The following is a 115,343-nucleotide window of genomic DNA, read 5'->3' as shown; positions in this document are numbered from 1 at the left end:
CAAATCGGCCAGCACGCAGGCCGGGGAATTCGTAAAGGAAGAGGTCGATCACGTGCGCGAAGGCAAGCACGGTGTCAGATCGGCAAAGCAGGCCGTTGCGATTGGCCTGTCGAAAGCACGCCGCGCTGGCGTCGCGCTGAGGTCGCCGAAGAAGGGCACCACCAGCGAGGCCACGCGCAAAAAGGCGGCACAGGACAGTGCAGCAGGCAAACGCAAGCCGACCACAGCGAAATCCGCGAGTACGGAATCGAAGACAACCCGCTCGCGCGCGACGACTACTGCGCTGAAGCGGGAAAGTAGCGCCGGTGCATCGCCAAAGGCGCTGTCAAAGCAGGCGAAGACGGCGGCAAGCCATCGTCCGGCGGCGAGCCGTTCAGCTGCCGCGAAGAAGGCCGCGAAGACGAAGGGCGCAAGTGCCCGTTCAGCAGCCGCAAAAAAAGCGGCCCATACCAGGGCCGCCCGTGCACATCACTAGACGCGTATCGCGCCGCTGAGCGCGTTATTGCACAGTTGCCAGCACCTCGCGAACGGTGCTGAAAATGCGGTCGATCTGCGCTTCCTCGACGATGAGCGGCGGCGAGAACGCAAGGATATCGCCCGTAAAGCGGACCAGCACGCCCGCTTCGAAGCATTTGACGAAGGCTTCATAGGCGCGCGCGCCCGGTGCCCCGTCGCGCGATTCGAGTTCGACGCCCGCGACGAGCCCTAGATTGCGGATGTCTTTCACGTGCTTCGCATCGCGCAGCGCATGCACGGCGCTTTCGAACTTCGGCGCCATCGAATTTGCGCGTGCGAACAGGTCTTCGCGACGATACAGGTCGAGCGTCGCGATCGCGGCTGCAGCGGCGGCAGGGTGCGCCGAATACGTATAGCCGTGGGCGAGTTCGATCGCGCCGGGTGCGCCGCTGTTCACGATCGTGTCGTGGATCGTGCGGCTTGCCGCGACCGCGCCCATCGGAATGGCCGCGTTGTTGATCGCCTTGGCCATCGTCAGCAGGTCGGGCGTCACGCCGAAATACTCGCTCGCAGTTGCCTTGCCGAGGCGGCCGAAACCGGTAATCACTTCGTCGAAAATCAGCAGGATGCCGTGCTTCGTACAAATGTCGCGCAGCTTCTGCAGATAGCCTTGCGGCGGAATCAGCACGCCAGTCGAGCCCGCAACCGGCTCGACGATGACTGCGGCGATCGTCGATGCGTCATGCAGCGTGACGAGCCGTTCGAGTTCTTCGGCGAGATGCGCGCCCCATGCCGGCTGTCCCTTCGAAAACGCGTTGTGTTCGAGGTTATGCGTGTGCGGCAGATGATCGACGGCGGGCAGCAATGCACCCGAAAACGTCTTACGGTTCGGCGAAATGCCACCGACCGAAATGCCGCCGAAGCCCACGCCGTGATAGCCGCGCTCGCGGCCGATCAACCGCGTGCGCTGGCCTTCGCCGCGCGCGCGGTGATACGCAAGCGCGATTTTCAGCGCGGTATCGACGGATTCAGAACCCGAGTTCGTGAAGAAAATGCGATCGAGGCCTTCCGGCATGAGTCCGGCGACTTTCGACGCTGCTTCGAATGCGAGCGGATGGCCCATCTGGAACGTCGGTGCGAAGTCGAGCGTCGACAGCTGCTTCGTGATCGCCGCGACGATTTCATCGCGGCTGTGACCGGCATTCACGCACCAGAGACCGGCGCAGCCGTCCAGCACCTCGCGACCGTCCGTCGTGCGGTAATACATGCCCTTGGCCGATTCCAGCAGGCGCGGCGCAGCCTTGAACTGGCGGTTGGCGGTAAAAGGCATCCAGAAAGACGACAGGTCGTCGATGACGGGGCGCGAAGTCATGGGTTTTTCTCCTCGAAGTGGTAGCGAAACTGTACCGCTCGCGGTCTAATGTCGGCATAGACAGTTGGCTCATCTGCACTGGTAACTGTGCTGGTGAATTTGCGCTGACTGTAGTGGTCCAATCGGGCTCATCGTCGTCATCTGTCGCCCTTCTTCGCCATGATCGAACTTCAACTGGAACGCGACCGTCGCAGTACATCGACACTGGTCGAGCAGGTCGTGCAAGGCTTTGCATCGGCTATCGAATCGCAGTCGCTGCGCGCGGGCGCGTTGCTGCCCTCGGTACGACAACTGGCAGAGACGCATCGACTGAGCACCTTCACCGTGACGGAAGCCTATAACCGCCTTGTTTCGATGGGGTTGGTGGTCGCGCGGCGCGGCTCGGGATACCGGGTTGCGACGCTCGATGCGCCGGCGGCGCGCGCGAGCGCGTCCGACTGGCAGCCGCCCAGCCTCACCGCCACGTGGCTGCTCTCGGATGTGTACGCTGACCACTCCGTGCCGATCAAGGCCGGATGTGGCTGGTTGCCGAACGAGTGGATCAATGGTTCGGGATTGCAGCACGCACTGCGCGCAATGAGCCGTGTGCCGCCCGGACGTCTCGCCGATTACGGTCATCCGTACGGATTCGCGCCGCTGCGCGAACGGGTTGCTGAACAGCTCGACCGGCGCGGTCTGCCAGTCGATCTGTCGAATGTGCTGCTCACGCAGGGCGCGACCCAGGCGCTCGATCTGATCGTGCGCACGCTGCTGCGTCCTGGCGACACCGTGCTGGTCGAAGACCCCGGTTACTGCAATCTGCTGCAGATTCTCAAGCTGGCAGGGCTCAACGTGCACGGCGTGCCGCGTACACCCGTGGGTCTCGATGCCGACGCACTCGAAATTCTCGTCACCGCGCATCGGCCTAAAGCCATGTTCGTCAACACGACGCTCCAGAACCCGACCGGCACGACGCTCGGCATGGCGTCGGCGTTCCGGTTGTTGCAGATTGCCGAGCGGCAGCGCATGTGGGTGATCGAAGACGATGTCAGCCGCGAACTCGCGCCTGCTGGCGCGCCGCTTCTGGCGGCGATGGAAGGACTGCATCGCGTGCTGTACGTCAGCGGCTTTTCGAAGACGGTGACGCCGGGGCTGCGCTGCGGATATGTCGTCGCGGAGCGCGACGTGCTGCGCGAACTGGCGCGCACGAAAATGGCGGTGGGTTTGACGTCGTCGGAATCGATCGAGCGGATCGTCGACAAGGTACTGCTCGAAGGCCGTCATGCGCGTCATGTCGAGACCGTCAATGAGCGCCTGAAGGCCGCGCACATGCAGGTCGAGGAGCGCATCGACGCGGCCGGGCTTGAAGTCTTTCACCGGCCACGCGCGGGCCTTTTTCTGTGGGCGAAACTGCCGGTCGAACCGGAGCGCGCGGCCGAAATCGCGACGGCCGCTTTGCGTGACGGTATCTGGCTCGCCCCGGGTTCATATTTCCGGCCTGACGATGCGCCGAGCGCGTGGTTTCGCTTCAACGCTCCCTACTCGACCGACGACGCGTTGTGGCGCTTTATCGACGGCATCCGCTAGTGGAACGCGTGGACGCCGCCGGAGCCGCTATCGCAATGCTCAACCGAGCAGATGCAGCACGACTGGATACATCGACAGCACGAGCAGTGTCGCCATCACGATGTTGAATGCGCGCAGCCGCCGCGGATTCGACAGAAAGCGCCGCAGGCTGGTGCCGAACGCGGCCCACAGACAGATGCAGGGCAACCCGATCACATAGAACAGCACGGCCATCATCAGCGCATTGAAGCCGAAGTCGGCGCTCAGATGAATCGTCGTCGCGGCGGTCAGCACCATCATCCACGCCTTCGGATTGATCCACTGGAACGCGATGGCTTCGTGAAAACGCATCGGCCGGCGCTCGCCCTTGCGCACCTGAACCTCACCCGACGTGCCGATTTTCCACGCGAGATACAGCAGATACACGACGCTGGCAGTTTCCAGCACGGTGTAGAGCATCGGAAAACGGCGGAACGCCTCACCGAGCCCGAATCCCACTGAGAGCATCAACAGCGCGACGCCTGCGCTGATCCCGAGCAGATGCGGCACCGTGCGGCGAAAGCCGAAGTTGACGCCCGACGCCAGCAGCATCGTGTTGTTCGGGCCGGGTGTGATGGTCGTGACAAGCGCGAACAGGATGCCGGCGGGCAGGGCACTGAGTGTGAGCAGGGAGTCGAGAGGCATGGCGGGGCTCCGGGTTCGGTGACTGTTGATGCAGTCTATCGGACGGAGCCGGTACAGTACCGGTACAGATTTAGAGATGATGTCCGGTACGGCTTCCTCAAGCTTCAAGGATCGTGCATCTGCCCATAGGACGACCGTCGGACGACAGTAATAGTGAGATTTGCGCCACTATGAGTGAGACTGGCGACACGATTAATGAGTCCGCGCCGCCACGCAATTCCATCGCGGATTGCGACGTCGTCCAAGCTCGGGATCGCTTTGAATATTTTTCGTCTCTATCGGTGCGGCGTCCTGGAACGGCCGAGGCACGCGGGCTGCTCCATGCGCAGGTTAGGCGTGGCTGATGTCCTGCACAGTGCCGATCCTGCGTCACGAGCCGATTCCATCCGTCTTCGCAACAAGCGTCATTTCCTTCGGCAGTCTTATCAACCAGGACACGATCATCGGCAGACGATTAAAAAGACGCGTGCATGCAGAAGACTCTTGCGTTTTGAATTCGCTGAACATGCGACCGTCTTTGATAAGACGAAGACGCGCAGTCTGGCGCCCGCGCATAAGCAGACGGAAGAGAATTTCGGCTAGCGTCTGCCCCCAAAGCCGGCGGACGTCGTGGCGTAATGGCGTGCGCCGCGACTACGGTCCTCTTGTTTCATCCGGCCTGCGTTTCGAATTCGAAGGAGGCGATGATGAGCCATCCGCAAACAGACGAAGGCCTGTCCAATAGCCAGGCCACCGGGACACGAGAGTGCTGGATGTTTCGGCGGAAACTGGCAAAAAGGATCTTCGATGCCGAAAAGATGATCTCATACGCTATGGATACCGGTATCGACGTCAACGCTGACGATCTGGCAACAGTGCGACGTGCCCGCCATGCGTTGTGGCATTTCAGCGGCTCAGAGGCGCTCGAGACTGCCCTTTACAATGTCGCCACCCGCTTGGCGAAGCTCGTCCATTACCCAAACGCTCAAGTTGCCGCGGATCTGCGCCGCGCTGACGAATTGGTGTCGCACGCAGCATTTTCGGGAAACGACGTGGCATCAAGCGACATCCAGGCCTTGTCCGAGGCGCGGACGGCGCAGACGAATCGAGCGTGGGATCCTGCCATCGAATCTGGCTTCTACTCTGCACTGGATCGGCTCGCGCATCGGGTTGTACCAGTTGTCGCGGAGACCGCCGGCGCGGAGGCCCGACGCGGTGCGCGGCGAGCAATCAGGATCTATACCTCATCCGCAGTCGTTCTTACAGTCGCGGTCGTTTCTCTCTCGTGTCTTCTCTTTACGGTTAACCAGATTTCCGACGACGTAGAGCGAACTATTCGACAAAATGATGCGGGTGCGATGTCCTTGCACAACCAGCTCGTAAGTCACGGGGATGACATCTTACGCGCCAAACAAAAAAACGATCGGGAACTTCGTCCACTGCTGGGATCTTCTTACAGTCAACGCTATCAGTCGCAAAGCGAAACCCCAGAAGTGATTGACGCCAGAGAGAAGGCAGCTAACGAGCTCCAGGCGCTAAGCAACTCCCAGCCAGCACTACAGATCAAAGAGAGCCTGCAAAAGTTCGCAACCAACAACAGACAACTGTTCAATGACGTACATCGCATACGGCTTATTGGAAGACTCCTCAATGTGTCCGTAACCAATCGCTATACAGACCGTGACCCCGACTGCTCCGAGGCTTCGCCCAAACCCGCAATGGCGGCCGGAATCGCAGCATCTGCTCCTGCTGTCACGGATTGGATCTGCGATCAAGCCAGGATCCGTGACAGCCTGGAGATCAAAGTCCCTATGCTACAAGCCACATCCGAAAAGACAGACGCAAGCGGTAACGCCGTTCGTCCAGAAGGTGTGATCGCGGATGGATTCGTCAAGATAGCTGCTTATCAGGACATCCGCGCAATGGCGCTGTATGGACGAGAGATCATCCTTTCATTTGTCGGTGCGTTAACGGGTTTTGTGCTGCCGGTGGTGTACGCGTGGTTGGGTGCATGCGCCGCGATTCTCCGGAAGATAAAGATTGAATGCGAGACAAGTCGGTTCCATCCAGAATATTCAAAGGTGGCCAATCGCTCTCACGTGACCTGTGCCATTATCGTCGGTATAGCGATAGGCCTGTTCAGTGATCTTGTCCACGGCGGCCAGAATATCTCCCCGCTAGGCGTCGCCTTCGTAGCGGGTTATGCTTCCGACAAGTTTTTCTACTTTGTAGACCGACTCGTCGACGTCATCTTCCCCGCGCGATCAGTCAGTACCAGCAGTATTCAGGCAAACGATCGAAATTCCGCAAAAACGGGAATTTCGTCTGGAGCCCGAATTACCGACCCTTCTACCGCTGAACTGGTGAACGGGGCAAGACCCACTTAGTCTGCGGCCGTTTTCCCGCAAGCTTTCACGCCTACTAGATGGCCGACTCCCTATAGACAACGCACCTATGTGTATAGGTCTCGTCTGTCGTGTCCTCGGCCATTTCCGACGTTGAGCCGGTCTGGATTCTACGTCGGCAATCTGGCGGATTGCTGACGGTGGCGGCATTGCCGCCGTTCGGTCGGCTTCCTGATATTCCCGCCTCTATCGCCATGAATGTCATGGCTTCACTACATGCGGATGCGTACTTTCGACCGAAATAGCAGGACTCCCCCGCGGTATGACATTGGACAAGCGAAGGTACTGAAACTAGCTAGACACGCGACGCCAGAAGTCTGATGCCGGCAATCCCGAATACTACGGCCAGGCATCCTTCCAGGGCACGACGGGTCCGCACGTACAACCTGCGAGCCGAGTCCGTGGAAAACAATACTGCATAACCGCCGAACACCAGACATCCGATGGCCGCACAACCTGCAATTACAGCGCTATGGGCTGATCCCGTGCTGTTCGACGATAGAGCAACAATTGAAACCCACACGAGGATGGCTTTTGGATTGGTGAGATGGAGCATCACTCCGCGGGAGTAGATGCTCGTCAATGTCGGGGTTCGTTCCACCTCCACTACCGACGCAGCTGAAGTCGCAAGCGCATTGCGTCCGGATTTGAAGGCTAGCCACAAGAGATACAGACCACCAAAAATCTTGACTGCAATGATGAATTGCGAATAGGCGATCAGGGCAGCCGACACGCCTAGCGCTGCCACCGTCGCCCAAAATATTGACCCCGAGACGACACCGAGTGCGAACATCAACGCCGCTTTCCGGCCGTGACTGGCCGCTATGGACATAATTGCAAGGTTGCTCGGCCCTGGACTCGCGGTGCCAACGAAATACGCTGCATAGGCAAGCAGCAGGTTTGTCGAGAAATAGGCGTTTCCAGTCATGTTTTGGTTCCTGAAATGGAAAGTCGCCTGATTATCGGGCTTTGCCGAAACGAGCGGGAGTGGCAATATTGCCATCTTTCGAGGAATATCAGACATGCGCCAGTGTTCGTCGAACGAGGCGGGCGGATGGCGCCGCATGGCCGAACCAAACGGCAGATCAATGCGAACAGCATCGCGTGGACCCGACTAGCACGATTACATCGAGGAGCGCTCCGACGCATGCGCGTCGGAGCGCTTCGCACTTTAGGCGCGCAAGGGCCTTAATCCCGTGCGCACTTCGTTCGCGAAGATCATCGGTTCTTCCCATGCCGCGAAGTGCCCGCCCGTTTCGGGCTTGTTGAAGTAAATCAGGTTGTGATAGGCCTTTTCGGTCCAGCTCTTCGGCGCCTGGTAATTTTCTCCCGGAAACGCGCTCACAGCGGCAGGCACGTTGACGTCGGCCGCGAGGAAGAAATTCGCGTGCGACTCCCAATAGAAGCGCGCCGCCGAGATGCCGGTGTTGGTCAGCCAGTAAAGCGTGATGTCGTCGAGTATGTCGTCTCGCGTCAGCGCGCCTGCTGAATGACCGTTGACGGGATGACCGAGCACGGCTGCGCTCAACGCCGCCGCGGGCTGACCGTAGCCGTCGCCGTGGTCGAGTAGCCAGGAAGCCAGCGCGACGGGCGAGTCGGCGAGTCCGTACAGCGTCTGCGGGCGCGTGCCCATTTCGAAAGCGTAGCCGCGCTTCTTTTTGAAGTTGGCACTCAACTGCTCATACGCGTGCTTTTCCTCGTCCGATAAGCCGGCAGGCATCGCGTCGCCCGCGGCCAGCGACTTCAGAATCTCCGCCGGAACGGAGGCAGGAAAGTTCACATGAATGCCGATCAGTTCGGGCGGTGCCTGTTTGGCCATGATGTTCGTGACAATCCCGCCGAGATCGCCGCCCTGCGAAGCAAAGCGCTCATAGCCGAGGCGTTTCATCAATGTGACCCACGCGCGCGCAGTGCGCTCCGGTCCCCAGCCCGTTGTGGTAGGTCGCGCCGAAAAGCCGTAACCGGGCAATGATGGAATCACGAGATGAAAGGCATCCGAAGCCGGCGCGCCGTACGCAGTCGGATTGACGAGCGGGTCGATGATCTTGAACTGTTCGATGACCGAGCCGGGCCAGCCGTGGGTCACGATCAACGGCATCGCGTTTTCGTGCTTCGACCGCACGTGGATGAAATGGATATCGAGTCCGTCAATCTCAGTGATGAACTGCGGATACGAATTCAGCCGCGCTTCGCATTTGCGCCAGTCATAGCCGGTTGCCCAATATTGCGCGAGTCCCTGAATGGTGGCGAGCTGAATGCCCTGTGATTCGTCGGGCACCGTCTCGCGATCCGGCCAGCGCGTGGCCTTGATGCGGCGCCGCATGTCGACGAGCTGCGAGTCGGGGACGTGAACGCGGAACGGCCGGATCGCCGTCTTGTCGCCGTTCGCGGGTTCGGTGATCTTGCCGATTGCCGGGCTCGTTTCCGCGAAGGCGAGCCGGCTCAGCGAGCCTGCCGCGAGAGCCGCGGCGGCCGCACCGACAAAGTGCCGGCGCGATGGGGATTGGGGCGTGTCGTTTGACATAGGATCGGTCTCCTGCCTTGGATCAGCGTGTTGCGTTGCGCGTGAAGTCTGCGATGTGCAGTCTCACGAAGTCGTACATGCTCATGGGTTTGCGGCCCGTGAGTTCGAACAGGTCGTTCGTCATGCGGTCGTATCGTCCCTGAACGTGCAGATCGGCCATCACGGCCAGATGTTCGACGACATGAGCGGAAATGCCGAGTTCGCGCAACTTGTCGGACCACGGCGCGACAGGCACATTCCGGTAACGGATGGGCCGGCCGAGGGCCTCCGAAAAGACGCGCGCGGCCTGCTCGAGATCGGTTGATTCGAGGCCCGTCAGGTTATAGATCTTGCCGATATGCGGCGCCGGGTCTTCGAGAATCACCGATACGGCATTTGCAACGTCAACGGCTGAAATGGGCGACGTCTTGCTATTGCCGAGCGGCAGTGCGAGTTCGTCGTTATCGCGCACGCCGGCTGCGCCAAGCGTCAGGAAGAAGCTCTCGAGAAACGCCGTGGGCCGTACCGTGACGACGGGCAGCCCCGACCACTGCAAAACCTGCTCGGCAAGCCAGTGCAGCTTATGCTGGGGGCTGTCGGTCGTCTCCGTGATGCTCATTTCCGTGACTGTCATCTGCGACATGTTCACGATGGCTTCGACGCCATGATGACGCGCCACGGCAGCAAAATTGACGGTTGCTTCGAGATAGGCTGCAGAGACGGACATGCCGAAATAGACGCGCGAACAGCCTTCGATTGCGCGATGCATCGAGGCGAGCCCGGTCAGATCGCCGACCACGACGTCGGCGCCAAGGCGGCGCAACTCGTTTGCGCGATCGTCTTCCTTGCGGACCAGCGCCCGCACTTTATAGCCCTTCGCGAGCAATGACGTTGTCACGTTGCGGCCAATTCCACCAATCGCGCCTCCGGCACCCGTCACGAGAATGGGCACATCATGGGCAGGTTTCGTTGTCATATCACATACCTTTCAAGGAGAGACTTCATTTTATTTATGTATGCATATACACAGTTATGTACGAAAATGTGCGCGTGCATACGTCGATCAACGCGACGATCGGGTCATCATTCGCGTGCGCCTTGCAGAAAGCCGAGCATTGTCTTCGTAACCCGCTCGGGCTGCTCCTCCTGGATAAAGTGCCCACTGTTTTCTACGTCGACGGCGCTCATATTGACCGCCTTTTCTCCGACGACCATTTTCATCCACTTGTATGCGGGACCGCCCATCACGAGAACGGGCATTTGCAGCTGGCCATAATCCTTGTTGTCGCTGATGTCCTGAGGGAAGGCCTGATACCACGCGTTGCCTGCGCGGATCGCGGCGGCGCTGTCATAGGCGTGCTCGTACACGGCGCGGTCGCGCGCGTCGACTGCTTTCTCATTCACAAGAAAGTAGTGGAAGAGCCAGTCCTGTTCAAGCCGGACGCGGCCTGCCAGCAGCTTCTCCGGCAAACCTCTGACCTGATTGAACGCGAACCACCACAGGTTCGGGCGCGCCGAACCCAGCCTGTCACCATATGCGCCTTGGGCGGGTAGAAGCGGAAAAGTCTGCAGGCTATCGTCGGGATGCGGAAATTCCATCATCACCAGCTTGTCGGTGGCTTCCGGATAGTTCTCCGCGTAGGCGAACGCCACAGCCGAGCCGATGTCGTGTCCCGCGATCGCAACCTTGTCGTATCCAAGCGATTGCGTCAGTTCATGGATATCGGCGGCCATCGTTTTCTTGTCATAGCCGTCAACGGGCTTCGACGACGCGCCCATGCCGCGCAGATCCACCACGATCACGGTGTAGTGCTCGGCGAGCGCCGGCATGATCTTGTGGAAGGTCCACCACGTTTCGGGCCAACCGGGCAGCAACACGAGCGGCTCGCCCTTGCCGCCGACCACATAATGCAGCCGTACGCCGTTCACGGTTGCATAGCCATTTCTGAATCCGGGCAGCGACTTCACCAGCGTACCGTCCGAGATGTCGGTCTTTGCGGTCGCAGGCTTGCGCGCATGCGTTGCGACGGGTGCATCCGTTGCGGACGTCTGCGTATAGCCGGGCGAGGCGGCCGCCATCAGCGCCGCAACGACGATGCTCGCGCAGCCGGTCCTGATCATTGCTTTCAAAGCAAATCCTCCTTCGATAGAGGGGCAATTCGAAGTTCGCAGGTCATGCAGCCTGGGTGCGCAGATCGTCGGAACCCTGGTCGTTGACGATCATCGGGTGCGAAGTGCGTTCGTGAACATGCGCGGTCGGCGTACGGTCGATCATCAGACTCAGCAATTCGGGGCGGTTGTAGTGGCCGGCCGAGTCCATCAGCATCTTGCGGCGGTCGATTTGCGTGAAGTCGAGATCGACGATCACTTCGCCTTCACCCGAGCGAAGCGGCTCGGCCATCAGCATGCCGTCAGGAGCGACGATCGTGGTGAAGCAGCCGCCCGAGATCGGACCGATTCCGCAACCGGTATCTTTCATGATTTGCGCCTGCTGGTCCGCGTCCAGCCACGCCGTTGCATTGACGACGAACGCGCCGGATTCGAGCGCATGCTGGCGGATGTTGATTTCCATGCGCTGGGTAAAGCCCTCGCCAAAGGCGGAACCCGGGTACATCGCCGAATGGATCTGCTCGCCGTCGGCGATCATCGCGTAGCGGGCGAGCGGGTTGTTGTGCTCGAAGCATGCGAGCTGGCCGATGCGGCCGACTGCGCTGTCGACTGCACGCAAGCCCGAGCCATCTCCCTGGCCCCAGATCATGCGTTCGAAATGCGTCGGCGTGATCTTGCGGCGGCGCTGGATCAGCGTACCGTCAGCATCGAAGAGCAATTGTGTGTTGTACAGCGTGCCGCCATCGCGCTCATTGACGCCAATGGACACGACCATGCCGGCCTTTCGCGCGGCTTCGCCGATCGCGTCGGTAGCAGCGGACGGCACAGTCACAGCCTGTTCGAGCAGGCGCAGATGTTCGGTGCCCGACAGAAGCTCGATGCCCGTCTGGACGGCCGCAAAGTAAGGGTAATAAGGCACGACCGTTTCGGGGAAGGTGGCGAACTGCACGCCTTTCTGGCCGAGTTCGTGGATCTTCTGCACGACCTTGGCGACGGTTGCTTCACGGCTATAGAGCACCGGGCTGAACTGGACGGCGGCGGCTTTGACGACTTTCATGACAAATTCCTTGATGAGGGGGGAGGGGTAACAGGCGTTGGTCAATCTTGCATATGCAACATCGACCGAAAAACTTCAGACCATGCGCAGCGGCAATTTGCGCGCGATATTCATGAGCTCGTGGGCGCAGCCTTCGCCGAGGAGGCGCGTCGCGCGGCTCTGTGCAGCCGACCACGCGCTCGCGGCGTTTTTGAGCAGCGCCTTGCCTTCGTGCGTGAGCGAGAGAGGGCGGCTTCGACCATCGCTTTCCGGGACGCCCTCGGCAACCCAGCCCTGCGCGATCAGCGGCTGCAGATTCCTTGTCAGCGTCGAGCGCTCGTGATGATTCCGTCGGCCCAGATCTGAGCGGCTAATAGGCCCGAACTCCGCGATCAGCACGAGCAATGAGAACTGCGGCGCCACGATGCCGAACGGACGCAACGCGTCGTCATAGACGGAAGTCAAGACGCGGGAGATCTGCCGGGCGCGCGTCAGCAGACAATCGCGCGCGATCTGGCTGCTCAGCGGTTCATCCGCGGTGCGGTCCAGTTCAACGGTTCCGTTCGACTCGTGTTGCATATGCACTACCTCGGTAAGCCCAGTTTTTGCGGTGCGGTGTTTTGCTCGCGATGGGCGTATTTGAGCGGATGAACGTATCCCGCTCGTGTCCGAAAGTCGGTTGTGTGTAAGCGTGCGTATCCCTATCTGTTGTAGATACGTTGAGATACAAAAAGGGCAGTGCGGGGAAAGAGGGAGGGATATGACGAGGGCTGCAGCGTGATGATCTCGCGAGACCTCAGCCGCCGTCGCGGCCTGACCCGGCTTCTATATTCTCCGCCGTGGCACGCGAGAACCGCATTTGATATTCACTCGGCGACAACCCGGTCTTGCGCTTGAACAATTGCCGAAATGTGCTGATATCGCCATAACCGACCCGCTGACTCACCGCCTCAAGCCCAATTGGCCGCGTTTCCAGCAACCTTTTCGCGACCTCGATGCGCAGATTCTGCAGATACGTCAAGGGTGCGAGCCCGACGGCTTCCTTGAAACGGCGATTGAGCGTGCGTTCGCTGACCGCAAGCGACGCCGCCAGATCGCTCAACCGGAATCCCTGCTGCAACGTAGCCTCCATCTGCTGCTGGGCGCGCGCAACGAGCGTGTCGGTATGCCCATGTTCGTCGAGAAGCGTTGTAAAGGAAGCCTGCGAAGTCCGGTTCATGTCGATCAACAGCGCCTTCGCGGTCATCGTGGCGAGTTCTTCGCCGGCGAATGTTTCGACGAGCCGCACCGCGAGATTCAGATACGACGTCACGGAACCGCCCGAGATGATGCCGTCTTGCGCGATCAGCAGTTCCTGTGCGCGAACTTCGACACGCGGATAGCGGCGCGCGAAGTCCGCGGCTCTCGCCCAGTGCGTCGTTGCGGCGCGGCCATCCAGCAGGCCCGCCTCGGCGAGCAGGTAGTTGGCCGTGCAATAAGCCGCCAGCACGGCACCTGCCTTGCGTTGACGCCGCAGTGCGGAAGACAGCGCGTTCAACTGCTCGCGGCGCCCGATGAACTCGTCGATGTTCGAGAAAAACGGTGCCGTCAGCAGAACGGCGTCCGCCCGTTTGCGCGGGTCGATCTTGCCGTCGACGTGAATGGTCTGGCCCGACGCAGCCGTGACGGGTTGCCCGTCGAGAGATTCCACGCGCCATGCAAACACGGGCGCGGATGTCGTGCCCGGTGCAGCCTTGCGCGCACGGAACTGATTGGCCGCGCTGAAGACGTCAACAGGACCCGCGACGCCGGACGCGAGGATTCCGTCATAGACCCAGATGCGGACGATGGCCATTGCGTGTCTGAAATTCCCTGAATAATGGCGATGCTGCCACTTCCGGCCGCACGAGTAAACCCCCGATCATGGCCACATCCAATAACCTGAAAGCAGGAGCAGCACCATGCCAATGATCGATGCACTGTGGCCCGAAGACGCCTTGACGCCCGAGGCCGAAGCGCGCCTCGTCAAGGAACTGACCGACATCCTCATCAAGGCGGAAGGGTACGATCCCGCCAATCCGATCGCACAGCGTGTCACCGTGTTCCATCTTCATCGGCCTGCTGCGATCTACATCGGCGGCGAACGCACGAACACGATACGCTACCGGATCATTCCGTCTGCACCCGAAGGGCAATACACCGACGAATCGCGTCGCTCGCTCGTCAGAAACGTCACGGAAGCGGTGGCGCGCGCGGAGAACCGGCCGTTCGATGACGTCGCGCCGCGCGTCTGGGTCTTTCCGACCGAGATTCCGGATGGCGCCTGGGGGACGCGCGGCGCGATCTGGATGCTGCCCGATATTCATGCGCTGCTGGCGGGCGAGTCTGAGCGCGGCGCGGGTGTTGGACGCCTCGCGCGACGCCGCCTCGAAAAGGCGCGCATCACGCTCGAAGCAGCGCTCGATGCCGCTAGCGCAGTCATGACGAGCAAACCGTAACTGGAGCGCCCAGCATGAAATTCAACGACACAGCCCCCGTGCTGGCGCCCGCAGGCGTTCCGCCGCTCTGGCTGGCGAGGCTCGCCGAAAGCGCGACGCTCGAAGCCACCGTCCTGAAGCGTCCGATCGAGGGACGAGCCGATATTCTTTCCGTGATCAAACACGCGGTCTCGCTCTACGAATTCCAGCATCACAGCTACAAGGGCGAGATCGGCAACGGTTTGTACATGGAATCCTATCGGTCGCAGATCCAGGGCGTGCCGATCGAAACGGTGGTCGTCGCGCATCTGAACGAACAGGGCGAGACGGATTCCGTGGTCATCAATCATCGCCCGCTCAACGCAGCGCTGCTGTTTTCGAAACGGATGTGGGAACGCGTCGATGAGCGCTTCCGCGATTGCTATCTGACGGGACCAGAAGCCGAAGCGCTGAATACGGCATCTGGTGTGGCCTCGCGCCAGCCTCCTTGTATTGAAGAGTTGCCGTAACGAACGATCTATCGATCGAAGCAGTGGGGATTTTGCAATGACTGATGCACTTGATGGCGTACGCGAACACTATCGCGCGACCGGCCTGACCGAGCGGCTGAAGCTCGCACTCACGGTCCTTGGGCCAGAGGATAAGCCGCTCACACCACAGCAACTGGGCGCCCTCGACCACTTTCACACGCGTGGGCTTGCTGCCACCGCCGATCTTGCCCAACTGGCCGGAATCTCCGCTGACATGTCGGTGCTGGACGTTGGATGAAACGCCTTCTTCTTAATTTGACAGCAGCCTCTGTGCTGGTCGCTTCTGCTGGAGTCTCCATGGCGCAAACCGCTCCGATGCCAACCACGCCAACCACGAAGATATTTGCAATTGGCACCTTTCCACCGGGCACGGACATGCAACTTGTCCAACACATTCTTCCGACCGAAGTTCGCGAGACGGCGCAGCTCTACCTCGAGGGCAAGATTGACCAGTGGTATTCACTGCAAGACCGGGCTGGGGTGGCGTTCATCCTGAACGTTACGGACGTCAGTCAAGCGCATGACATGCTTGAGGCACTTCCCTTGGGGAAAGCGCACTTAATGACATTTTCGCTCCTCCCAATAGGCTCACTGAAGCCGTTGAGCAAGCTTTTGAATCCGCCTTCCCCGCAGTAGAAAGCGCTAGCCTAAGGAGGCGGATATGGTTGAGCCGATCGACAGCCTGGAGATTGCGGTCGACGACAGCAATAGTCTTTCCAGCTTGAATAGATCACACTGTGATATAAAATGAAGGCAGATCTCCTCGTCACTGGTAATTGAGCAGGAGCAATCGGCAAGAAACTGCAAGGATGATTCTCCCGGGTTGCGCGCGCCCATGGGAATGCTGTGCTCCGTTGAGCAAAGCCGGTCATCCCGGAGTTCTGGATGTCGTCACTGTAGACGATCACCGGTTGCCCCGGATCGCGTCGCGTCACAGCGTGAAAGACGTGTTGCGTGAAATGAGGGCATCACCCGGCTGGCTGGTTGGGGATGTCCGACGATTTTCCGTCTGCCGCATTGAGACGCGCGTCAATCGCGTTGCCCCCAACGGCTTTCCGGTGCGATGGTGCGATACACATCGAAGCAGGGAGCCATCATGCTGATCACATTTCAATCGCCCGCGACGCCTGATGTCGTGATGCTGAGGGATCTCGCCCAGTATCTGCTGGGGCTCGTCGGCAAGCACCTCGATACGCGTGGCGTCATCCTGCACGACGAACTGCCCCGTGCCATCAGCCGCCTGGAGGCGGCTATCTCGAACGACGAGAAGGCGGAGGTTGCACTCGAATCACTGCAATATTCCCGCGAGCGCCGTCAGGAATCAGGCGGTGGACTTTCGCAGCGAGCATGGCCGTTTCTCGACATGATGCGTGAAGCCCGCAAACAGAATGCCGACATCATCTGGGGGCTGTAGACGTCGTGGTGCACCGCAGGCCGACGCCCGTTGGACATCGGTTTGATACCAGGAGGCCATGATTGTCGAAGTGGCCAGATGGCTGCTGTCCGGGCAGCAGACGGACGCAGGCGCCGATCGCCAGACGGGCGCCGCGGTAGCGCCAATGTCCGTCAGTGTCCGTTGTGCACGCGGTTCCGCCAGTGCCGGCGGGATACCGGCCGTGGCTCCCGTTCACGGAGATGGGGCCGGCGATCGAGTGCCACGATGAAAAGAACCAGCATCGCAAGTATTGCGGCCACAACAACGAACTGCACAAGAAGATCCATCATAGCCGCCTCCGTTTCGATTACAGCCGCTACTTCCTGATGGCGTGCTTTCGATCAGGATGACGTAGCTGATTGACATGCAGATTCCAGCTTTTTCCTGTTTCCCTCAGGAATGTCTTCCGCGGTGCTTGATAGACGATTGGTGGTTGACACGTCCACCAGGGACAAGCGCGGACAGTCCGAATCCGATCGCGGCAAAGACGAATAATGCGAGAAAGAACAGCACCCAGTAAAAGTCGATATTCATAGCAATCTCCTTTCGCCTTCGACCCCGTCCGCTTACGCGACGCAGACGCCCATAAGGGTGGTGTCGATATAGCGCTTCGCCATTGCGGCGGCGATTCTCAGGGCATCTCCGGAGCTCTGGTAACCCCGTAGCTTCGGATCGCACAGTAGCTTCTTCCTGGATGCGCCGGTGCGGTCGTCCCACTGGATCACGGCCACCGGTTGGTAGATGGCGCCCAGTTCCAGGCCTTCGCCGGCCACCGGATCAATTTGTGCGCATGCCCAGATCTGGAAGCCCCTGTAGTTTTCGTACGACTGCTCGTTCATTGCGCTATCCCCTTTCGAACTCGCGCATGGCCGTCACCTGGCCACCTCGAACAGGACGCCGCAAGACACGCGGTCGAGCAGCAGTGCGTGGTTTTCTCCCTCCCACCATCGCGCAAAAAATCCGTGCGGATGATGTCCAATGACGATGAGGTCGACCTTCAAAGAATCCGCGAGGCGGGAAATGTGGTCGACCGCGTTTCCTGTCGAATAGTGTCCCGTCGCAGTCACCCCCCATGCCCGCAGTCGTTCGATACCCTCGCGTAGCGTCTCCCTTGCCGCCTGCTCATCGATCTCGAATTTCATCGACGACAGAACGTCGAACCCGCTTGACCAGTATGTGCAGTCGAAGATCGAGAGCAGATGGGTCTCCGCGTGCAACTGCTGCGCAAGCGCTGCACCGCAGCGAAGAGCAAGCTGCCCCTCCGGTGTGGCGTCGTAGCAGAGCAGGATCCGGTTGAACGGGGCCATCATCGATTCCTTTACAGGCTTTCGCGATGTCGTCTATCGAGTGAGCGAATCGGTTCCGCCGCGAAATTGTTCAGGTGAACATGGGCACAGCCTCGATCAGCGCGAAGCCCAATAACGCACCGACTGCTGCACCCAGCAGCTTGGGGTGCCAGCGCTGCAACTGCAGCGCGCTGAGCAGGTCGCCAACCAGGATGATGCCCAGCAGCGCGAATGTGATCAGCAGATAGCCGATCTCAAAGTCGCTATTGATGACCATCACGCCTCCTTTGCGTCACCCGACATGACGTCCCGGAAATCCCTGAAGTCCTTTGCAGCGGCAACGCAACTGCCCTCGCCGGTTCAGGTGTCCGGGCTGCAGTCGTGTCTTCGATCCAAACCAGATCCCGGTGTCTGGACTTTGATTCAATTATATATCACAACATGATATATGTGATCGGCCGGCTAAAGCCTCGGACCGGGCCGGCCGGGAGGCGAACGACTGTTTCCATGAGTGACGCCTCACCGCGCCGGGGTCAGCGTGTCAGCGCCTTGCGCAACCGATCGCATTTCAGGCCGCACGTGCATTTGCGGCGGAGAGACAAATCGCCGTTCGACCCATGTCAAATCCGGCTGGTTGAAACATCACGCGGCTTGCCCCGGGCGGTTACGCGCCCACTGGCCCAGCACCGCACAGGCGATCAGCAACGAGCCTGTAACGAAGAACACCGAATGCAGCCCGATGTGCACGCCGATGAATCCACCAATCAGCGGCCCGACAACCTGACCGGCGAACTGCGCCGACTGCAGATAGCCGAGCATCTTTCCCGACTCGTGGTCAGCGGCGGAATGCCGTACCAGTTTCGCGATCGACGGCAGCAAGCCGGCGAGCGTCATGCCCATCAATCCACGCAAGGCCGCCAGTTGCCACCAGTGTGTGACGAACGCCTGCGGCACCATCACCAGGCCGGTCAGCACCAGGCAGCCGATAATCACGTTCCAGCTGCCAATGCGATCGGCGAGCGCGCCGAGGCGTGCTGCGGTCAGCATGCTGCCAAACGCGGAACATGCCATCACGATGCCGGCGGTGCGCGCAAGGTGGTCTGCCGGCACGTTGAGGTGCCCGATATACACGGTGATGATCGGCTCGATCGACATGTTGGCAAGGAGCACCATCATCGCGGTCAGAAGCAGGGTGATCGTAACCGCGCGGTTCGCGGCCTTTGATGCGACCGCGTTGGCCGCGGGGCGATTTTTTACATCGGACGCGGGGCGAAAATCTTCGCGCACCAGCAGGACCGTGAGGATGGCGGCCACAGCAATCATGGCGCCGCCCGCGAAAAACGTGCTTCGAATGCTGATCAGCGAGGGCAGGAACCCGCCCACCAGCGGACCGGCCAGGTTGCCGGCGAGCGCCCCGGTTGAAAGGATGCCGAGGGCCCAGCCGGCACGTTCGCGAGGCGCCTGGGTGCCGATCATCACGATCGACGCCGATGCATATCCTCCGATCAATCCGGCGGCCAGCCGCAGCGCCACGAGTTCGTAGACGTTGTGCGCCATGCCGATCAACGACATCACGATGGCCATGCCGACCGCTGCCCGTACGAGCATCGGTTTGCGGCCGTACCGGTCGGCGAGACGACCCCAGAGCGGTGCCGTGAGGGCAGTGCCAAGGAAGGTCGCACCGAAGGCGACACCTGACCACTGCACTACCGCCGCCGGCGAGGTGACGCCGAGTTGCTGTACATAGAGTGGAAGAAACGGCAGCAACATGCTCAGGCTGACGAGCGTGGTGAACGAGCCGATCACGCAAATGACGAGGTTGCGGCGCCAGTAGAGCGTGTTGCGGCCGGCATAGCTGGCCGGGTCCGCGAAGTTCGCCGTCTGGGCAAGCACATTGGCTGGCTGGCTCATACGGCCTCCTCGACGTTGAAGTCCGCCTTGATGGCATCGAGCCGCTTCTGAAGGGACATGATTGACTCCTCTGGCACCGCTTCTGATGGGAGGAGTCTAGATGCGAACGCGGCGCGAGAGAATCGCCGCAGTGCGGTAGACATTCTTCCGTGCAGCGGTTCAATCGGGATCGGTGATGCCCTTTAGTTCGCTGAAGAGCGCGCGCAGACGCGGAACCGCGAAGTCAACGAACGAGCGGACTTTCGGCACGGTCAGGCGGCCATGCGGCGTGAGCAGATGAACCGGAAGCGGCGCGTGTTCGTGGCCGGTGAGCACGATCCGCAACGAGCCGTCCCGCACCTGATCGGCGACGTGATAGGAAAAGAGCCGCGTCACGCCGTGTCCCTCGACGGCGGAAGCCAGCGCGCCCTCTACGCTGTTGACGATCAAACGTGGCGTGAATTGCACTGTTTGAGGCACGGCGGAATTGTTCGATGAAGGAAAGCTCCACGAATCGACCCCGAAATGCGTCATCGAGATGATCTGGTGGTTCGCGAGATCGGCGGGTTCGTCGATGCGTGAATGTCCGGCGAGATAGCGCGGAGACGCAACGACGACACGGCGAACTTCGCCGAGCGGAAGTGCGACGAGCGTCGAATCGGCGAGATGCGCAATGCGCAGCGCGACGTCGATTCCTTCGTCGATCAGGTTCGCCGGGCGGTCGAGCAGATGTAATCGGGCCGTGACGTCCGGATACTTATCCACGAACTCATCGAGAAGCGGGCGCAGAAAATCCTGCCCCGCTGCAACGGGTGCGGTTAGCGTCAGCGTGCCGCGTGGCGCCGAGCGCTCCCCGGCAATCAGCAGATCAGCCTCTTCCAGGTCGGTCAGGATTCGACGGCACGACGCGGCGTAGCGCTCGCCCGCCTCGCTCAGCCTGATCGTGCGTGTCGTGCGATGTAGTAGCGCCATGCCGACGTGCGCTTCGAGAAACGCGATGGCCCGACTGACCGCGGCGGGCGAGCGGCCGAGCCGCCGGCCGGCCGCGGCAAGGCTGCCTTCGTCAAGCGTGGCTACGAATACCTTCATCGCGTCGATTCGATCCATCGTTGACGTAACGTCAGGACAAAGTGGATTGACCATCGTATCAGTCTTGCGGGTCGGGTACGCCACGGCCGACTGCCATCGACATTGCGCGCACGTGGCACGCAAGCCGTTAGACAACTGAAAGTCTCGCTTCATCACAGGTTCGCAGACGGGATCCATATTGATCGGCCGGCGCAGGTCGGTCCCCCAATGCCCAACAACGAGGTGAGACATGGATAAAGCCAGGAAGTGGTCCGGGTTCAGCGCAGCATTCGGTGCCGGTGTGATGGCACTGGCTGGTGTGCACCCGGCGGCACAGGCTCATGAAATGGAAGACGCGAAACGCGTGCTTCTCATCAGTATCGATGGTTTGCATGAGCAGGATGTCGCCCGCTGCATTGGCGCGAACGCGTGCCCGAATCTGGCCGTGCTGGCGAAATCAGGCGTGACATACACGGATGCGCATACGCCAGGGCTGTCGGATTCCTTTCCCGGTCTTGCCGCACTCGTGACAGGCGGCTCGCCGAAGAGCGCAGGTCTCTTCTATGACGTGTCGTATGACCGTACGCTCTATGCCCCGTCGGATACGCACTGCACGGGCAAGCAGGGATGGAACGTCGTGTTCGATGAGACAACCGGAATCGACGGACAGAACGGAGGTCCGCTGATCCATCTCGACGGCGGTGGCGCGTTCAATCCGCAGGCCATTCCGCGTGCATTGAAAGATGGCGTCTGCACGCCCGTCTACCCGCATAACTACATCAAGACGAATACCGTTTTTGAAGTCGTCAAGGAACACATTCACGGTGCGCGTACCGCCTGGGCGGACAAGCATGCGTGGGGTTATGACTGGGTCAATGGACCATCCGGGCGCGGTGTCGACGACCTGGCGCGTACCGAGATCAACTCGATCGACCCTGCGACCAATAAGAACTACACCGACGTTTATACGCACACGGAGCAGTTCGATAACTTCCACGTGCAGGCGATCATCAACCAGATCGATGGTAAAGATTCGACGGGAAAGGCTGCTTCGGTGCCGACGGTGTTCGGTACGAACTTCCAGACCTTGAGCGTGGCTCAAAAGGCAACCGTGGAAACAGGCGGGGGGTACCTCGACGCGAGTTTCACGCCGGGTCCTCAAGTCTCAAAGGCGATTGCCTATGCGGATGACGCACTGGGCCGCATCGTGTCCGAACTGAAAGAGAAAAACCTTTATACCTCGACGGTCATTATCGTCACGGCCAAGCATGGTCAGTCGCCCACCGATCATACGAAGCTGGTGAAGAACGGCGATACGCTGACGAAACTGCTGGAAGCCAGCAACTATCTCGACCCCAAGGGCAACTTTGGCCAGAACGCCACGACGTCGGGCAATCTGAACGACGGTACGGGTCTCGTGGATACGGGCATGGTGCAATCTGACGACGTCGGTCTCATCTGGCTGCGCAACCGCGGTCAGCTCGATGCGGTTGTGAAGACGCTCAACGCGAACCGCGGCTGCAACGCGCCAGGCATCTGTGCGGACGGTCTCGAAGCGTACATCCTGTACGGTCCGCGCCTTACTGCCCTGTTTGGCGATCCTGCACGCGGCCGGACCCCGGACATCATCGTGCAGCCGAACCCCGGTGTGATCTACACGTCCAGCATGTCGAAGGACGAGGAGCATGGCGGAAATGCGCCTGACGACAATCACCTGGGTCTCGTGGTGTCGTTCCCGGGACTCCGGCACGGTCGAACCGTGTCCAGGCCCGTGCTCACCACACAGGTCGCGCCGACGATTCTCCGCGTTCTCGATCTTGACCCGGAACTGCTTCACTCAGTCCAGGTAGAAGGGACGCGGGTCCTGCCGGGTCTTGGAATCGAGCGCGAATAGCGTCTGCTTGATGCGATCCGCCGGCCGGGAGCGCCCGGCGTGGCGATGGCGGGCGGCTCCGGCGCGTTAGCTGAACGCGCTGGCCGTCTGATGTCCGGAAGTTTTGCAATGAAAGCGGCGCGGTTTGCTCAGGAAAGGGCGAACCGCGCCGCTGTCATTGCGTGAGCCGATTGAGCATAACTTTGAAGTGTTGAGGCATTAAACAACTCACGTTGTCTGCCTAAACTGACTTCCATGCCATATGACATGGCTAGCAGACGAAACCCAACACTCATGGAGCCAATCATGTCACGTCTTTCCGCTATCAACCCTAACGAAGCCACCGGCGCTACCGCCGACCTGTTCGCCGCGATCAGGAAGGCCGCCGGCAAGGTGCCGAACGCTTACGCCACCATCGGCACGCACAGCCCCGAAGGACTCGGTGCGATGCTCGCCGTCGACGGCGTTATCTCGCACGGCAGCCTCGAAAAGGCCGACGTTGAAACCATCAAGCTTGCCGTCAGCGAAATCGCAGGCTGTGACTACTGTATTGCCGCCCATACGCTAATGGGCAAGTTTGCGGGTCTTTCACAGGACGCAATGAAGCAGGTCCGCGCAGGCGATGCAACCGGTGACGCAAAGCGCGACGCGCTGGTGCGCTTTGTTCGCACGCTGGTCGATACGCGTGGCACCGTGCCCGCCGCTGAGCTCGACGCGGTGCGTGATGCCGGCTACAGCGAACGCCAGGTGATCGAAATCTGTCTGGCAGTGGCGTCGATTACGTTCACGAACCTCGTGAACCGTGTGAACGACACGACGCTCGACTTCCCGGCCGTTGCGTAACACGCCGCGTTAAAGCGGCCGCAGCACTTAAGGCCGCACTGCCAGCTTCACCGGCATCGAACTGGGCACCATCGTAAAGGCAGAGATTTCTTCGATGGTGTCCGGGTCGACCGCCAGTTCGACGGTGAAATTCGACATCAGCATCGACAGCACAAGCCGCATTTCGACGCTCGCCAGATGTCGCCCTGGGCACACTCGCGGCCCCGCACCAAACTGCAGATAGGCACGCATGTCATGCGCACCTTGGGACGGATCGCGCTGGTGCAACCAGCGGTCCGGATCATATTTCAGCGGCTCTGCAAAATTGCGTGCATCGAGCATCGCGGGACGGTTCAGGAAAAAAAGCTTCGAACCGGTCGGCAGCACCACGTCCTGCAGACACACATCTTCCAGCGGTTCGAACGAGTTCACCGCGGCAACCGGCTTCAAACGGCTCGCTTCGGTACATACCGCTTCGAACAGATCCAGCGACTTCAATGCGCCATAGTCCGGACATACGGGCGATGTGCCCAGCACGCCGCGCGCTTCATCGGCCATACGCTGTTGCAATGGCTTGTCGTTGGCGAGATAGAGCAGGGTCCATGCGATCGAATTGGCCGTGGTGTCTTCGCCCGCTAGCAGGAGGGTCAGCACGTTGGCGGCAACCTGGTCGTCGGTGATGCCCGAATCTGGTTTGTCGCGCATCATCAGCATCGCTTCAAGCAGATGACGCGGCGTTTCCGCGGGATCGTCGCGCATATGCTCGCGTGCGCGCTCCATCATCTGACGCACATAGCGATGCACTTCGACCAGCGCACGGTCGACACGCCGGTCGCGCGGCAGCTTCACGTAATGCCAGTAGGGGAAGGGAGCGTTGATGCGGGTCATCAGCATCGGGAAGATCAGCGCGAGGTGCTCCTGAATCACGCCACGGTCTTTCTCGATCGTATGCGGGTCCTCGCCGAACGCGAGTGCGCTCGTCACGTCCACCGTATAACGCTTCAGGTCCTCCGTCATCTCGACGACGCTGCCCTGCTCAGCAGCCCGTGCCCAACGCACGCGCAGGCGTTCGGTGATCGCGCTGAGCGTCGGATAGAACGCCTTGATATGCGGAATCGAAAGCGCCTGCATCACGAGCCGCCGCTGCGGCTCCCACGCCGCCCCTTCGGCGGAAAAGAGGCCGTTGCAGCCGATTTCCTCCAGCGTCGATTCGAGCGTCGCATACCGGCGATAGCGGTGCGGACGCTCGCGCATGATGGTCTGGCAAAGCTCGGTATCGGTCCAGACGGTGACGGGCATCCCGGCGATCTGGAATCTGAACGGCGTACCCAGTTCTTCCGCCCAGCGCTCCAGGATCAGATGAAGTTTCGCCGGTGCAAGCTGATGCAGGTTGCCGATCAGCGGCAAGCCCTTTGGGCAAGGCAGATCGGCGACACGCCGCATGCGGGTCGCATTACTCGTCGCTGCATCCATATTCAGGCCCTCTCATGGCGCCGCCCGGGTGTCTGGCGCGTCGCTCCAGTTACAGAGGATAGTGCATTGGGCCTTGAATGCCGACCGTCTCCGCCATGCAGTGTGCGCTGCCGTCCAGGAATCGTTCGCTGGCGCAACGCGGGCAGAAAGCGCATGATCCGGGGACGTGTCCCCGTTACCCGGCAGGCATCGGGATTCAGGGCGGCGCGCCATGTCATGTCAAAGGTCGGCCGGTATGTGCGGGCAGGTCAGGTTGAATGTCCGCGTCTGGCTGTGTGTTCACGAATCCCGGGAGGATCCAGCATGGAAAAATTTGACGCCGCCAATCCGTTTGGCGAATTCACCAAAATGCTCGAGCAGTTCAAACTGCCTGGCTTCGACGTGCCCGCCATCATGGAAGCGCGGCGCAAGGACGTCGAGGCGCTCGTCACGGCCAACCAGACGGCCTTTCAGGGCATGCAGTCGCTCGCGCAGAAGCAGGGCGAAATGCTGCGCACGACGCTGAGCGAACTCCAGGCGCTGGCCACAGCAGGCGGCGGCGCGTCGCCTCAGGCGGCCGAACTTGTTCAGCAGACGCTGCATAAGGCACTCGCGAACATGCAGCAACTGGCGCAGGCTGCGTATCAGTCGCAGGCGGAGTCGTATGCTGTGATCCAGAAGCGCGTGGAGGAAAACGTCGAAGAGCTGAGGACGTTGATGCAGCAGAAGAAGTAGCCTCGCGCGTCCGCCTCGAAACAGGCGACAGGGAAGGGCCGCGACAGTCTGACTGTCGCGGCCCTTTTCTTATGGGTTGATGGGCTTATGACTTCCCCGGCGCCGCAGCGGTACGGGGCGTCCCCGAGAGGACTGCCTTCTTCGGGGGCGCCGTGTCCTTTACCGCCGACGCCACGATCACCCGATGCACGAAGCGCAGCTTGTCGATGACGGCCGTCGCCAGTGTGAACGGATAGCCATCGGCCACGCCGACGCTCCGGTTCAGGCTGTTCAGCACGTTGGTCAACGGAAACCAGCGCCTGATCAGGTTATCGAAGCTCGCATCCTCAACGGGCGTCGCGTCGGTGAGCGTCGGCTCGTCAGGGTCGTCGGGCAGCAGCGCAAGACCGTACGACGCGGCCGTATCCAGCGCATCGACAATCAGCAGGTAGTGCGCCCACGTCTCGGACCAGTCCTCCCACGGGTGCATGGTTGCATACGCACTGATATATGCGTTGCTCCAGTCGGCAGGCGGCCCGCTTTGATAGTAGGCATCGAGCGCCTCGCCGTAATCGGCCCGCTCGTCGCCGAACAGCTTGCGAAACGGCTTGACCCACTTGCCTCCGTCGATCAGCCGGTCGAAGAAATAATGACCGCTCTCATGCCGGAAATGCCCGAGCAGCGTGCGATACGGCTCGCCCATGGCACTGCGCACGCGCTCGCGGTGCGCGTCGTCGGCCTCGGCGATGTTCAGCGTGATCAGGCCGTTGTCGTGGCCAGTCATGACCCGCTCGCCATCGCCCCCATCTTCGAGGAATTCGAACGCCAGCCCATGGTCAGAGTCGCTTTGCCGTGATTCGACCTCGAGCCCGAGCGATGCCAGCGTGTAAAGCAGCCGCCGCTTCGCGTTCTCAAGGCGAAACCAGTACAGGCGATTGTCCGGCTCGCTGAGGTTGGGAATGGTCTGCGTCAACTGGCAGGCGGCGCACAACGTGTCCTCGGAACCGGCCGGAATCATCCAGTTGCAGACTTTCTCAACCTCGTAGTTGTGACATTGCCGGTACAACGCGCCCCCGGCACGCGGATGCAGGCTGCGCCACTGGCCATCGCCCGCTTCCTCGAAGGCGCTGATTTCGCTCAGCTCCGGCACGTAGCCGAGCAACGCGTTGCAGCGCTCGCACAGCACGTTCTCGAAGAAGACGAACTGTGAGCATCGGTTGCAATGGAAGGTTTTCATGGATGTCGCTGAAGAGGTGGGACGCGGGAAGGCGCGACGGAAAGCGTCATCGACGCAATCTCCGTGCCGCGCCTGTCGCCGAACATTTCTTTCTCACGCATTATGTGCATGATGGGGCATGAGCGCTGCGCCGCTTTGGTGCGCGGACCGGAAATGCGCCGGTCGCGTCGTATGAATCCGTTCGGTCAGGTCGTCCCGCCTTGTCGGGCGGGGCCAAGAGGTCTCACAACAAACGGCATGAAGCTTGCTTTTTGCGGCTGCCATCCCTTGCGCAGGAGTCCGGTGTGTCTATACGTGTCGCGTTGACCCATGTCACACATTATCGTTACGACCGTCCGGTCGCACTTTCGCCGCAGGTGGTGCGGCTGCGGCCGGCGCCCCACTGTCGAACGCCCATTCTGTCGTATTCGATGCGGGTCGACCCGGAAGAGCATTTCACCAACTGGCAGCAGGACGCGTTCGCCAACTATCAGGCGCGGCTCGTCTTTCCCGAGAAGACACGCGAGTTCAGGATAACCGTCGATCTTGTCGCGGAGATGGCGGTCTACAACCCGTTCGATTTCTTCCTCGAACCGTCCGCGGAAAAATTTCCCTTCGAATACGATCCGGGCCTCGCGCTCGAACTCGCTCCGTACCGCGCGAAACGCGAGCCGACGCCGCGTTTCGCGGAATTCGTCGCGAGCATCGACCGGACGCCGCGCAAGACCGCCGATTTCCTCGTCGACCTCAATCAGCGTCTGCAAAGCGATATCCGCTACCTGATCCGGATGGAGCCAGGCGTGCAGACGCCGGAAGAGACGCTTGTGAACGCGTCGGGCTCGTGCCGCGACTCAGGCTGGCTGATGGTGGAAACGCTTCGCCAGCTGGGCCTGGCGGCGCGGTTTGTGTCCGGCTATCTGCTTCAGCTCGCGCCCGATACGAAATCGCTCGACGGCCCCAGCGGCACCGAAGTCGACTTCACCGACCTGCACGCGTGGTGCGAGGTCTATCTGCCGGGCGCGGGCTGGATCGGGCTCGATCCGACGTCCGGGCTGCTCGCGGGCGAAGGGCATATTCCCGTTGCGTGCACGCCGGAGCCGGGTAGCGCCGCGCCGATTTCGGGCGCGGTCGACGAATCCGAAGTCGAGTTCGAGCACACGATGACGATTCAGCGCGTGCTGGAAACGCCGCGTGTGACGAAGCCTTACACGGAAGAAGTGTGGACCGACGTGCTGCAGATGGGCGCGCAGGTCGACCAGCAACTCGCCGATATGGACGTGCGTCTGACGATGGGCGGCGAGCCGACTTTCGTTGCCGTGCGCGATCGCGATGCGGCCGAATGGAACACCGACGCGCTCGGGCCGACCAAACGCGGCTACGCGGTCGCGCTGATGGACAAGCTGCGCACGCGTTACGGCGCGAATGGCTTCCTGCATATCGGGCAGGGCAAGTGGTATCCGGGCGAGCAGTTGCCGCGCTGGGCGATGTCGCTTTACTGGCGCGCCGACGGCGAGCCGTGCTGGCAGGATCCGTCGCTGTTCGCGGACGAACGCGACCCGGGCCGCTATACGGCGGAAGACGCGCAGCGCTTTATCCATCATCTGGCCGGCAAGCTGTCGCTCGAAGCGAAGACGATCCAGCCCGGCTACGAGGACACCTGGTATTACCTGTGGCGCGAGCGTCGCCTGCCGGTAAACGTCGACCCGTTCGAATCGGAACTGGACGACGAACTCGAACGTGTGCGTCTACGTCGCGTGTTCGATGCGGGGCTTTCCAGCGTGACCGGCTACGTGCTGCCGCTGGCGCGCGCGAGCCACACGCCGCTGAACGGGCCGAAGTGGGCGAGCGGGCCGTGGTTCTTCCGCGACCAGCGGATGTATCTGATCCCCGGCGATTCGCCGATGGGCTACCGGCTGCCACTGGAATCGCTGCCGTGGGTGTCGTCGAATGATTACCCGTGGCAGCACACGCACGATCCGTTTGCGCCGCCTGCGCCGTTGCGGTCGGCTACGCAGTTGCGGATGCAATACGAAGCGGGTTTCACAGGCAAACCGGTCGCGCCGGCGACAGCCGCTGCGTTCGGCGCGGACAACGGCGCGTCGCACGAAGGCGGTCCCGCAGGCGAGGGCGAGGGCGACGCCGCCGCGTGGGCGCGCGCCGCGGAGCGCATGCCCGAGCGTGGCGAATCCGCGAGCTGGATGACGCGCACGGCGCTGTGTGTCGAAGCACGCGATCCGGCGCGCGCGGCGGGCCCGAAAGTGGAGGCGGAGAAATTCGGCAGCGGACGCAAGCTGCTGCACGTCTTCATGCCGCCGCTTACCGTGCTCGACGACTACCTCGACCTGCTCGCCGCGATCGAAGCCACTGCGGCCGAATTGCAGATGAAGGTCATTATCGAAGGCTATCCGCCGCCGCGTGACCCGCGTCTGAAGATGCTGCAGGTGACGCCCGATCCGGGCGTGATCGAAGTGAATATCCATCCGGCGTCGAACTGGGACCAGCTCGTCGATCACACCGAATACCTGTATCAGTCGGCGCACGAAACGTATCTGTCGACCGAGAAATTCATGCTGGATGGCCGCCATACCGGCACCGGCGGCGGCAATCACTTCGTGCTGGGTGGCGCGACGCCCGCCGACAGTCCGTTCCTGCGCCGCCCGGACCTGCTGTCGAGCCTGATCGCGTACTGGCACAACCATCCTTCGCTTTCGTACCTGTTTTCCGGGCTGTTTATCGGACCGACGAGTCAGGCGCCGCGCGTCGACGAAGCGCGCAATGATCAGGTATATGAACTTGAACTGGCGTTTCTCGAACTGCAACGTCAGATCGACCGGCTCGGTGGACGCGATGGCTGGCAGTTGCCCTCGTGGCTCGTCGACCGTGCATTGCGCAATATCCTGATTGATGTGACCGGCAACACGCACCGCGCCGAGTTCTGCATCGACAAGCTGTATTCGCCCGATGGCCCGACCGGCCGCCTTGGCCTGCTGGAACTGCGCGGCTTCGAAATGCCGCCGCACGCGCGCATGAGCCTCGTGCAGCAACTGCTGCTGCGGGCGCTCGTCGCGCGCTTCTGGGACAAACCGTACACGACGCGTCTCACGCGCTGGGGCACGGAACTGCACGACCGTTTCCTGCTCGGCAGTTTCGTGCAGATGGATTTCGACGATGTGCTTTCCGACCTCAACGCGGCCGGTTACGCGTTCGACCCGTCGTGGTTCGCGCCGCACTTCGAGTTCCGCTTCCCGCTGGTCGGGGAAATCACGACGAGCGGCATTTCTCTGACGATTCGCAGCGCGCTCGAGCCGTGGCATGTGATGGGCGAAGAAGGTTCGCCCGGCGGCACCGTGCGCTATGTCGATTCGTCAGTGGAACGGATCGAGGTGCGTGCGCTCGGGCTGAACGAAAACCGTCATGTGATCACGGTGAATGGCGTGCCTCTGCCGATGCAACCGACAGGACGCGTCAGTGAACATGTGGCGGGTGTGCGCTTTCGTGCGTGGTCGCAACCTTCGGCATTGCATCCGACGATTGGCGTCGATGCACCGCTCACTTTCGACATCGTCGATACGTGGACAGGGCGCTCCATCGGCGGTTGCCAGTATCATGTCGCTCATCCGGGTGGACGCAACTACCAGACGTTCCCGGTGAACGCGTACGAAGCCGAGAGCCGGCGACGCGCGCGCTTCTTCACGATCGGCCATACACCGGGGCCGCTTTCCGTCGAAGCGCCGCAGCGCAGCCTTGAATTTCCCTTCACGCTGGATCTACGCTACTGGTGAACTGAAAAACAACACGCGACACGATCTTGGCTTTTCAATCGACTTTTCCCTTCGAGCCGAACGCGGGCCTCGCCGACGCGCTCGCGGTCCTGCGCGCGCTGCCCGTTCGCGAGGGACATTGGGACGAGATGCGCGACGCGTCGGGGACGCTGCGTGAGCCGTGGCGCCGGTTTTTCGAGCTGCTCGGCGAGGAGGGCGTTGCGGACCTCGATCAGGACGCAGCTTCCATCGCCCAGCAGATCCGTGACAACGACATCAGCTACAACGTCTACGCGGACAATGGCGAGTCGCGTCCGTGGTCGCTGGACCTGCTGCCATTCCTGATCGATGAAGCGGAATGGGCGGAGATCGAGCGCGGCGTCACGCAGCGTGCGCACCTGCTGAACGCGATCGTCGCGGATGTCTACGGTCCGCAGACGCTGCTGCAGCGCGGCCTGTTGCCGCCCGCGCTCGTATTCGGTCATCCGGGCTATCTGCGTGCGGTGAAGGATTACGTGCCACCGGGCGGCCAGTATCTGCAGTTCGTCGCGATCGACCTGGCACGTGCGCCGAACGGCGGGTGGACCGTGATGGCGCATCGCACGGAAGCACCGTCCGGCCTCGGCTACGCGCTCGAAAACCGGATGATCGTGTCGGGCCTCTTCACGGATCCGTTCCGTACGATGCGTGTGAGCCGCCTCGCTTCGTCGTTCTCGCAACTGGTCGGCACGCTCGCACAGCTGGCCCGTGCCACGATGCGCGCCGGTCACGACGAGGCGCCGCATATCGCGCTGCTCACGCCGGGGCCGTATAGCGAAACGTACTTCGAACATACGTTTCTTGCGCGCTATCTCGGCGTGACGCTGGTCGAGGGCAAGGACCTCACGGTGCGCGACGACATGCTGTTCCTGAAGACGCTCGCAGGACTGGAACGCGTGCACGTCGTGCTGCGCCGGCTCGATGACGCGTTCTGCGATCCGGTTGAGCTGCGTGCCGATTCGACGATTGGCGTGCCCGGTCTGCTTCAGGTGATGCGGGCCGGCAACGTGGTGGTATCGAATGTGCCCGGCGCGGGTTTCGCCGAATCGCCGGCGCTGCATGGATTCATGGCGGGCATCGCGGATGCGCTGCTCGACGAAGAACTCGTATTGCCCGATGTGCCCACGTGGTGGTGCGGCGAAGACGCCGCGCGAGCGGATGTCTTCGCGCAGCAGGATGCAGCGTTTCTCGTGCCGACGTGGCCCGAATCGCAGCGCGACGGGCCGCCTGGCATGGCGCTGGGCGCGCAGCGGCTCGACGTGTGGCGCGAACGCATTGAAACGATGCCGGACGCGTTTACGGTCCAGCAACCGCTGCCCTATTCCTGCACGCCGCGCTATGAAGACGGCACGATTGGCAACCGGCCTTCGGTGCTGCGTGTGTTCGCGATCGCCGATTACAACGGCGTGTGGCATGTGATGCCGGGCGGCTTCACGCGTCTTGCCGCTGAACGTCAAAGCACGGTGTCGATGCAGTTCGGCGGCAGCAGCGTCGATACATGGGTGCTGTCGAGCCAGCCGTTCTCGACGTTTTCGCTGTTGCCTTCCCCGATCAAACCGGGCGATCTTTCGCGCAAGCATCGCACGGTGTCGAGCCGCGCCGCGGAGAACCTGTTCTGGTCCGGACGTTACGGCGAACGCGCGGAAAACAACGTGCGCCTGTTGCGCCTGATCCTCGGCTCGCTGGAAAGCAACGACACCGACACGATGTTTTCGACGCTCGTCGAACTCGCGCTGCAGAGCGGCCTCGTGCCGGCGGTCGACCTGCTCGCACAGCGTTCGCCGCAGGCGTTCGAGCGCACGCTGGTGGCGAACCTGAATGAGCACACGGGCGCGGCCAGCGTCGGCCAGAATCTCGCGTCGCAGGCGCGCGCGAGCGGCGAGATTCGCGGCCGTCTCTCGAGCGACCACTGGCGCACGATCGTCGCCGCGCGCAATGATTTCCGCGACGCGTTGACGACGCTGACGCCTTCTTCGTTTTCGCCGGCGTCCTTGTCCCTTTTTGCGGCCGGGCAGGCTGGACGTCATGACCGCTACGATCGCGTCACGCTGATCAACGCGCTTGAACATCTTTCGACGCAACTGTCTGCGATCAGCGGTGCGCAGGGCGACCGTATGACGCGCGATGAAGCATGGCGTCTGCTATTCGTCGGACGACATATCGAGCGCGTGTCGGCGATGACGGCGTATCTGCGCGTCGTCGCCGAGGGGCAGCAACTCGCGACGCCCGCGGGCTTCGATCTGCTGCTGCAACTTTTCGACAGCACGCTGACGTATCGCTCGCTTTATCCGGGCCGGCTGGAGGTGCCTGCGCTGCTCGACCTGCTGGTGGTCGAGCCGACCAATCCGCGTGGGCTGTATGGCGTCTATGAGCGTCTGTCCCGCAAGCTCGATGAGATATCGGTCGCCGCTGGCAGTTCGCGGCACACGACGTTCTCCGGCCTCATGCGGCCCACCGAAAGTCTGCCGACGCTCGAACAGCTCTGCGCCACCGATGAGGACGGCGTCCATACGGAACTCGTCGATTTGTGCAATGAACTGAACGCGCTGGTCGCGCTCGCGGCGAATGAAATCAGCGCGCGCTATTTCAGTCACGCAAATACGCTGGCCTTGCGGGTGTCGTCATGACGGCCGCGCATGCCGTGCTGTCGGTCTCGCATCGCACGACCTATCGCTATTCGACGTTCGTCGAAACGGCCCAGCATCTGGCCACGATCCGGCCGCTCGCGTGCGAGTGGCAGCGCGTCGTGAACCACACCGAACGCATCGAGCCGACGCCGTCCTATGTGCATAGCCGCATCGACGCGTTTGGTAACGACGTGCTGTATTTCGCGCTCGATACGCCGCACGAGCGCCTGCAACTCGTCAGTGAAACGACGGTGCAGTTGACGCCGCGCTGGACGTCGCTCGATCCTGAGTCGACCCCGGAGTGGGATGCGGTGGCGGATGGGCTGCGCTTTAGCGTCGGCGGACAGTTCAGGCCGGAAACGGAGTTCTGTTTCGCGTCACCGAATATCGTGCTGCGTCCCGCGTTACGCGAGTACGCGCTATCGAGCTTTCCGCCGGGCATGCCGATCGCCGCGGGCGCGGTCGATCTGATGCATCGCATTCACGCGGACTTCGAATACAAACCCTCGGCGACGATGTTCGATACGCCCGCCGAACGGGCGTTCGAATTGAAGCGAGGCGTCTGTCAGGACTTCGCGCAGGTGATGATCGGCTGCCTGCGTTCGCTCGGCCTGCCGGCGCGTTACGTCAGTGGCTATCTGCGCAACGATCCGCCGCCCGGACAGGCACGGCTGATCGGCGCGGATGCGTCCCATGCGTGGGTGTCGGTCTATTGTCCGGGCAGCGGCTGGATCGATCTCGACCCGACCAACGATGTGCTCGCCGACATGGATCACGTCACGCTTGCCACCGGCCGCGATTACAGCGATGTGTCGCTGCTGCGCGGGATGATCCTCGGCGGCGGCGCGCATCGCGTCGAGGTCGGTGTGAGCGTGCTGGCGCTTTGATCCTGCAGGCGCAGGAAATCAACCAGCCTCGTGGCCGTTCAGCAAAAATACTTGACAGTGTGCGTATGCACATATACATTGACTCTCATGAACCGACCTCTTTCCTACGATGAATGCAACTGCTTCGCGCTGCGTCAGGCGGCGAGGCATGTCACGCAGATATACGAGCGGCATTTGTCGCCCGTGGGTTTGACGGCGGCGCATTTCACGATTCTCGCCAAGCTCGCGCGCACGCCGAACCTGACCATGATGGATCTGGCGGACGCGATGGTCATGGATCGCACCACGCTCGTGCGCGCCATGAAGCCGCTGCAACGCGATGGGCTTGTTGTCACCGAGTCGGCCGAGCATGACGGTCGTACCTTTGTGTTCAGCCTCACCGAAAAGGGCGAAAAGACCTTCGATCAGGCCGCCATTGCCTGGCGTGCCGCGCAGGACGAGTTCGAAAGCAAATTCGGCCGGGGCCGTGCGAAAGCGCTGCGCTCGGAACTGTTCGACATCACGGAATAACGCGCCGCGAGCGATGGTTTCGCCCGCGGTTGTTTCGCCTAAATGTGTGCATACGCACTTGTAGATGGAATCTGTATCCATGTCATTTCCGACAGAAGACGACTGCTTCGCTATCCGCCAGGCGGCCCGGTATGTCTCCCAGCTTTACGACCGTCATCTCGCGCAGGTGGGTCTGACGACGACGCAGTTTTCGATCATGGGCCGAATCCGGCGCGCACGCCGCGCGACGATGAAGCAGCTTGCTGATGAGATGGTGATGCAACGTACGACGCTGGTACGCGCGATCCAGCCGCTGCGTCGCGACGGACTCGTGTTTAGCGAAGCGCTCGAACCAGACCGGCGCGAACTGTCGATTGGTCTGACTGAAGCCGGCGAAGCGCGGATCCTTGCGGCGCGTGTTCACTGGTATGCCGCGCAGGAAGAGTTCGAAAAGCGCTTCGGCGCTGAGCGTGCTGAAGCGCTGCGACGCGAACTGTTCGCCATGACCCGAGACTAGCGATTTGAAGATTTAAAGCCCGCGCAAGGCGGGAAAGCAGCATCCGGCCGGCGCTTCCATCGCGCCGATTTTTTCAGGTAACGAAGTGCATACGCACATATCAACATGTCCACTACTCCTTCGACTATCGCACCCGCCAGCGCGGCGGATCGTGCCAATCCCGCCCGGCGTATCCCATGGATGCTGCTTGCGGTCATTGCGGTTCTCGTCGTGCTGGTTGCGGCCGGATCGTACTGGTTCTTCGCCGGCCGTTTCGTCGAAACCACCGATGACGCGTACATCGGGGGCGACGTCACCGTGATGGCGCCGAAGGTGAATGGCTTCGTGACCGACGTGCTCGTGAAAGACAACGAGCATGTCCATGTGAATCAGGTGTTGATCCGGCTCGATGCGCGCGACTACGACGCACGGCTCGCACAGGCCGACGCGGAAGTGGACAGCGCGAAAGCAGCGGTCACCGAACTGCAGGCAAAGAAATCGCTGCAGCTCGCGACGATCAACGAACAGTCGGCGGAAGTGCGGGCGTCCGGCGCCGAACTGACGCGCAGCGCAGCCGACCAGACGCGCTATCGCGAACTCGTGAAAGACGACGCAGTATCAAACCAGGTCGTCGAACGTGCCGACGCGGATCTGCTGAAGGCGCATGCCGCCGTTGACCGCAGCAATGCCGCTTTCATCGCCGCACAGCGCCAGCTGGCCGTGCTCGACGCGCAGATCGGCGATGCAGAGGCGCGTATCGCCACCGCACAGGCGGCGCAGCGCGTGGCGGCGCTCAACGTCGAGTACACGACGATCCGCTCGCCGATCGACGGCTACGTCGGCAACCGCACCGCGCGCGTCGGTCTGCTCGCAAATACGGGTGTTTCGCTGCTGACGGTCGTGCCGTCGAACGGTCTGTGGATCGACGCCAACTTCAAGGAGGACCAGCTAAAGAAGATGCGCGCCGGCGACAGGGTCGATGTCGATCTGGATGCATCCAGTGAGGCGATCCACGGCGTCGTCGAAAGCCTCGCGCCGGCGACGGGTGCCACCTTCAGCGTGCTGCCCGCGGAAAACGCCACCGGCAACTTCACGAAGATCGTGCAGCGTGTGCCGGTACGTATCCGTCTCGATGTGCCGAAGGAAATGCAGGGCGTGCTGCGTCCCGGTCTCTCGGCGACGGTGAAGGTTCATCTCGCTGGTCACGCGTAAGCGCAAGGCGCCCCATCATGAACCGCACACACGCGCACCCCGCCAACCCCGCCGATCAGCCCATGCGCACGAAAGTCTTCGCGTTCGCGCTGATGTGCCTCGGGTTCTTCATGGCGACGCTCGATATCCAGATCGTCGCTTCATCGCTGAGGGACATTGGCGGCGGCCTGTCCGCCAGTCAGGACGAACTGTCCTGGGTGCAGACGTCGTATCTGATCGCCGAAATCCTGGTGATTCCGATGTCCGGCTGGCTCACGCGTGTGTTCTCGACGCGCTGGCTGTTCGCTGCATCCGCGCTTGGCTTCACGATCACGAGCATGTTGTGCGGCCTGGCGTGGGACATCAACTCGATGATCCTGTTTCGTGGCTTGCAGGGCGCGCTCGGCGCCGCGATGATTCCCACGGTGTTTACCACGGCTTTCGTGCTGTTTCCCGGCAAGCAGCGGCTGGTTGCGTCCACGACGATCGGCGCGCTCGCATCGCTTGCACCGACGATTGGCCCGGTGATCGGCGGATGGATCACGTCTCAATGGTCGTGGCACTGGCTGTTCTATCTGAACCTCGTGCCGGGTATCTTTGTGACCGTGCTGGTGCCGAAGTTCGTCCACATCGATGACGTCGATCTTTCGCTTCTGAAGAAGGGCGACTATCCCGGCATCGTGCTGATGTCGGGCTTTCTGGGCTGCCTTGAATATGTGCTTGAGGAAGGTCCGCGGAAGAACTGGTTCGGCGATCACGTGATCCTGACGTGTGCATGGATCTGCGGTATCTGCGGATTTCTCTTCCTCGTGCATGCGTTCACGGCTAAAGAACCGATTGTCGATCTGCGCGCACTGGCGATCCGCAACTTCGGTATCGGCAGCCTGCTGTCGTTCATTACCGGCATCGGCATCTTTTGCGCGGTGTTCCTCACGCCAGTGTTCCTTGCCCGCGTGCGTGGTTTCGATTCGCTGCAGATCGGGCTTGCGTTGCTGTCGGTCGGATGTTTTCAGCTTGTCGCACTGGTGGCCTATTCGCTGCTCGCTCGCGTGATCGATATGCGCTGGCTGATGGTGTTCGGTCTCGTATGCTTTGGCGTCGGCCTGTATCTCTACGTGCCGCTGACGAACCAGTGGGGCTGGCAGGAACTGCTGATTCCACAGGCGCTGCGCGGTATCGGCCAGCAGTTCTGCATTCCGCCAATTGTCACGATGGCGCTCGGGTCGCTGCCGCCGTCCAGGCTTAAATCCGCCAGCGGGCTTTTCAATTTGATGCGCAATCTGGGCGGCGCCATCGGCATCGCTGTTGCCAGCACGATGCTCAACGACCGGCTGAACCTGCATTACGAACGTCTCGACGAGCATGTGACGGCTGGCCGGCCCGTTATCGAAGCTGCGCTTCGTCAACAGGCTGCGCATCTGGCCGCAGTGGGCGGCGATGCGCTCAACGCAGCGACAGCCGGTCTCGACGTTCTGCACACTTTGCTGATCCGCGAAGCGCTCGTGCTGACTTTCTCTGACGCATTCCTCGCGGTTGCGCTCTGCTTTGTGGTGGGCCTCGCTAGCGTGCTGTTTTCGCGCCCGTTCGGCAACACCGCGCCGCCTCCCGACGCTCACTAAGGTACCCGACATGAAATCGATCATTGCAAAGGCTCTGGCAGGCGTCGCCGTGCTGAGTCTCGCCGCCTGCGCCGTGCAGCCCGAAACGCACGCCGATCTGCCGCAAACGGTGCAGACGGTTGCGCCCGACGCGTGGAGCGTCGACGCGCCGCAGGCCTCCGTGAACGCTGACGCGTGGTGGAACGACTTCGGCGATCCGGTCATGCATCAACTGGTGGCGTCGGTGCTGGACGGCAACCTCGACGTGCAGGCCGCCGCTGAGCGCGTCAAGCAGGCGCAGTCGATCGCGACGCAACGTCACGCGGATCTGCTGCCTGAACTCGACGCGGTCGCGCGGGCATCGGATACACGCCAGAACACACCGCCGCCGCTGGGTTATGTGCGGCAGGCGGGCATCGGCCTCAACGCCAGCTGGACGCCCGACGTGTTCGGCGGTGAGCGTCTCGCGCTGCTCGCGGCGCAGGCGCAGGTGTCGGGCCGCAAGGAAGCGTTGAACGCGTTGCGCCTCGCGCTTGCCGCGAACACGGCGGCTGCCTATATCGACCTCCGCTGGGCGCAATCGCAGCTGCAGATCGTCAAGGATAACGAGCAGATCCGTAGCCGCGCGCTGCGTCTGACGCAGGAGCGCCTGCATTACGGTCTGTCGACGCAGCTCGACGTTGCGCGTGCGCAGAACCAGTTGTCCGATCTTCAGGCGCAGATTCCGCGCGTGCAGTCGACGATCCAGCATCAACTCAGCCTGATTGCGGTGTATTCGGGCCGCACGCCGGAGAGCGTCGACGGGTTGTTGCTCGCCAACGCGCAGGCGATCCCCGTGCCGTCGCAAAGCGTGCCGCAGACGCTGCCGTCCGAGGCGTTGCTGCGTCGCCCGGATGTGCGCACCGCGTATGCGGGCGTCGAACAGCGCGCTGCGGAAGTGGGCGTATCGAAGGCGCAGCGCTATCCGCAGTTCAAGCTCAATCTCTCGGACGGTTTGCTTGCCGCGTCGTATCTCGGCCTGCCGACGCTGACTGACAACCTCTTCAGCGCGGCCCTGAGTGCGACGAGCCCGATTTTCAACGCCGGTCGCATCAATGCAGGCATTGATGAAAGCGAGAGCCGCATGCGTGAATCGCAGCTCGGCCTGCGTCAGACGATGCTGGAGGCCCTGAAGGAAGTCGAGGACACGCGCAGCGATCTCGTCAGCAGTTCGGAGCAGGTGCAACGGCTTGGCGGTGCGCTCAACGCGTCGAACCAGGCGCTGCGTCTGTCGAGCGAACTCTACAAGGGCGGCGCATCGAGTTTTCTCGATGTGCTCGCAGCGCAGGAAGCGTATCTGCAGGACTCGGAATCGCTGAACCAGGCAAAGCGCGAACATGCGCTTGCCGCGGTTGCCTTGTATCGCTCGCTGGGCGGGGGTTGGGATGCGCAGGATTCCACCGATGTCGCGAGCACTCCCGTCACGCCCGCCGTGACGAACTGAAGCTGAACCTGAAACTCAACCAGAGAGAGACGACCATGAGTACACGTGAAATTGTGATCAGCAACCCAGTTAGAACGCCGATTGGCGCCTTCAACGGCACGCTGAAGGATGTGCCCGCAACGGATCTCGGCGCGGCCGCCGTGCGCGAAACGCTGCGCCGCAGCGGTATCGATGCGGCTGGCCTCGCTTCGGTGGTGATGGGCAATGTGATTCAGGCGGGCAACCGGATGAACCCGGCGCGGCAGGCCTCGATTGGCGGCGGTGTGCCCGTCGCGGTTCCTGCGCTGACCGTGAACCGGGTGTGCGGTTCGGGCGCGCAGGCGGTCATTTCGGCGGCACAGGAGATCGCGCTTGGGCTCGGCAATGTGGCTGTCGCCGGCGGCATGGAGAATATGGATCGCGCGCCCTATCTGCTCGACGGTGGCCGCCACGGTTATCGCATGGGTAACGCGCAGATTTACGACAGCATGCTGCGCGACGGTCTTGTCGACGCGTTTTCCAGCGAGCATTCCGGCTGGCACACTGAAGATCTGGTGACGCAGCTTTCGATCACGCGCGAAGCGCAGGATCGCTGGGCCGCACGATCACAGCAACGCTTTGTCGCCGCACAGGAACGCGGCGCGTTCGACGCGGAACTCGTCACCGTCGAAGTCAAGGGACGCAAGGAGCCCGTACGCTTCGCCCGTGACGAACAGCCACGCGGTGACACGACCGTCGAGATTCTCGCGAAACTGCGTCCTGCGTTTCGCCCGGACGGCACGATCACCGCGGGCAACGCACCGGGCCTGAATAGCGGCGCGGCGGCGATGCTCGTCGCTGAACGAGGCTTTGCGGAAGCGCACGGCATCGAACCGTTCGCGCGGATCGTGGCTTATGGCGTGGCGGCGGTCGAGCCGGGCATGTTCGGGCTGGGTCCGGTTCCGGCGGTGCAGATGGCGCTCGAACGGGCGGGCTGGACGCTCGCGGATATCGAACGCGTCGAAATCAACGAAGCATTCGCTGCCGTTCCGATCGCCGTCGCGCAAAAACTCGGTCTGCCGGACGACATCATCAACGTCGAAGGCGGTGCAATCGCGCATGGTCACCCGATCGGCGCAACCGGCGCGGTGCTGACCACGCGCCTGATTCACTCGATGCGACGCGACGCGCTGAAGCGCGGTATCGTCACGCTGTGTATCGGTGGCGGGCAGGGCATTGCGCTCGCGCTCGAAGTGCTTTGACGTTATCCGGAGCGCGTTCGATGGCGTAATGCAGCGTGCGTTGCCGTCCATGCATCAGAAGAAACTTTGCTACATTCTGCATAAGCACAGACGGACGGCGCGCACGCGCTGAACGGTTTATCCCAGGGAGACAAGATGCGAATTCTGGTGGTGGGCGCGGGCGCAGTGGGTGGCTATTTCGGCGGGCGTCTGGCCGCGGCAGGACGCGACGTGACGTTTCTGGTTCGCGCGCAACGGGCGGAAGAACTGAAGCGCACGGGGCTTGTGATCAGAAGCCCGCGCGGCGATCTCACGCTGCGTGACGTCAAAACCATTCAGGCCAGCGATACGGCCGAACCGTTCGATCTCATCGTGCTCAGCTGCAAGGCGTACAGCCTCGACGATGCGGTGAAGGCATTTGCACCGTTCGTCGGGCCGTCCACGGCGATTCTGCCGCTTCTGAACGGCATGGCGCATATCGATGCGCTTAAAGAGAAATTCGGCGCTTCGCAGGTATTGGGTGGCCAGTGCGTGATCGCCGCGACGTTGAACCGCGAGCGCGAAATCGTGCATCTGAACGACTTGCATTCGATCACGTTTGGCGAACTGGCGGGCGGTTCGACCGACCGCTCCCGCGCTGTCGACGAAGCCTTGCAGGGCGCAGGCTTCGACGTCGCGGCGAGCGAATCCATTCTTCAGCAGATGTGGGCAAAGTGGGTATTTCTCGCGACGCTCGCGGCCAGCACGTGTCTTTTTCGTGCATCTGTCGGCGATATTCTCGCGGCGCCGGATGGCAGGCGTGTGATTGAAGGCTTGCTGTCGGAGTGTCGGGCAGTATCCGCGCACAATGGCTACCCGATGGGCGACGACTTCGTGGCGCGCGTGAGCGGCACGCTCTTCGCCGAGGGCTCGCCGATGACGGCGTCGATGCTGCGCGATGTCGAAAACCACTCGCGCATCGAGGCGGATCACATTCTGGGTGACCTGATCCGCCGTGGCGGCGTCGAGCAGCACAACGACGCGCAGCTCTCGCTTCTGCGTCTTGCGTACAACCATCTGAAGGCTTACGAAGCGCGGCAGGCGCGCGAAGCATAATCGCCCGCACGCATATTTCAGGTAGCCAGCCGGATGGACATCCACATCACGATTCAGGGTCGCCAGGATCTGGCCGGGCAGATCTATCGACAGCTCAGGGCGGGCATTGTCGAAGGCCGGCTGGCGGGTGGCGTTCAGTTGCCGTCGACCCGCGATCTGGCGACGCAACTCGGTGTATCGCGCAAGACGACGCTCGATGTGTTCGAGCGTCTGCTGTCTGAAGGGTTTCTGTCGGCGCGGGCGGGCGCCGGTACGTTCGTCGCCGATGGCTTGCAGCGCCTGCCCGGCGAAAAGTCGTCGCACGCTAAAGCCGCCGAAGCGGCGAAGGTGCAACCCCGGGCAAAAGCACGCGAGATCTGGGACGAGCTTGCCGTTCCGCTCGCGCTCCCACAGCAGGGCGCACAGGCAACGCTCGATTTTGTCGGCGGGGTGACGGACAAAGCGCTGTTTCCGTTCGACGTGTGGCGTACCTGCATCAATCACGCGCTGCGCGTGCAGGCGCGCGGCCGCGGGACCTATCACGACTCCGCGGGTGAGCAGGAATTGCGGCTTGCCGTATCACGCTACCTGGCGTTCAACCGCGCCGTGGTAAGTAACTGGGACGACGTCATCATCACGCAGGGCGCGCAGCAGGCGCTCGATCTGGTCGCGCGCGTGATGCTGCGCCGCGGTGAAGTCGTCGCGGTCGAAGACCCCGGTTATCCGCCCGCGCGTGCATGTTTTGCCGCGCTGGACGCGAAGGTGGTAACGGTTCCCGTCGACGAACAGGGGCTCGTCGTGAGCAGGCTGCCGAAGAATGCGCGCGTCGTGTACGTCACGCCTTCGCACCAGTTTCCGCTTGGCATGCCGATGAGTCTGGAGCGGCGCGTCGAGCTGCTCGAATGGGCGCAGCAACGCGGCGCCGTCATCATCGAAGACGACTACGACTGCGAATACCGCTTTGAAGGGCGGCCGATGGAGCCGCTTAAGAGCCTCGATCGCGCGGGGCTCGTTGCATACGTCGGCACGTTTTCGAAGACCATTTTTCCCGAGTTGCGCATGGGTTATGTCGTGCCGCCAGTTTCGCTGCTGGGACCGCTGCGCCGCGCGCGGCAGGTCGGCGACTGGCACGGCTGCACGTTGACGCAGACCGCGCTCGCCACGTTCATGCTCAACGGCGACTTCGCAAAACACCTGCGGCGCATGCACAAACACTACGCGGCGCGGCGCGCGATGCTGCTTTCGCATCTGCAAAACGGGCTCGCGCCGTGGTTCGATCCGATCGTGCCGACCGCAGGCATTCACCTTGCCGCAAGGCTCAGAGAGCCGCTTACCGAAGCCGCAGTGGTCGAGGCAGGACGCGCCGCATCGATCGGGCTGTATGGGATCGCGCCATTTTACGTGCGCGAAAAGGCGCGGCCCGGGCTGATCTTTGGCTACGGTGGAATCGGCGTCGAGCAGATCGACACGGCGCTCACCACGCTCGCCAGATTGATGCCGAAGCTCGCGCGCTGATCTTCGAAAAGCACCTGATACAGGCGCTCATTCGTACGTTTCAACCTGTCATCGCGCTGTTGATTTCGCGATGCCCTGGTGTTTACCTCACTCTCCAGGACATGCGTCCAGCAATCCCCGATATACGTTTTACCCGCTAAAACAGGCGTCAAAATGTGTCACGGAGTCTGCGCCACGCAACAAACCTGCGGTGTTATGCATAAAAGATTCGCGCGAAACGCTAGAGCGCTTGTAGAATCCGGCGTTGAAGTGCGCGCATACCGCGTGCTCTTCAAGTGCATTCACTGACCACAACAGGTAGGAGAAACATGCCGACTTCCGCAAAAAAGGTGGCCAAGAAGGCTGCCACTGTACCGGCCAAAAAGGTTGCAGCGAAGAAAGTGCCTGCGAAGAAAGTAGCAGCTAAGAAGGTCGCCGTGAAGGCGTCCGGCGCACCGTCGCCGATCAAGGACACCTTCACGAAGGCCTCGCTGGCTGCACACGTCGCAGAACGTTCCGCTGTTGATCTGAAGGCTGCCAAGTCTGTCCTGGCCGCGCTCGAAGATACGATCCTCGGCGCCGTGCACAAGAAGGGCGCTGGCGAATTCACGCTGTCCGGTCTTCTGAAGATCGTTGTTCAAGCCGTGCCGGCGAAGAAAAAGCGCTTCGGCAAGGACCCGTTCTCGGGTGAAGAGCGCTGGTTCCCGGCCAAGCCGGCTAGCGTGCGCATCAAGGCACGCGCGCTGAAGAAGCTGAAGGACGCAGCAGGCGGCTAGGTGTTTCAGGTTCCGACCGGTCGCTTTCGGACGGCGGTCGCGATCTGTCACGCAAGATGCAGCAAAAGAGTCCCCTCGGGCGAAAGTCCGGGGGGATTTTTTTTCGTCGGCCCTTTTTGGGTCGTTTTCCCCTTCCGCCGCCCGAACGACGGTTTTGTCACAGAACTTCGGGCAGACGTTGATGCACCGCAGTAGCGCATTGATCTGCGCAGCGGTACGATGGAGATGTCGTCCATGCCGGCCGGATGCGCTCTTCGGGTGCATTGAGCGCCCGAATTTAGCGTGAAAGTGAATGGCATAGCGCTTGCTTGAAGCTTTACTGTTGTCGAACACCGAATGCGCAGCGCATTCGCCTTCTATCCGACAAAAAGAGCGGGGCGTGACATGCGATGCTATGACGAGATGCGTCATCACGACGAGGTCGTGCGGCCGCACTATGCGCGGTTTGAACGCTGGCTTGTCCAGCAGGGCGGGGATGCGATTGCCCGCAAGCGTGCCGAAGCAGACCTGCTGTTCCGGCGCGTCGGGATCACCTTTGCGGTCAACGGCGATCTTTCCGGCACTGAACGGCTGATCCCTTTCGACCTGATTCCTCGCATCATTCCGCGTAGCGAGTGGCAAACGCTCGAAGCGGGCCTGCGCCAGCGCGTGCAGGCGCTCAACCTTTTCATCCACGACGTCTATCACGATCGCAACATCGTGCGCGCCGGGATTGTGCCCGCGGCGCAGGTGTATACGAACGCACAGTACCGGCCGGAAATGCAGGGCGTGAAGGTGCCGCTCGGCATCTATGCGCATATTGCGGGCGTCGACGTCGTGCGCGCGGGCGACGACGGCCAGTTCTTCGTGCTCGAAGACAACCTGCGTGTGCCGTCCGGCGTCTCCTACATGCTGGAAAACCGCAAGATGATGATGCGGTTGTTCCCGGAGCTGTTCGTACAGAACCGTATCGCGCCGGTCGCGCACTATCCTGACCTGCTGCTCGATACGCTGCGCTCGGTCGCGCCTGAAGGCGTCGATGAACCCGTGGTCGTCGTGCTGACGCCGGGCATGTACAACTCGGCGTATTTCGAGCACACGTTCCTCGCGCAGCAGATGGGCGTCGAACTGGTGGAGGGCAAGGATCTCTTCGTCGACGACAACTACGTGTTTATGCGCACGACGCAGGGGCCGAAGCGCGTCGACGTGATCTACCGCCGTGTCGACGATGACTTTCTCGATCCGCTTGCGTTCCGCAGCGATTCCGCGCTGGGCGTGCCGGGTCTGCTGACGGCGTATCGCGCCGGCCGTGTCGCACTCGCGAATGCGATGGGCACGGGTATCGCCGACGATAAATCGATCTACCCGTACGTACCGGAGATGATCGAGTTTTACCTCGGCGAAAAGCCAATCCTCAATAACGTCCCTACGTTCCAGTGCCGCAAGCCTGACGATCTCGCCTATACGCTCGCGCATCTGCCCGAGCTCGTGGTGAAGGAAGTGCACGGCGCGGGCGGCTACGGGATGCTGGTCGGGCCGGCTTCGACCGCTGCTGAAATCGAGTCGTTCCGCGCGCGACTGATCGCGCGGCCGGCCGGTTATATCGCGCAGCCGACGCTGGCGCTGTCGGCGTGTCCGACGTTCGTCGAATCGGGCATCGCGCCACGTCACATCGATCTGCGGCCGTTCGTGCTGTCCGGCAAGACAACGACGATGGTGGCAGGCGGTCTCACGCGTGTCGCGTTGCAGGAAGGCTCGCTCGTCGTCAACTCGTCGCAGGGCGGCGGGACCAAAGACACGTGGATGGTCGACTGAAAGGGTGGTTGCATCTGCAACCAGTGAGGAACGCGCCGGCTAGATATTTCGCCGGTGACGAACGGAAAATGCCCGGTAACCAGCGCAGGCCTTGAGGCTTCAAGTCTTGCGCTCATCGATAACGGAAAGCCGTCATGCTAAGCCGCACTGCCGATCATCTCTTCTGGATGGCCCGTTACATGGAGCGCGCGGAGAACACTGCCCGCATGCTCGACATCAACCTGAAAGCGCTGCTGCTGCCGCAGACGCCTGAACAGGAAGCGCGTGCGCAGCGTTCGGTGCTGCGCATCTCCGAACTCGAAGGCGCGTTTGCAGAGCGCTACGACGAGCCCACGCGCGAACATGTGCTGCATTTCATGGTCGCCGATGCCGACAATCCGTCGAGTATCTATTCATGCCTGCAGGCGGCGCGCGAGAACGCGCGCGCCGTGCGCGGCACGTTGACCACCGAATGGTGGGAAACGATCAACGATACGTGGCTCGAATTCAACGAGCGTGCGTCTTCCGGGCAGTTGATGGCGCATCCGGTGGCGCTCTTCGAATGGGTCAAGTTCCGCTCGCATCTGTCGCGCGGCGTGACGCTCGGCACCGCGCTGCAGGACGACGCGTTTTTCTTCACGCAACTCGGCACGTTCCTCGAACGCGCCGATAACACCGCGCGGATTCTCGATGTGCGTTTCGCCGACGTCGAGCCGAATTCGCGCGACGCTGCGCGTCAGCTCGAAGATTTCTATTACTGGACGTCGATCCTGAGCTCGGTGTCCGCGCTCGAGATCTACCGCAAGGTGTATCGCGATGTCGTCACGCCGGCGCGCGTGGTCGAACTGATGATCCTGAATCCGCAGATGCCGCGTTCGCTGCTCGCGTCGCTCGAAGGCGTGTGCGCGAATCTCGCGATGCTGCGCACGTCGGGATCGAACCAGTGCGAGCGTTTCGCCGGAAAACTGCGAGCGGAACTGGTGTATTCCGACATCCGGCAGATTTTCGAGGCGGGATTGCACGCGTATCTGACGCAGTTTCTTGCCCGCGTGTTCGAACTCGGCGGACTGGTCGCGCGCACCTATCTGATGTTGCCGGTCGCCTGACGGAGCCTTATTCATGTATCTGACGATTCGCCACGACACCTCGTACCGTTACGAAGCGACGGTCCACTATTCGATCCAGCAATTGCGCCTGACGCCCGCAAGCGGCGGGGCGCAGGTCGTGCGTCGCTGGACGCTCGATGCGCCAGGCAAGCTCGATTCCACGCTCGACGCCTATGGCAACGTGCTGCACACGCTCGTGCTGAACAAGCCGCACAATGAGATTCGCGTGCGTGTGTCCGGGGAAATCGACACCTTTCCGCTGATCAATGGCCTGCTGCCCGATGGCGTCGGCCCGATTCCACTGGAGCACTTCACGTGCTCGACGCCCCTGACCGAATGCGATGCGGCGGTGCGCGAACTTGCGGCTTCGGTGGCTTCGCTCGATACGCCGGCTTCGCTGATCGCGTTGTCGGAGCAGATCATGCAGCGCGTGCAGTTCCAGCCGGGCGTGACCGAGGTCACGAGTACCGCGGCTGAAGCGCTGGCGCTCGGCAAGGGCGTCTGTCAGGACCACGCGCATCTGATGCTTGCGTGCTGCCGCGCGCGCGGCGTGCCGGCGCGCTATGTGAGCGGCTATATCGAACCCGGCGACGTCGAGCATGGCGCGAGCCACGCGTGGGTCGATGTGTGGATCGATGGGGTGGGCTGGACGTCGATCGACGTGACGCATGCGGCTTTCGCCAGCGAAATCTATTGCCGGCTTGCCGTGGCCCGCGATTATGAAGCCGCGTCGCCCGTGCGCGGTCGACGGATCGGCGGCCGGGAAGAGAAGCTCCATGTGTCGGTGTCGGTCAGCGCGCAGACGCCGCAGTAGAGCTTCATCCAGGGGTTGATGCGGCCTTCAAAAGGCCGCTGAAGCGCCGCAATACCGAAGGAAGCGTCAGAGGCAGTGTGCCGGCGCATTACAATAGCGGCGTTCTGTCGTTTTCCAGGTTGGCAATCATGACTTACTGCGTGGCGATGTGCGTGGATGAAGGGCTCGTGTTTCTCTCGGACACGCGCACCAACGCGGGCGTCGATCACATCAGCACGGCGCGCAAGATGTCCGTGTTCGAACAGCCCGGCGAGCGCGTGCTCGTGCTGCTGGGCGCCGGCAATCTCTCGCTGACCCAGGCGGTGCTCCAGGCGCTCAGCGAGCCCACTGAGCCCGGCAAACCGACGTTGTGGACGGTCGCAACGGTGCCGGAAGCGGCCCGCGTGGTCGGCGATGCCGTGCGCCAGGTGTATCAGCGTGAGGCGCAGGCGCTGCAGGAATTCGGCGTCGACTTCAACTGCAGCTTCATTCTGGGCGGACAGATCGAGTCGGCGGAAGGCGGCGCGGCTTCAGCGCCGCGTCTCTTCATGATCTACTCGGCGGGCAATTTCATCGAGGCGTCGAGCGTCAGTCCGTATTTCCAGATCGGTGAGTCGAAATATGGCAAGCCGATCATCGACCGTGTGCTCACGCCGTCGATGCCGCTCGATGAAGCAGCCAAATGTGCTCTGATTTCGATGGATTCGACGCTGCGCTCGAATCTGTCGGTCGGGCTGCCGCTCGATCTGCTCGTCTACGAAAAAGACACGCTGCGTGTGACGCGTTTCGTCTCCGTCGATCAGGACAACGCGTACTATCAGATGATTCACCGCACGTGGGGCGAGCAGCTGCGTCAGGTGTTCAGCGGGATCCCCGATCCGGCGTGGGAGAACTCGGGTGACGTGCCGCTGCGCAAACGCGGCCGGGCGCCGGTCGTGTCGCCGCGTGAGGCGTCCGACAGTGTGGCCGGGGACGCGGACATGCAGCCTGCACAGACGCTTGCGCAGGCGGATGCGCAGAAGAAGCAGCGCTAGTTACCCGCACCGCTACAAGCAGAAAAGCCGGACATTGTCCGGCTTTTCTGCTTTCTGACGCCAGCTTCGACGGAAGTAAAAAAGCCAGCCATCGGCTTGCGCCTCCGGCTGGCTTTCTACAGCGTCTGCTTCAGCTGCGTAACAGGTTCTGTGCTTAGAACTTGTGACGGATACCCAGGCTGACGATCGTCTGGTTGACGCTGTCCGAGTTGAAGCCATAGTCAGCCACCGACGCCACCGACGACGTCAGCGGAGCGCCAGCTGCATCGCGCTGGTGTCCGTTAGCATGTTGCCATGCGCCGACCAGGTACACGTCCGTGCGCTTCGACAGGTTGTAGTCGCCGCCCAGCGAGATCTGGTTGTACGACGCGCTCGAGTCGCCTGCGCCGTGCGTGTACGTGTAGCCAAAGCCCACCAGCGCCGCCGACGTGACCTGATAGTTCACGAAGCCTGCACCGACGTTGTAACGCTCGGTCGAACCGAAGCCCGATTGCGCGTCTGACTTGTATTGTGCGTTGCTGTAACGCAGACCGAACGTGAACGGACCTGCCACGTATTGCGCAGCGACCGAGCCAATGCCGATCGACTTGGCGCCAGCGTAGGCCGAGTTTTCGATGCCGCCGTCAAACGTACCGTCCGACGTGCTGCTCCAGCCCGGACGAACGACTGCGGTCGTCGACGTGTTGGACATGCGGATGTAGCCAGCAGCGATCGCGAACGGACCCGTTGCGTACGTTGCAGCAGCGGCCCACGTCTGACCCGAGCCCGTCTTGCCTGCGACGCCGCCCAGCGCGTACATGCCTTCGAACTGGAAGCCACCCCAAACCGGCGAAGCGTACTTGATTGCGTTGTTCGTACGCGAGCTGTTGTCGTTGTTGTCGACGTCGCCCGGCGTGGTGAACGTGCTGCCCCAGTAGTTATCAGCCGTCAGCGGCTGGACCAGGTCAACCACCGGATCGTACTGACGACCGATGGTAGCCGTACCCCACGAGTCGCCCGTCAGGCCGACGTACGATTGACGACCAAACAAGCGGCCGCCTTGATTCGATTTACCGGTGTTCGGGTCAAAACCGCTTTCCAACTGGAAAATCGCCTTCAGGCCGCCGCCCAGGTCTTCCGTACCCTTCAGGCCCCAGCGATTGCCCTGCAGGTTACCTGCAGCCATGTTCCACAGGCTGTGGCCACCGACGTTCGAAACGTACTGGATCGAGTCGTCCAGCACGCCGTAGAGGGTAACGCTGTTTTGAGCGTGCGCCGCACCCGCGGTGCCCAGCAGTGCCAGCGAGAGGGTAGATAGTGCGAATCGTTTCATCATTTCTCCACGCAAATGATTGGTTTAGTTGTTGCGGATTGGAGAATAGCTCAGTGTGTCTTAAGGTAAGAACTGAAAAAAAATGAGTGTCTCTAAAAAGTGACACAGGGCCAGACGCCTTATAAATAAAGCTTGCCAGCCAGTATTGCTAAAACAGCAATATTGAATCGTTGACAGCGCAATATTGTTGTTTCGTTGACAGTGATCGTCGACAATTGCTGAAAATGTTGCTGTGTTGAAGGTAAATTGTAAATAAGTCGGCTAATCGGGTCGCGTGTTGCGTGGGCCTGTCGACGCTTTTGGGGCCAGGAGAGACTGGCTGGCTGGACGCCTGCGGACGGCTGCGGGTTTCCGCGTCTGTCGGGTTGCCGGTAGACGTGTTTTAAGGCGCGATTCGCGGCGCTTAAGGATGATCGATGGCGCCCGGATCCACGTTCCCCGCATCGCGACGTCCTGCGAAGGTCGTGACGACGAACGCCGCCGCAACTGCGAGCAGCACGGAACCCCACGGATGCTTTCGAACGTAGCGGTCGGTCTGGATAATCGTTCCGGCGGCTGCGCGAGTCGCGTTCGTTTCGGCGCGCGCCACCGAGCGGCCGATGTTCATCGCGGTCTTCGCCGTCGACGGTCGCGAGGCGCGCATTGCGTCAGTTGCCATGGCCACGTTACCGGCTGGCACCATCCCGGTATCAGCGGCAGCAGCCGTTACTCCACTTTTCTGCGCGCTGCCCGCCAACACCGCCGGCATCGTTGATGCCGCCATCACTGAAGCGAGCATCGCCCGGCTGCCCGGTGGCGGTGTGTCGTCATGCATGGCCCATGGTCCGCGTGGATCGTGCAGCCTTCCACGGGCCGCCGAGAACTCGGCGCCGAGCAGCAGCACGGCCGCCGAGAAATACAGCCACATGAGCAGCACCGCCAGCGAGCCAGCCGCGCCGAATGAATTCGCCATGCCGGCATGCGCCAGATAGAGCGCGAACATCTTCTTGCCTGCCGAGAACAGCGCGGCTGCGACGAGTCCGCCGACCATCGCATCGCGCCACTGCACGGGCGCATCGGGCAGAAACTTGAGCAGCCCCCCGAAGGCGACGGCCAGCACCAGCAGGCCGACTACCAGCTGTAGCAGATTGGCGATCACGATGTAGGGTGAATCGCCGAGTAGCCAGTTGCCGACGAACGTGATGCCGGCGTCGAGCACGAGCGAAACGATCAGCAGAAATGCGACGCCGAGTACCAGCCCGAACGAGATCAGCCGGACACGAACGAGCGCGATCACGCTCGACGTGCGCGGCCCCGTGGCGGGCCACACTATATTGAGTGCGTTGTTGAGCGAAGAGAACGTCGCGGACGCGCCCACAGCCAGCAGTACGAACGAGATGATCGCCGCGATGCCGCCGGCGCTTCCGCTGTGGTGGGCGTTCTGCACGATGGTCTGCACGCCGGCTGCGGCGTCGTCGCCAAGCACGCCATGCACTTCGCGAAACAGCTCGCCGCGCGCCGCGTCCGCGCCGAAGAACCAGCCGGCGACCGCGATCACCATCACCAGGGTTGGCGCCAGCGAGAAGGCGGCGTAGAACGCAATGCTCGCGGCCATCGCCGCGCAACGGTCTTCCGCGAACTGTTTGAACGCGCCGACGGCCCACGATGCGTGCTTGCGGGCGGCAGTCTGCAGCTTGTCGGTGGAAAGGGTATCCATGGCCGTCCTTCGTCGCGGAATCGTTGCGTCGATGCGGCGCCTGCCGGCCCGTCGCCCTGGCGTAGAGGCGTTCAGGCGTTTAGATGCAGTGCCGCAAACCGTATTCCTGCCACTATATCAACGCACGCCCCGCCGCCCATGACCGTCTGGCCAGGTCAGATCAAATAAAAATAAAACGCTTTCCTTAACACTTTTGCTCGTGATGCTGTCACGACACGGCAAACCACATATACTTTTGAGTACCCACACACAAGCCGGGGGCAATCATGCTCCAGATGTCCCGGCGTCAGTTCCTGAAGGTGACAGCGACCACGCTGGCCGGATCGAGCCTAGCCCTGATGGGCTTCTCACCGGACGCCGCGCTCGCTGAAGTCCGGCAGTACAAACTGGCGCGAACCATTGAAACACGCAACACGTGTCCGTACTGCTCCGTCGGCTGCGGCATCCTGATGTATAGCCTCGGCGATGGCGCGAAGAACGCGGTCTCCAGCATCATCCACATCGAAGGCGACCCCGATCACCCGGTCAATCGCGGCACGCTGTGTCCGAAGGGTGCCAGCCTGATCGACTTCATCCACAGTCCGAGCCGTCTCACGCATCCGGAATACCGGGCGCCGGGTTCGGACCAGTGGCAGCGCATCTCGTGGAATGACGCGCTCGACCGCATCGCGAAGCTGATGAAGGAAGATCGCGACGCGAACTTCGTCGAGAACACGGCAGACGGCAAGAAGGTCAATCGCTGGCTGACCACGGGCATGCTGGCGGCATCGGCAAGCAGCAACGAATCAGGGTACCTGACGCACAAGGTGGCCCGCAGTCTGGGGATGCTTGCATTCGACAACCAGGCGCGTGTCTGACACGGTCCGACGGTGGCAGGTCTTGCCCCGACGTTTGGCCGTGGAGCGATGACGAACCATTGGGTCGACATCAAGAATGCGGACGTCATTCTGGCGATGGGCGGCAATTCTGCCGAGGCGCACCCGTGCGGCTTCAAATGGGTCACGGAAGCGAAGGCACACCGCAAGGCGCGCCTGATCGTGGTCGACCCGCGCTTTACGCGCACCGCGTCAGTCGCTGACTTTTACGCGCCGATTCGCACCGGCACGGACATCGTGTTCCTAGGCGGGGTCATCAACTACCTGCTGACGAACGACAAGATCCAGCACGAGTACGTGAAGAACTACACGGACCTGCCGTTCGTCGTGCGCGAGGACTTCGCGTTCAACGACGGCATCTTTTCCGGCTACGACGCCGAGAAACACGGCTACCCGGACAAGTCGACGTGGGACTACGAGCGGGGCGACGACGGCTTCGTGAAGGTCGACACGACGCTGCAACATCCTCGTTGCGTGTACAACCTGCTGAAGCAGCACTACACGCGCTACACGCCGGAGATGGTCGAGAAGACCTGCGGCACGCCTAAGGACAAGTTCCTGAAGGTGTGCGAAATGCTCGCCTCGACCGCGTCGCCGACGCGCGCCGCCACCATCATGTATGCGCTTGGCTGGACCCAGCATTCGGTCGGTTCGCAGATGATCCGCACGGGCGCGATGGTGCAGCTGCTGCTGGGCAATATCGGCATTGCGGGCGGCGGCATGAACGCGTTGCGCGGCCACTCGAACATCCAGGGGCTGACCGATCTCGGCCTGCTGTCGAACCTGCTGCCGGGCTACATGACGCTGCCGTCGCAAGCCGAGCAGGATTACGACGCCTACATCGCAAAGCGCGCAGCGCAGCCGTTGCGACCGAACCAGTTGAGCTACTGGAAGAACTATCGGGGCTTCTTCGTTAGTCTGATGAAAGCGTGGTGGGGCGACGCGGCGACCGCCGGGAACAACTGGGGTTTCGACTATCTGCCCAAGCTCGACAAGCCGTATGACATGTTGCAGGTGTTCGAACTGATGTCTCAGGGCAAGATCAATGGCTATCTGGCGCAGGGCTTCAACCCGCTTGCCGCTGCACCGAACAAGGCGAAGATGACCGTCGCGTTTTCGAAGCTGAAGTGGCTCGTCATCATGGACCCGCTCGCGACCGAGACGTCGGAGTTCTGGAAGAACCATGGCGAGTTCAACGACGTCGATGCGTCGAAGATCCAGACCGAAGTGTTCCGGCTGCCGACAAGCTGCTTTGCCGAAGAGAACGGCTCGCTCGTCAATTCCGGGCGCGTGCTGCAATGGCACTGGCGGGGTGCCGAGCCGCCGGGCGAGGCGAAGACTGATCTGGAGATCATGGGGAGCTTGTTCGTGCTGATCCGCAAGCTGTACAAGAATCAGGGCGGCAAATTCCCGGATCCGATGGTCAATCTCAGCTGGCCCTATGCGACTCCGTCGGCGCCGACGCCGGAAGAAATAGCGATGGAATTCAGCGGCAAGGCATTGGCAGACCTGACGGACCCGAAGGACCCGACCAGGGTGCTCGTGAAGAGGGGCGAGCAGCTCGCAGGCTTCGCGCAACTGAAAGACGACGGCAGCACGTCGAGCGGCTGCTGGATCTTCTGCGGCGCATGGACGCAAGCGGGCAACCAGATGGCGCGACGGGACAATGCAGACCCGACGGGCATCGGCCAGACGCTTGGCTGGGCGTGGGCGTGGCCGGCGAACCGGCGGATTTTGTACAACCGCGCGTCGTGCGACGTCAACGGCAAGCCGTTCGATCCGACGCGCAAGCTGATCGCCTGGAACGGCAAGACGTGGAGCGGCGCCGACGTGCCGGACTACAAGGCGGACGAACCGCCCGAAACCGGCATGGGGCCGTTTATCATGAACCCGGAAGGTGTGGCGCGTTTTTTTGCGCGTGACGCCATGGCCGAAGGTCCGTTCCCTGAGCACTACGAGCCGTTCGAGACGCCGCTCGGCTACAACCCGCTGCATCCGCAAAATGCGCAGGCGACGAGCAACCCGGCCGCCCGTGTGTTCCCGAACGATCGCGCGGCGTTCGGCAAGGCGGCGGATTTCCCGCATACAGCGACGAGCTATCGGCTCACCGAGCATTTTCACTACTGGACCAAGCACGTGCGGCTGAACGCGATCATCCAGCCGGAGCAGTTCGTCGAGATCGGCGAGGATCTCGCGAAGGAGGTCGGCGTGGTGGCGGGCGACCGCGTGAAGGTGTCGTCCAATCGTGGACACATCGTCGCGGTTGCAGTGGTCACCAAACGCATCAAACCTCTGATGATTGACGGGAAGAAGGTGCAGACCGTCGGCATTCCGTTGCATTGGGGCTTCAAGGGCCTCGCGAAGCCGGGCTATCTGATCAATACGCTCACGCCAGTGGTTGGCGACGGCAATACGCAGACGCCGGAATTCAAGTCTTTCCTCGTGAAAGTCGAGAAAGCTTGAACACGCGATAGGAGAACACGATGGCACTGCAATCGCTCGATATCAGGCGCGTGTCGGCCACCACGGTGCAGCCGCCGTCAGTGCGCGAGCCGGCTACGGGCAGCGTCGCGAAGCTGATCGACGTCACCAAGTGCATCGGCTGCAAGGCATGTCAGACGGCATGCATGGAGTGGAACGACCTGCGCGACGAAATCGGCACGAACGTCGGCGTCTACGATAACCCGCCCGACCTGAGCGAGCACTCGTGGACGGTGATGCGATTCGCCGAATACGAGAATCCGGATGGCAACCTCGAATGGCTGATCCGCAAGGACGGCTGCATGCATTGCGAAGATCCCGGCTGCCTGAAGGCGTGCCCTTCGCCGGGCGCGATCGTCCAGTACACGAACGGCATCGTCGATTTCCATGAGGAAAACTGCATCGGCTGTGGCTATTGCATCGCCGGCTGTCCATTCAACATTCCGCGCATTTCGAAGCGGGATCATCGTGTGTACAAATGCACGCTGTGTTCGGATCGTGTCGCGGCCGGCCAGGAGCCAGCGTGCGTGAAGACCTGTCCGACTGGCGCGATCGTGTTCGGTACCAAGGACGACATGAAGCAGCACGCGGCCGAGCGGATTGTCGACCTGAAGGAGCGCGGTTTCGAGCATGCCGGGCTGTACGATCCGGCGGGCGTCGGCGGCACGCATGTGATGTATGTGCTGCATCACGCGGACAAGCCGTCGCTGTATCACGGGTTGCCGGACAATCCGAAGATCAGCCCGATGGTGCAGTTGTGGAAGGGGATTGCGAAGCCGCTGGCGGTGGCGGGTATTGCGTTGACCGCGCTGGCGGGATTCTTCCACTACACGAGGGTTGGTCCGAACGAAGTGACGGAAGAGGAAGAACTGGCCGCTCATGACGAGGCGCGCCGGATCAGGGAGCGCGCAGATGAGACATGACGAACCTGGGTTGATTGTGCGTTACACGCCGAATGAGCGCACGAACCACTGGATTACGGCGATCACGTTTGTATTGCTCGCGCTTTCCGGGCTGTCGATGTTTCATCCTTCGATGTTCTGGATGTCGGCGCTCTTTGGCGGAGGGCAGTGGACGCGGATTCTGCATCCGTTTGTGGGTATTGTGATGTTTTTGTCGTTCCTTGTTCTGGTCTTGAGGTTCTGGCATCACAACTACCTGGATCGCAGCGATGTTCAGTGGCTTAAGCAGATCGATGATGTGCTTGCCAATCGGGAGGATCGGTTGCCCGAGATTGGGCGATATAACGCCGGGCAGAAGCTTTTGTTCTTCGTCATGGTCGCGTGTCTTGTTTTGCTGCTTTGCAGCGGGATTGTGATCTGGAGACGGTATTTTTCTTTCTACTTTCCTGTCGATGTGATTCGCCTTGCGGCGGTTGTTCATGCTGTTGCTGCGTTTGTTCTTATCTGTGGGATTGTTGTGCATATCTACGCTGCGCTTTGGATCAAAGGGTCTATCGGTGCAATGGTGAGGGGGACCGTTACCTATGGGTGGGCGCGGAAGCATCATCCGCGGTGGTTTCGGGAGAGTGTTAAGTAAGGGTTTGGTTTTGGGTTGGTTTTTGGTTTGTTGGCCTTTCCTTGAGTTCATGTCGGTCTATTAGCGTCGCCCCTGTGCGGGGCGGCACCTACTTTTCTTTGTCCTTGCCAAAGAAAAGTAGGCAAAAGAAAGGCGCCGAAAACTCGATAGCTCCAGATTGTGTCGCTGCCGGGGAATGGCAACCCATGAAGTGTCGCCCCCGCACAGAAACGATATAGGTCCGCGCACGAGAGCGTCTCCCGCACAGTACCGCCCGTGACAAAGGGCTCATCCACCCCACTCCGCACTGCGTGCGCCGCGGAGGGGGTAGGCGATAGCGGGACGCGGGCGGTTGGGTTAGCGCTAGATGACCGCGGCCGGGACGAAGATTATTGCTGGGCGGCGACGCACGTAGTGCGGAGTGGGGTGGATGAGCCCTTTGTCACGAGGTGTGCTGCGCGAGGAATCCGATCGTGCGCGGGCCGATGCCGGGTGAAATGCGATGGCGACATCTCATGGGGTGCCGTTCCCGGCGTGTCACACAGCCCGGAAGAGCGGAGTTTTCGGCGCCTTTCTTTTGCCTACTTTTCTTTGGCAAGGACGCCCCGAAGGAAGTCCCCTTGGGGGACAAAGAAAAGTAGGTGCCGCCCCGCACAGGGGCGACGCCAATAGACCGACATGAATACAAGGAAAGGCCAACAAGGCAAGGCAAAGCCCCAACCACCGGAAAGCAAAAACCAACCCCATCCAGAGCAGCGCAGCAAAAAAAAACGAACTCCAGAAACAGCTGAAATGAAATGGAAGCAAACCATGGTGCAACGCATACTAGACCCAGGCCAGATCGAATCACTGGACCACACATCGATCCCACGAAACCGCCTGCCCGAACGGGCCACGACGTTCGCGGCAAGAGCCGCGCGCATGCGCAAACTCGCCGACACAAACCCGATCGGCGGTTACGTCAGACTGATGGCAACGCTGGCAGACGCCCAGCAAAAGCTCGTAGAAAAAGCCGAAACCCCGATGCCATCGGAAGCGACGATCAAACAGGCACAGGAACACTCCATGCCGCTGATCCCCGCGCAAGCATCAAGCCAGGCATGGCATGGCATCCTCTACCGCCTGCTCGACAGCGTAGAAGCTGCGGGCGCCATCACACCGCCTCTCGCGAAAGTCCTCGACGCGCTGCGGGCAAAAACAAGACCGGATCTCGACGCGCAAGCCGACGCCATCCTCGCGTACCGCTACAACGAAATCGAACCCGCCGCCGCGCCGTTCATCATGGCTGCGCTGCAGGTCGTGTGGACAGACCTCGCAAGCCGTCTTGATCAACGCGATATTCCGTATGTCGACGCCCCAGGCGTCTGCCCCGTCTGCGGTTCGCTGCCGGTCGCAAGCATTGTGCGCGTTGGCGGACAGTATCAGGGCTATCGCTATCTGCAATGCGGCCTGTGTGCGAACGAATGGCACATGGTCCGCGCAAAATGCTCGAATTGCGATTCGACCAAAGGCATCGCGTATCACGGCATTGAAGGTGGCAACGAGGCGCTCAAGGCGGAATCGTGCGACGAATGCCACACGTATCGCAAGATCGGCTATCAGGAGAAGGACTACGACATCGAACCGCTCGCCGACGATCTCGCCAGCCTCATGCTCGATCTGCTGATGAACGACGCCGGTTATCAGCGCAGCGCGCCAAATCCGCTACTATGGCCTGAACTGCCGTCCGAGGCGTAAGCGGAGAACTTCGAGTGAGCGAAGTGTCGGGTAACGAATTGAATGCGCTGCTGGCGCGCGTGCCTCCGGTCGAGCGCGTGATGTCGTCGGCGGCCATGCAGCCGTCGATCGATGAATACGGCCGCACGCAGGTGCTCGCCGCCGTGCGCGCGACCCTCGACGACTTCAGAACCCACTTACAGGCGGGCACGGCGAACACCTCCGCTGCAGCGCTCGACGAAGCCCGCATCGCCACCGACGTCGCCCGCCTGCTCGCACAACGCGCGCAAAGCCGGGTTCACGCCGTGTTCAATCTCACAGGCACAGTGCTTCACACGAATCTCGGTCGCGCACTGTTGCCCGACGAAGCCGTGCGCGCCGTGGTCGACGCGCTGACGCATCCCGTCAATCTCGAGTTCGACCTCGCGACAGGGCAGCGTGGCGATCGCGATGACCTGATCGATGCGCTCATCTGCGAGCTCACCGGCGCCGAAGCCGCGACCGTCGTCAACAACAATGCCGCAGCCGTGCTGTTGACGCTATCCGCGCTGGCGTCGAAGAAAGAGGTCATCGTGTCACGCGGCGAACTCGTCGAGATTGGCGGCGCGTTTCGCATTCCCGACATCATGAGCCGTGCCGGCGCGCGGCTGCGCGAAGTCGGCACGACCAATCGCACGCATCTGAAGGATTACGAGGAAGCGATCAGCGCGCGGACGGCGATGCTGATGAAAGTCCATTGCAGCAACTACGCGATCAGCGGCTTCACCAGATCGGTCGAGCTCGATGAACTTGCGCCGCTCGCCCGCGCGCACAGCTTGCCGGTTGCGGTCGATCTCGGCAGCGGGACGCTCGTGGACCTCACGCAATGGGGATTACCCAGCGAGCCGACCGTGCGCGAAACGATCGCCGCCGGCGCTGATCTCGTTACCTTCAGCGGCGACAAGTTGCTTGGTGGGCCGCAGGCGGGGCTCATCGTCGGACGCAAGGACCTGATTGCGAAGATCAAGAAGCATCCGCTCAAGCGTGCGCTACGCGTCGGCAAGCTGACGTTGGCCGCACTTGAACCGGTACTGCGTCTCTATCAATCGCCGGAATTTTTGCGTGAACGTCTGACGACGCTGCGTCTGCTCACGCGTCCTGCAGCGGAGATTCACGCCACCGCTAAACGTGTGATGCCTGCCTTGCAGCAGGCGCTAGGCGAGCGGTATAGCGTCGCTGCCGAGCCCATGTCCAGCCAGATCGGCAGCGGTGCATTGCCGGTCGACCAGTTGCCGAGTTACGGGCTTGTCGTGCGCAATGCATCCGGCAAACGTAGCGGCAGCGCGCTGCTGAAGCTGGAGAAGGCACTGCGTGAATTACCGCGTCCGGTCATCGGCCGTATCGCGGACGACGCGCTTCGACTCGATCTGCGTTGTCTCGAAGCCGATGATGAAGCGCGCTTCATTGCGCAATGCGTGGAGCTGCGCGCATGATCGTTGGCACCGCCGGCCATATCGATCATGGCAAGACGACGCTGGTGCGCGCGCTGACCGGCGTCGAAACCGACCGCCTGAAGGAGGAGAAAGCGCGCGGCATTTCGATCGAACTCGGCTACGCGTACACGCCGCTCGACAATGGCGACGTCCTCGGTCTGATCGACGTACCCGGTCATGAGAAGCTCGTTCACACGATGACCGCGGGTGCATGCGGCATCGACTTCGCGTTGCTCGTGATCGCCGCCGATGACGGCGTCATGCCGCAGACGCGTGAACATCTCGCGATTCTCCAGCTGCTTGGCGTCACACGTGGCGCGATCGCTCTCACGAAGACCGATCGCGTCGACGCAGCGCGGCTTGTCGAAGTGCGCAATGAAATCGCTGTTTTTCTCGCGGCAACTTCATTCGTCGACGCGCCCATCTTTGAAACGAATGCGATGTATGCGGACGACGCTGGTGTCGCCGCATTGAATGCATATCTTCGATCGGCCGCGATGGCGTGGAACGCGCGTCGCGACGATGGTCTGTTCCGTCTCGCTGTCGATCGTGTATTCACGCTCGCGGGGCAGGGCACGATCGTAACGGGCACCGTTTTCGCGGGTCAGGTCGCAACCGGTGAAACGATGACGCTCGCGCCTGCGGGCGTTTCCGTGCGCGTGCGTAGCATTCACGCGCAGAACCGCGCGGCGGACGTTGGGCGTGCGGGCCAACGTTGCGCTTTAAATCTTGCCGGTATCGACAAGGAAGCCATTTCCCGTGGTGACTGGATCGTGGATGCGCGTCTTGCTACGCCATCGGAACGGCTCGATGTCGAGCTGACGTTGCTGCCGGACGCAGGTATGACTTTGCAACACTGGGCACCGTTGCACGTGCACCTGGGAACGACGCATCACGTCGCACATGTCGCGCTACTCGAAGGCGATGCGCTGGCGACGGGCAATCAGGCACGCGTGCAACTCGTGTTCGATACGCCAATAAGCGCGTTGCCCGGCGATCGCTTCATCGTGCGCAATGCGCAGGCGACGCGCACTGTCGGCGGCGGTCGGGTTCTCGATCCGTTCGGTCCCGAGCGCAAACGACGCACGCCGGAGCGGCGCGCGTGGCTCGACGCGCTGACGACATGGCTCGACGAAACACGTCTCGAACCGCTGCTGACGCAGTCGCCGCGCGGCATGTTGCGCTCGATGCTGATGCACCTCACGGGCATGCCATCACAGGCGCTTCGCTTGCCTGTCGATGCAATCGAAATTCCGCTGCACGGCAAGACCGCCGACGATGCGTTCATCGTCATGCGTCATCATTTTGGCAGCATGCAGCAGCGAACGATCGAGGCATTGTCGAATTTCCATGCGCGCTCGCCCGACGAGCAAGGGCCTGACGCGGCACGTCTGCGGCGAATAGCGGCGCCGCTGTGGCCCGATGCAATATGGAGCGCACTGATCGACGCCATGATCGCGGACGGTGCGATCGCGAAGAGCGGGCCGTGGCTGCATCTGCCGGATCATGCGGTGACGCTCGACGCGGCCGAAGAAGCGCTCGCCCGTTCACTCTTGCCGCTTGTCGCGCAGGGACGCTTCGATCCGCCATGGGTGCGCGATCTTGCAGGTCAGCTAGGCGAGCCCGAAGAGCGCGTGCGGCTCCTGATGCGAAAACTCGCACGACAGGGCGATGTGCATCAGGTCGTGCGCGATCTGTTTTATCACCGTGACGTGGTCCGTGAGATGGCGCGCGCGGTGAGCGACCTGGCGCAGCAGCACGATGGTGCAGTGAGCGCATCGGTATTCCGTGACTTGACGGGCCTTGGGCGCAAGCGATCGATCCAGATTCTGGAGTTCTTCGATCGCGTTGGATATACTCGCTTCCACCGCGACGTCCACCTGTTGCGTATCGATAGCCGTCTGCTGGATGTGGTTTGACCGTTCTGTTGCGCGGCTTGTGATTTCTCACCGAAGGAAGGCATCCGTATCCGGTGGTGCGGCTGGGCTTCAAACCCAGTTGGGGGTGTCAGACACTCTCTGGTAGGTTCGACTCCTGCTGCCTTCCGCCCGAATGGCCCCAAACTTTCTCACACCCTCTTTCTCGTCGATGCTCACGGACTCTGGATATTGTGCGGGTTCGAGGGAGGCGACGTGTTGCGGATGCTGGTTCCGCCTCGCAGAATTTCTGCTGGAAATATGGGTCAAACGCCGCAGACCGAAGATGCGTCGGCGGGACACACCGCTGGCAAGCAGCTAGTGATGGGGTGAGTATTCCATGAAGAACTTCGACATCGCGCCAGCGACCTATGCCGGGATTCAAGCCGATATTATTGGCGTTGTCGAGTCCGCGCGCCAAGCCGCCGTGCGCCACGTCAATGCGGTCATGACTGCCGCATACTGGCTGGTGGGCCGACGTATCATCGAGTTTGAGCAGGCCGGTGAGGGGCGGGCCGAGTACGGGGAAGCCCTGATCAAGCGCCTGGCCGTTGATCTGGGACGCCGCTTTGGTCGGGGTTTTGGGGCCGTCAATCTCAGCCAGATGCGGCGTTTTTACCTCACGTGGCCTCCGGAGGCGATTTTTCAGACACCGTCTGAAAAATCGCGAGACGTGGACAAACTTCAGACGGTGTCTGAAAAATCACCGACGCAGACGAGTCACCTCCAAATCCTGGATCTCGCGAAGCTCGCCGCATGCTTCCCACTTCCGTGGTCAGCTTATGTACGACTCTGTCAGGGATCCAGGCGCTCGCGCCTTCTACCAGACCGAGGCTTTGCGGTGTGGCTGGTCCGTGCGACAACTCGACCGGCAGATCGAAAGCCAGTTCTACGAGCGGATCGCGGTGTCAAAGAACAAGGCGGCAATGCTAAAGACGGCCGAATTCGCGGAGCCTCCTGACCTGGTGACTCCGGAGGCGGCGATCAAGGATCCCTTCGTCCTCGAGTTCCTAGCCCTTAAGGACGAGTACTCTGAAAGCGACCTGGAAGACGCGCTGATTCAGCGTCTGGCGGACTTCCTCCTGGAACTGGGCGATGAGTTCGCCTTCATTGGTCGTCAGCGGCGATTGCGCATCGATGACACATGGTTTCGCGTGGATCTCGTCTTCTTCCACCGCCGTCTTCGCTGCCTGATCATTATCGATTTGAAGGCTGGGCGCTTCGGCTACGCCGATGCCGGGCAAATGCATCTCTACCTCAATTACGCCAGGGAGCATTGGATGATGCCTGGCGAGAATCCGCCCGTGGGTCTCATCCTGTGCGCAGAGAAGGGGGCGGCCGAGGCACACTACGCCCTCGACAATCTGCCCAATAAGGTTCTGGCAGCAGAGTACCAGACGGTGCTGCCTGACGAGCAACTGATTGCCGATGCGTTGCAGCGTTCGCGGCAAGAACTCGAGGACCGGCGACGTCTACAAGGCGGCAAAGAGGACGAGTCGTGACTTCGCGAAAGGGGCGGTATATCTCGATTGGCCAGGCCCCTCCGGGGTGACGCGAGAATGCGCCGGTCGGCTCGGTCGCTCGAACGTTTCGCCTACTTTGGCAACGGGCGTTTCGGTGCCACACTTGACCGTCGCGTCATTGGTGACAACCTGGCGGACATGATTCGAGCACGAAGATCCGTTGTCTGGGTGAAGCCGAAGTTCGAACCTCCATGCCGCAGCGTTGGACGCCGTCGGTAGATGACCGTTCTGCGCCTGTTGGCGATAAGTGGCATTCGATCCGTGCTCGTCGTTCGACCGACTGGGGAGGCTACTACGCAGGAGCGATGGGAGGGGCCGGGTGCCATGACGGTAAGCCGCCGCGGCATGCACTTTCGCAATATGGGTAGGAGTATGGATAGCCACCCTCCAGGAATGCAGGAGCCAAATCTAGCGGGGCTTTCCGGGCAGTTGTTGCGGTCTTCTGCCTTCCGCCCTTGATTTTATTAGGGTTTGCGGGCAAACGAGAACTCACTCCGATGCAAATCGTTCCCCCGGTTCCCCCGAATTTCCTCATTGGAATGACGCTCTCATGCCACTTTTGTCGGTGAGAACATGGCGACGGCGCGCGAGCCGGCTCCGCGGTCTGCTTCGGGCATCCATCGTCCATATACTCTCGCGATCATCGTCTGGTCGGTGTGCCCCATTTGCTTGGACACCCACATGGGATGCTCGCCAGCATTCGTTAGCACCGTGAAGTGGGACAGCCTGCGCGAACTCGGCGTGCAGCTGTTTTGACTCCAGGTGCCTTCGCACGGCGGCCTGAAACCGAAGCTAAGCTTTAGCGCGACGGGTAAATGCCTTGTCGGGTTCCCTTACCAGAGTGAGCGGCAACGATCATCAGAACGGTCCCTGGTGATCGCGACACCTGACCTCGCCAACCTCATCGTCTCGAGCGGAACCGTTGGCCTGGCTACGACTTGCACATCACGGAGCAGTGGATGCAGAAATTGGCCGCGTCTATACTGGTGCGGATATCAGTGAAGGAAACAGTATGCGGCGCGTGATCGTCCGGCGTTCGTCAATTCATGGCAAGGGTGTGTTTGCGATGCGATCGCTCGGGGCGGGTGAGCGCGTGTTCGAATACAAGGGTGAGTTAACAAGCTGGCGGGAAGCCGTGCGCCGCCACCGGCGCGATGGGATCGAGGGGCACACGTTCCTTTTCGGGCTGTCGGATGGACGCGTGATCGACGGCAGCCGCGGCGGCAATAGCGCACGATGGCTCAACCACGCGTGCGCGCCTAATTGCGAGACAATCGAAGACGCCGGCCGCATCTACATTTATACGCTCCGGCCAATCCGGGCAGGAGAAGAACTGTTCATCGAATACCTGCTCTCGGTAGACGATCCTCTGGACGAGGGCGTTCGAAGCCAATACGCGTGCCAGTGTGCGGCGGCCGGCTGCCGTCGCTCAATGTTGGCGAATGCCGCTTGAACACGCCGGTTGCGAAGGCGCAAGAAAAACAGGCCAGCGCCGGGAACGGCGGTGACCTGCCGCCCTCGACTGCGGACATTGTCAGGATTGGCGTGGGAGTCGTTTTCCATCTCGATGTGCTGAAAATGGCGCCGCAGACGCAAATCGTATCCGTGGAAACCCATCGCGCGAACACGACGGATCAAATGTTGCTCGATCTTGAAGACTTGCAGTGACGCCATGCTGATGGGAACGGCAGAACAGGGAGGGCGGCCTTATGCAAACAAGGAACTTTGCACATTCCAGGACAACGGAAACGAATCTGCCGGCACTGCTCGACCAGCTCGAAGTGGCCTTAAAGGTGACACCTCCTCGCACGTCTGTCTGCCGGGCACTGTCGGAGTTGAACCGATCACTCGGCGCGGCCAGCGATAAAGCTGCTGCGCGGACCAGTCGGCGGGCACCTTCGCGACGTCGACGCGAAATGGTTGTCGAATCCTTGCCGCTATTTTCTTGAATCCGCGAGGCGCAGAGAAACCAATGAAGAAAGGAAAGACGAAACTTACCCGTCATGATGCCGAGCGCCTTTTCGAGGGACTGCCTCACGGGAACGTGAGAGTATCGAGCCGGCCGGAGAACCCATTCGAAGCAGGGGTGTTCGACGTGGTCGAGCGCGTTGACGACGAAACCAGACTCTGGAAAGACAACCTCATTACTCTTCCGATGGCGATCGAGTTGCCTGCTGGCTACGAGTCGGTATCTCGCATGCGCGAGTCGATGGCGAGGGCATGGCGCGTGAAGTGGGTGAGGGAAGGCAAAACCGAGGTTGTTACTGAGTTTCCTGAAGGATGGACAGCCGTTCGCCCGGAAAGCGGACCCATAGAGCTGCGAGATCCCTCCGGCGTGGTCCGCGCCTTATACGGGTGGGCCGAGGATGCTGAGCTCAGGATTCTGCCGCGGTATCTGGTTGAATCACAGGCGAACAGTTCAAGCGGACTAGGCAGCTTGCTTGTCCGTGATCGCGTGAATGGTCAAATTCTTGAGAGGTCGTCGATCTGGTCTGCCCAGACTGGTACGAACCATCCAGATTGGAGCAGGCTGTCGGCGTGGCTCAACTTGCACTATCCACAACATCGCGACCCGCTGCGGTACTGGGAAGATTGCGAGGAAAACATCCAGAGCTAAGCTACTTTTTGGGGCTCTGTTCTCGCGTCTACTGCACCCGGTTCGACGGAGGCGAAAGCAAGGGTCATCGCTTGAGGGGGCTTCCGAGTTCGGCCAACTGCAGCCGTTCGCCCTCGTCCTTACACCGCCATTCAGAGGACCGTTCCGGTCAGATAACAGACGTCCCGCGCCTCAGCCTCCGCGGGAAGATCTGACACGCAGGTTTGGACCCGGATCCACGGGCAAGCAACAATCTCACAGTCAGGTTCGGGTGCCGTCAGGAAGCGGAATAAATCGTACGTTAGCCGCACCGCACAACGAATAGAATCAACCACTTCTGGTTGCAGCCGGCCGCCGCGCTGATTGTCGAGAAGCGCGGAACAAATATTTTTCCTACCATTGCATGAGACAGCCGCCTTCAGGAGATAAGCGGTGGAGAGCATTGCAGAGTGGTTAGCATCACTCGGCTTGTCCGAGTATGCCCAGCTCTTTGCCGAGAATGGTATCGATCGCTCGGTCCTTCGCGATCTCACGGACCAGGATCTCAAGGATCTTGGCGTCTTGCTTGGGCATCGCCGCAAAATGCTGCGCGCTATCGCCCAACCTGGCGACAGCGCCGTTGCAATATTTCCAATCTCAGCCGCGCCCGTACCACGTGATGACGCGGACCGACGCCAGCTCACCGTCATGTTTTGCGATCTCGTCGGCTCGACTGCCCTCTCGAAGCGGCTCGATCCGGAAGACATGCGGAAGATCCTCGGCGCCTATTACCGGGGTTGCGCGGATATCATTACCAAGGCCGGTGGCTTCATTGCCCAGTACATGGGTGATGGTGTGCTGGCCTATTCTGGTTATCTACGACGGGCCGCCCGCGTCCGCCTTGACCCTGCGGGATGTGTTGCGCTCCAGTCTCATGTACAGGTTCGCCGCCACGATACCGAAGACGAGGTGAACGAACAGGCTGGCCCCGTTGCGCGCTTCTGCGAACCACGGAAAAAACTGTGTCATGCCGTAGAAATTAATCAGGTAAACGGCTGCAGCGAAAGCGCCACCCGCCAGTGAAGCCATCCCCATGCTCGAGTCAAGGTTGAATGACGTCATGATCAGACCGAGGATAAGCGCAAATACGATGGCAAGGGCAAAATGCACCATAAAGGCCGCGAGCACGATGCCAATTGAGAATGCTTGCGGCGATTGCAATGCGCCTCGTCCCAGAATGATCGCGGCGACCATGCGTGGGGGCTCCAGCAGACTTTCGCCCGTCGTCAGTGCCATCAGGATAACCCCTAACGCCAGGAACACAGCGCCCGCGATGACGCCTGCCAGCACGGCTGCCCGCCAGTCGGGCTGGCCGTGTGTGAAATGATGGGAATCCATGTGAAGTTGCACAATTTCTCTCCCGATTGATTAGGATAATTCATTCTAGTCCTCCAGCCCGCGAGACTGATAGCGCCGCATGGCTATCGCCACCCCGACGGATGATCTTCGTTCTGGCGACGACGGAACGTCACCCGGAGTGCCCGGCGTGGCTTTCGGCGCCGGCGACCTGGTGCCTGGCGTAACGCCGTGGACGGGGTGGTCCGGAAGCCCGGGCCGGTGAATCGGTCGTGTGGTCGGGTCTGAGGGCATGATTTCCTCCTATGCTGACGTGACCGGCAACCGCCATCTTACTTCTATCGGAGACGCAGAACGTAGCGCCCCAAGCCCCGTATCCGGCTGCCTTCAGCGAAACCGCAGACTGCTGACGTGGCCCGCCGAGCGCGACCGCAATCGTATCCGTTCGGTTTGCGCGGAAGCGATCGACCAGAACGGCGGCAAAGGCGTAGTGTTACATAGCGGACTGCTCAGAGTGGACGGCATGGAACCCGGTCGCGGCACCACGGCATAGTCCCGGCGCGTGCCACCGCATGCACCTGTGCCTCGGCGCGGGTGAGGTGGGGCCGCATAGTCTGCAACCGCTAGTCAACGATAGAAGGAGGCCACATGTCACTCATCGTCGCAGCACGCTTTACGACATTCCCCGCCGCTGAAGACGCGGCGCAACGGCTCTTCAATGCCGGTTTCGTCGAGGAGGACGTCACACTGTTTTTCGTCAATCCGCCCGGCCAGCACGCACGTTTTCGGCCCGGCGGCGATACCAGCAGCGACGCAAACGCGAGGGAGGCGCCGAAGGGTGCCGAGATAGGCGTCGCGATTGGCGCAGCGGTTGGCGCCGTGGTCGGCGTCGGGATCTTCGCGGCGTTTTCGGCGCCGCTTATCATGTCGCTGGTCGCGGCCGGGGTGAGTGCATATGTCGGTTCATTGGTCGGCGCGATGATGCGCACGCTTGAAGCCAGCAACGAGGAAACCCGTGATTCCGGCGTGCTGGTGGCCGTACACGTGTCGCCGGACAGCCAGTCGGACGCCGCACGGGTGCTGCGCGATGCGGGAGGCGCGGCGATCGAACGCGCAACCGGCCGCTGGCAACAAGGGCGGTGGGCCGACTTCGATCCGCTCAAGCAGCCTGTGCCGCTCAACGAATCCAGTGAGAAGCACGCCTGATTTGAAGGTGTTTTTCGCTGAGATTTTCAGCGAGCACGGAAACAAAAACGGCTCGGCATTTGTGAACTGACACCTCAAAGTTGGACAGTTAAAAGCTACGCGGCCACGGGCTGGGTCCTGAATTGCACAGGACTCAGCCCGTTTAGTTTGAGCCTGCTGCGCTCGTAATTGTAGTAGTGGATGTAGCGGCGCAGTCCGGCCTGCAACTGCTCGATATTGGCGAAGCGGTTGAGCCGGAAGAACTCGGACTTCAGTGTGCCGAAGAAGCTCTCCATGAGCGCGGCCAGGCGTTAATCGGCATGAGTCGAAATCTATCGGTAGTAAGCGGCTGGCGCTCTGACGGGCGCCACAACAACTGGGAAATAGGCCCCGAGCGTCGCGCGTCGATGGGCATTGCCGATTCGCTGATGCGCGTCTCGGTCGGCATTGAAGACGAAGCCGACCTGCCGACTGATTTCACCCAGGCGCTGGACGCAACGGCCGTCGCCTGAGGAACGGTCGGCGCAGGGGTCAGTGGAAGAAGAGTTCCCGCATGCCGAAGGTGTGATGCGCTTCGGCAGCCATCAGCACCAGCAGCACCAGCAGGCACAGGGGCGGTATCAGGATGGCGTACACCAGCGCCAGCCGCTCCCACATCATGTGCATGAAAATCGACACGATCAGCCCGGCCTTGGCGATCATGAGCACGACGATCAGCGCCCAGCGCAGCAGGCCCTGCACGTGGAAGTAATCCACCATGTACGACATCGTGCTCAGTACGAACAGCAGGCCCCAGATCTTCAGGTAGATGCCGATCGGATGCTGCTGGCCGTGCGCGGCGTCGGGCCGATGGGCAGGATCGGTGTGGTCCATGGTCTGCCTCACCACAAATAGAACAGCGCAAAGATGAACACCCACACCAGGTCGACGAAGTGCCAGTACAAGCCGGCAATCTCGACGATCTGGAAGTTGCCGTGCTCGGTGAACCCCGGCTGCAGGATCTTGCGTGCGATCAGCAGCAGGTAGATCACACCGCAGCTCACGTGAAAGCCGTGGAACCCGGTGATCATGAAGAAGCACGCGCCAAACTGCGCCGCGCCCATCGGGTTGCCCCAGGGGCGGATACCTTCATGGACGATCAGCTTGGTCCATTCGAAGGCCTGCATCGACACGAAGGTCACGCCCAGCAGCGCGGTCGCCAGCAACAGTGCGGCGGCGCGCTTTGCGTTGCGCCGGTAGCCAAAGTTGACGGCCATCGCCATGGTGCCGCTGCTGGTGATCAGGGTGAACGTCATGATGGCGATCAGCAGCAAGGGCACATCCACGCCGCCCACAGTGAGCCCGAACACCTTGGAAGGGTCAGGCCACGGCACCGTGGTCGACATGCGCACCGTCATGTAGCCGATCAGGAAGCTGCTGAAGATGAAGGTGTCCGACAGCAGGAAGATCCACATCATTGCCTTGCCCCACGGCACCTTGAAGGCTTCGCGGTCGGCCGACCAGTCCGTGACGATGCCGCGCCAGCCGTCAGGTCCGGCGTCGGTGGGCGTGGTGGCAGCGGATTCGGTGGGGAGCGTGGGCGTGGTCATGGCGCGGCTCCATACAGCGGCCCGCAGATGGCGGCGACGAACTCAGGGGTGATCCACCACATCGCCGCCAGCAGCACGAGCCAGACAGCCAGCAGGAAATGCCAGTAGATGGCGCACAGCGCGATGGCGCGCTGGGTTCTGAAGGGGTCCCCGCGCTGGAGACGCGCGATCGTCACGGCCCAGGCCACCAGTCCGCCCAGCACATGCAACCCGTGCAGGCCGGTGAGCAGGTAGAGGAAGCTATTGGAAGGATTGACGGTGACGGTCTGCCCGGCCGCCGACAGCATGCGCCAGGCGGTCAGTTGTCCGATCACGAACACGGCCGCCAGCACACCGCTGGACACCAGCCACGCCGCGCGGTGTAAGGTCAGCTGCCGGGCACGCTGCATGGCAATGCTTGCCAGCACCAGCGCGCCGGTGTTCCACCACAGCAGCGCCGGATGCGGGATCGGCTGCCAGTCGGGCTCGCGCATGCGCATTGCATAGGCGAACAGCAGCAGTGAAAACAATGTCGTTGCCACCGCCATGAAGACGATCAGGCCGATGCGGCTCGCATTCGGCAAGACAGGTGGCGCGTCAGGAACGAAGGAGCGGCGCAGTGTGGTCATTCGCGTGCCTCGCCGGGTTCAAGCGTCGGGTGGACCGGTTCAGGCGCAGGCGCAGGCGGCTGGTTTTGCGGGACGAAGTCTTCCTCGTGCCCCGGCGGGCTGTATTCGTACGCCCAGCGGTAGACGACGGGCGGTGCGGCGCCCCAGTTGCCGTGCACTGGCGGCGTTTGCGGCGTCTGCCATTCCAGCGTGGTGGCCCGCCAGGGGTTGCTGTCGGCACGCTTGCCGCGCACCAGGCTCCACGCCAGGTTGTACAAGAACAGCAACTGCGCCGCCCCAACGATCAGCGCAACGACGGTGATGAAGGTGTTGAGCGTCTGCGCCGAAGACGGAATGAAGCTGTAGCCCTCATACGCGTAATACCGCCGCGGCATGCCCAGGATGCCGAGATAGTGCATCGGGAAGTAGATCGCATAGGTGCCGAGGAAGGTAACCCAGAAGTGCACGCGCCCGAGCGTGTCGTTGAGCATGCGGCCCGTCACCTTCGGATACCAGTGGTACATACCGCCAAACACCACAAGGATCGGCGACACGGCCATCACCATATGGAAGTGCGCCACCACGAAGTACGTGTTCGACAGCGGAATGTCCACGCTCACGTTGCCGAGGTAGAGCCCGGTCAGCCCACCCAGGACGAAGGTGCTGATGAAGCCGATGGCAAATAGCATGGGCACGGTCAGGTGGATATCGCCGCGCCACAGCGTCAGCACCCAGTTGTAGACCTTGAGGGCGGTCGGGATGGCGATGATGAGCGTGGTGGTGGCAAAGAAGAAGCCGAAGTACGGATTCATGCCGGCGATGAACATGTGGTGCGCCCAGACCACGAAGCTCAACGCACCGATGATGATGATGGCCCACACCATCATCTTGTGGCCAAAGAGGCTCTTGCGCGCGTGCGTGCTGATGAGGTCCGACACGATGCCAAAGGCCGGCAGCGCGACGATGTAGACCTCCGGATGCCCGAAGAACCAGAACAGGTGCTGGAACAGCAGCGGGCTGCCGCCGGCATGCTTGAGCGTCTGCCCCATCGACACCACGGCCGGTATGAAGAAGCTGGTGCCGAGTGTCTTGTCGAGCAGCATCATCACCGCCGACACGAACAGCGCCGGAAACGCCAGCAGCGCCATGATGGTCGCCACGAAGATGCCCCACACCGTGAGCGGCATGCGCATGAGCGTCATGCCGCGCGTGCGCGCCTGCAGCGTGGTGGTGACGTAATTCAAGCCGCCCATCGTTGTCGCGACGATGAAGATCGCCAGCGACACCAGCATCAACACGATGCCCCATTCCACGCCCGGCGTGCCCGGCAGGATGGCCTGGGGTGGATACAGCGTCCAGCCCGCGCCGGTCGGCCCGCCTGGCACGAAGAAGCTCGCCATCAGCACCAGCACGGCCAGCAGGTAGACCCAGTAGCTCAGCATGTTGAGAAACGGGAACACCATGTCGCGCGCGCCCAGCATCAGCGGGATCAGGTAGTTGCCGAAGCCGCCCAGAAACAGCGCCGTCAGCAGGTAGATCACCATGATCATCCCGTGCATGGTGACGAACTGGTAGTAGTGGTTGGCGTCGATGAAACTGAACTTGCCCGGAAAGCCGAGCTGCAACCGCATCAGGTCCGACAACACAAGGCCGACCAGGCCGATGGAGATGGCCGTCAGCGAATACTGCACGGCGATGACCTTGTGGTCCTGGCTCCAGACATAGCGGGTCCAGAAGCTTTGCGGGACGTGGTCGGTGTGCGCGTAGGACATTGCGTCTGCTCCGCTAGGGTTGGGCTGCGCTGCTGGCGGCCGGGCCGCCTTGCGATTCGATGTAGGTCACCAGCGCGGTCAGCTCCTGCTCGCTCAGGTCGAAGTTCGGCATGATGGGTGAGAAGCCCTTCACGACGCGAGCCTTCGGGTCGCGGATGAAGGCGCGCAGATAGGCTTCGTCCACCTTCGCGGTGCTGCCGTCGGCCATCGTTTCGGTCTTGCCGTACAGGCCCTTCCAGGTGGGGCCCACGCGCGGACTGCCGTCCACGGTATGGCAGGCGACGCAGCCCTTGGCCTCTGCGAGCGCCTTGCCCTGGTCAGCAAGCGCCTGGGCGCTGCCGCCTGCAGCGGCGGGTGCGGCCTGCACCCTGGCCTGCTGCCGCTGCGCGAACGTGCTCTGCTGCGCCAGCCAGCGCGAGAACGATGCTTCGTCTTCCACCACCACCACGCCGCGCATGTTGGCGTGCCCGATACCGCAAAGCTGCGCGCACAGGATGTCGTAACGCCCTGCCTTGGTCGGCGTGAACCAGAAGGTGGTCACCATGCCGGGCACTATGTTCATGCGCGCACGGAACGGCGGTACGTAGAAGTCGTGCAGCACGTCGCGCGACCGTGTCAGGACCAGGATCGGCCGGTTGAGCGGCAGGTGCACCTCGGGCGTCTCGATCAGGTAGTTGTCACGGCCGTTGGGGTCGCCGGGGTTCAGGCCGAAGGGGTTGTCGTTGCTGATGTAGCGCACGTCCGTCGTGCCCAGCTTGCCACCGGGGCCGGCAAAGCGGAAGCGCCATTGCCATTGCTGGGCGAGCACTTCCATCTGCAGCACGTTGGGCGGCGGCCGTATGTAGTCCGCGTAGACGAAGAGCCCCGGTGCCAGCAACGCTGCCACGCCGACAGAGGTCAGGCCGATCAGCCACCATTCCAGCCGCTTGTTGTGCGGCTCGTAAGCAGCGCGATGACCCCTGCGGTGGCGGTAGCGCACCAGTGCGATCACGATGAACAGGTTGATCGCGATGAAGAGCGCGCCGGTAATGACGATCGTGATCGTCAGCATGTCGTCCATGCGCACCCAGTTCGAGGCGATCGGCGTGATCCACCAGGGACTGGCAAAGTGAAACCCCACCGCCAATACGATGATCAGGATCAGGGCAATCGCAAGCGACATAGGTCACCTCGCTGCGTGTCACTCGCTGGAGCCGCTAACAAAACGCTCCTGGCGTCGTTGTGCCGCCTTGCCGTACTTCGGTACTGTCTGCGCCGGCACGTCTCTAGAGCAAAGGTAGTCCTCTCCTCTGCATCGTGCAAGGCAGCGCAAGGGGGAAGCGTGCCCCGTATACGGATCGCGCAAATGGAGGAGTCACTTGCTGCGATGCAATGCAAAACGGCCGCCTCCAGCCGTTTTGCGACGATCGCCCACTAACGTGCTTCTGAAGCGCCACGTTGCAGGTCCTATACGTGAGACGCCTGTGCCGGATGTGCTGTTCGTGGTTGTCCGCAGGCGGCCGATATGCCGCTCTTCAATGTGCCCCGGCGCCGTCCGACGTCGCCGGCCGCACCACCCCGCCCGCAGGACGGAATACCGGCGCTGGCATGCCGCTGACGCGTCCGGGCATGGCCGGCGCCTGCATGCCAGGGCCGCTACCGGACGACACGAAGCCTGGCGCGACGTGCGGCATCACCACAGCGGCTGGCCGCGGCATCGGGTGCGGCATCTGCGCTGGAGGCGCCCGCAGTACTTGAGGCGCCTGTACGTGGGGCACCTGCGGTGACAGAGGTTCCTGTGCGCGGGGCGCCCATACCTGAGGCATCTGCTCATGAGGAACCTGCGGCGCCGGTGGGACCTGCGCGCGGGGCGCCGTCCATACCTGAGGCGTCTGCGCGTGAGGAACCTGCGGTGGCTGAGGTACCTGCGCGCGCGGCGCCGTCCATACCTGAGGCGTCTGCGCGTGAGGGACCTGCGGTGGCTGAGGTACCTGCGCGCGCGGCGCCGTCCATACCTGAGGCATCTGCGCGTGAGGAACCTGTAGGGACGGCGTCACCTCTGCGTGGGGCGCTGTCCACACGCGAGGCGTCCGCGTATGAGGACCCTGCGGTGACTCGGGCACCTGTGCGCCGGGCGTCGTCAATACCTGAGGCGTCCGCGTATGAGGAACCTGCGGCGCCGGCACCGGAGCCGCCTGCGGATGCGCGCCTCCCGGCATCCCCGCGACGGCCGGCACGGTGCGCGATGAAGGAGCGGCCAACGCTGCCGGATTTCCGCGCGAGGCCGGACGCGCATCCGGCGACGCGGCGTTCGACGCAAACCGGCTCTGCACGACCGGGTCGCGGTACGGAACGCCGTGCCGATGCCACGGATCGTGCGTCCACTCGACTCCCGGCGGCCGATGGTGGCGGTCCAGGTCGGCGAAGCGGTCGCGGTCGAGGTCGATGTGGTGCCGATGCCAGTCACAATGCTCCCAACCCCACAGCGGAACGACTATGGCTACGCTCACCCAGCCGAAGCCGAACGGACCGGGCACCGCGTCGTAGAAGTTGTTTGGGAAATAGTAGGGCGGATAAGCGGGATAAGGCCAGGCGCCATAGGCGACCGTCGGGTTGTAGACCGGAACGTAGACGGTGTCCGCGCTGGCGGGCTGAATCGTGATGTCCTGCCCGACCTTGTTGACCGCCTCCTCCGGTATCGACTGCAGCGTGCCTGCCGCCTGCGCACGCTGGCGAAGGCGCTGGATCGAATCCATGACCGCCGGCTGGCTGGCCAGAAAGGCGTCGCCAATGTGCTCGGTCCACTCGAGATTGTCATCGAGCATCCTCAGCACCTGCGGAAACGGCACGAGCGACTTCACGCTCGGATCCCAGGGCTGCTGCTCGAGCGCGTCAGTCAACTGCCCGCCCTGGAGCGCTGCGTTGCCCGGCTGCTGAACCCAGCGATCGGCTTCGACGACTTCCAGCGGATAGGTCGCCGCCATCAGGATCTGGGCGACCAGCGGATCAGGATAGAGCGCGATCGGCGCGAGAATTTGATCGAGCTGCTCTGCCGTCAACGGCGCGGCGGCCTGCGGCGCCGGCTGGACCTCGCTCTCACCATGAACTCCCGATGATGCTCCGAGGATCAGGCTTGCCAGCATCCCGGCGAGAATCCGGAACATGGTCGATTTCATTTTCCCTCCTCGCAAGGCGCGATCCACGCAGATCGGCTGCGGATCGCCCTCGAACCAGACATCGCTGGTCTGTTGCACTTTTGACTCCGTTCGAACGTGCGAATTCGCGAACGCGGGGCTGCTGCCCGGTCGAAATCGTTACCGCTGTTACAGTGGAAAGAACGATCGGGACGGGTGGCAAATTCCAGCGCCGCCCGCGCGATCGGGTTCCAACGCGGGGATTGCGCCGTCGTCAGGGCGATTACATTGGGATGTTGGGATGCGCGGTGCGCAGCGTCGAACGCTCGAGGTCGGACCGAATCGTGAGTGACGCCCGCCTGCGGCGCCCTGGTCGAGTCTGCCCGCTTTCGCGTGGGATGATGTCGCCGCGCAGCTCAATCCCTGCCCGCCAGATTGCAGGGCGGCGTTCGCTTTTTTGGCCATCCTCTACCCGCATCTCCCTCGGCATTTCTTGCGGTTTGCCTGTGACGATGGCAGAGATTCGGGCGTACCTGCAAGGAAGGGCACCCCGGTCAGCGCACCGACGCCCAGAACCGGACCACGGCGGGGTGAATCACCTCGTGCCACCTCGGTCCAGTGAACAGGTCGTAGTGGTCGCAATCCGATATCGTCCAACGGCAGCGCTGCTGTACCGGGATCGCACTGCACAGCGTGTGAGCGGCATGCGTCTGGCCCGCGCCGGCAATGTCGTCGCGATCGCCCTCGACGGTACAAAGCGCCATGGATTCGAGATCCTGCGGCTGCACACAGCTTCCACCGACGCGCCATTCCCCACGGGCAAGGTGCTGTTCCTGAAAGATCACGCGGATCGTGTCGAGCAGATAATCTTCAGTCATGTCGAGGGCCGCGGCGTATTCGTTCAATGAACGCAGGCTGTTCGCGATGGTCGCCGCATCGGCTGAGAGGCGGCTCGACCAGTAGCGCGATTCGAGTGCCAGCTGGCGGTGCGGATGTGCGGCGACGATCGCCGCATGCTGGATGAAGCCCGGACAGACCCGGCGACCGGAACCGACATAGCGGGGCGGAACGGTTTCGATCACCGTGTCGCGAAACCAGTCGAGGCTGTGGCTTTGCGCCAACCGGTCGACGGCCGTCGGATTGAGGCGCGTATCGATCGGCCCGCCCATCAGCGTCAGGCTGAGCGGCGGCGCTTCTCCTTGTCTCGCCAGCAATGCCGCTGCGGCAAGGGTCGGAGCGGTAGCCTGGCAAACGGCGATGACGTGCGTATGCGCGCAGCCCAGTTTTCGCAGAAAGCGCTCGAGCGCGAACACATAGTCGTCGAGTCCGAAGCGGCCTGCGGCAAGTGGCACGTCACGCGCGTTGGCCCAGTCCGTAACGTACACATCGCCGTCCTGTAGCAGCGTTTCGACGGTCTCGCGCAGCATGACCGCGTGGTGTCCCGCGAGCGGCGCGCAGAGGAAGATATCCGGTGGCGCAGTGCGGTTTTGACCGCGCCTGGGTGCAACTGGCGCCGGCGCGCGCATGAATTGCCGCAGCGCGCAAAACGGCGTGCTGTCGACCACCCGTTCGACCACGGGTACCGACCGGTCGCCGACCGTCACCACCGGGATGCCGAACGGCGGTGGCTCGGGCGACGGTCGAACCAGCCGGTACAGCCAGTCATAGCCGGCAGCAGCGACGGGCGTGCAAGACATCGCCGGCGACGTCCAGACGTCGCATCCCAGCATCGCCCAGTCACTGATCGACTGTATCAGGTCACGCTGAGCTTCAAAGCACGCGTACCACATGCTGTCTCCAGCGTCTCGTTCCTTCCTCCGTCGAGGCCGGAGGGCCACCGGATAAATGGGAACGAACGGCGCTTAACGGCGATCCACACGCCGCGAAATTGTTGATCTGACGCAAGCGATCCGGCGTCGCGTTTTCGGATCGAATGAAGCGTCCATCTGATGGCATGCCGGACGACACGGCCGCTGGACTGTGGTGCCGGTGGTTAACATGGCTTGGCCCGAAGGCCTGGGATTTCACGTGTATGAACCACGCCACGTTGTCATTGATGCCCTCGAACTCTGTGATGAACAGGGATCTTCATTCATGGGTAGTGCTCTGCTACCAATATTGCAGCCATGGTCGGCGCGATCACCCCGAACAGCACTCCCGTCATCGACACGACCATGGCAGCGTCCTTGCCAGGTCGCCCGCATGCCTGGATTTTAGGCGATGCGCTCCGTGGAAACCCGCGTTTTTCCCTGTCCCTTTCATTTCGGAAGACGTGGCGTTATCCGTCGATTGGTACGTCGAACTGCGTTCGACAACCTGGGCATTTGAATGGCTCGAAGCTACCTTGCGCCGGCAATGCTGCGAGCGGCTGTTCCTCGCCGGCGAGGTAGCAGACTGGGCACGGAAACGCGTCGTGCGATCGAAGTCGGTGCCACCGGTCGATGAACCGCTGAATGTCGACAGGCTGGGTGCCGTTCGCTTCGAGGTGATCGAGAAGCACGTGGAACAGAGCGGGGCTTTGCATTGAGACCTCCGCAGCGATTTTCAGCCATCGTAGCATCTGCCACCAATGCGCGGCTGGTAGTCCAGGCGTTCCGCGCGCAAGCCACGCCGGATGTTCAGTGCTAGTGTGGTGATGGGGATTTTCCCCAGTCATCGGGAGAATACGATGCCGTCAGACCCCGCCACAAAATCCGCCGAGCCATCTGTCGGCGCTTCACGAAGCGCTTGCTTACCCCTGGTGGTCGCCGGCGGGACACATTCGCACAACGCTGCCTCCAATCTATAATGATTGTGTTGGACGACCACTCTGTTGGGTCTTGGCGCAATGAGTGGCTACCAGCACAAAAGCGGCGGAGATGGGCATGCGCTTCGAAGCATTTTCCTTTGGTTCCATCCGTATTGATGGCGTCACCTACCAGCATGACGTGGTGATCGAGCACGGACAGGTTCGCAAACGCAAGAAGAATCCATCCAAGGCGTTCCGCGAGACCTTTGGGCACACACCGCTGTCAGTGGCGGAGGACATACCCTGGAAATGCGGGCGGCTGGTGATAGGTACCGGCACCGGGGCGTTACCGGTAATGGAAGAGGTGAAGCTCGAGGCCCGGCATCGGCAAGTCGAACTGGTCATCCTGCCGACAGCAGAGGCCATCGCCAATCTGAAGGAGCACCCTGACGAGGCCAATGCCATCCTGCATGTCACGTGCTAGGCCATTTGGCGTGCCAGTCCTCAACGACACGAGGTGCCGAAAACCGCTAGCATTCCATCGCCGGCTTACGTACGCGACGCACCAGCGCTCCCTGATGAGGACCGCCTCGAGCGGAAAGTGGCGTCGCTTCAGTGCGCCCCGGGTGCTCTCACTTTTTTGCCGACAACCCGACTGAAACGCCACGGGTCGCCAGGACGCCTTGTCGCGAAGCGCCTGGCGGGCGACCTTGTCTCGGCGCTTTTGCAACGGGGTGGCGGGCAACCCCGTTATAGCGTCGCGATAAACTCGTCCCACGCGGTCCCTTGCAAGGTCTCGGTGGTGGCGTGTCCACAGGCGCGGATGATCAACGCCGCTCTCTCGAGCTGTTTCAGATCGTCAGACTCGACGATGTCCACCACATCGAAGCGCCCGAGTGTCAGATAGCTGTCTTTCCAGGTGACCGCAGGACATTCGGCCTTGATTTTCTCGGCAACGGTGGCGGCGAGCTGTTTCAGGTCTTTGGGGTCTTTGAACGCGTCAGGAGACAAGCGGCTGAGGATGACGTACGTGGCCATGGAATACCTCCGTACAAAAAATTGACCCGTAATTGGGCATGGCAGACACACGCGGGAAATAGCCTCCCGTCAACCGGAAGCGTCCCCGTGCTTGTTGATTATAGTTGTGCCCCATGTCCGTTTACCTACGGAATCTGAGAGAGATTTCGCTTCGTCTCCAGTAGCTGAACCAGCAATTGATCGCGCTGGCGCAGCATTTCTGGAAAATCGTACGCCTGCAGTTCCGCCTCGACGCCTTTCGCGATCGACTCGATGTAATCGTCTGTCTCGGGATACGTGCCCAGGTCTCCGGCCCACTCGCGTTGAGCCGCGCCTAAGTGCTGTAGCACATGCGTGATCCCGCCGGGGCCTCCGGAAGCGTGAAGGTTGAGAAACGGTCCGAGCAACGCCCAGCGCAGGCCCGGGCCGTAGGAGATCGCCGCGTCGATGTCCTCCACAGAGGCGACCCCGCGCTGTACCAGACTAATGGCTTCCTGCCATATCGCCACCTGTAGACGGTTGGCGATATGGCCCTTGACCTCTTTGTTAATCCGGATGACCTTCTTGCCCGTTGACGAATAGAACGCCATCGTCTTCGCAATGTTTTCGGGCGATGTGAGGCTGCCGCCACCGACCTCTACCAACGGAATGATGTGGGACGGATTGAATGGATGACCAAGGACAATTCGTTCCGGATGTTTCGCGCCTGCCTGAATCTCGCTGATTGCCAGCCCCGACGATGACGACGCGATGATCGCGTCTGCCCTTGCGGCCAATTCGATGCTTGCGATCAATGCGTGCTTGACGTCCAGTCGCTCGGGGCCGCTTTCCTGAATGAAGTCCGCGTTGCGCACCGCCGCGCCCACATCAGTCGAGAAAGTCAGGTTGTCCCGGGAGGCGCCATTCGCCAGCCCGAGTCTCTCGACAACAGGCCAACTGTCGTCGATCCAGTTGCGCAGGCGCGTCTCGGCCCCGTCGGCGGGATCCGTCGCCGTGACCGCGAAACCCTGCGCCAGGAAGTGTGTCGCCCAGCCTGCGCCAATGACGCCCGTGCCGACGATGGCGATGTTAACGGCTTGCTTTGTCACGATCTAACTCTCCAGGCAGGCAGCGTTGACTGTTTCGTGCAACGGCCGCAGCCCGATGATCTCCCGTGCCTCAGCCGGCGTGGCCGGCTCGTAACCCATCTCACGCACGAGGCGAACGAGCCGCTCGACCAGTTGCACGTTGGTGGCCAACTCGCCCTGCCTGTAATACAGGTTGTCTTCGAGCCCGACGCGCACGTGGCCTCCCAGTAACAGCGAGTTCATCGCGGCGGGCAACTGCGCCGCGCCGATGGCGCTGACGTTGAAGACGGTGTTGCGGGGCAGATGGTCGACCATAGTCTGCAACAGGCGAGGCGTGTAGGGCAATGCGCCCTGGAAGGCATTGGCACCGATGACGATATTGATGAAGTGCGGGGCATCGTCGAGGCCCTCGTTGATGGCCCGCTGAACATCCTGAACGATGTCGGCGAGACCGAACACTTCCCATTCCGGCTTGATGCCGCGCGCTTTCATCATCTCGGCGATCTGCCGGATTCGCGAGGGCGGCGTCGCCACCAGGATTTCCTTACCGCTGAAACTTGCGATCACGGTCTGTGCATCGAGCGTGCACATCTCGACGCCGTCACCCTGCATGCCTTTGAGGCGTTCTTCCCACTGGATTTCCCACAGGCCGTTGTCGAGTTCGCGAACCATGTCGCCGTTGATGCCGCCGCCGGTGGAGTTGTTCAGAATGATGTCGCACCGGTCGCGAATCAGCCGGTTGATGTGGCTATAGATGGCGGGATCGCAGGTGGCCTCGTCGTCGGGACGCCGTGCATGCACTGCCACGACACTCGCACCTGCGTTGTAGCAGCGGTAGGTGTCGTCGGCGATCTCCTGGGGCTGTGTCGGCAGGTTCGGGTTCATTTTCTTGTTGGCCATGCCGCCCGTCGGGGCAACCGTCACGATGACTTTGGGCTTGCTCATGCGGGTCTTCTCCAGAGAAGAAATGGGTCTAAAGGACAAAATTGACTATGGCTGCCGGGTCAGTGCACGCTCGCGCCATCGCCGGGGCCCACGCGGACCGCGCTCTTTGGCAGGCCCAGCAGGATCGTCAGGCCGCCGCCAATGACAAGTGCGATCAAGCCCAGCAGACCCATCTGGATGCTGCCCGTCGAGCCCTTGATCCAGCCGATCAGCGTCGGGCTGGCGAAGCCGCCAAGGATGCCCAGTGAACTGATCACCGCGATGCCGGCTGCGGCTGCGTCGCGGCCAAGGTAGGTCGGCGGAATCGACCAGAACAGCGAGCCGCCGCCAAAGATGAAGAACGAGGCAACACACAGCAGGGCCATCACCGGGATGACCGCGGCGCCAAGAAAGGAGGTGGAGGCGAGAGCCACCGCGCCGAAGACCAGAGTTCCGCCGACATGCCAGCGACGCTCCTTGAAACGATCCGAACTGCGGCTGATGATGAGTACGCCAAGCGCACCGAAAATATAGGGCACCGCCGTGTACCAGCCGATCGTCGCGATGGGTGCGATGCCGAGGCCTTTGATCATGGTCGGCAGCCAGAACGTGAGCGTGTAGACAGCGCAAGCGCAGCAGAAGTAGACGAAGGCCAGCACGTAGGTTTTCGGGTCCGCCAGCGCCGTGGCGAGCCTGCCATGATGTCCAGCCTTTGGCTCGCCCCGGTGGTCGGCATCAAGGACCGACTGGACCAGCACTTTCTCGGCGTCGTTCAGCCACGGCGCGCGGGCCGGCCCGTGCGGAAGCATGCGATACAGCACGAACCCAAGCAGAACGGTCGGCAAGCCTTCGACGAGGAATAGCCACTGCCATCCGTGCATGCCGCCGAGGCCTTCCATGCCGCTCATGATCGTTCCCGACAGTGGGCCGCCCAGGACACCCGTGATCGGCATGCCGAACAGGAACAGACCCGTCACACGACCGCGGCGCTGGCTCGGGTACCAGTACGTCAGATACAGAATGATGCCCGGGAAGAAGCCTGCTTCGAACATGCCCAGCAGCAACCGGATGGCATAGAACTGCCACGGTGCCGTGACGAAAGCGGTCGCCGCGGACGCGAGGCCCCACAGCACCATGATCCTCAGGAAGGTTAGTCGCGCGCCTATCTTTTCGAGTAGCAGATTGCTGGGCACCTCGAACAGCAGATAGGTGACGAAGAAGACCCCCGCGCCGAGTCCATACACAGCATCGGAGAAAGCAAGGTCCTGCTTCATCTGCAGCTGCGCGTATCCGATATTGATCCGATCGAGGAACGCGAAGACATACGCGATCAAGACGAGCGGCATGACGCGCCAACTGATCTTACGAAAGACGGCGTCTTCGACTATGTGATTCGTCGGGCTCTCGACGAACGCGGCTGCGGCGGGCAGCGGACGAGCGGGAATCATGCGTGTCTCCTGGTCTTGTATGACACGCATTATTTCGAGCGACCGCTGCCACGACTGTCGATCGCGCGACAGTTGGAGTCAGCGTAAACACCAGGCAATGCACGAACGCCGTCGGCAACGATTCGCGAAGAAAGATACGCGGCGCTAGCGTGCCAAGGCGTGAAGCCCAGGTAAATCCAGCACGACGATGCCGCCGTACTCCGTGCGCACGAGGCCAGCGTTCTTGAAGCGGGTCATGGCCTTGTTGCAGGTTTGACGCGACACGGCGGCCAGGTTGGCGAGTTCTTCCTGAGACATCGGCAGATGCCCCACGCCGCCCGGATTCGACAATGGCTGCACCATGCCCACCAGCGCCCGTGCGACAAGACTGTCGGTGTCAAGCAATCCGTGCGCGGCGACGGCGCCCATGAACCAGTGCAGTCGCTCGTTGACCTGGAGCAGCAGAAATTCGTTGAACGACGGCTGATGCTCGCGCAGCCAGTTGAACGTCGTGCGTGGAATCTGCGCGACGCGGCTGTCGCGCAACGCGATGAGATCGGACTCGCGCGGCGCGTTGCGAATCAGGGTGCCTTCTCCGAACCAGCTGCCTACGGATTGTCCACCTAAAGTCACCGTCTGTCCGTCGCGCGCGGTGATCGACCACTTGATGAGGCCTTCGAGCATGCCGAACCACACATGTTGCCGTTCGCCGTGGTGCCCGAGGGTCTGACCTGCGGCGACGGCGCGCTCCGACGCGTCAGCGCGCACGCGAGCCTTCACGGGTTCGTCCAGCCCGACGAACCACGGCGACTGTGCGAGTAGTTCGTCGAGCGTAAGCGAAACAGTGACCATCCGCTTTTGTCTGGTCATTCCCTGCTCCCAGGGCCGCTCGTCCGGCGGTCAACGCGAACTGTCGCCGCAGTGACAGTGTTGCGGGTGCAATGCACGCACAATGGTCGGACTGGAAACTGGAGCATAGGTCCGTGAGTAAAGAAACTGTCTATCGTGTCGACGTGCAATTCGGCGATTGCGATCCGGCGGGAATCGTCTTTTTTCCGAACTTCTCGCGCTGGATGGACGCCGCTTCGCACGATTATTTTATACAGTGCGGGCTGCCGCCATGGCGGGAGATGCAAACGCTGCCCCATTGCATCGGTGCGCCGCTGCTGGAGGTGCACACTCGCTTTCACACCTCGGCGACCTACGGCGAAAGTCTGGATGTGCATACCCGCATTGAGGAATGGCGAGGCAAAGTCTTTATCCAAAGCCATCGAATCATGCGCAACGATACGCTGATCTGCGAGGGTCGCGCGACACGCGCGTTGTGTATCAAACAGGACGATGGACGGCTGAAGGCCGTCCCCGTGCCCGAGTTCATACGTGCCGCCTGCGACTGAGCGGCGAGCGTGACCCAAGTCAGAAAAGAGGATTTCATGACCACATCGAAAGGCCTGCGCGTGCTGGTGACGGCGGGTGCAGGCGGGATAGGGCGCGCCATCGCGGAAGCATTCGTATCTGCGGGCGCGAGCGTCTTTGTCTGCGACATCGACGAAGCAGCGCTTCAACAGATGCAGGCCCAATTGCCGGGCGTCAGGACATCGGTGTGCGACATCGCCGATCGCGTGGCGGCTTCGCGCATGGTCGCGGACGCCGCGTCCGCTCTCGGCGGATTGGACGTCCTGATCAACAACGCGGGGATTGCTGGACCGACCGCGAGTGTCGCGGAGATGGATCCGGACGCGTGGGAAGCTGTGCTTCGTCTGAACCTCACCGGCACATTCATGGTTACGCAACAGGCCATCCCTTTCCTGAAGCAATCGGGCGCGGGCGTGATTCTCATCATGTCGTCGCTCGCCGGCCGCTTCGGTTACCCGAACCGCAGTCCGTACGCAACGACCAAATGGGGGCTCATCGGATTCGCAAAGACCTTGTCACGTGAGCTGGGCGAATTCGGCATACGAGTCAATGCGATCCTGCCGGGCGCCGTGGAAGGTCCGCGAATTCAGCAGGTGCTGGCGGGACGCGCATCAGCCAGCGGCCGCACCGTCGCGCAGGAAGAGGCGGCTGCGCTTGCCAATCAGTCCATCAGGCATTTCGTCGATCCCGCGGACATCGCGGCGCTCGCTGTTTTTCTGGCGTCCGATGCCGGGCGTTCCATTTCGGGGCAAATGATCCCGATTGACGGCGATTCGCAAAGCGCCTCCTGAGATCAGGGTAAACATCCATAACGACATGAAGTGCTTCTAAATAGTTTGTGTACGGAGTATATTCGTCATCAAGATGGTCGAGACAGATTGGAGGAAGACATCATGCAATTTAATCTCAACGGTTTCCGCGTCGGTGACCCGACGATCGAGCCTGCCGCCGATGGCGCGCCTCGCGTCGACATGCCCGATAGGGTTGATGTGCTCATCGTCGGGAGCGGTCCGGCCGGGCTCGTGCTTGCAGCCCAGTTGTCGCAGTTTACGTCGATCACGACGCGTATCGTCGAGCGTCGCTCGGGACCGTTGATGATGGGGCAAGCGGATGGCGTCGCGTGCCGCACGGTCGAGATGTTCAATGCATTCGGCCTGAGCGACCGCTTGTTGCGCGAAGCCTATTGGGTCAACGAGACGGTCTTCTGGCGACCCGATGCAAATGACCGTGGCGCGATCAAGCGCACTGGACGTGTTCAGGATACCGAAACAGGTATGTCGGAATTCCCGCACGTCATCGTCAATCAGGCGCGCGTGCAGGACTATCTGCTCGATGTGATGCGCCGTTCCGCGCAACGGCTCGAGCCGGATTACGATCTCGAAGTCGTTGACGTGCAACGCGATAGCGAGGGCGAGTATCCGGTGCGCGTCACGCTACGTCGCACGGGCGCAGCGCGACTCGATGAAGAGGTCGTCGTGCGTGCGCGCTATGTCGTGGGCTGCGACGGCGCGCGCAGTCGCGTGCGCTCGGCCATCGGCCAAACGCTGCGCGGCGATGCCGCCAATCATGCGTGGGGCGTGATGGATGCGCTCGCCGTGACCGACTTTCCGGACATCCGGCTGAAGGCTGCGATTCAATCTGCGAGCAAGGGCAATCTGCTCATCATTCCGCGCGAAGGCGGCTATCTCGTGCGCTTTTACGTCGATCTCGGCGAAGTCACGCCTGAGAATCGCGACGCCATCAGGCAGATCACGGTCGAGCGCATCATTCAGACGGCGCAGCGGATTCTGCATCCCTATTCGCTTGACGTGAAGGAGGTTGCGTGGTTCTCGGTTTATGAAGTGGGACAGCGGTTGACCGATCGCTTTGACGACGCAATCGACGCCGACGGAACATCTCGCGAGCCACGCGTATTCATCGCCGGCGATGCCTGTCATACGCATAGCGCGAAAGCGGGTCAGGGCATGAACGTTTCGATGCAGGACGGCTTCAATCTCGGCTGGAAGCTCGGCGCAGCGCTGCAAGGACTTGCCGGCATCGACCTTTTGCGCACGTATTCCGATGAACGCCAGCCCATCGCGCAAGAGCTGATCGACTTCGACAAGGAATGGTCGGCGATGATGGCCGCGCCGCCGAAAGATCCCAGTCGACCCGAAGCGGGCGGTGTCGATCCCGCGGAGCTTCAGGCTTACTTCGTGCGTGCGGGCCGCTATACGGCGGGCGTCGCGACGCGATATCGGCCGGGCGCGTTGACAGGCGAATCGACGTATCAAACGCTCGCCAGCGGCTTCACCATCGGCACGCGCTTTCATTCTTCGCCGGTCGTTCGTCTCGCCGATGCGAAACCGATGCAGCTCGGCCACACGGCACGCGCCGACGGTCGCTGGCGCCTGTACGCTTTTTCGGACGCGAACGAAAGCGCGCTCAATGCGTTGTGCGAACATCTCGCCACGTCGCCTGATTCTGTCTTGCGTCTGTTCACGCCAGAAGGTGCCGATGCGGATAGCGTCTTCGATCTGCGTGCGGTGTTGCAGCGGCCTCATCGCGAAGTACGACTCGAAGATCTACATGCGTTGTTGGTGCCGCGCAAGGGCCGCTACGGCCTCATCGACTACGAGAAAGCATTTACGAGCGACGCATCGACTGATATCTTCAATGCGCGCGGCATCGACCGCGAACGGGGCGCGCTCGTCGTGGTCCGTCCGGACCAGTACGTCGCGCATGTACTTCCGCTGGACGCCTACGCCGAATTGCATGCGTTTTTGCGGCCCATTTTCCGAACGAACACACCTTCTCGTTAAACGCCTGGAAATTGCCAACCAAACGCGACTACCCCGAAGCGCTTTCGAAATTCACGGGCAGCCTGGTACGCCGCGCCCAGCAGCGCCACGTAGCGGTATGGCTCAGCGAAGTCTCCACCGAGATCACGAGCGTCCAGTACGCGGCGCTCGAAATCTTGCAGAAAACGCCCGGCATAAATCAACGACAACTCGGCGATGAACTCGACGTGGACCGTTCGACTATCGCCGATCTCGTCGCGCGCATGGTTCGCAATGATTTGATCGAACGCTCGGACGATCCCGTCGACAAACGTAGCTATGTGCTGTTCCTTACCTCCGAAGGCAAGAGAAATCTTGCGACGTTGCGTCCACGTGTCGAGGAGGTCGAGCGCATTCTCACTGCGCGATTGACTTCACGCGAATGTCTGGAGTTGCGGCGCCTGCTTTTGGCACTGTTGCCGCCGGGGGAATAGCGTTCAGTCTCACGGAAGTGAGTGGGCTCGGGATTGTGGGCTGAAACGCCAGCAGTTCGAGAATGCAAAGCACAAACTGCACCAACTCGGACCGATCGAGGTGTCTGTGTCACATGAGCGGCACAGGCGGGTTCGTGCCACAGGACCGGACTTTCACCCCTTACTCCTTGCCGGTCTCCCGGCGCACCCACTCTCGACGCCAGTTCGGTCACTCGTGCGCATAGGTCTTGCTGATCGGCGTTTTGCCGTGCGCAAAGAAAGATTTCACCTTTTTGGCAAAGGACTGCTTCGGCGTCGCCTTGCATTCCTCAACCAGAGCGGCAACGGTTTCGTCCTGACCGACCATGACGACATCTTCGGTTTGCAGCTTGCCTTTGTTGTTGTAGCCGTCCATCCAGTACACCATCTGTGGCTTGTACACATCATCCATCACGATGAAGTCCTGGCATGTCATTTTGGCTGGTTTCATTTCCTTGTTGGCATCGGCAAGGCAGGACACCGACAGGGTGATACCAATGAGACAGACTGCTGCTTTGCTCGTGTTCACGTCTCTCTCCTCTAGTAACAGTAACAATCGGTTCCGGTATTGAGCGATGGCGGCATCCGCGAATGGCGGCGCCGGAGTCCTCGCTCCTGTCGAGATGGCCTGGTCCTTGATTTCCTCCGAGCGCCTCGTGCCGGAACGCACTTTCAACCACGTTCACCTACGCAATAGACTAGGTGGTTAGTGGGGATGCCTATATTGGACCAAGGTCCAATTTCCTCTTAAAGCCACAGAACCCTTGGCGGCCGGGCAAAAAGACCGGGCTTCAAACCCAGTTGGGGGTGTCAGACACTCTCTGGCAGGTTCGACTCCTGCTGCCTTCCGCCCGGCAAGGGTTCCGGGGCATTCCGTATTTTCAGAACGCAGCGACACATCCAGCCCGGTGTAGTAAGTCATCACAGCCTCCTTTGCACAGTTGGTTCTGCGATTCCAGGAGTGTCCGACCATCTTCGTGACCGCCCAATTACATAGGCTAATGGCCGACACGTTCAATCGTCCGCTTCAGGAATCGGTATCTTCGACGAGAGCTTCACCTCACGCAGCGACAGGCTCGACTGTATCGATGCGATGCCGGCTTGCCTGCGTAACACTCGTTCGACAAACTCGCCGTACGCATCGAGGTCGGTCGCGACCACCTGCAGAATGTAATCCGCCTGGCCGGTGATCTTGTGGCACGAAAGGACTTCCGGGCGATTGCGAATCACCGCTTCGAAGTCGTCCGCCGTTTTGTCCGAATGCATGTTGAAGACGATATGCACGAATGCAAACAGGTTCATGCCGACCGCGCGTCGATCGATGGTCGTTTGGTAGCCCGTGATCACGCCGGAGTCTTCCAGATGTTTGCGCCGTCTCCAGCACGGCGTCACGCTGAGCGACAGCTTCTCGCCCAACGCCGCGTTCGACATCGACGCGTCGTCCTGCAAGAGACGCAGCATTGACCGGTCGATTGCATCCAGTTCGACTTTTGAACGATTTGTGCCCATTCTGGATCATGGTTAGATAATTTGTGCGTTAAGTGTAGGGTCTGGCGCAAACGAAAGCAAAGTTAATGCTCCTGCCTCTCCGTAAACTGGTGGCTGTTTTCAACGCGACAGTCAACCATGCTTACCATCTACAGCGGCGATCATCGCCTGCATCACGGCGTCGAACTGAAGGACGGCGCGATCACGCCGTCGTTCGAACAACCCAGCCGCGCCGAGACCGTGCTGGCGCAGGTGCGCGCAACAGCGCTCGGCGATGTGATCGATCCAAAGCGCTATCGGCGCGAGCACTACGTCGGCGCGCATAGCCGGCGTTACGTCGATTTTCTGGCCGGCGCCTGGGAAGAGTGGACCGCGTCGGGGCGTACGTGCCAGGCGTTGCCGCTCGTGTGGCCGGTACGCGGCTTGCCCAGTGTGGAGTTGCCCGACTTTATCGACGGCAAGCTGGGTTTCTTCTCGATGGACGCCGGATCTCCGATCAACGCCGGCACCTGGAATGCCGTGCGTGCGAGCGCGAACTGCGCACTGACCGGCGTCGATGCGCTATCCGCCGGGGCGCGCTCGGCATTCGCGCTGTGCCGTCCGCCGGGGCATCACGCGGGCCGCGAATATATGGGCGGATATTGCTATCTGAACAACGCGGCCATTTCCGCGCAGCACGCCCTGCGTAACGGCTCGAAACGCGTCGCGGTACTCGACATCGACTTTCACCACGGCAACGGCACGCAGGACATTTTCTACGATCGCGCCGACGTGCTGTTCGTGTCGATTCACGGCGACCCCGCCGTGTCGTTCCCTTACTTTTCCGGACACGCGTCGGAGCGTGGCGCGGGCGCGGGGCAGGGCTTCAACGTCAATCTGCCGCTGGCGAAGGGCACCGCCTGGCGCGGCTACGAACAGGCGCTGCGCGATGCCGGCGGCGCGATTGCCGCCCATGCACCCGATGTGCTTGTCGTCTCGCTCGGCGTCGACACATTCGAAGACGATCCCATCAGCCACTTCAGCCTGCGCACGCCGGACTTCCTGCGCATCGGCGAGGCAATTGCGAAATTCAACGTCTCCACGCTGTTTGTGATGGAGGGCGGCTACATGGTCGACGAAATCGGCATTAACGCGGTAAACGTGCTGCTCGGTTTTGAAGGGCGCGCGTAATCGGTTCGATGCATGCGTCGACCGCTAACAAAGGAGCAACTGGCATGACGCGATACATAGACGTGAAGGATGTTTCGAAACTGGTGTCGGAGGTCGGCATCGCCAACGTAATCAGGACGATGGCTTCGTACATCGAGCAGGACTACCGGCGCTGGGATGCCTTCGAGAAGACCGCGCGACTGGCGAGTCACTCAACGGACGGTGTGATCGAGCTGATGCCGACTTCTGATGCTCGACTGTACTCGTTCAAGTACGTGAATGGCCATCCGAAGAATACGAAGGCGGACTTGCTGACGGTGATGGCGTTCGGCGTGCTGTGCGATGTCGATACGGGTTATCCGTTGCTGCTGAGCGAAATGACATTGACGACCGCAATACGCACGGCCGCGACGTCGGCGCTCTTTGCGCGCTTCATTGCCCGCCGCGATTCGCGTTCGATGGCGCTGATCGGCAACGGCGCGCAAAGTGAATTTCAGGCGCTTGCTTTCCACGACATGCTGGGCATCGAAGAAATCCGCGTGTTCGATGTCGACGAGGCCGCGACTGACAAGCTCATCTGCAACCTTGCGCCGTTCAGGACTTTGCGCGTCGTCAGGGCGAATTCCGCCGCGGACGCCGTGCGCGGCGCCGATATCGTGACCACCGTCACGGCCGACAAGACGAACGCAACGATACTCACGCCGGACATGATCGAACCGGGCATGCATATCAATGCGGTAGGCGGAGACTGCCCGGGCAAGACGGAGCTTCATGCGGACATACTGCGTCGCGCGCGCGTCATTGTCGAATACGAACCTCAGACGCGTATCGAAGGCGATATCCAGCAATTGTCCGCTGACTTTCCTGTCATAGAGTTCCAGAAGATTGTCCGCGGCGACGAGAAAGGCCGTGAAACCGATGAACAGGTCACGGTTTTCGATTCGGTGGGCTTTGCATTGGAGGATTTTTCGGCGCTGCGCTATCTCAGCGCGGCTTCGTCCGGGCGGAACATCGGCACCGAGCTGGAGTTGATCCCTGCGCCGCTCGATCCGAAAGATCTATATGGCGTGGCAATGGGCCGCAACGTTCAAGCGCCGGCGCATGACGTTGCCTGCATGACGGCAGCCTGAACGGCCCGGCGTACAACACGAGATGGCGTAAAACGTTCCTGGGAAAAACAATCATGCAAATGAATCAGAAGTCCGCGGCACGCATTGCAGTGGCCGTGACGTTATTGAGTATGACGCTTAAGGCTAACGCAGACGAAGTCGTGCGGATTGGGCACGTGGGTCCGCTGACGGGAGCGATTGCGCACCTCGGCAAGGATAGCGAGAACGGTGCGCGCCTTGCGGTCGAGGAAATCAACGCGAAGGGGCTGTCGATCGGCGGCAAGCGTGTGACGCTGCAACTGGATCCGCAGGACGACGCCGGTGATCCGCGCACGGCTACGCAGGTGGCGCAAAAGCTCGCGGACGACAAGGTTGTCGGCGTGGTGGGTCATCTGAACTCGGGGACGTCGATCCCGGCATCGCGAATCTATAGCGATGGGGGGATTGTCGAGATATCACAGGCGGCGACCAATCCTGCGTACACTCAACAGGGCTTCAAGACCACGTACCGGGTGGTCGCCACCGACGCCCAGCAGGGACCGGCCCTCGCCGCCTACGCGGCAAACAGTCTGCATGTGAAGACGGTTGCGATCGTGGATGACTCGACCGCTTATGGCCAGGGACTGGCGAACGAGTTCGAGAAGGCGGCGAAGGCGGCGGGCCTGCGGGTGCTGTCGCACGACGCGACGAATGATAAAGCCGTCGACTTCCGAGCGATCGTCACGAAGATCAAAGGCGAGAATCCGGACGCCATCATGTACGGTGGGATGGACGCAACGGGCGGCCCTTTCGCCAGACAGGCGCGGCAACTCGGCGTACGCGGAAAGATACTCGGCGGCGACGGGGTGTGCTCGACCGACCTGCCCAATCTGGCCGGCCCGGCTGCCGACAACGTGATTTGCTCGGAGGCGGGTATGGCGCTCGAAAAGATGCCGGGCGGCGCGGCGTTCGTGCGCAAGTACGAGGCGCGATTCCATCAGCCGTTGCAGGTCTATGCGCCGTTCGCCTATGACGCGGTGTACATCATCGTCGACGCGATGAAGCGCGCGAATTCAACCGACGCCGCCAGGGTGCTTGCCGCGATGCCGTCGACCGACTATCAAGGCGTGATCGGTGAAACGAGCTTCAACGCGCAAGGCGACCTGAAGCACGGCGCCATTTCGGTGTTCTCATACCAGGGCGGCAAGAAAGCACTGCTGGACATCGTGCGGATGTAACGCGGTGCGAGAGGCGGATGATGGGCTGTCCGCTAGTCTTCGAGGTCGACCGACACCGTCAGGCCGACCTTGCCCCGGCTCATGCTGACCAGGGTCTTGAAGCGCTTGACGTTGTTGTTCGAGAAGAACAGTTGTCGGGTCAGCTCGTTGAACTGCTCCATATCCGGCAACCCGCTATCATCGTTGCTCGTCCTAAAGGAGAACAAGCGATGCGCCGCCCGGATTTCATCAAACACTGGACCGAACTGGAAGAACCCCATGCGCATTGCTATCGCGGCGATTCCGAGCCGATGGGCTTTGACGCGCCGCTTTCCGCTGCGATGGGCATTACGCGGATTGGCATTCATCATGTGAGGCTTTTGCCGGGTCGGCGCACTTCATATCCGCACGCCGAAAGTACCGAGCAGGAGTTCGTCTATGTGCTTCAGGGCAGGCCCGATGTCTGGATCGACGGCGTGCTGCATCCTGTTGCTGAAGGCGACTCAGTTGCGTTTCCGGCAGGCACCGGCATCTGCCACACTTTCATCAACAATACCAAAGATGAAGTCAGGCTGATGGTGATCGGCGAACGTCCGCGCGATGACAACCGTATCCGGTATCCGCTCAACAAAGCGCACGAACTTACGCGCGCGGACCGCTGGACGGACTGGCCGACCAGACCGCTCGGTGACCATAACGGGATGCCTGACTAATGCTTACGCGGATGACGGTTTAGGGTCGTACAGCGTTGGCCACGTCAGGCATGAACCGGCCAGCTCCAGCCGTTCGCTCGCGCGCTCAGACGGACACTCAAGCGTCGGCTACGCCCAGACAGCGGACCTTCGCCCGTCAATCACACGCGTCGTGTCATCGACCATTACGGACGGTCACTCACGGGTTCGACTCACCTATAGCGTTCCCTCGCGATCCTCGCGGTGACTCGCCGGTTTTTCCAGAAGAGGTCATGGATGCGCGGCTGTAATTTCCCGAGAGTCTCCGGATCGAGCGAATTGAAGGTCAGCACCACCGCGGGCCGCGATCCTTCTCCAGGGACGTGCTCGATCTCATCGTACCGGGGGAATCCGTATTTCACCAAAAATTCCTGGATCTCGTCGTCAGAGGTACCAGGTTCAATGTTCCCCAACATCAAGTGCACCATTTTGCGCTCCTGTCATTTACGAATGCGCGCCGTATCTCGACGTTTAGCGTCTGCCTGGTCCCTTCGCTCCGTTGAATATGCATTTTTGGCGTCAGCCACCTGCCTCACTGGCCTGATACTTGGCAACCGCCATGTCCATGTTGAAGAACATCCTGTCGCGGCCAAGCGTCTCTCCCAAGGGAGAGCGCCGGACCATCGCAAGGACGCCGGGATTTACGCCAACGAGCCAGACCGTTACCCCCTCTTCCTCGCGCAACTTCTTCTCCGCTTCTGTCAGCATCTTCAATGCGGTGTACTCGAAGTCGAATACTCCCGCAAGATCGAGCGCCACCACCTTCGGCTTCGCCGCGGCAATCAGCGGCCTTATCTTCTGGCCGACGCGCTGTGCATTGGCAAAGAAGATCCGCCCCTCCGGCCTCAGCATCAGCATGCCGGGGAAGGTCTCATCCCCGGGGTGCTCGCTCGACTGCGGGCGGAACACATTCGTACCGGGCTTCCTGCCCAGGACATGAACCGGCGGATCTGACACTTGGTGAGCGAGCGCCACCAGCGACACAATGATGGCGACGACAATCCCCTGAAGGGTACCGACCAGCACCACGCCGACCAACGCGACGAGCGCCCAGATGAATTCCGTGCGCCGTATCTTGAGGATTTCCCGGAACTCTGCCGGTTGGATCAGCCCGACCGAGTACACGATGACCACCGCCGCCAGCGTCGCTTCCGGCATCAGCCCGATGAGAGGTGCCAGCACCAGCATCGTGCCGAGCGCGGCTATCGAGGTAACCAACCCGGACAGTTGTGATCGCGCGCCCGAGCGGCGGTTCACGGCGGTCTGCGTCGTCCCCCCGCCAGCGGCCATGGCGCCGAGAAACGCGCCGCCAAGATTCGCCAGCCCCGTTGCCAGCAACTCCCGGTTCGGCTGCGGCACCGGATCGCCACTCTCCGCGAACGCGCGTCCGGCCGCGATGGTTTCGGTAAAGCTCATCAGTGCGATGCCTAGCGCCGGTGGCCAAAGCGCCATCATCATCTGAAGATCCGGCAGCGTGAGGGCAGGCAGTCCCGTCGGGACATGGCCCACCGTCGCCACCCCGTACGCCGACAGGCCGAACAGGCTCACGCCGGCAATCCCGGCCGCCACCGCGATTAAGGGTGCGGGAGCACGGGGGAGTAAACGTTCCATGGCGACCAGCAGCCCGATCATGACCGCGCCTACAGCCACGGTTGCCCATGACGCTTGCGGAATCCCCTGCGCGATGGCGAACAGGTTGTGAAAGAACGAGCCTTTGTGAAAATGGATGCCGAGCAGTTTCGGCACCTGGTCCACGACAATGACAATCCCAATGCCTGCCTTGAAGCCAACCAGCACCGGTTCGGAAATGAAATTCGCGACAAAGCCCAGCCGCAGCAGTCTCGCTACGATCAGGATCCCCCCTACCAGGCATGTCAGCGTCGCCGAAGCCGTCAGCAGATTGGCCGTATCATTCGCGGACGCCACACCGTCGAGCGCCGCCGCGACCAGGATTGCGATCGTTGTCGTCGTACTTACGCTGAGCACGCGCGAAGTTCCCAGCAAGGCGTAGATCAGCATGGGTGTAAAGGCCGTGTACAGCCCGACCTGAACCGGCAGGCCGGCGATAGTCGCATAGGCGAGCGCCTTCGGGATAACGACTGCGGCCACGGTCAGCCCGGCGATGATATCGGGCCGGGCCCACTCCTGCCTGAAATCGCTAAGCCACTCGGGCAAAGGCATGCGGACGCCGCCCGCTGAAAGCCGCCGTGCACGGCGACCCTGCTGGCTACCGAGTTTTCTTTGACGGGGAGGACGTTCTGGCTTCATGGATCATGGCCGAGAGTTAAGGCACCTGTTTTCGCGCACGCTGCCGGATGAAGGTTTTCGCGCGATCTGGCTACGGAGCGTGAGCAGAACATGAGCGTTGTCCACGACAGTTGTGAAACGCGCCGTCCGAAGGCGATGTCATCAAGGATGGCGCGCGTCAGCCGAACTGCATTGGAAGGCCTCCCGCGGCCCGGCGCTGTCGTGCGAACGAATCTGGCGCGACATCTCCGGCGCTGATGAGCGTTGCGATGGAATTGTCTCTGCTGACGGGTTCGTGTTGCATGGCTGCATGCCCTGATGCGGATTCCGTGTCGCAATGGCGTGGTGACGGCCTTCATCCGCAGTGATCCGCTGAGCTCAGAACCTCTCGGCTATGTATTTAAACGGATAGTCCGGCTCCTCATAGCCGTCTGGCTTTTGCCGCTTGGGCAAGGTCACTTTTTTGCGCGGCATGGCTTCATAGGGGATCTTGTCGAGCAGATCGCTGATGATATTGAGCCGCGCACGTCGTTTGTCGTTCGAATTTGCCACGAACCACGGGGCAATCGTGGTGTCGGACGCCCTGAACATCGCGTCGCGCGCACGCGAATAGTCATACCACTGGCTATAGGACTTCAGATCCATTTCGGACAGTTTCCAAACCTTGCGCCCGTCGTGGATGCGCGCCTCGAGGCGGCGGGCCTGCTCCTCCTGACTGACTTCCAGCCAGTATTTGAGCAGAATGACGCCGGAATCGATGATTGCCTGCTCGATCAGCGGCACCGCCCTCAAGAAATGCGCGACATCGTCCTCGGTGCAGAAACCCATGACCCGCTCGACTCCCGCACGGTTGTACCAACTGCGGTCGAAGATCACCACTTCTCCTGCAGCCGGCAAATGCGGTAGGTAGCGTTGCACGTACATCTGGCTCTTCTCGCGTTCGGATGGCGCAGGCAGCGCAACCACGCGGAATATGCGCGGGCTCACGCGCTCGGTAATCGCCTTGATGGTGCCACCCTTGCCTGCACCATCGCGTCCCTCGAAGACAATGCAGACCTTGCTGCCCGTTTGCACCACCCATTCCTGGAGCTTGACCAGTTCAACGTGCAGCCGGAGCAACTCCTTCCGGTACTCCTTGTACGACAACGGCTCGTCTTCCGGGGGCCGGTCTTTTTTTGCCTCGGTCTTCGCCATTCCTGTGTCTCCATGCGCACGCTGACCTACGGTAATTTCTGGAGATCCTTTCATAATCTAGGCGCCAGCCCGAAAAGCGGCAATACGACTTTGGACCAATACATGTGATCATGTGGAGCGCCGTACGCTGAATGAATCTACTCTCGAATCAGCCAATCCGATGACTGTCGCGACCACGCCCAGAGGCTCTCGGCCCGTTGACCATCGCGCCGGACCATACTGACAAACGTGGCGCGCCGAGGCACCTCCCAGGTGCGGTTGCGCCCCGATCGGCGCAAGAAGGTCACGCCTGATCCCGCGACATTCGCCGGGGACCTGGTGTTGAACCATGCGTGCCGGCTCGGCGGTAATGAGCATGATCATGTGCTAACTGCGATAGGGGGGCTCATGCACGCTACCGGTTTGACGCATCAGGAAGATGTCGAAACGCGCGAGCCAGTCCTCGATACCATCGATCGGGTTTCGGAATTTTGCTTCGGCTTGTTCATGGCGCTGACTTTCGTGGGAGCTGTGTCGGCCGCCACGGCCGGAGAAGATGCCGGACGAAAAATGCTGTACACGGCACTTGGCTGCAATCTCGCGTGGGGGCTCGCCGATGCTGTAATGTTTCTCGTACGCACCCTTACGAATCGCGGCAGGCGGCTCACGCTTGCGCTGACTGTTAAAAACGAACCGGACGCGGCCGCCGGAGTTAGCGCGCTCCGCGACGCGTTGCCGAAGTTGATGAAAAGTCTGGTTGTCGATACAGAACTTGAGCTTATTCGGGCGCGTATTGTCGCCATGACGACCCTGCCCAATCGTCCGCGGCTAGTGCTCGATGATTTTATCGGCGCGATGGGAATTTTTGTCATCGTAGTCTGCTCGACCTTCCCGGTTGCATTGCCGTTCGTCCTGTTCAAGGACACCTCAACTGCCTTGATTGTTTCGCGTGTGCTTACGCTGGCAATGTTGTTCTGTGCAGGCATCGCGCTGGGCCGCCATGCCGGATTCGGCGGATGGATAGCGGGATTCGCGATGGTGGCCCTCGGCGTCGCGCTGACCATGGTGATCATTGCGCTGGGCGGATGAGCGTGGCGGCTGCCATCACATTGCGACGGCGAGCGCCCAAGATCATATTAAACAGCACGAGTGCCAAGGGCCCTTGATCGTAATCCGCAACCGACCGCAGTGGCCGAGCACTTGCCGGCCGACGCGACTGCACGAATGACCGTTTCACCTTGAAACCTGCCCCTGAGGTCGCGCGGGGTCGAAGGGCGGCAACGGGTCGACTGCAGCCCGTCGTCGCAAGATCGACTTGTCGGGCAGCGGTCCGGTGCCCACGTCCGGTCCGTGGAACTGTTTCGCGCTTCGCGCGAACAGCTCTGGCAGGCGCGAGAGATTCTGCCGATCACTTAAAAAACACGTATCGCGCGAAATACGGAAAGCGCGCCATCGCGTGCCCGGCGGGGCAGGAAGCAGTTAGTGGCATACCGCCAGCGGTGTCGAGCCGTTGGACGAAGCGTACGCCGGAGAGCGTGCCATTGGGAACGTTCGCCGCGTTGCGACCGGTGTGGAGGACTCACCCGTTGAGTCGGGCCCTTCGACGGTGATCCGAATGATCCTGAACACCTTGCCCGAACCGAACGCAGACACGCCTTGGGAAGAGATCCTGAACTTCGGACAGGATCCAGCAGCACGGGCCGCGCTAGCCCGTTTGCGGAAGTGGACGGCCACGATCGCGAAGGATTCACCTTCGCCGGGCGTCGGCGAGGATGAATTGACGGCGCTGCCAGGCGGACATTAGACTGCATCGGATCAAATCCGAACGTGGGACGCTTGAGGCCTTCCTGACGACCACGGCCGGATCGTGACGATGAAGTGGGGGGCCGCCGTCAAGGCGCTGTTTGATGTGTCACGGGCTGAAATTGCGCTGCTCGAAGCCGAGCAAAGCGCTCCCAGACGGGAGGTGGCGTATATCGCACATGCCAGGGAGCGGTTTTCCTGAACCGGTAGGTGGCCCAAGCGCGTTCGAGGCCATTGATTGGATCGGCCCCGAGAGCGCGGACATCCGTCCGCTATTTCAGCAGGCTTCGCCGGACCAGCGTCAGGCCTCATCGTTGGTCTTCCAGGGACAAAAAATTCCTTCCTCTTTCACACACTCATCCCTGCAATGAGCAACTACAGTTGAGTTGTTGGGGACAATCCTGCACGTTGGACCCGCCATCACCTGATTGCTGTCCCAAGGTGTGAACGCCATGAAGAACTTCCTCAGCGCGCTACTGCTCGCCTCTGCGCCGTTCGTCGCGTGGGCCGAAACGCCATTCCTCTATTCACGTAGCGCAATCGTTTACGACGTCGGGCGCGGCGAAGTCCTGCTGGAAAAGAACGCCGACGACGTCCAGCCGATCGCGTCGCTCACCAAGCTGATGACGGCGATGGTCGTGCTGGACAGCGCCCAGTCGTTGGGAGACACGGTGACCGTCGACGATGACGACATCGATCGGCTCAAGCACTCGGGGTCCCGCATCCCGATCGGTGCGTCACTCGAACGGGGAGAGATGCTGCGCCTTGCGCTCATGTCGTCCGAGAACCGCGCGGCGTCCGCGCTATCGCGTGCGTTCCCGGGCGGCCAGCCTGCGTTCATCCAGAAGATGAACGAAAAGGCGCACGCGCTGCATATGGCCAATACGCACTTCGACGATCCAACCGGGCTCTCGCCGGACAATCTCTCGACGGCACGCGACGTCGCGAAGATGGCGGAAGCCGCGGCGCACTATCCGTTGATCAGCGAATACACGACGCTTCCCCGCTATGAAGAGGAGATCGGCACGAGGACGAGGTTCTATCACAACACCGACCCGATAGTCCGCGCAGCCGATTGGGACGTTCTGGTCGCAAAGACCGGCTACATCCGCGAGGCGGGGCGCTGCATCGTGGTCGATGCGAACATGCCGAATGGCCAGGTGATGATTGCGCTGCTCGGCTCGCAAACATCATGGGGCCGCTCCACCGATCTCGTCACGATACGCCGATGGCTGAACGGCGACGAAACGCCGGTCGTCGAGCCGCCCTATTACGCAAGCGCTCGGCCGCATCATCACCATTCGATGCTCGCGCGTTCGCATCGCGTCAAGGTGCGGTTCGCATCGTACCGGACAGATTCGGCGTCCGGCGCGCACCGGCAGACCGTCAAGCACCATGCCGGCAAGCGGGAACACCACACGCCTGTTGCCGCCTGAGCTACGGCTATATGACGCCTCGCGCCACGCGCGCGAAATATTCCTGCATGAGTTCGACGCACATCCGCAGCTTCGCGGAGCGGCTCAACCGTGCCGGATGCGACTCGCACCCAATGGCTCGTGATGGCCGGACTCCGGTCGCTTCATGAGCGTGGGCTACATCCTGCAACGCACCAATCTTATCGCCACGGTGCCGGAGCGACTTGCCCTGCAACTGGCAACACCTTTCTCGCTCAGCCTGCGCGCGTTGCCCATGGCGCTGCCCGCCGCGCCGATTCATCTGCTCTGGCACACACGAGTCCAGCAGGACGAAGGCAATCGCTGGCTGCGCGGAGTAGTGATCGTTCTGTTTGCGGACACGGCAACGGATGTCCGCAAAGCAAGGGTGCAGCAAAAGAAATAGCACTCAGGGTCGAAAGGCCCGGTTGCCTCAATCACGGCCGATCGGGTGTCTCCCTTGAAATCGATTCACGATCAGCTTGCGTTGAGCGCAGCCCTCAAAGAGGCAAACACTTCGACCAGCTCGGTCTCACCGAAACGCCGCTCGCTGTTGCCCACTTCGACATCGATTCGTCCCTCGTTCTGCGCGTCGTAGAGCTCGGTGATGAGCCGCGCGTGATTCTCGTTGAGCCCGGCGCGCAGCAACGCCGCCGTCTCGTCCTTTACGCAGCATCCCAAAGTCGCGGACGGTGCGAACGGCCTGCTGCTCGATGTGTTCGGCGCAGAGAAACTGCCCGCACGCAGCGCGCTCGGCATGGCGACGCTGCCGATGGGCATTCCCGTCGAGATCGAGAGCATCTTCGAACTGAAGCGCTAGCGCGGCCCAATCCTCGCGACGTAAATCCCGCCTATACTGCGGCGATCGGCGGGCGTTCACGCGTGCAGCACGGATGATGCGAACGCTCTCACGCATCCATGCCGCTTAGCCGGAGACCCATGCAGCCTTCCGACAGTCATGTCCTGCCCGCGCTCGAATGCCGCGCGTTGAGTAAAACATATGATGCAAAACGCGTCGTGCTCGACCACCTCGATTTCGCACTCGGCGCGGGCGAATTTGTCGCGATCATGGGTGATTCGGGCGTCGGAAAATCGACGCTGCTGAACCTGATCGCGGGCCTCGATCATGCCGATAGCGGCGACGTGCTGATTGACGGCTTGCCGGTTTCCAGTCTCGATGACGACGCGGCCACGCGTCTCCGGCGTCAGAAGCTCGGCTTTGTGTTTCAGGCGTTTCATGTGCTGCCGCATCTGACGCTCACGCAGAACGTCGCGCTGCCGCTGCTGCTGAACGGCATTGCGCCGGCGCGCGCATTGGACATGCTGGCGGCCGTCGGCCTCGAAGGACGCGGCGACGACCTGCCGCGTCAGCTGTCGGGCGGCGAATTGCTGCGTGTCGCGATCGCACGCGCCCTCGTCCACCAGCCGACGTTGATTCTCGCCGACGAACCCACCGGCAATCTCGACCCCGATACCGCGTATGAAGTGCTCGCGCTGCTGCGCGCCGAAACCAGGACGAATGGCGCGGCGACGATGATGGTCACGCATTCGGAAGCGGCGGCAGCCGTCGCAGACCGCGTCCTCATTCTGAGCGACGGCAAGTTGCACGCCGCCGATTTTTCGTCCTCGCACGCGTTGCGTCCTTCGCATGAGTGACGTCGCAAGCCGGCGAGGCGCGCACACGCACGGACTGCGCACGCTCACGCGCTGGCTGCTTGCCGCCGAATGGCGCAGCCACAAAGGCCGCGCGCTGATTGCGATCGCGACGATCGCGCTCGGCGTCGCGCTCGGCTATGCCGTGCAGCTGATCAACAGCGCGGCCTTCAACGAGTTTTCGGCGGCGACGCGCAGCCTGTCGGGCGAAGCCGATCTGCAGGTGCGCAGCGCGCAGCCCACGTTCGAGGACAGCGCCTGGCCGCCACTGGCGACGCATGCGGGTGTCGCTCTCGCCAGCCCTGTGCTCGAACTCGACGTGACCGTGCCCGACCGCAACGCGCCGCTCAAGGTGCTTGGCATCGACGTGTTCAGAGCGAGCCGCATCGCGCCAGACCTGACGGGCGTGCCGGACAGTCAACGGCCCTTCGATACGCTCGCCGACGATGCGATCTTCCTGTCGTCGGCTGCGCAGGAATGGCTCGGCGTGCATGTCGGCGATCCGGTTGCGCTGCGCAGCGGCACGTCGATCGTGCGCTTGCGCGTGGCGGGCGGCATTGTGCGCACGCGCCCCGGCCAACGGATCGCGGTAATGGACATCGCCGCCGCGCAGTGGCGTTTTGGACGTGTCGGCAAGCTGTCGCGCGTCGATCTGCAACTCGCGCGCGGCGTCGATCGCGAACGCTTTCGGCGCACGCTGCAAGAACAGCTCGGCAACCGCTTCGTGGTGTCCGAAATGCGCGACGTCGAAAGCCGCACGGATCGGCTCTCGCGTGCGTACCGGATCAACATGAACGTGCTCGCGCTCGTCGCGCTCTTCACCGGCGCGTTCCTCGTGTTTTCGACGCAGGCGCTGGGCGTCGTGCGGCGTCGCGCGCAATTCGCGATGCTGCGCGTGCTTGGCATCACGCGCGCGCAGTTGCTGCGGCAGATCCTGCTCGAAGGCGCGTTGCTCGGCACGCTCGGTGCAGTGGCAGGCATCGCGGTCGGCTTCGCGATGGCGTCGGTCGTGCTGCGCTTTTTCGGCAGCGATCTCGGCGGCGGTTACTTTCCCGGCGTGCAGCCGACGGTCGGCTTCGAGCCGGTTGCGAGCGCGATATTTCTCGCGCTCGGCATCGGCGTGTCGCTGCTCGGCAGTCTCGTTCCCGCGCTCGAAGCGGCGCGCGCGCACCCTGCCCCCGCATTGAAGGCAGGCGGCGAAGAGAGCGCGCTCGGGCGGCTCGCGACAACGTGGCCCGCGTTGGTCTGCATCGCGCTCGCGGCGGCGTTGACGCAGGCGCCGCCTGTCTTCGATACGCCGATTGCCGGGTATCTCGCCGTCGCGTTGCTGTTGATCGGCGGGATTGCGTTGATGCCGCGCTTGACGTCGATGCTGTTCCGCACGTTCAGCCGCACGCGCACATCTCGCGCGGGCGCACCCGTGATGACGCTCGCGCTCGCGCGGCTCGCGAACGCGCCGGGCCAGGTGTCGATTGCGATGGGCGGCGTGCTGTCGAGTTTCACGCTGATCGTCGCGATGGCGATCATGGTGTCGAGCTTTCGCGTGTCGGTCGAGGAATGGCTCGCACATCTGCTGTCCGCCGACGTCTACGTGCGCGTCGCGCCGAACGGCGACACCGGCGGCTTGCGGCCCGACCAGCAGGCGCTGATCGCCGCGACGCCCGGCATCAGACACGCGGCATTCGCGCGCACATCGCAATTGACGCTCGATCCGTCGCGTCCGCCCGTCGCGCTGCTCGCGCGTGAAATCGACGCGACCGATCCCGGCGCGAACCTGCAACTGACGGGCGCAACCTTGACGCCCACTGCCTGGCGTCGGGACGAAACACCGGTGTGGGCATCGGAAGCGATGGTCGATCTATATGGCTACCGTGTCGGCCAGCGGCTCTCGCTGCCGCTCGGCGAGCACGGCCACACGTTCGTCGTCGCGGGTGTATGGCGCGACTACGTGCGGCAGACAGGCGCGCTGCAAATCCGTCTCGCCGACTATCGCCAGTTGACGGGCGACACGAACGCCACCGACGCCGCACTGACGCTCGAACACGGCGTGCGCGCCGAACAGGCGATTCCCGCCTTGCGCGCGCTGCCGTTCGCCGCGGCGCTCGACTTCTCGCAACCCGGCGACATCCGCGCCCGCACGCTGACGATCTTCGATCGCAGCTTTGCCGTCACGTATCTGCTCGAAGCAGTGGCGATCGTGATCGGGCTGTTCGGCGTCGCCGCGACGTTCTCCGCGCAGACCCTGTCGCGTTCGCGCGAGTTCGGGATGCTGCGGCACGTCGGCGTGACGCGCGGCCAGATCCTCGCGCTGCTCGCCGCCGAAGGCGGTCTGTTGACCGCGCTCGGCATCGCGATGGGCTGCGCGCTCGGTTTCGCGATCAGCCTGATTCTCGTGTTCGTCGTCAATCCTCAATCGTTCCACTGGAGCATGTCGCTGCATATTCCGTGGGCGCTGCTGTCGGTGATTGCGCTCGTGATGCTCGCGTCGTCATGTACGACGGCGGTGGCGGCGGGCCGCCGCGCGGTGTCGATCGATGCCGTGCGCGCCGTCAGGGAGGACTGGTGATGCCGATGCGGATGCGGATGCGGATTGCACGCAGGCTCGTGCTGGTCTCATCGTTTGCCCTGTGCACGCTGTTCGCGCTGTCCTCGCCCGGCGCCGAGCACGAATTCGCTGCCGTGTCGCCGGACCGGCCCGTGACGTTCCCGCAGGACAGCGGCGCGCATCCGGCGTATCGCACCGAGTGGTGGTACGCGACGGGCTGGCTCGACATGCCCGATCACAAGCCGCTCGGCTTCCAGATCACGTTCTTTCGTTCGGCGACGGGCCACAGTTCGGCCGACCCGAGTGCGTTCGCGCCGACGCAGCTGATCATTGCGCACGCCGCGCTGAGCGATCCGGCGTTCGGGCGCCTCGTGCATGACCAGAAGATCGCGCGGCAAGGTTTCGGTCTTGCGTCTGCGAAGCCGGACAACACCGACGTGCGCCTCGAGGAATGGCGCATGGTGCGCGCGCCCGACGGCCACTACGACGTGAGCGTCGATGCCGCCGACTTCGCGCTGCATCTGACGCTCACGCCGACGCAACCGCCGCTGCTCCAGGGCGAGCGCGGCTATTCGCGCAAAGGTCCGCTGCCCGAGCAGGCCAGCAACTACTACAGCGAGCCGCAATTGCGCGTCGGCGGCAGCGTGACGCGGCCTGCTACGAGCGGCGGCCGCGCGGCCTCGGCTACACCCGTCACCGGCTCGGCATGGCTCGATCACGAATGGTCGAGCACGCTGCTCGCCGCCGACGCGTCCGGCTGGGACTGGCTCGGCGCGAACCTCGCGGACGGCTCGGCGCTGATGGCGTTCAAGGTGCGCGGCGTCGACGGCCATGCGGTGTGGGCGCATGCAGCACTGCGCCGCGCCGACGGACGGGTGACGCAATACGGCCCCGGTGAAGTCGATTTCACGCCCATCCGGCAATGGCGGTCGCCGCGCACGAATACACTGTATCCCGTCGCGACGACGGTCAAAACCGGCGACCTGCATTGGCAACTTACGCCGCTGCTCGACGATCAGGAACTCGATTCGCGCGAATCGACGGGCGCGGTGTACTGGGAAGGGGCGGTGAATCTGTCCCGCAATGGACAACCGGTCGGCCGCGGCTACCTCGAGCTGACGGGCTATGCGAAGGCGTTGAAGCTCGAACGGCGCTAGTTCGGTGCTTTTAGATACGAATTAGGGGGTTAACCCTTCTTCAGAAAGCCTGGAGAACGGCCGTTGCCGTCGCGTCGACCTGAATGACGGCATGGGGTCGACTCCGGTCCCAGGCTTCGCGCGTAAGCAGCCGTTCGTTGAGCATGGAATCTGGTGGGGTGCGGATGACCGCAAAGGCCGGTGACTTGCGCGCCTCAGTCGCCAAACATGGCTTTTATGTCGCGTCCCGTCTGCTCAGCTTCCTCAATTAGCCAGTCGAGAAATTGCCTGGTTGCAGGGGAGTCTGCCGCAGTTCGCTTCCAGCAAATGAAGTATGGGAACGGCATGGGTAGGGCGACCTTGAACGGCGCGACAAGTTCGTGTCGCTTGATGCTATCAATGGCAAAAAAGCCCTGTCCCAACGAAATGCCTCTTCCCCGAATTGCCGCATCGATTGCCATGCCGGAAACGGAGTAAGTGAGTGGCGCCAGCACCTCGGGCAGAGGCACGCCAACCGCATGCAACCAGTGTCCCCACGTTGGTGGTGACAAGTTTGCCCATCCCCACTCGACGTGAATCAGCGGGTAGCGCAAGATATCCGCCGGTTGCGAGACTGGTTTTTCCGCCTGCAACAGCGAGGGTGCAAACACGGGTGCAACCCTGTCCGTAAAGACGACGTGATAGGGCGTTCCGTCATTCGGTAGTGCCCCATACGTTAGCCGGACGTCGGCACTTCTCGCGCCGATACTGGTTTCGTGGTCGACGACCTCGACATGGACCTGCACGTGAGGACAGATGGTGTGCCACGTGTCCAATCTGGAGGCAAGCCAATGGGTCGCGACTGACGGAAATGTCATCAGGGTGAGTCGGCGGCCCGTCTGCGCCTTGAGCGCCGCCTGGGCGCTATGAAAGCACTCGAATCCCCGGGAGATGTGCGAGTGGTACAGCTCGCAGAGCGGGGTCGGTCGCAGGCCCGTGTTTTCCCGCTCGAAAAGCGCGACCCCGAGAAAGTCTTCAAGGACGCGAATCTGCTGACTAATCGCACCGGGCGTCACGTGAAGCGCTTCTGCGGCGGCCACGACGCCCCCGTAACGAATGACGGCATCGAATATCTGCAAGGCTCGAAGAGGAGGAAGGCGGTTCATGTCGTTGACCTGGCAAATGCCATCGTGAAGCCAGTCTAGCAAAGACTGATCTCCGCCTCGACGCGCAACGGCTTCCTGCAATGCCGCACGATTACGGTTGCACGTCGGTTTTGAACCACTTTTCCGACAACCGCTTCACGGTCCCGTCTGAAAGTGCTGCCGTGATGGCTGCATCAAATTTTGCTTTCAGATCCGTATCCTGTTTGCGAAACCCAAGACCTTCTCCCGGCCCCCAAACCGCACCACCGATCGTTGGTCCGGCGATCCGGATTCGGGCGGTCTCCTTGTTGTCGGCGATTCCGGCGTAGTAGGTTACGTCGTCGAAGGCTATGTCGACGCGTCCGTTGACCAGGTCGAGGTCACGTTCGGCCGAGGTCTTGTAGAGGCGTACGGAAGTGATGTCCTTGAAGTTGTCTGTGATGAACCTGGTGTACACCGTGCCGGATTGAATGCCGATCGATTTCCCTCTCAGTTGATCGCGCAGCGGGGTGATCACGGGTCCGTCGATTTTGGGGTCGCCAGTCAGCTTGAGGAAAGAGATTGTTCCTGTCGTGTTCGCCAATCCATGCCCATCTACCGCCGCGAATGCGGCCGGCGTTGCAGCGTAGGGCCTGGAGAAGGCAATGACCTGTTGACGTTCTGGTGTGATTGCAAGGGCATCCATCACAACATCGAATTTGCCGGCCTGCAGGCCGGTAATGAGGCCGTCAAAGTCCTGGGCGACTGTTTCGCATTGCAGGTTGACCCGCTTGCACAGATTGTCGATTAATTCCGGTTCGAATCCCGAGATTTTTCCGTTCGGCAAGGTCAGATTCCACGGAGCATAACTGCCTTCCAGGGCAACCTTCACGGTCTTCCATTCCTTTGCTTGAGCGCCGTTTCCTGCCAGTGCCAGCGCGCCGAGAAAGGTGACGAGAGAAGCCTTCAGGATTTTTGTGGAAATCGTATTCACATTACACCTCCATAGTGTCGAATCAAGGTCGTGCCTAGATTGGAAATACCCGGATCGTCACACTCCGCGGGATTGCGCGCGCTACCGGCTTCAGCTGTGCAATGTGCCGGCGATGTTTTCCACGATGCTCAGCAAGTCGCCCTGTTCGACGAGCCGGTGGACTCCCATCATGTCCGGATAGAAAAACCGATCGCCTTCTGCAGTCGGGGCAACCTGTCGAATTCGCGCATACACCGCCGCGGTTGCCGGTGATGCGTCGGCCGGATCGAAGAAGTCCAGCGCCTGGGCGGCGGTGAGCAGCTCGATCGCCAGCACGTGCTGCAACTTCTGCGAAGTTGCGTAGGCTTTTCGTGCCGCGTGATAGGCGAAGCTCACGGGGTCTTCCTGGTTGCCGCTCGTCGGCACGCTGTCGACGCTTGCTGGTTGAGCGAGCGTGCGCATCTCGCCCAGCAATCCGGCCGCCGTGTACTGAATGATCATGTAACCGCTGTTCAGCCCGGGATCCTTCGCGAGGAACGCGGGTAGTTCGCTGAAGTACGGGTTGACGAGGCGGTCCGTCCTGCGCTCCGAGATCTTCGCGAGCGTGGTCATGGCGATGCAGAGGAGATCGCACGCGATGCCGACGAACGTACCGTCGAAGTTGGCACCGGATATCGCGGTACCATCCTCGCCGTCGGGATGGATGACAGGGTTGTCGCCGCACGACCCCACTTCATCGAGAATCGCGTCGTACGCGTCCTTGATCGCCCGCCTGGACGCCCCATGTACCTGAGCAATGCCGCGAAGGCTGTAGGCGTCTTGCAGTCGGTAATCGGCAAAGCGATCGCACAGCGCACTTCCGGCCAGCAGCCGACGGATGTTGTCGGCCGTGTTCCTCTGATCGACATGTTTCTTGACGGAGTGATATCGGGCATCCAGCGAGCGCGTGGTGGCCTTGAGCGGCTGCAGGGACATCGATGCGGCAATGTCCGCAACTTTCGAAAGTTCGATGGCGTTGTAAAGCGCCAGCATCCCGATCGCGGTCACTGACGTGGTGCCGTTGGTGAGCGAAAGCCCCTCCTTGCAGCGCAGCGAGTGCGGCTTCAGCCCCGCTCGCTCCAATGCTTCGGCGCCACTCATGCGTTCACCGCGGCAGAAAGCTTCTCCTTCGCCGATCAGCACGAGCGCCATATGTGCCTCGGGCGCGAGATAACCGACCGATCCGTCGCCCGGCGCGAACGGGGTGATGTCGTTGTTCAGCAGCCCGGCGATTTGCTGCAGCAATTCGAGGCTTACGCCGGAATAACCCTTGCCGAGGCTGATCAGCATCATCAGGAGCGTGGCTCGGACAACTTCACGAGGCAGCGGTTCGCCGACCGAGACGGCATGGGAGCGCACGATATTTCGCTGAAGCTGCTCGGCGTCGTCCGGGCTGATGACGCGTGTCGAATTTGCGCCAAAGCCAGACGTCACGCCATAGACAAGCCGGTTCTGGCTCAGAAAAAGATCGACCAGGCGGCGCGAATTCAACACGCGCTCGCGATAGACAGGGGAAAACTTTATCTGTGCGCCATGTCGGGCTACGGCAATGAATTGCTCGATCGAAATATCGGATTCTCCGAGCTGAACTTCGGATATCTTGCCTGGTCGAGATTCGATGTGCGCCAAACTCATTCTGAATTTCCTCTGTCGAATGCATGAAATGAAAGGGGGTGGCAAAATCAGCTTCAAAGCGCGATGTTTGCCGGAGATCATTGCAGGGCAGAGTAGCGTCGGCGGTGTTGGCGCACAAACGATTTGATTTGAGTCTCGTGTTTAGTTTTTCTAAAATCGGATTTGTTTGCGTCATGTTATTTGACTGTCTAAAGGATGAGTTCTGTTTAATTCGAGAAAATAATTTTCTCGGACTATTGTGGGGTTACAGAAAATCTCGATATCTCGATTTCTGATCTATGTAAATGTTTTTTCTTGAATTCCTGGGTGGGCAGGGATATGCGGCCGCTTGCTCGACCGAAAGGACCGCATCGGCAACGAAATGGCAGTCGGAAGAGCGGCTATTCCGGCGCGGCCCCAGGTGTCAGCCCTTTTGCGCCGTTGCGACACAAAAGATTTCCTGGGATTAAGGCTTTCAGCGCTGCGCTTACAGCGTTACAGCGTGCTGACCAAGCGGAAGAACGGCAAGCCTGGCTCTCCCAGGGCGCGGCCTTGTGGGAGCCTTGCCTTGGGAGTGCGATGGATCAGTTCGTTATCCAGACTAATACAACCTCATGGCTGGCCGTTCACTTTCGATGCTGGGCGGGAATACACACCACGAGCCGTCGTCGTGCCTGAAGAAAAGAATGGCCAGCAAGCCGGTCGGACGCAATGCCTCGACGCGTACATAGCGTCTGTGGTTCGAGCTCGTGCGGCTGAAGCGTGTGACACGAACAGGCATCGCCGGGGTCGGCGCCAACCATTTGTCGACCAGCAAACGCAAGGACATCTGACCGGTGTTCATCGCCTTCTCCTTCAACCTGATTGTCGTCAAGTGCTCCGTCAACCGCTGCTTCGGCTACCGGACCGAACCCGGAAACGACCATTGCGGCCCGCCTCCGCCCAGTTAATCGCATGGGTTATGCCAGCATCTCCGATTCGTTAGTAAGTTATTGATTCGATGCATATTTGTTCTGTAAGGCTGCCGCTCAAACGGGCACCAGTTGCACAAATCGTTCGATTTCCGGACGGTCCTGTATTTCAGGGATAGAATTTGTACGGAGGCCCGTGTCGGCATGGCGACTGCGTCGTGACAGAGCGCTGATGAGAGCGGCCACGGCGTCAGGAATGGCCTGAGCGACGGGTCCGATAGCGCATCGGCCTGCATCGGAAAACGAAGCGTTCGAAAACACTACGCTCGAGCCATCGAGGCCGTCCCAGCGCTCACCGCCGCGCACCGGAGGCGTCGGGATATCAACCGGGCCAATCGCGCTTCGCGACCAAAAAAAGAAAAACACCATAAGGCAGGGTGAGCCCGCTGGTCAGGCGAGATAGTCATGCTCATACGGAGACGGCATGAAAGAGACAGGTACGCCAATGGACTGGTTCTCCAGTCCGGATCGCGACGCTAGTGTCATGGCGGCGTGGGAACGTTTGATTCAAGGTGACAAGTCAGCCGATGGTGCCCTGCGTGGGGTGGTAGACGATTCCTGGCGCCGCTGCCTGGACGCAAGCGTGGACCCCGGTACGACTTCTGCGCCTCCGCCTCTGGAAGAAGGGCGTCTGTTCGACCTGCGAGCCAGGAACGACCGCCTGATGCATGCCAGCGTGCCGCTTATCCAGCAGACACGCGAGTTCCTTTCGCAGACGGGAACCATCCTGCTGCTCGCCGATCCCGACGGCATGATCCTCGACCTGGCTGGCGATACGCGCATCGTTGAGCCGGCAGGCGAAGTCCGCTTGATACCCGGTTGCAACTGGACAGAACTCAGTTGCGGCACCAATGCGATCGGCACGGCCCTCGCTTTGCAGCAACCGGTGCAGATCCATGGTTCCGAGCATTTCTGCGCAGGCATCAAGCAGTGGACCTGCTCCGCCACGGTGGTCCGCGATCCGCTGGATGGCCGGGTACTCGGCGTGCTGGACGTCTCGGGGCTGGCGCAAACCTACAGCCAGCATAGTCTGGCGTTCATCGTCTCAATGGCAGGGCGTATCGAGAGCCGGCTCGCCAGGTTCGCCATGGAGCGACGCCTGCGCCTGATGGAGCGGTGCATGGCCTATTGTTCCGGGCGTGCGGATGGCGTCGTGGTGGTGGACGAGTGCGGACGGCTTGTCAAAGCCAACCCGCAGGCGCCAGCCGCATTTGCTCGTCTCGGTCTGTCAGGCGCACTGGAAGGCGCTTTTCCCATCCCCGACATCGCGAAGATTGCCGATGGCGCCATGTCGCCGCAATCACCGGCGTGGCTGCGCGTCGCACGAATCGAGCGAGTCAAGGAAGACGGCGATACACTCGGCTTCATACTGATCGCCCCGGCTGCTAGCCGGCGCGCCGCTGTGCTGCCTGACGCGGTGCCGACCGCTGAAGCCGCGCCCACGCTGGCGTTCTCCCGTATCGTCGGCACGAGTCCCGCACTGCTTGCGGCTGTCCAGAAAGCGCAGCAGCTTGCCAAAGCCACGGTCGCGGTGCTGCTTGTCGGCGAGACGGGCGTCGGCAAGGAGTTGTTTGCGCAAGGCATCCATCAGGCGAGCGGGAGGGCTGACGGCCCCTTTGTCGCCCTGAATTGTGGCGGCTTGTCCCGCGACCTGTTGACCAGTGAGCTGTTCGGTTATGCGGAAGGAGCATTCACTGGCGCGCGCAAATCCGGCATGACGGGGAAAATCGAAGCGGCCAGTCACGGCACGCTGTTCCTCGACGAAATCGGCGAAATGCCGCTCGACATCCAGCCGCATTTGCTGCGCGTACTGGAGGAAGGGGAGATCTATCGGTTGGGCGAGAACACGCCTCGTAAGGTCAACTTCCGCCTGATCGCTGCCACGCATCGAGACCTGCGTGCCGACGTGGCCGATGGCAAATTCCGCATGGATTTGTATTACCGGCTGGCTGTCACGAACATCTCGATACCACCCCTGCGTGAACGCAAGGCGGACTTGCCCGACATGATCACGCATTGGGTGCGCGTCTCGCGTCAACGCTACGACGTTACCCATGTCGTCTTCGACGATGTCGCGTACGAATGTCTGCTGAACTACGCATGGCCCGGCAACGTACGCGAGTTGCGCAACGCGATCGAGGGCGCGGTGCTTATGGCCGGGGACGGGATAATTACGGTAGACCACTTGCCGCCCGAAATCGGCGCGTCAGCCGTTCCGGCTGGCGCGCGAGATAAGGCGCCCTCCGCGCAATCCTCGCTTGCGCTCCAGAAGGTCCGCTCGCTGGAAATGGCAGAAGCCGAGTCGATCCGCGTTGCAATCCAGCAAAGCCGGGGCAACCTGACCCAGGTAGCTGCCCAGCTAGGCATAGCAAAAAGCACGCTGTATCAGAAGATCAGGAAGTACGCGCTGACGCAGGACCTCGGAACCACCCGGCAGATCACCCGGCGACATTGAGCGTCGTCGACTGCGAGAGGGGATCTCGACGCCGCTGCGCTGAATCCCCCGCTTGAGCTGGCTGTGGCGATGCGCCACCGAACCTCGCGGTCCACCCTGCCGCGGTCGCGGTAACACGCATTCACGCAGATCCTCCTGCGCTTCGCTCACCCCTTCAGACCTGCGTTCGAAATCCGCTCTCCAAACGGCCGACCGTCTGGGAATCGGACGCAGCACGAACGCGTCGTCCGTTTCCAGTCCATCAGCAGACGCCCTGAAGAGCCACGCCAGTCAGGGGCCTGGCGATTACGTGTGGATTCGGCCGTCCAGTGGCATACCCCTTGCAATTATCTCCTCCGAAGCGAATCGCAATGCTCGCTTCGCATCGCGCCTCCCGTTGAGGCGATGTTCAATCAAGGAGAGCTGGAGACACTAATGGAACAGCAACTTTCACACGTCCAGGTACTGGGCATCGATGCCGGCGGCACGATGACCGATACCTTCTTCGTGCGTTCGGATGGCCGCTTCGTGGTCGGCAAAGCCCAAAGCAATCCCGCGGATGAGTCACTGGCCATTCTGGAATCGTCAAAAGACGCGCTGACGCAGTGGGCCCGCGAAGTGGACGAGGTCTACCCTGAACTGGTGACCTGCGTCTATTCCGGTACGGCGATGCTCAATCGCGTGGTTCAGCGCAAAGGCCTCGATGCCGGACTCATCTGCAATCGAGGCTTCGAACAGATTCACTCGATGGGGCGGGCCATTCAGAGTTATCTCGGCTACGCGCTGGAAGAGCGCATCCACCTCAACACCCACCGCTACGACGAACCGCTGGTCCCGCTTACGCGCACCCGCGGTGTGACGGAACGCACCGATGTTCAGGGTGAAATCGTGATTCCCTTGCGCGAAGACGAAGTACGCAAGGCGACGCGGGAACTCGTGAACGCCGGATCGAAGGCGATTGCCATTTGCCTCCTTCAGTCCCACAAGAACGAGTCGAGTGAAAAGCGCGCTCGCGATGTCTGTCTCGACGAACTGAAGAAAATCGGCGTGGACATCCCGGTCTTCGCATCAGTCGACTACTACCCGTCGCGCAAGGAAAGCCACCGCACGAACACCACCATTCTCGAAGCCTACGCGGCTGAGCCGTCCCGTCAGACACTGAAGAAGGTCAGTGATCGTTTCAGGAAGCACGGCGCGAAGTTCGACCTGCGCGTGATGGCCACGCACGGCGGGACGATCAGCTGGAAGGCCAAGGAGCTCGCCCGCACGATCGTCTCCGGTCCGATCGGCGGCGTGATCGGCTCGCGCCTGCTTGGCGAAAAACTGGGCTACGAGAACATCGCATGCAGCGATATCGGCGGCACCAGTTTCGACATGGCGCTGATAACCAAGGGCAACTTTGCGATCGCCTCCGATCCGGACATGGCGCGTCTCGTGCTGTCGCTGCCGTTGGTGGCGATGGATTCGGTGGGCGCGGGAGCGGGTAGCTTTGTGCGGCTTGATCCCTACAGCGGTTCCATCAAACTCGGGCCCGACAGCGCGGGCTATCGCGTCGGCACATGCTGGCCGGAAAGCGGACTCGATACGGTGTCGGTGTCCGACTGCCATGTGGTGCTGGGCTATCTCAACCCCCTTAACTTCCTCGGCGGGGCCATCAAGCTCGACGTCGAACGCGCGCGGCAACACATCAAGGCCCAGATCGCCGATCCGCTCGGCCTCTCCGTGGAAGACGCCGCAGCGGGCGTGATCGAACTGCTCGATCTCAGCCTGCACGAGTATCTGCGTGCCAACATCAGCGCGAAGGGCTACAACCCCACCGACTTCGTGTGCTTCTCGTATGGCGGGGCAGGGCCGGTGCATACCTACGGATATACGGAAGGCCTCGGTTTCAAGGATGTGATCGTCCCCGCGTGGGCAGCCGGGTTTTCTGCGTTCGGTTGCGCATGCGCCGATTTTGAGTACCGCTACGACAAGAGCGTGGATATCGCGGTCGCGCCGGACGCCCCCGATGAACAGAAAGCGGCGGCCTGCTCGGTGATTCAGGACGCGTGGAAGGAACTGGCCGACAAGGTCGTCGAGGAGTTCGTCATCAACGGCTTCAAGCTGGAAGACATCACGCTGTTGCCCGGCTACCGGATGCAGTACATGGGACAACTGAACGATCTGGAGATCACCGCGCCGATCAACGCCGCAACCACCGCAGCGGACTGGAAGAAGATCACCGACGCGTTTGAGGAAACCTACTCGAGGGTGTACGCGAGTTCTGCCCGCTCACCGGAACTGGGCTTCAGCGCCACCGGTGCCATCATGCGCGGTCTTGTCGCCACGCAGAAGCCTGTGCTGCCGGAAGACCCGGAGGCGGGCATCGTCCCGCCCAAATCTGCGTATCTGGGCAAGCGCCCGTTCTATCGCCACAAGAAGTGGGTCGAAGCCGAAATCTGGCAGATGGAGTCGCTCCTGGCGGGTAACCACATCGTGGGGCCGGCCATCATCGAGTCCGCGTCCACCACCTTCGTCGTGCCCAATGGTTTCGAAACTACGCTCGACAAGCATCGTCTGTTCCATCTGCAAGAAGTAAAGTAAGGAGACGAAAATGAACCTCATGTCATCGAAGGAAGTCGGCCAACCCGAGCTGCTCGCCAACGGCAAGACGCTGAAAGCGTTCCGCGCCGAGATCATGGAGCGCACTGGCAAGACGGGCCACTACAACGGGCTCGCGCGACTCGAGTTGCGCGAAAAGGACCCGATCGGCTACGAGAAGCTGTTCTCCAAGATTCGCGGCGGACTCGTGCATGCTCGCGAAACCGCGAAGAAGATCGCTGCGTCGCCGATCGTGGAGCAGGAGGGCGAACTGTGCTTCACGCTGTACAACGCGGTCGGCGATTGCGTGCTGACTTCGACCGGCATCATCATCCACGTCGGCACTATGGGCGCCGCGATCAAGTACATGATCGAGAACAATTGGGAGGACAACCCGGGCATTAACCCGGGGGACATGTTCACCAATAACGACTGCTCGATCGGCAACGTTCACCCTTGCGACATCGCGACGATCGTGCCGATCTTCTGGGCCGGCAAACTGATCGGCTGGGTGGGCGGTGTGACCCACGTGATCGACACCGGTGCAGTAACGCCGGGATCGATGTCGACGGGCCAGGTCCAGCGCTTCGGCGACGGCTACCAGATCACCTGCCGCAAGACCGGCGTGAACGACCAGCCGCTGCGCGACTGGCTTCATGAAAGCCAGCGTTCGGTGCGCACGCCGAAATACTGGATCCTGGACGAGCGCACCCGGATCGCCGGTTGCCACATGATCCGCGACATGGTGGAGGAGATCATCGCCACCGAGGGGCTGGAAG

General features: G+C 61.7%; 98 protein-coding genes, 1 tRNA gene and 9 pseudogenes (2 of these 108 cut by a window edge). 63 read left to right on the top strand and 45 right to left on the bottom strand.

Annotated elements, in window-relative coordinates; genetic code table 11:
* Nucleotides 1-475: the 3' portion of a DUF6496 domain-containing protein gene (locus tag P3T21_RS11625; RefSeq protein WP_429256075.1), read on the top strand. Its footprint begins 50 nt before the window's first position; only the last 475 of its 525 coding nucleotides appear in the window; its start codon lies off the left edge, out of view; the stop codon is at nucleotides 473-475.
* A gap of 24 nt (nucleotides 476-499) precedes the next feature.
* Here the strand turns inward: P3T21_RS11625 and P3T21_RS11620 are convergent, their stop codons facing one another.
* Complete coding sequence (locus tag P3T21_RS11620; RefSeq protein ID WP_429256074.1) at nucleotides 500-1,828, bottom strand: aspartate aminotransferase family protein; 1,329 nt, start codon at nucleotides 1,826-1,828, stop codon at nucleotides 500-502.
* Between the two features lie 159 nt (nucleotides 1,829-1,987).
* Between P3T21_RS11620 and P3T21_RS11615 the strand changes: the two genes are divergently transcribed.
* On the top strand, nucleotides 1,988-3,394 hold the full coding sequence (locus P3T21_RS11615) for a PLP-dependent aminotransferase family protein (protein WP_429256073.1): 1,407 nt from the start codon (nucleotides 1,988-1,990) through the stop codon (nucleotides 3,392-3,394).
* A 39-nt stretch (nucleotides 3,395-3,433) separates the two neighbouring features.
* Here the strand turns inward: P3T21_RS11615 and P3T21_RS11610 are convergent, their stop codons facing one another.
* A complete protein-coding gene (locus P3T21_RS11610; RefSeq protein ID WP_429256072.1) occupies nucleotides 3,434-4,057 on the bottom strand; it encodes a LysE family translocator in 624 nt (207 codons plus the stop codon).
* Nucleotides 4,058-4,743: 686 nt separating this feature from the next.
* Between P3T21_RS11610 and P3T21_RS11605 the strand changes: the two genes are divergently transcribed.
* Nucleotides 4,744-6,423, top strand: a complete 1,680-nt coding sequence (locus tag P3T21_RS11605) for a hypothetical protein (protein WP_429256071.1) — start codon at nucleotides 4,744-4,746, stop codon at nucleotides 6,421-6,423.
* 313 nt (nucleotides 6,424-6,736) lie between these two features.
* On the opposite strand, the gene P3T21_RS11600 is transcribed toward P3T21_RS11605, so the two are convergent.
* The 7 genes from P3T21_RS11600 to P3T21_RS11570 all read right to left on the bottom strand — a co-directional run bounded on the left by P3T21_RS11600 (nucleotide 6,737) and on the right by P3T21_RS11570 (nucleotide 13,923).
* Nucleotides 6,737-7,369 carry a LysE family translocator gene (locus P3T21_RS11600; RefSeq protein ID WP_429256312.1) on the bottom strand — a complete coding sequence of 211 codons (633 nt, stop codon included), beginning with the start codon at nucleotides 7,367-7,369 and terminating at the stop codon, nucleotides 6,737-6,739.
* Between the two features lie 243 nt (nucleotides 7,370-7,612).
* A complete protein-coding gene (locus P3T21_RS11595; RefSeq protein WP_429256070.1) occupies nucleotides 7,613-8,965 on the bottom strand; it encodes an alpha/beta fold hydrolase in 1,353 nt (450 codons plus the stop codon).
* Between the two features lie 22 nt (nucleotides 8,966-8,987).
* A complete protein-coding gene (locus P3T21_RS11590) occupies nucleotides 8,988-9,920 on the bottom strand; it encodes an NAD(P)H-binding protein (protein WP_429256069.1) in 933 nt (310 codons plus the stop codon).
* Nucleotides 9,921-10,027: 107 nt separating this feature from the next.
* The gene (locus P3T21_RS11585) at nucleotides 10,028-11,065 is read right to left on the bottom strand and encodes an alpha/beta fold hydrolase (RefSeq protein WP_429256311.1); all 1,038 of its coding nucleotides are present in this window, start codon (nucleotides 11,063-11,065) and stop codon (nucleotides 10,028-10,030) included.
* Nucleotides 11,066-11,117: 52 nt separating this feature from the next.
* On the bottom strand, nucleotides 11,118-12,110 hold the full coding sequence (locus P3T21_RS11580) for a carbon-nitrogen hydrolase family protein (protein WP_429256068.1): 993 nt from the start codon (nucleotides 12,108-12,110) through the stop codon (nucleotides 11,118-11,120).
* Between the two features lie 75 nt (nucleotides 12,111-12,185).
* Nucleotides 12,186-12,668 carry a MarR family winged helix-turn-helix transcriptional regulator gene (locus tag P3T21_RS11575; protein ID WP_429256067.1) on the bottom strand — a complete coding sequence of 161 codons (483 nt, stop codon included), beginning with the start codon at nucleotides 12,666-12,668 and terminating at the stop codon, nucleotides 12,186-12,188.
* 217 nt (nucleotides 12,669-12,885) lie between these two features.
* Complete coding sequence (locus tag P3T21_RS11570; protein WP_429256066.1) at nucleotides 12,886-13,923, bottom strand: GlxA family transcriptional regulator; 1,038 nt, start codon at nucleotides 13,921-13,923, stop codon at nucleotides 12,886-12,888.
* Nucleotides 13,924-14,029: 106 nt separating this feature from the next.
* Between P3T21_RS11570 and P3T21_RS11565 the strand changes: the two genes are divergently transcribed.
* The 5 genes from P3T21_RS11565 to P3T21_RS11545 all read left to right on the top strand — a co-directional run bounded on the left by P3T21_RS11565 (nucleotide 14,030) and on the right by P3T21_RS11545 (nucleotide 16,489).
* Nucleotides 14,030-14,566 carry a tautomerase family protein gene (locus P3T21_RS11565; protein WP_429256065.1) on the top strand — a complete coding sequence of 179 codons (537 nt, stop codon included), beginning with the start codon at nucleotides 14,030-14,032 and terminating at the stop codon, nucleotides 14,564-14,566.
* 14 nt (nucleotides 14,567-14,580) lie between these two features.
* The gene (locus P3T21_RS11560; protein ID WP_429256064.1) at nucleotides 14,581-15,054 is read left to right on the top strand and encodes a hypothetical protein; all 474 of its coding nucleotides are present in this window, start codon (nucleotides 14,581-14,583) and stop codon (nucleotides 15,052-15,054) included.
* A 37-nt stretch (nucleotides 15,055-15,091) separates the two neighbouring features.
* Complete coding sequence (locus P3T21_RS11555; protein WP_429256063.1) at nucleotides 15,092-15,313, top strand: hypothetical protein; 222 nt, start codon at nucleotides 15,092-15,094, stop codon at nucleotides 15,311-15,313.
* Nucleotides 15,310-15,711 carry a hypothetical protein gene (locus tag P3T21_RS11550; RefSeq protein ID WP_429256062.1) on the top strand — a complete coding sequence of 134 codons (402 nt, stop codon included), beginning with the start codon at nucleotides 15,310-15,312 and terminating at the stop codon, nucleotides 15,709-15,711. The genes P3T21_RS11555 and P3T21_RS11550 overlap by 4 nt, the downstream gene beginning before the upstream one ends.
* A 460-nt stretch (nucleotides 15,712-16,171) precedes the next feature.
* Nucleotides 16,172-16,489, top strand: a complete 318-nt coding sequence (locus P3T21_RS11545) for a DUF1840 domain-containing protein (protein ID WP_429256061.1) — start codon at nucleotides 16,172-16,174, stop codon at nucleotides 16,487-16,489.
* A 414-nt stretch (nucleotides 16,490-16,903) separates the two neighbouring features.
* Here P3T21_RS11545 and P3T21_RS11540 read toward each other — a convergent pair whose 3' ends face one another.
* The 6 genes from P3T21_RS11540 to P3T21_RS11515 form a co-directional block, all read right to left on the bottom strand.
* Complete coding sequence (locus P3T21_RS11540) at nucleotides 16,904-17,044, bottom strand: hypothetical protein (protein WP_429256060.1); 141 nt, start codon at nucleotides 17,042-17,044, stop codon at nucleotides 16,904-16,906.
* A gap of 32 nt (nucleotides 17,045-17,076) precedes the next feature.
* A complete protein-coding gene (locus P3T21_RS11535; RefSeq protein WP_429256059.1) occupies nucleotides 17,077-17,349 on the bottom strand; it encodes a hypothetical protein in 273 nt (90 codons plus the stop codon).
* A gap of 33 nt (nucleotides 17,350-17,382) precedes the next feature.
* Nucleotides 17,383-17,817: a universal stress protein gene (locus tag P3T21_RS11530; RefSeq protein ID WP_429256058.1), complete on the bottom strand. Its 435-nt coding sequence runs from the start codon at nucleotides 17,815-17,817 to the stop codon at nucleotides 17,383-17,385.
* A gap of 70 nt (nucleotides 17,818-17,887) precedes the next feature.
* Nucleotides 17,888-18,073 (bottom strand): hypothetical protein, encoded by a 186-nt coding sequence (locus P3T21_RS11525; RefSeq protein ID WP_429256057.1) that lies wholly within the window; start codon nucleotides 18,071-18,073, stop codon nucleotides 17,888-17,890.
* 365 nt (nucleotides 18,074-18,438) lie between these two features.
* A complete protein-coding gene (locus P3T21_RS11520; protein ID WP_429256056.1) occupies nucleotides 18,439-19,707 on the bottom strand; it encodes an MFS transporter in 1,269 nt (422 codons plus the stop codon).
* A gap of 159 nt (nucleotides 19,708-19,866) precedes the next feature.
* The gene (locus tag P3T21_RS11515; RefSeq protein WP_429256055.1) at nucleotides 19,867-20,793 is read right to left on the bottom strand and encodes a LysR family transcriptional regulator; all 927 of its coding nucleotides are present in this window, start codon (nucleotides 20,791-20,793) and stop codon (nucleotides 19,867-19,869) included.
* Nucleotides 20,794-21,004: 211 nt separating this feature from the next.
* Here P3T21_RS11515 and P3T21_RS11510 point away from each other — a divergent pair, with 211 nt between their 5' ends.
* Both P3T21_RS11510 and P3T21_RS11505 read left to right on the top strand, forming a co-directional pair.
* Entirely contained in the window at nucleotides 21,005-22,648 is a 1,644-nt protein-coding gene (locus P3T21_RS11510; RefSeq protein ID WP_429256054.1) for an alkaline phosphatase family protein, read from the top strand.
* Nucleotides 22,649-22,933: 285 nt separating this feature from the next.
* Nucleotides 22,934-23,470 (top strand): carboxymuconolactone decarboxylase family protein, encoded by a 537-nt coding sequence (locus tag P3T21_RS11505; RefSeq protein WP_429256053.1) that lies wholly within the window; start codon nucleotides 22,934-22,936, stop codon nucleotides 23,468-23,470.
* A gap of 27 nt (nucleotides 23,471-23,497) precedes the next feature.
* Here the strand turns inward: P3T21_RS11505 and P3T21_RS11500 are convergent, their stop codons facing one another.
* Nucleotides 23,498-24,922 carry a cytochrome P450 gene (locus P3T21_RS11500; protein ID WP_429256052.1) on the bottom strand — a complete coding sequence of 475 codons (1,425 nt, stop codon included), beginning with the start codon at nucleotides 24,920-24,922 and terminating at the stop codon, nucleotides 23,498-23,500.
* A 303-nt stretch (nucleotides 24,923-25,225) separates the two neighbouring features.
* On the opposite strand from P3T21_RS11500, the gene P3T21_RS11495 reads away from it, so the two are divergent.
* Nucleotides 25,226-25,636: a phasin family protein gene (locus P3T21_RS11495; protein WP_429256051.1), complete on the top strand. Its 411-nt coding sequence runs from the start codon at nucleotides 25,226-25,228 to the stop codon at nucleotides 25,634-25,636.
* 85 nt (nucleotides 25,637-25,721) lie between these two features.
* On the opposite strand, the gene P3T21_RS11490 is transcribed toward P3T21_RS11495, so the two are convergent.
* Entirely contained in the window at nucleotides 25,722-26,852 is a 1,131-nt protein-coding gene (locus P3T21_RS11490) for a zinc-binding metallopeptidase family protein (protein ID WP_429256050.1), read from the bottom strand.
* A 284-nt stretch (nucleotides 26,853-27,136) separates the two neighbouring features.
* Here P3T21_RS11490 and P3T21_RS11485 point away from each other — a divergent pair, with 284 nt between their 5' ends.
* The 16 genes from P3T21_RS11485 to P3T21_RS11410 all read left to right on the top strand — a co-directional run bounded on the left by P3T21_RS11485 (nucleotide 27,137) and on the right by P3T21_RS11410 (nucleotide 48,651).
* On the top strand, nucleotides 27,137-30,613 hold the full coding sequence (locus P3T21_RS11485; RefSeq protein WP_429256049.1) for a DUF2126 domain-containing protein: 3,477 nt from the start codon (nucleotides 27,137-27,139) through the stop codon (nucleotides 30,611-30,613).
* A gap of 26 nt (nucleotides 30,614-30,639) precedes the next feature.
* Nucleotides 30,640-33,258 (top strand): circularly permuted type 2 ATP-grasp protein, encoded by a 2,619-nt coding sequence (locus P3T21_RS11480; protein WP_429256048.1) that lies wholly within the window; start codon nucleotides 30,640-30,642, stop codon nucleotides 33,256-33,258.
* Entirely contained in the window at nucleotides 33,255-34,145 is an 891-nt protein-coding gene (locus P3T21_RS11475; RefSeq protein WP_429256047.1) for a transglutaminase family protein, read from the top strand. The genes P3T21_RS11480 and P3T21_RS11475 overlap by 4 nt, the downstream gene beginning before the upstream one ends.
* 87 nt (nucleotides 34,146-34,232) lie before the next feature.
* The gene (locus P3T21_RS11470; RefSeq protein ID WP_429256046.1) at nucleotides 34,233-34,655 is read left to right on the top strand and encodes a MarR family winged helix-turn-helix transcriptional regulator; all 423 of its coding nucleotides are present in this window, start codon (nucleotides 34,233-34,235) and stop codon (nucleotides 34,653-34,655) included.
* Nucleotides 34,656-34,734: 79 nt separating this feature from the next.
* Nucleotides 34,735-35,151, top strand: coding sequence for a MarR family winged helix-turn-helix transcriptional regulator (locus P3T21_RS11465; RefSeq protein WP_429256045.1), 417 nt, complete (start codon nucleotides 34,735-34,737; stop codon nucleotides 35,149-35,151).
* A gap of 105 nt (nucleotides 35,152-35,256) precedes the next feature.
* Nucleotides 35,257-36,342 (top strand): HlyD family secretion protein, encoded by a 1,086-nt coding sequence (locus P3T21_RS11460; RefSeq protein ID WP_429256044.1) that lies wholly within the window; start codon nucleotides 35,257-35,259, stop codon nucleotides 36,340-36,342.
* Nucleotides 36,343-36,359: 17 nt separating this feature from the next.
* On the top strand, nucleotides 36,360-37,940 hold the full coding sequence (locus P3T21_RS11455) for a DHA2 family efflux MFS transporter permease subunit (protein ID WP_429256043.1): 1,581 nt from the start codon (nucleotides 36,360-36,362) through the stop codon (nucleotides 37,938-37,940).
* A gap of 10 nt (nucleotides 37,941-37,950) precedes the next feature.
* Complete coding sequence (locus P3T21_RS11450; RefSeq protein WP_429256042.1) at nucleotides 37,951-39,402, top strand: efflux transporter outer membrane subunit; 1,452 nt, start codon at nucleotides 37,951-37,953, stop codon at nucleotides 39,400-39,402.
* Between the two features lie 35 nt (nucleotides 39,403-39,437).
* Nucleotides 39,438-40,622: a thiolase family protein gene (locus tag P3T21_RS11445; protein WP_429256041.1), complete on the top strand. Its 1,185-nt coding sequence runs from the start codon at nucleotides 39,438-39,440 to the stop codon at nucleotides 40,620-40,622.
* A gap of 135 nt (nucleotides 40,623-40,757) precedes the next feature.
* A complete protein-coding gene (gene panE / locus P3T21_RS11440) occupies nucleotides 40,758-41,696 on the top strand; it encodes a 2-dehydropantoate 2-reductase (protein WP_429256040.1) in 939 nt (312 codons plus the stop codon).
* A 33-nt stretch (nucleotides 41,697-41,729) separates the two neighbouring features.
* Nucleotides 41,730-43,190: a PLP-dependent aminotransferase family protein gene (locus P3T21_RS11435; protein ID WP_429256039.1), complete on the top strand. Its 1,461-nt coding sequence runs from the start codon at nucleotides 41,730-41,732 to the stop codon at nucleotides 43,188-43,190.
* 308 nt (nucleotides 43,191-43,498) lie between these two features.
* Nucleotides 43,499-43,945, top strand: a complete 447-nt coding sequence (locus P3T21_RS11430) for an HU family DNA-binding protein (RefSeq protein WP_429256038.1) — start codon at nucleotides 43,499-43,501, stop codon at nucleotides 43,943-43,945.
* 384 nt (nucleotides 43,946-44,329) lie between these two features.
* On the top strand, nucleotides 44,330-45,739 hold the full coding sequence (locus P3T21_RS11425) for a circularly permuted type 2 ATP-grasp protein (RefSeq protein ID WP_429256037.1): 1,410 nt from the start codon (nucleotides 44,330-44,332) through the stop codon (nucleotides 45,737-45,739).
* Nucleotides 45,740-45,873: 134 nt separating this feature from the next.
* On the top strand, nucleotides 45,874-46,824 hold the full coding sequence (locus tag P3T21_RS11420) for an alpha-E domain-containing protein (protein ID WP_429256036.1): 951 nt from the start codon (nucleotides 45,874-45,876) through the stop codon (nucleotides 46,822-46,824).
* Nucleotides 46,825-46,837: 13 nt separating this feature from the next.
* Complete coding sequence (locus P3T21_RS11415) at nucleotides 46,838-47,638, top strand: transglutaminase family protein (RefSeq protein ID WP_429256035.1); 801 nt, start codon at nucleotides 46,838-46,840, stop codon at nucleotides 47,636-47,638.
* A 128-nt stretch (nucleotides 47,639-47,766) separates the two neighbouring features.
* A complete protein-coding gene (locus P3T21_RS11410; protein WP_429256034.1) occupies nucleotides 47,767-48,651 on the top strand; it encodes a peptidase in 885 nt (294 codons plus the stop codon).
* A 154-nt stretch (nucleotides 48,652-48,805) separates the two neighbouring features.
* Here P3T21_RS11410 and P3T21_RS11405 read toward each other — a convergent pair whose 3' ends face one another.
* Both P3T21_RS11405 and P3T21_RS11400 read right to left on the bottom strand, forming a co-directional pair.
* Nucleotides 48,806-49,963 (bottom strand): porin, encoded by a 1,158-nt coding sequence (locus P3T21_RS11405; RefSeq protein ID WP_429256033.1) that lies wholly within the window; start codon nucleotides 49,961-49,963, stop codon nucleotides 48,806-48,808.
* A gap of 403 nt (nucleotides 49,964-50,366) precedes the next feature.
* Nucleotides 50,367-51,659, bottom strand: coding sequence for a YhjD/YihY/BrkB family envelope integrity protein (locus P3T21_RS11400; protein WP_429256032.1), 1,293 nt, complete (start codon nucleotides 51,657-51,659; stop codon nucleotides 50,367-50,369).
* 266 nt (nucleotides 51,660-51,925) lie between these two features.
* Here P3T21_RS11400 and fdnG point away from each other — a divergent pair, with 266 nt between their 5' ends.
* The 12 genes and pseudogenes from fdnG to P3T21_RS11340 all read left to right on the top strand — a co-directional run.
* Entirely contained in the window at nucleotides 51,926-54,997 is a 3,072-nt protein-coding gene (gene fdnG, locus P3T21_RS11395; protein WP_429256031.1) for a formate dehydrogenase-N subunit alpha, read from the top strand.
* 20 nt (nucleotides 54,998-55,017) lie between these two features.
* Nucleotides 55,018-55,938 (top strand): formate dehydrogenase subunit beta, encoded by a 921-nt coding sequence (fdxH, locus tag P3T21_RS11390; protein WP_429256030.1) that lies wholly within the window; start codon nucleotides 55,018-55,020, stop codon nucleotides 55,936-55,938.
* Nucleotides 55,928-56,554 (top strand): formate dehydrogenase subunit gamma, encoded by a 627-nt coding sequence (locus P3T21_RS11385; protein ID WP_429256029.1) that lies wholly within the window; start codon nucleotides 55,928-55,930, stop codon nucleotides 56,552-56,554. The genes fdxH and P3T21_RS11385 overlap by 11 nt, the downstream gene beginning before the upstream one ends.
* Before the next feature lie 789 nt (nucleotides 56,555-57,343).
* On the top strand, nucleotides 57,344-58,270 hold the full coding sequence (gene fdhE, locus P3T21_RS11380; RefSeq protein ID WP_429256028.1) for a formate dehydrogenase accessory protein FdhE: 927 nt from the start codon (nucleotides 57,344-57,346) through the stop codon (nucleotides 58,268-58,270).
* A gap of 14 nt (nucleotides 58,271-58,284) precedes the next feature.
* The gene (gene selA / locus P3T21_RS11375; protein ID WP_429256027.1) at nucleotides 58,285-59,721 is read left to right on the top strand and encodes an L-seryl-tRNA(Sec) selenium transferase; all 1,437 of its coding nucleotides are present in this window, start codon (nucleotides 58,285-58,287) and stop codon (nucleotides 59,719-59,721) included.
* On the top strand, nucleotides 59,718-61,640 hold the full coding sequence (selB, locus tag P3T21_RS11370; RefSeq protein ID WP_429256026.1) for a selenocysteine-specific translation elongation factor: 1,923 nt from the start codon (nucleotides 59,718-59,720) through the stop codon (nucleotides 61,638-61,640). Before selA ends, selB begins: the two co-directional genes overlap by 4 nt.
* A 35-nt stretch (nucleotides 61,641-61,675) precedes the next feature.
* Nucleotides 61,676-61,768, top strand: a tRNA-Sec gene (locus P3T21_RS11365).
* A gap of 209 nt (nucleotides 61,769-61,977) precedes the next feature.
* Nucleotides 61,978-63,139 (top strand): annotated as a pseudogene (locus P3T21_RS11360) (PDDEXK nuclease domain-containing protein).
* Nucleotides 63,140-64,172: 1,033 nt separating this feature from the next.
* Entirely contained in the window at nucleotides 64,173-64,613 is a 441-nt protein-coding gene (locus tag P3T21_RS11355) for an SET domain-containing protein (RefSeq protein WP_429256310.1), read from the top strand.
* A complete protein-coding gene (locus P3T21_RS11350) occupies nucleotides 64,610-64,828 on the top strand; it encodes a hypothetical protein (RefSeq protein ID WP_429256025.1) in 219 nt (72 codons plus the stop codon). Before P3T21_RS11355 ends, P3T21_RS11350 begins: the two co-directional genes overlap by 4 nt.
* Nucleotides 64,829-65,132: 304 nt before the next feature.
* Nucleotides 65,133-65,777: a hypothetical protein gene (locus P3T21_RS11345; protein ID WP_429256024.1), complete on the top strand. Its 645-nt coding sequence runs from the start codon at nucleotides 65,133-65,135 to the stop codon at nucleotides 65,775-65,777.
* A gap of 411 nt (nucleotides 65,778-66,188) precedes the next feature.
* Nucleotides 66,189-66,296, top strand: a pseudogene (locus P3T21_RS11340) (SAM domain-containing protein); the annotation flags it as partial.
* A 315-nt stretch (nucleotides 66,297-66,611) separates the two neighbouring features.
* Here the strand turns inward: P3T21_RS11340 and P3T21_RS11335 are convergent.
* A complete protein-coding gene (locus P3T21_RS11335) occupies nucleotides 66,612-67,133 on the bottom strand; it encodes a hypothetical protein (protein ID WP_429256023.1) in 522 nt (173 codons plus the stop codon).
* Between the two features lie 379 nt (nucleotides 67,134-67,512).
* On the opposite strand from P3T21_RS11335, the pseudogene P3T21_RS11330 reads away from it, so the two are divergent.
* Nucleotides 67,513-67,644 (top strand): annotated as a pseudogene (locus tag P3T21_RS11330) (DUF1488 domain-containing protein); the annotation flags it as partial.
* Nucleotides 67,645-67,739: 95 nt separating this feature from the next.
* Nucleotides 67,740-68,297: a hypothetical protein gene (locus P3T21_RS11325; RefSeq protein WP_429256022.1), complete on the top strand. Its 558-nt coding sequence runs from the start codon at nucleotides 67,740-67,742 to the stop codon at nucleotides 68,295-68,297.
* Nucleotides 68,298-68,392: 95 nt separating this feature from the next.
* Here the strand turns inward: P3T21_RS11325 and P3T21_RS11320 are convergent.
* Nucleotides 68,393-68,578, bottom strand: a pseudogene (locus P3T21_RS11320) (IS3 family transposase); the annotation flags it as partial.
* Between the two features lie 75 nt (nucleotides 68,579-68,653).
* Between P3T21_RS11320 and P3T21_RS11315 the strand changes: the two are divergent.
* Nucleotides 68,654-68,788, top strand: a pseudogene (locus P3T21_RS11315) (PLP-dependent transferase); the annotation flags it as partial.
* A gap of 19 nt (nucleotides 68,789-68,807) precedes the next feature.
* Here P3T21_RS11315 and P3T21_RS11310 read toward each other — a convergent pair.
* From P3T21_RS11310 to phaZ, 7 genes are all read right to left on the bottom strand, one after another.
* Entirely contained in the window at nucleotides 68,808-69,149 is a 342-nt protein-coding gene (locus P3T21_RS11310) for a cytochrome C oxidase subunit IV family protein (RefSeq protein ID WP_172167237.1), read from the bottom strand.
* Between the two features lie 8 nt (nucleotides 69,150-69,157).
* On the bottom strand, nucleotides 69,158-69,865 hold the full coding sequence (locus tag P3T21_RS11305; RefSeq protein ID WP_429256021.1) for a heme-copper oxidase subunit III family protein: 708 nt from the start codon (nucleotides 69,863-69,865) through the stop codon (nucleotides 69,158-69,160).
* Nucleotides 69,862-70,473, bottom strand: coding sequence for a cytochrome c oxidase subunit 3 (locus P3T21_RS11300; RefSeq protein WP_429256020.1), 612 nt, complete (start codon nucleotides 70,471-70,473; stop codon nucleotides 69,862-69,864). Before P3T21_RS11300 ends, P3T21_RS11305 begins: the two co-directional genes overlap by 4 nt.
* Nucleotides 70,470-72,224: a cytochrome c oxidase subunit I gene (gene ctaD, locus P3T21_RS11295; RefSeq protein WP_429256019.1), complete on the bottom strand. Its 1,755-nt coding sequence runs from the start codon at nucleotides 72,222-72,224 to the stop codon at nucleotides 70,470-70,472. The genes P3T21_RS11300 and ctaD overlap by 4 nt, the downstream gene beginning before the upstream one ends.
* A gap of 13 nt (nucleotides 72,225-72,237) precedes the next feature.
* A complete protein-coding gene (locus tag P3T21_RS11290; protein ID WP_429256018.1) occupies nucleotides 72,238-73,386 on the bottom strand; it encodes a c-type cytochrome in 1,149 nt (382 codons plus the stop codon).
* Nucleotides 73,387-73,738: 352 nt separating this feature from the next.
* On the bottom strand, nucleotides 73,739-75,379 hold the full coding sequence (locus P3T21_RS11285; protein ID WP_429256017.1) for a DUF3300 domain-containing protein: 1,641 nt from the start codon (nucleotides 75,377-75,379) through the stop codon (nucleotides 73,739-73,741).
* Between the two features lie 512 nt (nucleotides 75,380-75,891).
* Entirely contained in the window at nucleotides 75,892-77,127 is a 1,236-nt protein-coding gene (gene phaZ, locus P3T21_RS11280) for a polyhydroxyalkanoate depolymerase (RefSeq protein WP_429256016.1), read from the bottom strand.
* Between the two features lie 242 nt (nucleotides 77,128-77,369).
* Between phaZ and P3T21_RS11275 the strand changes: the two genes are divergently transcribed.
* The gene (locus P3T21_RS11275; RefSeq protein WP_429256015.1) at nucleotides 77,370-77,864 is read left to right on the top strand and encodes a hypothetical protein; all 495 of its coding nucleotides are present in this window, start codon (nucleotides 77,370-77,372) and stop codon (nucleotides 77,862-77,864) included.
* Between the two features lie 337 nt (nucleotides 77,865-78,201).
* On the top strand, nucleotides 78,202-78,549 hold the full coding sequence (locus tag P3T21_RS11270; RefSeq protein WP_429256014.1) for an MTH938/NDUFAF3 family protein: 348 nt from the start codon (nucleotides 78,202-78,204) through the stop codon (nucleotides 78,547-78,549).
* A gap of 266 nt (nucleotides 78,550-78,815) precedes the next feature.
* Here P3T21_RS11270 and P3T21_RS11265 read toward each other — a convergent pair whose 3' ends face one another.
* The 5 genes from P3T21_RS11265 to P3T21_RS11245 form a co-directional block, all read right to left on the bottom strand.
* Nucleotides 78,816-79,103, bottom strand: coding sequence for a GYD domain-containing protein (locus P3T21_RS11265; RefSeq protein WP_429256013.1), 288 nt, complete (start codon nucleotides 79,101-79,103; stop codon nucleotides 78,816-78,818).
* A gap of 125 nt (nucleotides 79,104-79,228) precedes the next feature.
* Entirely contained in the window at nucleotides 79,229-80,170 is a 942-nt protein-coding gene (locus P3T21_RS11260) for a 3-hydroxyacyl-CoA dehydrogenase NAD-binding domain-containing protein (RefSeq protein WP_429256012.1), read from the bottom strand.
* Nucleotides 80,171-80,173: 3 nt separating this feature from the next.
* Complete coding sequence (locus P3T21_RS11255) at nucleotides 80,174-81,094, bottom strand: 3-keto-5-aminohexanoate cleavage protein (RefSeq protein WP_429256011.1); 921 nt, start codon at nucleotides 81,092-81,094, stop codon at nucleotides 80,174-80,176.
* A 59-nt stretch (nucleotides 81,095-81,153) separates the two neighbouring features.
* Nucleotides 81,154-82,521 (bottom strand): MFS transporter, encoded by a 1,368-nt coding sequence (locus P3T21_RS11250; protein ID WP_429256010.1) that lies wholly within the window; start codon nucleotides 82,519-82,521, stop codon nucleotides 81,154-81,156.
* Between the two features lie 144 nt (nucleotides 82,522-82,665).
* Entirely contained in the window at nucleotides 82,666-83,370 is a 705-nt protein-coding gene (locus tag P3T21_RS11245) for a Crp/Fnr family transcriptional regulator (RefSeq protein ID WP_429256009.1), read from the bottom strand.
* A 113-nt stretch (nucleotides 83,371-83,483) separates the two neighbouring features.
* Here P3T21_RS11245 and P3T21_RS11240 point away from each other — a divergent pair, with 113 nt between their 5' ends.
* From P3T21_RS11240 to P3T21_RS11225, 4 genes are all read left to right on the top strand, one after another.
* Complete coding sequence (locus P3T21_RS11240; RefSeq protein ID WP_429256008.1) at nucleotides 83,484-83,897, top strand: acyl-CoA thioesterase; 414 nt, start codon at nucleotides 83,484-83,486, stop codon at nucleotides 83,895-83,897.
* 36 nt (nucleotides 83,898-83,933) lie between these two features.
* A complete protein-coding gene (locus P3T21_RS11235; protein ID WP_429256007.1) occupies nucleotides 83,934-84,707 on the top strand; it encodes an SDR family oxidoreductase in 774 nt (257 codons plus the stop codon).
* Nucleotides 84,708-84,809: 102 nt separating this feature from the next.
* Nucleotides 84,810-86,717, top strand: coding sequence for an FAD-binding monooxygenase (locus P3T21_RS11230; protein WP_429256006.1), 1,908 nt, complete (start codon nucleotides 84,810-84,812; stop codon nucleotides 86,715-86,717).
* An 11-nt stretch (nucleotides 86,718-86,728) separates the two neighbouring features.
* A complete protein-coding gene (locus P3T21_RS11225) occupies nucleotides 86,729-87,169 on the top strand; it encodes a MarR family winged helix-turn-helix transcriptional regulator (RefSeq protein ID WP_429256005.1) in 441 nt (146 codons plus the stop codon).
* A gap of 208 nt (nucleotides 87,170-87,377) precedes the next feature.
* Here P3T21_RS11225 and P3T21_RS11220 read toward each other — a convergent pair whose 3' ends face one another.
* Together P3T21_RS11220 and P3T21_RS11215 are read right to left on the bottom strand one after the other, a co-directional pair.
* Entirely contained in the window at nucleotides 87,378-87,716 is a 339-nt protein-coding gene (locus P3T21_RS11220; RefSeq protein WP_429256004.1) for an HdeA/HdeB family chaperone, read from the bottom strand.
* A 485-nt stretch (nucleotides 87,717-88,201) separates the two neighbouring features.
* Nucleotides 88,202-88,696, bottom strand: coding sequence for an Lrp/AsnC family transcriptional regulator (locus tag P3T21_RS11215; protein WP_429256003.1), 495 nt, complete (start codon nucleotides 88,694-88,696; stop codon nucleotides 88,202-88,204).
* A gap of 117 nt (nucleotides 88,697-88,813) precedes the next feature.
* Between P3T21_RS11215 and P3T21_RS11210 the strand changes: the two genes are divergently transcribed.
* The 3 genes from P3T21_RS11210 (at nucleotide 88,814) to P3T21_RS11200 (ending at nucleotide 92,150) form a co-directional block, all read left to right on the top strand.
* On the top strand, nucleotides 88,814-89,845 hold the full coding sequence (locus tag P3T21_RS11210) for a histone deacetylase family protein (protein WP_429256002.1): 1,032 nt from the start codon (nucleotides 88,814-88,816) through the stop codon (nucleotides 89,843-89,845).
* Nucleotides 89,846-89,889: 44 nt separating this feature from the next.
* Nucleotides 89,890-90,954, top strand: coding sequence for an ornithine cyclodeaminase (locus tag P3T21_RS11205; protein ID WP_429256001.1), 1,065 nt, complete (start codon nucleotides 89,890-89,892; stop codon nucleotides 90,952-90,954).
* A gap of 110 nt (nucleotides 90,955-91,064) precedes the next feature.
* Nucleotides 91,065-92,150, top strand: coding sequence for a branched-chain amino acid ABC transporter substrate-binding protein (locus tag P3T21_RS11200; protein ID WP_429256309.1), 1,086 nt, complete (start codon nucleotides 91,065-91,067; stop codon nucleotides 92,148-92,150).
* Nucleotides 92,151-92,182: 32 nt separating this feature from the next.
* Here P3T21_RS11200 and P3T21_RS11195 read toward each other — a convergent pair.
* A pseudogene (locus tag P3T21_RS11195) lies at nucleotides 92,183-92,314 on the bottom strand (AsnC family transcriptional regulator); the annotation flags it as partial.
* Nucleotides 92,315-92,359: 45 nt separating this feature from the next.
* Here P3T21_RS11195 and P3T21_RS11190 point away from each other — a divergent pair.
* Nucleotides 92,360-92,842, top strand: a complete 483-nt coding sequence (locus P3T21_RS11190; protein ID WP_429256000.1) for a cupin domain-containing protein — start codon at nucleotides 92,360-92,362, stop codon at nucleotides 92,840-92,842.
* Between the two features lie 191 nt (nucleotides 92,843-93,033).
* Here P3T21_RS11190 and P3T21_RS11185 read toward each other — a convergent pair whose 3' ends face one another.
* From P3T21_RS11185 to ppk2, 3 genes are all read right to left on the bottom strand, one after another.
* Complete coding sequence (locus P3T21_RS11185; protein WP_429255999.1) at nucleotides 93,034-93,288, bottom strand: RNA-binding protein; 255 nt, start codon at nucleotides 93,286-93,288, stop codon at nucleotides 93,034-93,036.
* 91 nt (nucleotides 93,289-93,379) lie between these two features.
* Nucleotides 93,380-95,041, bottom strand: coding sequence for a SulP family inorganic anion transporter (locus P3T21_RS11180; RefSeq protein WP_429255998.1), 1,662 nt, complete (start codon nucleotides 95,039-95,041; stop codon nucleotides 93,380-93,382).
* Between the two features lie 444 nt (nucleotides 95,042-95,485).
* Nucleotides 95,486-96,301, bottom strand: coding sequence for a polyphosphate kinase 2 (gene ppk2, locus P3T21_RS11175; protein ID WP_429255997.1), 816 nt, complete (start codon nucleotides 96,299-96,301; stop codon nucleotides 95,486-95,488).
* A gap of 387 nt (nucleotides 96,302-96,688) precedes the next feature.
* Here ppk2 and P3T21_RS11170 point away from each other — a divergent pair, with 387 nt between their 5' ends.
* On the top strand, nucleotides 96,689-97,369 hold the full coding sequence (locus P3T21_RS11170) for a hypothetical protein (RefSeq protein WP_429255996.1): 681 nt from the start codon (nucleotides 96,689-96,691) through the stop codon (nucleotides 97,367-97,369).
* A gap of 319 nt (nucleotides 97,370-97,688) precedes the next feature.
* Here P3T21_RS11170 and P3T21_RS11165 read toward each other — a convergent pair.
* Nucleotides 97,689-97,838: pseudogene (locus tag P3T21_RS11165) on the bottom strand (DUF3455 domain-containing protein); the annotation flags it as partial.
* A 57-nt stretch (nucleotides 97,839-97,895) separates the two neighbouring features.
* Between P3T21_RS11165 and P3T21_RS11160 the strand changes: the two are divergent.
* From P3T21_RS11160 to P3T21_RS11150, 3 genes and pseudogenes are all read left to right on the top strand, one after another.
* A complete protein-coding gene (locus tag P3T21_RS11160) occupies nucleotides 97,896-98,084 on the top strand; it encodes a hypothetical protein (RefSeq protein WP_429255995.1) in 189 nt (62 codons plus the stop codon).
* Nucleotides 98,085-98,535: 451 nt separating this feature from the next.
* On the top strand, nucleotides 98,536-99,519 hold the full coding sequence (locus P3T21_RS11155; protein ID WP_429255994.1) for a D-alanyl-D-alanine carboxypeptidase family protein: 984 nt from the start codon (nucleotides 98,536-98,538) through the stop codon (nucleotides 99,517-99,519).
* Between the two features lie 142 nt (nucleotides 99,520-99,661).
* Nucleotides 99,662-99,922: pseudogene (locus P3T21_RS11150) on the top strand (LysR family transcriptional regulator); the annotation flags it as partial.
* 71 nt (nucleotides 99,923-99,993) lie between these two features.
* On the opposite strand, the gene P3T21_RS11145 reads toward P3T21_RS11150, so the two are convergent.
* Complete coding sequence (locus tag P3T21_RS11145) at nucleotides 99,994-100,164, bottom strand: hypothetical protein (protein ID WP_429255993.1); 171 nt, start codon at nucleotides 100,162-100,164, stop codon at nucleotides 99,994-99,996.
* A 4-nt stretch (nucleotides 100,165-100,168) separates the two neighbouring features.
* Between P3T21_RS11145 and P3T21_RS11140 the strand changes: the two are divergent.
* From P3T21_RS11140 to P3T21_RS11125, 4 genes and pseudogenes are all read left to right on the top strand, one after another.
* Nucleotides 100,169-100,336 (top strand): annotated as a pseudogene (locus tag P3T21_RS11140) (RidA family protein); the annotation flags it as partial.
* A 119-nt stretch (nucleotides 100,337-100,455) separates the two neighbouring features.
* Nucleotides 100,456-101,172 carry an ABC transporter ATP-binding protein gene (locus P3T21_RS11135; RefSeq protein WP_429255992.1) on the top strand — a complete coding sequence of 239 codons (717 nt, stop codon included), beginning with the start codon at nucleotides 100,456-100,458 and terminating at the stop codon, nucleotides 101,170-101,172.
* The gene (locus tag P3T21_RS11130) at nucleotides 101,165-103,735 is read left to right on the top strand and encodes an FtsX-like permease family protein (protein WP_429255991.1); all 2,571 of its coding nucleotides are present in this window, start codon (nucleotides 101,165-101,167) and stop codon (nucleotides 103,733-103,735) included. Before P3T21_RS11135 ends, P3T21_RS11130 begins: the two co-directional genes overlap by 8 nt.
* Nucleotides 103,735-104,871: a lipocalin-like domain-containing protein gene (locus tag P3T21_RS11125; protein ID WP_429255990.1), complete on the top strand. Its 1,137-nt coding sequence runs from the start codon at nucleotides 103,735-103,737 to the stop codon at nucleotides 104,869-104,871. Before P3T21_RS11130 ends, P3T21_RS11125 begins: the two co-directional genes overlap by 1 nt.
* Before the next feature lie 194 nt (nucleotides 104,872-105,065).
* Here the strand turns inward: P3T21_RS11125 and P3T21_RS11120 are convergent, their stop codons facing one another.
* The 4 genes from P3T21_RS11120 to P3T21_RS11105 form a co-directional block, all read right to left on the bottom strand.
* A complete protein-coding gene (locus P3T21_RS11120) occupies nucleotides 105,066-105,995 on the bottom strand; it encodes a LysR substrate-binding domain-containing protein (RefSeq protein WP_429255989.1) in 930 nt (309 codons plus the stop codon).
* 91 nt (nucleotides 105,996-106,086) lie between these two features.
* Complete coding sequence (locus P3T21_RS11115) at nucleotides 106,087-106,947, bottom strand: transporter substrate-binding domain-containing protein (protein WP_429255988.1); 861 nt, start codon at nucleotides 106,945-106,947, stop codon at nucleotides 106,087-106,089.
* A 90-nt stretch (nucleotides 106,948-107,037) separates the two neighbouring features.
* The gene (hutH, locus tag P3T21_RS11110; RefSeq protein ID WP_429255987.1) at nucleotides 107,038-108,600 is read right to left on the bottom strand and encodes a histidine ammonia-lyase; all 1,563 of its coding nucleotides are present in this window, start codon (nucleotides 108,598-108,600) and stop codon (nucleotides 107,038-107,040) included.
* A 580-nt stretch (nucleotides 108,601-109,180) separates the two neighbouring features.
* The gene (locus P3T21_RS11105; protein ID WP_429255986.1) at nucleotides 109,181-109,423 is read right to left on the bottom strand and encodes a hypothetical protein; all 243 of its coding nucleotides are present in this window, start codon (nucleotides 109,421-109,423) and stop codon (nucleotides 109,181-109,183) included.
* Nucleotides 109,424-109,974: 551 nt separating this feature from the next.
* On the opposite strand from P3T21_RS11105, the gene P3T21_RS11100 reads away from it, so the two are divergent.
* The 3 genes from P3T21_RS11100 to P3T21_RS11090 all read left to right on the top strand — a co-directional run.
* Nucleotides 109,975-112,005: a sigma-54-dependent Fis family transcriptional regulator gene (locus P3T21_RS11100; protein WP_429255985.1), complete on the top strand. Its 2,031-nt coding sequence runs from the start codon at nucleotides 109,975-109,977 to the stop codon at nucleotides 112,003-112,005.
* 414 nt (nucleotides 112,006-112,419) lie between these two features.
* On the top strand, nucleotides 112,420-114,567 hold the full coding sequence (locus tag P3T21_RS11095; RefSeq protein WP_429255984.1) for a hydantoinase/oxoprolinase family protein: 2,148 nt from the start codon (nucleotides 112,420-112,422) through the stop codon (nucleotides 114,565-114,567).
* A gap of 10 nt (nucleotides 114,568-114,577) precedes the next feature.
* Nucleotides 114,578-115,343, top strand: partial view of a hydantoinase B/oxoprolinase family protein gene (locus tag P3T21_RS11090; protein WP_429255983.1) — the 5' portion only. The gene runs 1,559 nt beyond the window's last position; 766 of the gene's 2,325 nt are visible here — the first part of the coding sequence; its start codon is at nucleotides 114,578-114,580; its stop codon lies beyond the right edge, outside the window.

It is taken from the genome of Paraburkholderia sp. GAS334 (genome assembly GCF_050436625.1).
Classification (GTDB): domain Bacteria; phylum Pseudomonadota; class Gammaproteobacteria; order Burkholderiales; family Burkholderiaceae; genus Paraburkholderia.
This window is presented reverse-complemented; position numbering and strand designations above follow the sequence as displayed.

Excerpts from the sequence above, each read along its gene's own strand:
- P3T21_RS11505 (WP_429256053.1), top strand. The coding sequence starts at position 22,934 with ATGTCACGTCTTTCCGCTATCAACCCTAACGAAGCCACCGGCGCTACC.
- P3T21_RS11300 (WP_429256020.1), bottom strand. The coding sequence starts at position 70,473 with ATGACCACACTGCGCCGCTCCTTCGTTCCTGACGCGCCACCTGTCTTG.
- P3T21_RS11250 (WP_429256010.1), bottom strand. The coding sequence starts at position 82,521 with ATGATTCCCGCTCGTCCGCTGCCCGCCGCAGCCGCGTTCGTCGAGAGC.
- P3T21_RS11600 (WP_429256312.1), bottom strand. The coding sequence starts at position 7,369 with ATGACTGGAAACGCCTATTTCTCGACAAACCTGCTGCTTGCCTATGCA.
- P3T21_RS11410 (WP_429256034.1), top strand. The coding sequence starts at position 47,767 with ATGACTTACTGCGTGGCGATGTGCGTGGATGAAGGGCTCGTGTTTCTC.
- ppk2 (WP_429255997.1), bottom strand. The coding sequence starts at position 96,301 with ATGGCGAAGACCGAGGCAAAAAAAGACCGGCCCCCGGAAGACGAGCCG.
- P3T21_RS11570 (WP_429256066.1), bottom strand. The coding sequence starts at position 13,923 with ATGGCCATCGTCCGCATCTGGGTCTATGACGGAATCCTCGCGTCCGGC.
- P3T21_RS11275 (WP_429256015.1), top strand. The coding sequence starts at position 77,370 with ATGAACCACGCCACGTTGTCATTGATGCCCTCGAACTCTGTGATGAAC.
- P3T21_RS11560 (WP_429256064.1), top strand. The coding sequence starts at position 14,581 with ATGAAATTCAACGACACAGCCCCCGTGCTGGCGCCCGCAGGCGTTCCG.
- P3T21_RS11170 (WP_429255996.1), top strand. The coding sequence starts at position 96,689 with ATGCACGCTACCGGTTTGACGCATCAGGAAGATGTCGAAACGCGCGAG.
- P3T21_RS11415 (WP_429256035.1), top strand. The coding sequence starts at position 46,838 with ATGTATCTGACGATTCGCCACGACACCTCGTACCGTTACGAAGCGACG.
- P3T21_RS11510 (WP_429256054.1), top strand. The coding sequence starts at position 21,005 with ATGGATAAAGCCAGGAAGTGGTCCGGGTTCAGCGCAGCATTCGGTGCC.
- P3T21_RS11590 (WP_429256069.1), bottom strand. The coding sequence starts at position 9,920 with ATGACAACGAAACCTGCCCATGATGTGCCCATTCTCGTGACGGGTGCC.
- P3T21_RS11610 (WP_429256072.1), bottom strand. The coding sequence starts at position 4,057 with ATGCCTCTCGACTCCCTGCTCACACTCAGTGCCCTGCCCGCCGGCATC.
- P3T21_RS11265 (WP_429256013.1), bottom strand. The coding sequence starts at position 79,103 with ATGGCCACGTACGTCATCCTCAGCCGCTTGTCTCCTGACGCGTTCAAA.
- P3T21_RS11385 (WP_429256029.1), top strand. The coding sequence starts at position 55,928 with ATGAGACATGACGAACCTGGGTTGATTGTGCGTTACACGCCGAATGAG.
- P3T21_RS11425 (WP_429256037.1), top strand. The coding sequence starts at position 44,330 with ATGCGATGCTATGACGAGATGCGTCATCACGACGAGGTCGTGCGGCCG.
- P3T21_RS11430 (WP_429256038.1), top strand. The coding sequence starts at position 43,499 with ATGCCGACTTCCGCAAAAAAGGTGGCCAAGAAGGCTGCCACTGTACCG.
- P3T21_RS11515 (WP_429256055.1), bottom strand. The coding sequence starts at position 20,793 with ATGGATCGAATCGACGCGATGAAGGTATTCGTAGCCACGCTTGACGAA.
- P3T21_RS11445 (WP_429256041.1), top strand. The coding sequence starts at position 39,438 with ATGAGTACACGTGAAATTGTGATCAGCAACCCAGTTAGAACGCCGATT.
- P3T21_RS11495 (WP_429256051.1), top strand. The coding sequence starts at position 25,226 with ATGGAAAAATTTGACGCCGCCAATCCGTTTGGCGAATTCACCAAAATG.
- P3T21_RS11535 (WP_429256059.1), bottom strand. The coding sequence starts at position 17,349 with ATGAACGAGCAGTCGTACGAAAACTACAGGGGCTTCCAGATCTGGGCA.
- P3T21_RS11190 (WP_429256000.1), top strand. The coding sequence starts at position 92,360 with ATGCGCCGCCCGGATTTCATCAAACACTGGACCGAACTGGAAGAACCC.
- P3T21_RS11125 (WP_429255990.1), top strand. The coding sequence starts at position 103,735 with ATGCCGATGCGGATGCGGATGCGGATTGCACGCAGGCTCGTGCTGGTC.
- fdxH (WP_429256030.1), top strand. The coding sequence starts at position 55,018 with ATGGCACTGCAATCGCTCGATATCAGGCGCGTGTCGGCCACCACGGTG.
- P3T21_RS11475 (WP_429256047.1), top strand. The coding sequence starts at position 33,255 with ATGACGGCCGCGCATGCCGTGCTGTCGGTCTCGCATCGCACGACCTAT.
- P3T21_RS11585 (WP_429256311.1), bottom strand. The coding sequence starts at position 11,065 with ATGATCAGGACCGGCTGCGCGAGCATCGTCGTTGCGGCGCTGATGGCG.
- P3T21_RS11455 (WP_429256043.1), top strand. The coding sequence starts at position 36,360 with ATGAACCGCACACACGCGCACCCCGCCAACCCCGCCGATCAGCCCATG.
- P3T21_RS11100 (WP_429255985.1), top strand. The coding sequence starts at position 109,975 with ATGAAAGAGACAGGTACGCCAATGGACTGGTTCTCCAGTCCGGATCGC.
- selB (WP_429256026.1), top strand. The coding sequence starts at position 59,718 with ATGATCGTTGGCACCGCCGGCCATATCGATCATGGCAAGACGACGCTG.
- P3T21_RS11105 (WP_429255986.1), bottom strand. The coding sequence starts at position 109,423 with ATGAACACCGGTCAGATGTCCTTGCGTTTGCTGGTCGACAAATGGTTG.
- ctaD (WP_429256019.1), bottom strand. The coding sequence starts at position 72,224 with ATGTCCTACGCGCACACCGACCACGTCCCGCAAAGCTTCTGGACCCGC.
- P3T21_RS11615 (WP_429256073.1), top strand. The coding sequence starts at position 1,988 with ATGATCGAACTTCAACTGGAACGCGACCGTCGCAGTACATCGACACTG.
- P3T21_RS11420 (WP_429256036.1), top strand. The coding sequence starts at position 45,874 with ATGCTAAGCCGCACTGCCGATCATCTCTTCTGGATGGCCCGTTACATG.
- P3T21_RS11435 (WP_429256039.1), top strand. The coding sequence starts at position 41,730 with ATGGACATCCACATCACGATTCAGGGTCGCCAGGATCTGGCCGGGCAG.
- P3T21_RS11155 (WP_429255994.1), top strand. The coding sequence starts at position 98,536 with ATGAAGAACTTCCTCAGCGCGCTACTGCTCGCCTCTGCGCCGTTCGTC.
- P3T21_RS11200 (WP_429256309.1), top strand. The coding sequence starts at position 91,065 with ATGACGCTTAAGGCTAACGCAGACGAAGTCGTGCGGATTGGGCACGTG.
- P3T21_RS11185 (WP_429255999.1), bottom strand. The coding sequence starts at position 93,288 with ATGGTGCACTTGATGTTGGGGAACATTGAACCTGGTACCTCTGACGAC.
- P3T21_RS11580 (WP_429256068.1), bottom strand. The coding sequence starts at position 12,110 with ATGAAAGTCGTCAAAGCCGCCGCCGTCCAGTTCAGCCCGGTGCTCTAT.
- P3T21_RS11355 (WP_429256310.1), top strand. The coding sequence starts at position 64,173 with ATGCGGCGCGTGATCGTCCGGCGTTCGTCAATTCATGGCAAGGGTGTG.
- P3T21_RS11470 (WP_429256046.1), top strand. The coding sequence starts at position 34,233 with ATGAACCGACCTCTTTCCTACGATGAATGCAACTGCTTCGCGCTGCGT.
- P3T21_RS11345 (WP_429256024.1), top strand. The coding sequence starts at position 65,133 with ATGAAGAAAGGAAAGACGAAACTTACCCGTCATGATGCCGAGCGCCTT.
- P3T21_RS11135 (WP_429255992.1), top strand. The coding sequence starts at position 100,456 with ATGCAGCCTTCCGACAGTCATGTCCTGCCCGCGCTCGAATGCCGCGCG.
- P3T21_RS11335 (WP_429256023.1), bottom strand. The coding sequence starts at position 67,133 with ATGGATTCCCATCATTTCACACACGGCCAGCCCGACTGGCGGGCAGCC.
- P3T21_RS11160 (WP_429255995.1), top strand. The coding sequence starts at position 97,896 with ATGATCCTGAACACCTTGCCCGAACCGAACGCAGACACGCCTTGGGAA.
- P3T21_RS11205 (WP_429256001.1), top strand. The coding sequence starts at position 89,890 with ATGACGCGATACATAGACGTGAAGGATGTTTCGAAACTGGTGTCGGAG.
- P3T21_RS11540 (WP_429256060.1), bottom strand. The coding sequence starts at position 17,044 with ATGAATATCGACTTTTACTGGGTGCTGTTCTTTCTCGCATTATTCGTC.
- panE (WP_429256040.1), top strand. The coding sequence starts at position 40,758 with ATGCGAATTCTGGTGGTGGGCGCGGGCGCAGTGGGTGGCTATTTCGGC.
- P3T21_RS11545 (WP_429256061.1), top strand. The coding sequence starts at position 16,172 with ATGCTGATCACATTTCAATCGCCCGCGACGCCTGATGTCGTGATGCTG.
- P3T21_RS11215 (WP_429256003.1), bottom strand. The coding sequence starts at position 88,696 with ATGGGCACAAATCGTTCAAAAGTCGAACTGGATGCAATCGACCGGTCA.
- P3T21_RS11465 (WP_429256045.1), top strand. The coding sequence starts at position 34,735 with ATGTCATTTCCGACAGAAGACGACTGCTTCGCTATCCGCCAGGCGGCC.
- P3T21_RS11575 (WP_429256067.1), bottom strand. The coding sequence starts at position 12,668 with ATGCAACACGAGTCGAACGGAACCGTTGAACTGGACCGCACCGCGGAT.
- P3T21_RS11555 (WP_429256063.1), top strand. The coding sequence starts at position 15,092 with ATGACTGATGCACTTGATGGCGTACGCGAACACTATCGCGCGACCGGC.
- P3T21_RS11130 (WP_429255991.1), top strand. The coding sequence starts at position 101,165 with ATGAGTGACGTCGCAAGCCGGCGAGGCGCGCACACGCACGGACTGCGC.
- P3T21_RS11605 (WP_429256071.1), top strand. The coding sequence starts at position 4,744 with ATGAGCCATCCGCAAACAGACGAAGGCCTGTCCAATAGCCAGGCCACC.
- P3T21_RS11525 (WP_429256057.1), bottom strand. The coding sequence starts at position 18,073 with ATGGTCATCAATAGCGACTTTGAGATCGGCTATCTGCTGATCACATTC.
- P3T21_RS11310 (WP_172167237.1), bottom strand. The coding sequence starts at position 69,149 with ATGGACCACACCGATCCTGCCCATCGGCCCGACGCCGCGCACGGCCAG.
- P3T21_RS11405 (WP_429256033.1), bottom strand. The coding sequence starts at position 49,963 with ATGAAACGATTCGCACTATCTACCCTCTCGCTGGCACTGCTGGGCACC.
- P3T21_RS11325 (WP_429256022.1), top strand. The coding sequence starts at position 67,740 with ATGTCACTCATCGTCGCAGCACGCTTTACGACATTCCCCGCCGCTGAA.
- P3T21_RS11565 (WP_429256065.1), top strand. The coding sequence starts at position 14,030 with ATGCCAATGATCGATGCACTGTGGCCCGAAGACGCCTTGACGCCCGAG.
- P3T21_RS11620 (WP_429256074.1), bottom strand. The coding sequence starts at position 1,828 with ATGACTTCGCGCCCCGTCATCGACGACCTGTCGTCTTTCTGGATGCCT.
- P3T21_RS11450 (WP_429256042.1), top strand. The coding sequence starts at position 37,951 with ATGAAATCGATCATTGCAAAGGCTCTGGCAGGCGTCGCCGTGCTGAGT.
- P3T21_RS11520 (WP_429256056.1), bottom strand. The coding sequence starts at position 19,707 with ATGAGCCAGCCAGCCAATGTGCTTGCCCAGACGGCGAACTTCGCGGAC.
- P3T21_RS11530 (WP_429256058.1), bottom strand. The coding sequence starts at position 17,817 with ATGGCCCCGTTCAACCGGATCCTGCTCTGCTACGACGCCACACCGGAG.
- P3T21_RS11255 (WP_429256011.1), bottom strand. The coding sequence starts at position 81,094 with ATGAGCAAGCCCAAAGTCATCGTGACGGTTGCCCCGACGGGCGGCATG.
- P3T21_RS11230 (WP_429256006.1), top strand. The coding sequence starts at position 84,810 with ATGCAATTTAATCTCAACGGTTTCCGCGTCGGTGACCCGACGATCGAG.
- P3T21_RS11460 (WP_429256044.1), top strand. The coding sequence starts at position 35,257 with ATGTCCACTACTCCTTCGACTATCGCACCCGCCAGCGCGGCGGATCGT.
- P3T21_RS11120 (WP_429255989.1), bottom strand. The coding sequence starts at position 105,995 with ATGAACCGCCTTCCTCCTCTTCGAGCCTTGCAGATATTCGATGCCGTC.
- P3T21_RS11095 (WP_429255984.1), top strand. The coding sequence starts at position 112,420 with ATGGAACAGCAACTTTCACACGTCCAGGTACTGGGCATCGATGCCGGC.
- P3T21_RS11550 (WP_429256062.1), top strand. The coding sequence starts at position 15,310 with ATGAAACGCCTTCTTCTTAATTTGACAGCAGCCTCTGTGCTGGTCGCT.
- P3T21_RS11245 (WP_429256009.1), bottom strand. The coding sequence starts at position 83,370 with ATGACCAGACAAAAGCGGATGGTCACTGTTTCGCTTACGCTCGACGAA.
- P3T21_RS11305 (WP_429256021.1), bottom strand. The coding sequence starts at position 69,865 with ATGACCACGCCCACGCTCCCCACCGAATCCGCTGCCACCACGCCCACC.
- P3T21_RS11400 (WP_429256032.1), bottom strand. The coding sequence starts at position 51,659 with ATGGATACCCTTTCCACCGACAAGCTGCAGACTGCCGCCCGCAAGCAC.
- P3T21_RS11180 (WP_429255998.1), bottom strand. The coding sequence starts at position 95,041 with ATGCCTTTGCCCGAGTGGCTTAGCGATTTCAGGCAGGAGTGGGCCCGG.
- P3T21_RS11595 (WP_429256070.1), bottom strand. The coding sequence starts at position 8,965 with ATGTCAAACGACACGCCCCAATCCCCATCGCGCCGGCACTTTGTCGGT.
- fdhE (WP_429256028.1), top strand. The coding sequence starts at position 57,344 with ATGGTGCAACGCATACTAGACCCAGGCCAGATCGAATCACTGGACCAC.
- P3T21_RS11500 (WP_429256052.1), bottom strand. The coding sequence starts at position 24,922 with ATGGATGCAGCGACGAGTAATGCGACCCGCATGCGGCGTGTCGCCGAT.
- P3T21_RS11285 (WP_429256017.1), bottom strand. The coding sequence starts at position 75,379 with ATGAAATCGACCATGTTCCGGATTCTCGCCGGGATGCTGGCAAGCCTG.
- P3T21_RS11490 (WP_429256050.1), bottom strand. The coding sequence starts at position 26,852 with ATGAAAACCTTCCATTGCAACCGATGCTCACAGTTCGTCTTCTTCGAG.
- hutH (WP_429255987.1), bottom strand. The coding sequence starts at position 108,600 with ATGAGTTTGGCGCACATCGAATCTCGACCAGGCAAGATATCCGAAGTT.
- P3T21_RS11210 (WP_429256002.1), top strand. The coding sequence starts at position 88,814 with ATGCTTACCATCTACAGCGGCGATCATCGCCTGCATCACGGCGTCGAA.
- phaZ (WP_429256016.1), bottom strand. The coding sequence starts at position 77,127 with ATGTGGTACGCGTGCTTTGAAGCTCAGCGTGACCTGATACAGTCGATC.
- P3T21_RS11290 (WP_429256018.1), bottom strand. The coding sequence starts at position 73,386 with ATGTCGCTTGCGATTGCCCTGATCCTGATCATCGTATTGGCGGTGGGG.
- P3T21_RS11270 (WP_429256014.1), top strand. The coding sequence starts at position 78,202 with ATGCGCTTCGAAGCATTTTCCTTTGGTTCCATCCGTATTGATGGCGTC.
- P3T21_RS11235 (WP_429256007.1), top strand. The coding sequence starts at position 83,934 with ATGACCACATCGAAAGGCCTGCGCGTGCTGGTGACGGCGGGTGCAGGC.